Source organism: Streptomyces sp. NPDC001889, assembly GCF_053594535.1.
On record NZ_JBSFER010000017.1, the window covers coordinates 1 to 115,343 of the forward strand.

The following is a 115,343-nucleotide window of genomic DNA, read 5'->3' on the forward strand; positions in this document are numbered from 1 at the left end:
GGCTTCGCCTGCACGGTGATCGTGGACACGATGGCCAGAGCGAACGCGAGCAGGCAGCGCACGGCGATGCCGTACGGGAGCGGAGTGCGCGGGGGCGGGGAGCCGGACTCCCCGCGCCGGCCCGGGGCCGTACCGGAGCGTGTGAGTCGGCGCCCCGGGTGTCGACGTCACCCGAGAGGAGAACACCACTGTGAGCTTCACCAGCCTGTACATCGCCGGGCTCGGCCGCTGGCTGCCACCGGCGATGACCGTGGAGCGGGCCGAGGCGGCGGGGCTGTGCCGGCGACGGGCCCTGTGGCGCACCGAGTTCGCGTCCGTGTGCGTATCACCGGGTGATTCCGGGCCGCGGATGGCCGCGCGGGCGGCCCGGGCCGCGCTGCGTCAGTCCGGCTCGGCCCCCGCCGACATCGGTCTGGTCCTGCACGCGGCCGTCTACTACCAGGGCCACGACGTCTGGGCGGCGGCCTCCGCCGTGCAGCGGGAGGCCGTCGGCGGCACCTGCCCGGCCGTGGAGGTGCGGCAGATGTCCAACGGCGGGATGGCCGCCCTGGAGCTGGCGGCCGGTGTCCTGCGCGGCGATCCCGGCCGGGGCCAGGCCCTGGTCACCACCGGGGACCGGTTCTGCGCGCCGGGCTTCGACCGCTGGCACAGCGACGCGGGCACGGCCTACGGCGACGGCGGGACCGCCGTGGTGCTCTCGCGCCACGGCGGCTTCGCCCGGGTGCGGAGCCTGGTCTCCCACGCGGACCCGGGCCTGGAGGGCATGCACCGGGGCGACGACCCCGTCGGTGGCGTCCCGTTCGCCGTCCGCAGCCCGGTCGATCTGGAGCCGCCGCGCCGGGACTTCACCGCGCGTCTGGGGCTGGACGCCGTACTGGCCCGGATCGACGCCGGGCAGCGCGAGGCGTTCAAGCGCGCTCTGTCGGAGGCGGGGGTGGAGCAGCGGGACGTGGACTGGTTCGTCCTCCCCCATCTGGGCCGCCCCCGGCTGAACGCCCACTTCCTCACCCCGCTGGGCATCGATCCCGAGCGCACCACCTGGTCGTGGGGCCGGCACGTCGGGCATCTGGGCGCCGGTGACCAGATCGCGGGCCTCGGGGAACTGCTGGACTCGGGTGCGCTGCGGCCGGGGCAGCTCTGTCTGCTGGCCGGGGTGGGCGGGGGTTTCACCTGGTCCTGCGCCGTGGTGGAGATACTGCGCCGCCCGGAGCCGGCGGGAGACGGCCGATGAACACCCCGGACACACCCGGCGCGTTGAACACCCCGCACACCCCGCACACCCCGCACACACCCCGTGCACCGGACGCACCGGACGCACCGGGCTCCCCCGGCGGGAACGGGCTCCGGGGCCGGCCGCGCTGGTTCGTCACACTCTTCATCGTGGACATGTGGGAGCGGTTCAGCTTCTACGGCATGCTGGCGATCCTCTTCCTCTATCTGGTCGCCGACCCCGGGGACGGCGGTCTGGGGATGGCGGAGGGCGACGCGGCGGCGCTGTCGGGGCTCTACATGTCGCTGGTCTTCCTCTCGGCGCTGCCCGGCGGCTGGCTGGTGGACCGGGTGTTCGGGGCCCGCCGCGCCACGCTCCACGGGGGGATTCTCATCACCGCGGGCCATCTGCTGCTGGCGGTGCCGGCCACCGGATGGCTCTACCCGGGGCTCGGGCTGGTGGCGGCGGGCAGCGGTCTCGTCAAGCCGGGCATGGCGTCGATGGTGGGCCGGATGTACGACGGCCGGCCGGAGCGGCGCGAGGCGGCGTTCTCGGTGTTCTATATGAGCATCCAGGTCAGCGCGCTGGTGGCGCCGCTGGTCACCGCGTTCCTGGGTGAGCGCGTGAGCTGGCACCTCGGCTTCGGCGCGGCGGCGCTGGGCATGGTCATCGGCCTGGTCTGCTACGGGGCGGGCTGGTCCTCCTTCGGTGGGATCGGGCTGGCGCCGGACCGTCCGCTGCCGCCCGCCGAGGCACGGCGGCTGCTGGTCCGGGCGGCGCTCATCGGCGGGCTGCCCGCCCTGGTGGTGGGTTCGGCCTCGGTGGCCGGCCTGCTGACGGTACGGCAGGTGCTGATGCTGGCGGGTCTGACCGTGCTGGTGGTGCCGGCGGTGTACTACCGGAGGCTGCTGCGGGCCCCGGGGATCGGTCCGGCGCACCGGGGGCGGCTGCGGGCGCTGCGGTGGATGCTGCTGGCCTCGTCGGTCTTCTGGCTGCTCTTCGCCCAGGGGCCGCTGCTGCTCAATCTGTTCGCGCAGGAGGCGGTGGACCGGGTGGTGGGCGGCTTCACGGTGCCGGCGGGCTGGTTCCAGTCGGCACAGCCGCTCTTTCTGCTGCTGCTCTCGCCGGTCGCGGCGGCGCTGTGGATACGCCTCGGACGGCGGGTCGGGGCGCCGGCCAAGTTCGCGGGCGGGCTGCTGCTGGGCGGGGGCGCGTTTGTGCTGATGGCGGGCGCCGCGTCGGCGGCCGGGCGGGGTCCGGTGTCCCCGCTGTGGCTGCTGGGGGTGTATCTGCTGCTGGTGTGCGGGGAGTTGGCGGTGGGGCCGATCGGTCTGAGTCTGTCGGCGGAGGTGGCCCCGCCGGGTTTCACCGGCCGGATGCTGGGTCTGTTCTGGCTGTTCGCGGCGGTCGGAGCGGCGGTCGGAGGGCAGGTGGGGCGGCTGGTCGATGTGGTGCCCGATCCGGTCTACCACCTGCTGCTCGCCTCGCTGGGGCTGCTGGCGGGGGTCGCGCTGACGGTGTCGGCGCGCCTGCTGCGCCGCCGGCTCGACGCGCCCGCGGGGAGCGCCGTACCGCCCGCGCGGGCCTCTTAGCAACGCTGCCTACATGTAGTCTGCCTATCTGTAGTCCACGTCCGCCGTGCACGGCCGCGCTCTGCCGCGTTCCCCCGGCGCGCATCCGCCGCCGGGCCGCACCCGGCGGGCGACCGACCACCGCACCGGGAGGAAGCCATGCCCCTGAACCGCCGCCAGTTCTTCCGGGCCACGGGAGGCGCCGCCGTCGCCCTGCCCCTGGCCTCCGCCCTGGCGGGCTGCTCCGGCGACACACAGGGTTCGACCGGCGCGCCGGTGAAGAGCGTCCGCCGAGCCCCCGAGGCGTTCAAGGCGCCGCTGCCGCTGCCCCCCGTACTGAAACCGTCCCGTACCGAGGGCGGTGTCGACCACTACGACATCGTCCAGAAGGCAGCCCTGGTGGAGATACTGCCGGGCCTGAGGACCGAGATATGGGGGTACAACGGGCTCTTCCCCGGGCCCACCCTCGTCACCCGGCGGAACCGGAAGATCGTCGTCCGGCACACCAATGAACTCGACGTGCCGACCGTGGTCCATCTGCACGGCGCCAAGGTCACCGCGGAACACGACGGCTACCCCACCGACCTGGTCCTGCCCGCCGGCGGCTGGAGCGGCCACACCCACGGCGGCGATGTCTCGCGGGGCACCCGCGAGTACCACTACCCGGGGGACCAGCCCGCCGCCACGCTCTGGTACCACGACCACCGCATGGACTTCACCGGCCCCCAGGTGTACCGCGGGCTCGCCGGCTTCCATCTCGTCCACGACGACGAGGAGGACAGTCTGCCGCTGCCCCGGGACGAGCGCGACATCCCGCTGATGATCTGCGATCGGGCGTTCGCCGAGGACGGCTCGTTCACGTACCCCGCCAAGGACCCGAGCCTCAAGGGCGAGCACGGGGTGACGGAGGAGTTCATGGAGGGGGTGCTCGGCGATGTCGTCCTGGTCAACGGAGCGCCCTGGCCGGTACTGGAGGTCAGCGCCGCCCGCTACCGGTTCCGGCTGCTCAACGCCTCCAACGCCCGCCGCTACCGGCTCTCCCTCGACCCGGGCCCGCAATCGGGCCCCGCCTTCGTGCAGGTGGGCAGTGACGCCGGGCTGCTCGGCGCACCCGTGCGGCACAGCGAGATCCAGTTCGCCCCGGCCGAGCGCTTCGACGTGGTGGTGGACTTCTCCCGGTACCCGGTCGGCACCAAGGTCACCCTGAGGAACGAGCTGGGCGAGGGCGGCGCCGGGAAGGTCATGCAGTTCCATGTGGTCCGCAGGGCGCGCGACAGCAGCCGTGTCCCCGCGACCCTCGCCGCGTTCGAACCGCTGAGCCGCTCCGACGCGTCCGTCACCCGCACCTTCCACTTCAACCAGCGCGGCGACGACGGCTGGGACATCAACGGGAAGGTCTTCGACGCCGGCCGCGACGACGCCCTGCCGAAGCTGGGCTCCACCGAGATATGGAAGTTCGACGGCGACGCCTTCCACCCCGTCCATCTGCACCTCGCCCACTTCCAGGTCCTCAGCCGCAACGGCCGGGGCCCCGGAGCGTACGACGCGGGCTGGAAGGACACCGTCGATCTGGCGTCCGGCAAGGAGATCGAGGTCATCGCGCGCTTCACCGGCTACCGCGGACGGTACGTCTTCCACTGCCACAACCTGGAGCACGAGGACATGGGGATGATGGCCAACCTGCGCGTGGTCTGACGGACGGGGGCGGCACCGGCCGCCGGAACCCCAGACGGGTTCGAGCCGTTCTGCACGGGCCCCTGCCACGCTACCGCCTTCCGGCGCTCGTGGAAGGGGCCCTCATGTACGACGACAACCCGCCCGGCACCACCCCGGTGCTCATCGTGGGCGGCGGGCTGGTCGGCCTGTCGACCTCGCTCTTCCTGTCCTGGCAGGGGGTGCCGCACACCCTGGTGGAACGGCACCCCGGCACCTCCGTCCACCCCCGCGCGTGGGGTCTGTACCCGCGCACCCTGGAACTGCTCTCCACCGGCGGAGTCACCGGGGATCTGCTGCGCGAGGCGGCGGGCTTCGCCGGTCATGTCCTCAACGGCACCGTCGAGTCGCTCACCGGGCGGGAGCGATCCGTCTCCCGGATACCCGAGCCGGCGGATGTCTCCGGGATCAGCCCGGTCGCCCGCGTCCTGTCGCTGAGCCAGGACCGTATCGAGCCCATCCTGCTGCGTCACGCCCGCCGGCTCAGCGGGGAGCTGCGCTTCCACACCGAACTCACCGGCCTCACGCAGGACGCCGACGGTGTGGACGCCACCCTGCGCGATGTGGCGAGCGGTGCGGGCGAGCGGCTCCGCGCGCGGTACGTGATCGCGGCGGACGGCGCCCACAGCCCGCTGCGGGAGCGGCTGGGCATCGCCCGGCGGGGGCGTGGCACCCTGCGGCACCAGTTCAGCATCGTCTTCCGCGCCGACCTGGAGAGAGCGCTGCGCGGGCGGCGCTTCGCCATCTGCCGGATCGACAACTCCGAGGTGGACGGTGTGCTCGGGCACGACGACACCCTGCGGCAGGGGACCCTCATCGTCACCCACCGGCCGGACCGGGACCCGGTGGAGGCGTTCACCACCGAGCGGTGCACCGCCCTGGTGCGCGCCGCGGTCGGCGATCCCGAGCTGCCCGTCACCATCGTCAGCGCGCTGCCCTGGGAGATGGCGGCGCTCACCGCCGAACGGTTCGCCGAGGGCCGGGTCCTTCTCGCCGGCGATGCCGCGCATGTGATCCCGCCCGTGGGCGGCTACGGCGCCAACACCGGCATCCAGGACGCCCACAACCTGGCCTGGAAGCTGGCCCAGGTACTGGACGGGCGGGCCGGGCCCGCCCTGCTGGACACCTACGACGCCGAGCGGCGCCCGGTGGCGCGGGCGACCATGGCCCAGGCGGCGCTGCGGCTGGCCGCCCGTGCCGGTTTCGCCGACGCCGGGCAGCGGAGCGCCCTCGTGGACCCGCTCGGGGTGATGTTCGGCTACCGCTACCGCTCGGCCGCCGTGGTGGAGGAGGAGGGCGCGCCGGAACCCGCCGCCGAGGGGCGGGAGTTCGCCGACCCGGGCAGCCTGTCCGGCGCTCCCGGCACCCGTGCCCCGCATCTGTGGCTGCGCCGCGGGGACCGCAGGGTCTCCACGGTCGACCTGGCGGGCCGCGATCTGCTGCTGCTGGCGGGCGCCGAGGCCGGCGCGTGGCAGGCCGCCGCGCGACGGGCCGGGATCGAGACCCTGCGGATCGGCGAGGACCTCGTGGAACTCGTGGAGCCGGAGCCCGGGGCCGGCCGTACCTGGTACGAGGCCTTCGGCGTCACCCGGGCGGGCGCGGTGCTGCTGCGCCCGGACGGTTTCGTGGGCTGGCGCGCACCGGGTGCGGACCCTTCCCCGGAGCGGACCCTCGTCTCCGTCAGACGCCGTCTGCTCGCCCACGCCTCCCTCTGACCGTGCCCACCGCCGGGGCGGTGTCCTCGCCCCCGCGACCGACGGAGGCCCCGCGCCCGCCCGGGATTCACCCGCCGGGGCCCCCACCGCACCCCACCCGCGAGGACACCACCACCCCGGCAGCCAGTCCCCGGGCAACACCCCCGGACCCCGCACACCCCTTCCGGGGATCACCTGCCCGGAAGCACGCCCCACCCGTGGAGACACCACGATCCAGACGACCGCGCCCCGGCCCCCCCGTAAGCGCACCCCACCCGCGAGGACACCACCACCCCGGCAACCGGTCCCCGGGCAACACCCCCTGACCCCGCACACCACCTCGGGCGCCCCGCGCCCACCACCACCACCACCACCCGCCCGGAGGGCACCCCTCCTCCGTACGGGCGGACCAACGGTCTTCGAGCCGGACTCCAAAACCCCGGCCCAGGATCGGGGGCCCACCGAGACGACCGGGAGGACATCTCGTATGAGCAGCACATCCGCCGGTGATGCCGCGGACGACTCGATCGCGGTGGTCGGCATGGCCTGCAGGCTGCCCGGCGCCCCCGGGCCCGGCGCCTTCTGGGAGATGCTGTCCGCCGGGCGGGACGCGGTGCGGCCCGCGCCGCCGGACCGTGCCGCCGGCCTCGCCGGCCTCGGCGGCCTCGGCGCGGCCGGGGGGCCGGGCGGGGTGCCGCACGGCGGCTTCCTGGACGATGTGGCCGGATTCGACGCCGCGTTCTTCGGTATCGCCCCCCGTGAGGCGGCGGCCATGGACCCCCAGCAGCGGCTGCTGCTGGAACTGGCCTGGGAGGCGCTGGAGGACGCCTGGATCGTCCCCGGCACCCTGCGCTCCTCGGACACCGGGGTGTTCATCGGCGCCATGGCCGACGACTGGGCCCAGCTGACACACCTCCGGGGCCCGGCCGCCATGACCCCGCACACCCTCCAGGGCACGCAGCGCGGCGTGCTCGCCAACCGGATCAGCCATGCCCTGGATCTGCGCGGCCCCAGCCTCACCGTGGACACCGGGCAGTCGTCGGCTCTGGTCGGCGTCCATCTGGCCTGCGAGGCGCTGCGGCGCGGCGAGGCGGGCACCGCCCTGGCCGGCGGGGTCAATCTGCTGCTGGCCCCCGGCACCTGGCATGCCACGGCGCGCTTCGGCGGGCTCTCCCCGGCCGGGCGCTGCCACACCTTCGACACCCGGGCGGACGGCTACGCGCGCGGTGAGGGCGGCGCCCTGGTGGTGCTCAAGCCACTGGGCCGGGCGCTGGCCGACGGCGACCGCGTCCACTGCGTGATCCTGGGCGGGGCCATGGGCAGCGACGGCGGTACGGAGGCGCTGACGGTGCCCGGCCGCGCCACCCAGGAGGAGGTGCTGCGCCGGGCCTGTCTGCGGGCGGGCGTCGCCCCGTCCCGCGTCCAGTACGTCGAACTGCACGGCACCGGCACCCGTGTCGGCGACCCGGTGGAGGCCGCCGCCCTGGGCGCCGTGTTCGGCTCCCCGGGTGCCGGACGGGAGAGCGTCCTCCGGGTGGGCTCGGCCAAGACCAACGTGGGTCATCTGGAGGGCGCGGCCGGTCTCGTGGGCCTGCTCAAGACGGCCCTGTGCCTGCGCCACCGACGGCTCGTGCCCAGCCTCAACTTCACCGCCGCGCCCCCCGGTATCCCCCTGGAGCGGCTGGGGCTGCGCGTCCAGACGGAGTACGGCGACTGGCCGCTGCCGGAGGAGCGGCTGGTGGCCGGGGTGTCGTCGTTCGGTATGGGCGGCACCAACTGCCACCTTCTGCTGGCCGAGCCGCCGGAGCGCCCCGGCGAACAGACGGACGAACGGACGGGCGGCCCGGCTCCGGCCGCCGTCCCCTGGCCCCTCTCGGCCCGCTCCGAACCCGCGCTGCGCGCCCAGGCCAGGGCGCTGCGCCGACACCTCGGCCGGCACCCCGGCGCGGCGTCCGCCGACATCGGGCACACCCTCGCCACCGCCCGCTCCCACCACGAGCACCGCGCGGTGGTGGTGGGCGAGGGCGCCACGGCGCCCCTGGACGCGCTGGCGGCGCTCGCGGAGGGCCGGTCCCACCACCGGCTGGTACGGGGCAGGTCCGGCTCCCCGCCCCCTGAACTCGCGGTGCTCTTCGCCGGCCAGGGCGGGGCGCGCCCCGGGGCGGGGCACGGGCTGTACACCGCCTTCCCGGAGTTCGCGCGGGCGGTGGACGAGCTGTGCGGCCACTTCGACGCCGTACTGGAACAGCCGCTGCGCGCGCTGATGTTCGCCCCCGCCGGGGACACCGGGGCGGCGGAGCTGCTGCGGCGGACCGACTACGCCCAGCCGGCGCTGTTCACCCTGGAGACGGCGCTGCTGCGGCTCCTGGGGTCGTGGGGTGTGGTGCCCGGGGTGCTCGCCGGGCACTCGCTGGGCGAGCTGACCGCCGCCCACGCCGCCGGAGTGCTCTCCACGGCGGACGCCACCGCGCTGGTCGCCGCGCGCGGCCGGCTGATGCATTGGGCCGGCGGGGACGGCGCCATGATCGCCGTGGAGGCGGCCGAGGAGGAGGTCCGCGGGATGCCCGGGGGCCTGCCCGGGACGGTGGACATCGCCGCCGTCAACTCCCCCGCGTCCGTGGTCGTCTCGGGGGACGCGGCGGCCGTGGAGCGGATCGCGGGGCACTGGTCGGAGCGGGGCCGCCGGACCCGGCGGCTGCGCACCCGCCATGCCTTCCACTCCCCTCATATGGACCCGCTGCTGGCGGAGTTCCGTCGGATCGCGGGGCGGCTGGCGTACCGGCCGCCGACGCTGCCGGTGGTGTCCCATGTGACCGGGCGCCTGGCGACCTCGGACGAGCTGTGCTCACCCGAGTACTGGACGGCGCATCTGCGGGCCACCGTCCGCTTCGCCGACGGGGTGCGCACCCTGCTCGCCCGGGGCACGGGCGCCTTCCTGGAGCTGGGCCCCGACGCGACCCTGACCACCCTGGCGGCCGGGTCGCTGCCGCCCGCCGATGACGAGGGACCACCGCCGCCGGTGCTGACCGCCGCGCTGCGGCCGGGCCGCGACGAACCCCTCTCCGTCCTGGCCGCCGCCGGTGCCCTGCACACCGCCGGTCTGCCGGTGGAGTGGGGCGCGGTCATCGGCGCGGGGCGGCGCCGGGTCGAACTGCCGCCCTACGCCTTCCAGCGGGAGCGGTACCGGCTGCCGCCGGGCGCTCCCGGCACCACGGACGCGGAGCCGGAGAACGGCCCCGCACCGGAGACCAGTGCCGGGCCTCGGCAGCCGTACACGGCCGTACGAGCGGCGGGCCCCCCGCCGCCCGCCGCGCCGCGCGCCCTCCCCGGCGCGACCGGACGGGAGCGGCTGCGGGCGGCCGTACGACTGGTCAGGGACGAGGCCGCGGCGGTGCTCGGCCACCCCGGTCCCGCGGCGATCGACCCCGACCGTCCCTTCCGGGACGCCGGCTTCGACTCGGTCACCGGGGTGGAGCTGTGCGGGCGCCTCCGGGCGGCCACCGGGGCCGCCCTCGCGGTGACCGCCGTCTTCGACCGCCCCACCCCGGCCGAACTCGCCCGCCACCTCCTCACCCTGCTGCCGGCCGCGCCCGCGAGCCCGGAGCCGGACACCGCGTCCGCCGCGCTGGGAGCCCTGGAGGCGCTGCGCGCCGCCGTGGCCACCGGGGCCCGGCAGGACCCCGGCACCGCGCGCCGCCTGGCCGGCGGGCTGCGGGAGCTGCTCGCCGCCCTGCCCGCGGACACCGGGGACGCCACCGGCACCGGCGGCGGAGCCCCTGACCCCACCGACCTCACCGAGAAGATCGGAACCGCCAGCGATGACGAAATCTTCGCCCTCATCGACCGGGAGTGCGGCGACGCCTCACCGGAGAGGAGCTGAGCCCCCCGTGCCCCAGGAACCGATGACCGAGGAGCGGCTGCGCACCTATCTCAAGCGCGCCACCACCGAGCTGTACCGCGCCCGGCGGCAGCTCGCCGAGGCCCGGGAGCGCGAGCCCGTCGCCATCGTCGGCATGGCCTGCCGCTACCCGGGCGGCGCGGAGGACCCCGAGGGGCTGTGGCGGCTGGTCTCCTCCGGCACCGACGCCATCTCCCCCTTCCCCGTCAACCGGGGCTGGCCGCTGGAGGAGCTGTACGACCCGGACCCGGGGAATCCGGCCCCCGGCCGCAGCGCGGTCCGCCACGGCGGATTCCTCCACGACGCCGACCGGTTCGACGCCGAGTTCTTCGGCATCAGCCCGCGCGAGGCCCTGGCCATGGACCCCCAGCAGCGGCTGCTGCTGGAGAACGCCTGGGAGGCGCTGGAGCACGCGGGCATCGCCCCGGACGGGCTGCGCGGCAGCGCCACCGGGGTCTTCGCCGGTCTCACCGCGCAGGAGTACGCCTCCCTGGACCGTGTCGGCGACGAGGGTGTGGAGGGCTATCTCCTCTCCGGCACCACCGTGAGCGTGGCCTCCGGCCGCATCGCCTACACGCTCGGGCTGCGGGGCCCCGCCGTCACCGTCGACACCGCCTGCTCCTCCTCCCTGGTCGCCATCCATCTGGCCTGCCGCTCGCTGCTGGACGACGAGTGCGGACTGGCGCTCGCCGGCGGTGTCTGCGTCATGGCGGGACCCGGCATGTTCCTGGAGTTCAGCCGTCAGCGCGGGCTCGCGCCCGACGGCCGCTGCAAGCCCTTCGGCGCCGGGGCCGACGGCACCGCGTGGGCCGAGGGCTCCGGCGTGCTGGTGCTGGAGCGCCTCTCCGCCGCCCGCCGCAACGGGCACCGGGTGCTCGCCGTCATCGAGGGCTCCGCCCTCGCGCAGGACGGGGCGAGCAACGGTCTGACCGCGCCCAGCGGACCGGCGCAGGAGCAGGCCATCCGTACCGCGCTGGCATCCGGCGGGCTCTCCCCCCACGACATCGACGCCATCGAGGCGCACGGCACCGGCACCCGGCTCGGCGACCCGATCGAGGCCCGGGCGCTGCTCGCCGCCTACGGGCCGGACCGCCCCGCCGGCCGGCCGCTGTGGCTGGGCTCGCTCAAGTCGAACGTCGGGCACACCCAGGCCGCCGCCGGGGTCGGCGGCGTCATCAAGATGGTCCAGGCGCTCCACCACGAGCAGTTGCCGCCCACGCTGCACGCCGGGGAACCCACCCGGGAGGTGGACTGGTCGAGCGGCGCGCTGCGGCTGCTGACCGCCGCCCGCCCCTGGCCGCGCGGCGCACGGCGGCGGCGCGCCGGTGTCTCGTCCTTCGGCATCAGCGGCACCAACGCGCATCTGCTGCTGGCGGAGGCGCCCGCCGAGGACCGCGCGGATGCCGCCGCGTCCGGCGGCCCGGGGAGCGGGCCCGCCGGAGTGCTGCCCTGGCCGCTGTCCGCCCGCTCCGGGCCCGCTCTGCTCCGGCAGGCGGAGCGGCTGGCCGAAGCGGTGACGGCGGCGCCCCCGGACCCGGCCGCCGTCGCGCACACCCTGGCCACGGGGCGGGCCCTGCTGGAGCACCGGGCCGTGGTGCTCGCCGGGGACCTCGAAGGGCTGAGCGGCCGGGTGGCCGCCCTCGCGCGCGGTGAGACGGTCCCGGGGCTCGTCCGGGGCCGGGCCGGGGCGGCCAGGTCCGTGTTCGTCTTCCCCGGCCAGGGTTCGCAGTGGGAGGGGATGGCCCGGGAACTGCTGGCGGACTCCGCGGTCTTCCGCGAGCGGATCGAGGAGTGCGCGAAGGCCCTCGCCCCCCACACGGACTGGTCGCTGACCGAGGTCCTGGCCGGGGGCCGGGACGCGCCCCCGCTCGACCGGGTCGATGTCGTGCAGCCGGCCCTGTGGGCGGTGATGGTGGCGCTGGCCGCGGTGTGGCGGGCGGCCGGGGTCGAGCCGGAGGCGGTGATCGGCCACTCCCAGGGCGAGATCGCCGCCGCCTGTGTCGCCGGTGCGCTCTCGGTGGAGGACGCCGCGCGCGTGGTGGCCCTGCGCAGCCGCGCCCTGACCCGGCTCGCCGGCACCGGCGGCATGGCCTCGGTCGCGCTGCCCGCCGAGCGGGTGCGCCGGGAACTCGCCGACAGCGGCGTCCCGGTGCGGGTGGCCGCCGTCAACGGACCGTCCGCGACGGTCGTCGCGGGGCCGGCGAAGGAGCTGGCGGCTCTGGTGTCCGGCTGGGAGGCCGAGGGGCTGCACGCCCGGGTGGTCCCCGTGGACTACTCGTCCCACACCCCGGATGTCGAGGCCCTCCGCGAGGAGGTGATGGAGCTGCTGGCGGGCCTCTCGCCCCGGCCGCCCCGGATACCGCTGTACTCCACGCTCACCGGTTCGGAGCTGACCGACGGCACCCCCATGGACGCCCGTTACTGGTTCCGCAGCCTGCGCAGCCCGGTGCGGTTCCACGAGGCGGCCCGGGCGCTGGTCGCGGCGGGACACGATCTGTTCGTCGAGTGCAGCCCGCACCCGGTGCTGACCGTCGCCCTCCAGGACACCCTGGACGAGGCGGGCCGGGAGGGCTCCGCCCTGGGCACCCTGCGCCGGCGCGACGGCGGCCGGACCCGGCTGCTGACCTCGCTGGCCGAGGCACATGTGCGGGGCGCGGACATCGACTGGCGGGCGCTGCTGCCCGCCGGGCGGCGGAGCGTGGCGCTGCCGGTCTACCCGTTCCAGCGGCGGCGCCACTGGCTGCGGGCACCGGAGGGCACCGCCGCGCCCGGCCGGCTCGGGGTCGAGCCCGCCGGCCACCCGCTGCTGGGGGTCGCGGTGGAGAGCGCGGCGGACGGCGGGCTGCTGGTGACCGGGCGGCTCTCGCTCGCCGGGCAGCCCTGGCTCGCCGACCATGTCGTCAACGGCACCGTGCTGCTCCCGGGCGCCCTCCTGGTGGAGTTGGCCCTGCACGCGGGCGGTGAGCTGGGCGGGCTCGGGCTGGACGATCTGGTCCTGGAGGCCCCGCTCGCCCTGCCGGCCGACGGCGCGGTGCGGGTGCAGATCGGGGTGGGCGGCCCGGACGGCTCGGGGCGGCGCCCCGTCACCGTGCACTCCCGTCCCGGCGCCGGTGACCCGGCGGACGGCGAACACCCCTGGACCCGCCACGCGTCCGGGGCGCTCGCGCCGGCGGGCGCGCGGGAGACGGAGCCGGGCGGCGAGGTGTGGCCGCCCGCCGGGGCCGAGCCCTTCGATCCCCCGGAGTCGTACGAACGGCTGGCGCGGGCGGGCTACGGCTACGGGCCCGCGTTCCGCGCGATGCGGGCCGCCGGGCGGTGCGACGGAGGGCTGTACGCCGAGGTCGCGCTGGCCGACGGCGTCGAGCCGGCCGGCTTCGGGGTCCATCCGGCGCTGCTGGACGCCGCGCTGCACGCCCTGGTCCTCGACGCGCTGCCGGAGGGCGGCGACCCCGACCGCGTTCTGCTGCCGTTCTCCTTCGCCGGGGTGCGGCTGCACGCCGTGGAGGCGGACCGGGTGCGGGTACGGGTGCTGCGGACCGGGGAGCACCGGGCGCGGCTCGAACTGACCGACCCGGCCGGGCAGCCGGTGCTGACCGTGGCGGAGGTGACGCTGCGCCCGATCCGCCGCTCGGCGCTGGGCGCGGCCGGGGCCAGGGGCGCGGACGCGCTGTACGAGGTCGGCTGGAGGGCGGTGCCCGGCGGCGGGGAGCCGGAGCGGCACGGCGGCCGGGCGGTGCTGGGCGGGGCGGCGGCTCTGCTGCCCTCGGCCCCGGCCCACCGCGATCTGGCCGCCCTGCGGGAGGCGCTCGACGCGGGGGCCGCGGTGCCCGGCACCGTGGTCGCTCTCGCCCCGCCGCCCGCCGGGGGCGCCGATCCGGTCTCCGGTGTCCACGAGGCGGTCCGGTCGGCGCTCGGTCTGGTGCGGGAGTGGCTGGCGGAGGGGCGGCTGGCCTCGTCGCGTCTGGTGGTGGTGACCTCCGGCGCGACCGGCGCGGACCCCGATGTGGCCGGGGCGGCCGTGTGGGGGCTGCTGCGCAGCGCCCAGAGCGAGCACCCGGGCCGTCTGGTCCTGCTCGATGTGGAGCCGGACGCGCGGGACGCCTCCCTGGAGGCGGCGCTGACGGCCGGTGAGCCGCAACTGGCCTGGCGGGACGGTGCCTGGCACGCGCCCCGGCTGCTCCCCGCGCCCGGCCCCGGTGCCCTGGTGCCGCCGTCCGGTGCCGGCTGGGCGCTGGAGGTGCGGACCCCGGGCTCCCTGGACGGTCTGGCGCTGGTCGAGGGGGACCGGGCGACGCGTCCGCTGGCCCCGCACGAGGTGCGGGTGGCGGTCCGGGCGGCGGGCGTCAACTTCCGCGATGTGGTGCTGGCGCTCGACCTGGTGCCGGGCCAGGAGGGTCTGGGGCTCGAAGGCGCGGGTGTGGTGCTGGAGACCGGTTCCGCCGTGCGCGGCCTGGCGCCGGGCGACGCCGTGCTGGGTCTGCTGAGACACGGGGCCTTCGGCCCGGTCGCCGTCGCCGACCACCGGATGACGGCCCGGGTGCCGGACGGCTGGTCGTTCACCCGGGCGGCGACCGTCCCGGTGGTGTTCGCGACGGCGTACCGGACGCTGGCGGAGGTCGCGCGGGTGCGGCCCGGGGAGCGGGTCCTGGTGCACGCCGGGGCCGGCGGTGTCGGTCTGGCCGCGATCCGGCTCGCCCGGCATCTGGGCGCCGAGGTCTTCGCCACCGCCTCCCCCGCCAAGTGGCCCGCGCTGCGCGCCGAGGGCGTGGCCGACGACCACATCGCCTCCTCCCGCTCGGACGCCTTCGAGGAGGCGTTCCGCCGGGTGACCGGCGGCGCCGGGGTGGATGTGGTGCTCAACTCCCTGACGGGCGGGCTGGTCGACGCCTCGCTGCGGCTGCTGGGTCCCGGCGGGCGGCTGGTGGAGATCGGCAAGACCGACATCCGCGACCCGGAGCGGGTCGCCGCGGACCATCCGCACGTCCGGTACACGGTGTACGACCTGCTGCGGGAGGAGCCGGCCGAGGTGGGCCGGCTGCTCGCCCGGGTGCTGGAGCTGTTCGAGGAGGGTGCCCTGACGGAGCTTCCGGTGCGGACCTGGCCGGTCCAGGAGGCCCCGGAGGCGCTGCGGCACCTGGCGCACGCCCGGCACACCGGGAAGCTCGTGCTCACCCTGCCGCCCTCGTTCGACCCCGGGGGCACGGTGCTCATCAGCGGCGGCACCGGGACGCTCGGCGCGCTGCTCGCCCGCCATCTGGTCACCGGTCACGGGGTGCGGCGCCTGCTGCTGGCCGGCCGCCGGGGCGCGGCGGCGGAGGGGGCGGCGGAGCTGGCGGCCGAACTGTCCGCGCTGGGGGCGGAGGTGTCCTTCGCCGCCTGCGATCTGGCGGACCGGGCGGCGGTGGCGGCGCTGCTGGAGGGCATCGCCGCTGACCGGCCGCTGACCGCCGTGGTGCACGCGGCGGGGGTGCTCGACGACGCCACCGTGGAGACGCTGACCGACGGGGCGGTGGACGCGGTGCTGCGGCCCAAGGTTGACGCGGCCTGGCATCTCCATGAGCTGACCCGCGATCTGCGGCTCTCGGCCTTTGTGCTGTTCTCGTCCGTCGTGGCCACGGTGGGCTCCCCCGGGCAGGCCAACTACGCCGCCGCCAACGGGTTCCTGGACGCGCTGGCCCGGCTGCGGCGGTCGGCGGGGCTGCCCGGTGTCTCCCTCGCCTGGGGTCTGTGGGACCGGGCCAGCGGGATGACGGGGCATCTGTCCCGCGCCGATCTGGCGCGGATGGGCCGGGCCGGTGTGCGGGCGCTGGCCGCCGATGAGGCGCTGGCGCTGTTCGACACCGCTCTGGCCGCGGGCGGCGCCCATCTGCTGCCGGTCCGCTGGGACCGGGCGGCGCTGCGCTCGCTCGCCGGCGGGCCCGGTCTCCCCCCGGTCCTGGCGGATCTCGTGCGGGCCCGTCCCCGGGTCCGGCGGGCCGCCGCCGCGCACCAGGAGGCCCCGGGGCCGTCCTGGGCGGTCCGGCTGGCGGCGCTGCCGGCCGGGCGGCGCAGGGACGCTCTGCTGGAGCTGGTGCTGGGCGAGGTGGCGGGGTCGCTGGGTTACGCGCCGGACGACCGGGTCGACACCCGGCAGACGTTCAAGGAGATGGGCTTCGACTCGCTGGCGGGGGTGGAGCTGCGCAATCGGCTGACCGCGGCGACGGGGCTGCGGCTGACGGCGACGCTGGTCTTCGACCGGCCGACGGTGGCCGAGCTGCTCGACCATCTCCTGGACGGGGACGGCGCGCTGCGGGGTGCGGCCCCGGCGTGACCGGCCGGGGCGGCGGGGGGAACGGCTGGTCGGAGTCAGGGAGACATCAGGGATCTTCCCTCCTCCCTCCGTTCCCTCCGGTGCCTATACTGGCGCAGGTTTCCGTGTTCTCGGACGGGCCCAGGACTTCTCAGGGGGGACGGGTGATCGACCAGTACGTCACCGAGCTGAACCGGGCGCTGCGCGGCCCCCGGGCGGCCAAGGCCAGCCTGCTCACCGAGGCCCGTGACGGTCTGGTCGACGCGGCGGACGCCTATGAGGAGAGCGGCCTGGACCGGGAGAGCGCCGAGCGGAGCGCCGTCGCCGACTTCGGCCCCGTACGGACCATCGCCGCGGAGTACCAGTCCGAGCTGGGCGTGGCCCAGGGGCGGCGCACGGCGGTGCTGATCTGCGCCGTGATGCTGCTTCAGCCCGTGGCGTGGCGGGTCGCGCAGCTCCTCGCGGGGGAGGGCTCCGGCGGACAGAGCAGCCACGGCTACGAATTGGCCGGCACGGCGGCCCGCTGGTCCGGCGGAATCGCCATCCTCCTGGGGCTCGCGGTGCTCTTCGCGACGGGCACGGGAGCGCGTTTTCTGGGTGCCCAGCGTCTGCTCACCCGGGTCACCGGCTTCTTCGCCTTCGCCGTCTGCGCCGTCTTCGCGGTGCTGGGGGTGGTGATGACGGTCTCCAACCCGGCCACGCACTCCCTGCTGAGCCTCACCGGGCTGCCGGGCACGCTGCTGCTGCTGGGTGTCCCGCTCGCCGGCATCGGAGTGGCGGGCCGCCGCTGTCTGAGCTGGGTGCGCGCCGGCTCGTAGGGTCCGCGCCGGGCGCGCGCCGGCTCGCGGGCCGTCGTTGGCCGGCGCCCGGCCCGCCCGTCGCCCGGGTCACGGCCGGCCGCCGGGAAGCCGCGGCGCGGCGCGCGGGACGGAACGTATCTCCTGGGGCGCGCGACACGACCGGACCCTGAACCCGGAGCACAGCCCCGCCCCCCGCCCCGGAGGCACAGCGGGCCCCGGGCCGTGCCCTCAGGCGAGGGCGGTGCCCGGGCGCAGCACGCCCTCCACCACCGCGGCGAAGTCCCGCCACTCGGCCCGCTCCGTGGCCAGCGCGCGGGTGCCCGCCTTGGTCAGCTCGTAGGTGCGGCGGCGGCGCCCGCCGACCATCCGCCACTCGCCCTGGACGTACCCGGCTCTCTCCAGTCTGCGCAGGGCCGGGTAGAGCGATCCGGTGGGCAGTTCGAGCGCTCCCCCGCTGCTCACCTGGATCGCCTGCATCACGGCGTAACCGTGCAGGGGCTCCTTCTCCAGCACCGCCAGGATCAGCCCGTCGAGGTGCCCTCTGAGCGCATCAGTCTTCATGTAGGCAATCTACATGGTGTGCTACGGTCGGCAACCTACATGTAGACAGCCTATTCACTCAGGGAGAGCAGGGGGGTCGAGCCACCATGGCAACGTCCGAACGGGGTCCTTCCGCACCACCGGACCCCACGCGGGAGGAGCGGCCGAGCGTCTTCGAGCGCCTCGCCCTCGTGTCGTACCAACGGCGCTGGTGGGCACTGGCGGTCTGGGTCGTCGCCCTCGTGGTGGTCAGCGTGGGTTCGCAGGCGGTGGGCGACAGCTACCGCAACGATTTCCGGCTGCCGGGCACGGAGTCCCAGAAGGCCCTGGACGTACTGAAGGACCGGGCCCCCGACCAGGCGGGCTCGCCCGTGCAGATCGTGCTGCGCGCGCCGGACGGCCTCGCCGGGGCGGACACCCGGTCGCGGGTCGAGTCGATGCTCGACGAGATCGGCAGGGTGCCGCATGTCGTCGGTGTGCTCAGCCCCTACGAGAGCAGCGGCACGATCTCCCGCGACGGCACCATCGGGTACGCCACGGTCTCCCTGGACAAGCAGTCCGAGGACATCCCCGTGGCCGACGCCGAGAAGCTCATCGAGACCGCGCAGAAGGCCGAGACGGACGGGCTGCGGGTGGAGCTGGCGGGTGACCCGATCCGCGCCGCCCAGAGCGGCGACAGCGGTTCAGCCGAGGGCGTGGGCATGCTCGCGGCCCTGGTGATCCTGGTGCTGCTCTTCGGCTCGGTCCTCGCCGCGGCGCTGCCCATCGTGATCGCCGTCTTCGCCGTCGGCACCACCCTGGGGCTGACCGTGCTCGCCTCCCATGTGGCCACGGTCGCCAACTTCACGGCACCGCTGATGATGCTGGTCGGCCTGGGCGTCGGCATCGACTACGCGCTGCTGGTGTTCTCCCGGTTCCGCGGCGAACTCATCGCCGGCGAGGACCGGCGGCAGGCGACGGCGAAGGCCATCGACACCGCCGGGCGCACCGTGTTCTTCGCGGGGTGCACCGTGATCGTCGCCCTGCTCGGCCTGGTCGTCCTCGGTCTGGGCTCCATGCAGGGCATGGCGGTGGCGGTCGCGCTGACGGTCCTGCTGACCATGGTCTCCTCGCTGACTCTGCTGCCCGCCCTGCTGGCCATCGCCGGGGGCCGGATCGAGAAGGGCATCCGGCGCCGGGCCGCGAAGGGCCGCACGGCGGACGGAAAGCTCTGGAGCCGCTGGTCGGCCGGTGTGCAGCGGCGGGCCTGGCTCGCCGCCGTGGTGCCGCTCGCCGCGCTCGTGGCGCTCTGCGCACCCGCCCTGGACATGCGGCTGGGGTTCGCCGACGCGGGCACGCATCCGCCGGAGACCACCGCCCGCCAGGCCTACGACCTGCTCGCCGACGGCTTCGGCCCGGGGTTCAACGGCCCGCTGATCGTCATCGCGGAGGGCGGCGGCGAGCGCGCGGCCGAGCGGGCGCGGACGGTGCTGGACGACACCGAGGGGGTCGCCGCGACCCTCCCGCAGGGCACGCGCGACGGGCTGTCGACGCTCATCGTCTTCCCCGCGTCGGCGCCTCAGGACGCGGCCACCGACGAGCTGGTCACGCGGCTGCGCGGCGAGGTGCTGCCGGCCGTGGAGGCGCAGACCGGCGCCACCTTCCTGGTCGGCGGGAGCACCGCCGCCACGCAGGACTTCTCCGGGGCGGTGGCGGACCGGCTGCCGCTGTTCGTCATCGTGGTGGTGGGCCTGTCGATGCTGCTGCTGCTCCTGGTGTTCCGCTCGCTGCTGATCCCGGTCAAGGCGGCGGTACTGAACCTGCTCAGCGTCGGGGTGTCCATGGGCGTGGTGACCCTGGTCTTCCAGAACGGCGCGCTGGGGGCGCAGGAGGGACCCATCGAGTCCTACGTCCCGGTGATGATCTTCGCGATCGTCTTCGGTCTCTCCATGGACTACGAGGTCTTCCTGCTCGCCCGGATGCACGAGGAGTGGGAGCGCAGCCATGACGCGGCGCTGGCCATCCGGCACGGCATGGCGACCACCGGCCGGGTGGTCACCGCCGCCGGCGCGATCATGATCGTGGTCTTCGGGGCCTTTGTGCTCAGCGGGGACCGGATGCTGGCCCAGTTCGGTCTCGGGCTCGCGGTCGCCGTCTTCGTCGACGCGGTGATCATCCGGTGTCTGATCCTGCCGGCGCTGATGCAGCTGTTCGGCTCGTACGCCTGGTGGCTCCCCCGGGGACTCGACAAGCGCCTGCCCCGGCTGGCCCTGGAGAAGCCCTGAGGGTCCGCCGGCCCCGGGGGTCCGCGCCGCCCCGGCGCGGCAGGGCCCCCGGGGCCGGCGGCCGGCCGTGGCCCGGCGCACGGCGCCGGCGGATTCGTTGAGGACACATCGTGGCACCCCCGAAGAAGTACTCGGACCAACTGAGAGCGGACGCGGTCGCCCGCTGGCGGAGCATGGACCCGCGTCCTCCCATCGCCCATCTGGCCCGTGAGATGGGCATCCATCCCGAGGCGCTGCGGACCTGGATACGCGCCGACGAGACCGAGCGCGGCGAGCGGCCCGAGCGCCTCTCGCGCGCCGACGCGGAGGATCTGGTCCGGCTGCGCAAGGAGAACGCGCACCTGCGCTGGCTGGTCGAGGTGCTCACCGCGGCCGGCGCGGTGTTCGCCGCCGAGGTGCTCCGCACACGCGAAGCCGTGGAGGACTGACCGGATTTCAGCGCCCCGCACCGTGGAGCCGCCCCTGCCGGGCGGCTCCACGGCCATGACCGGCGGCGGCGCCCCGCCACCGCGGCCCACCGCCCGGGTGCGCCGCCGCCCGGGTGCGAACCCCACCACTTCTCGACCAGAAGTCGAGCCGCCGCGCACAGGATGGGCCCTCCCATAAGAAGAACGGTACCGAAGGGGGACGGTCCACATATGGGCAGGCGTTGGCTACCGCAAAGGCGGCGGAGAAGCCTTTTTGCCGCTTTCGGGCACTACCTGTCAGTCGGTGGACAGCATATGGCGGTCAACCTCACCGGATTCCTGGTACCACTGGAGTACCACTGGCAGACACCCGCCCATCGACACGACCCGGACCAGGGGCCGGCCGGCCCCGCACCCGGGGGCGGCCCCGACGGGCCGGGCCCGGGCCATCCCGAGCGGCTGATCCCGCATGTCCCTCCCACTCCGGAGGAACACATGCTCTGGTCACAGCTGCGCTGACGCGCCAACAGCACATCGCTCGCCCGACCACCGGGTGATGCGCCGGGGGCACCACCGGGTCTCCCGCGGCCCGCCCATCACGCGGCGGACCCCTCCGCGGCAGGACCCCCCGCGCACCGCGCGGAGCAGCATCTCTCCACGGTACGACTGTTCTGTCTGCGGCTGGTGGGTCCCCCGTTACTTGTCGGCGGATTCCCCCTGCTGCATGATGGCGAATCAAACCCTCCTGGTGCCATTACAGGAGACAGGAAACAGCGCGCGAACACATAAAAAACGGGGGCACAGAATGGCTTGTCGCTTTGCATGCGAATCGGCCGTGTCACGGTCACCGCAGTGCATTCACGATCTCGGCCCACACGCGGCAGGACCGTCGCCCCGCGTCTGAACAGCGTGGCCCCGGCCCCTCGGGGGCAGGCCCGCTTGACACGCACAGCTCCATGCGACAAACAACCGTTTCCGAGACAAAGGTGTACGGAACATGCATGTAAGGCTACTGGGGCCGCTGTCGATCCGTGTGAATGGCAAGAACATGACTCCCACGGCACCGAAACCCCGCCGGGTTCTGGCGCTGCTGGCCACATCGGCGAACCAGGTCGTTCGCAATGAGCAACTCATCGAAGAGGTGTGGGAGAGCAGACCACCCAGGAGCGTCACCACCACACTCCAGACCTACGTCTACCAACTGCGCAAATCCCTCGACCTGGCCATCGCCCCGGAACGCTCGGGACTGCGGCCGGAGAGCGCGCTGCGCACCTTCGTCGGCGGCTACATGCTGACCCTCCCCGAAGGGGCCCTGGACTCCCAGGTCTTCGAGCGGCTCGCCCAGCGCGGCCGGGTCCAGCTCACCGCGGGCCGGGTCCACGAGGCGGCGCGCACCCTTCAGGAGGCCCTGGAGCTCTGGCAGGGCCCTGCCATGGTGGACGTCAACCCGGGGCCGGTGCTGCTCTCGGAGGCCCTGCGGCTGGAGGAGATCCGCAAGAGCGTCCTGGATCTGCGGATCGACGCGGATCTGCGGCTGGGGCGCCACCACGAACTGCTCGCCGAGCTGATCAAACTCGTGGCCGCCCAGCCGACCCACGAGGGCTTCCAGGCCAAGCTGATGGTGGCGCTGTACCGGGCGGGCCGCCGCTCCGAGGCGCTGCAAACCTACCAGCGGGCGCGCCAGCGCCTGGTCGACGAGTTGGGAGTGGACCCCTCGGCCACACTCCAGCGGCTCCAGCGGGCCATCCTGGCCGGCGAGCTGGAGACCACATCGCCGGGCCAGGACATGGCCGGTGTCTCCTCCGGCGCCGGTGCTCCGGTGGGCGAGATACGCTACTGACCACCCGCGCCACCGAGCGCACGACACCCGTGGGGTGCACCGCATTCGGGGCAGGCCGGGCTACATGCCCTTCAACCCGTGTGCGGTGGCCAGCGCGACCACGAGCGAACCCGGTGCGATGCGCCCCTGGGCGCATGCCCGGTCGACGGCCACCAGGGCGGCGGCGGCACTTGTCTCCAGCGGCAGCCCGGAGCGCCGGAGCCGCTCCGTTCCGGCGCGCACCTCCTCGTCGTGGACCACGACCGCGTGGCCCCCGGAGCGCCGTACGGCCGCCACCGCCTGGAGCGCCACGTTGTTGCCCGCGAGTGAGGGCATGGCGGTGGTGCTCCCGGGGAAGTGACCGTGCGGGTCGGCGCCGTCGAGCACCGCGGCCACCCGGGGGAACGGCTCGACCAGGCAGAGCCTCGGGACGGCGCCCTCCCCGCACAGCTCACGGAAGCCCAGGAAGACCCCCCACACCAGGTCGCCGCGGGAGGCCGGCACCACCACCCAGTCGGGCAGCCCGCCGCCGAGATCGGCGACGATCTCCTCGGCGACCGTCTTGTAGCCCTCGATGCCGAAGGGGCTGCTGCCCACCGGGGGCAGCGAGAAGTTGGTGACCGGCAGCACCGTCTCCGAGGCCCGGTACCCGGCGAGGTGCTCCCAGCGCTGTCCGGCCGACGGGAAGGAGACGACCGAGGCGCCGAGGTCGCGCATCAGGGAGACCACCCGGGCGGGCGTGTCATCGGTGACGGCGATCTCGCAGCCGAGCCCGGCCCAGCCGCAGTAGGCGGCGAGCGACACCCCCGCGTTGCCGGAGGAGGCCGCCGCCAGGGCTCCGTACCCGGCGTGCAGGGCACGGGCGACGGCCACCGCGCTGAAGCGGTCCTTGTGCGAGCCGGTGGGGTTGGCCCCCTCCCACTTGAGCCGCAGATCCACGTCCGCGCCGCTGTGCCGGGCGTCGGCGCGCAGCAGCGGGGTGCCGCCCTCGCCGAGGGAGTGCGTCAGCCGGTACGGCAGCCGCACTCCGCTCCGGCCGGAGCGGAGTGCGGCCGGCGCCGGGGTCACCCGGCCGCCGGTGGTCCCGGCCGCTCCTGCCGCGCCTGTCGCGCGGATCTGTTCGGCGTCCTCGGCATAGACGCAGACCAGCCCGGCCGGAGTGCCCGCCGCCCCGCAGGAGGGGCACCCCTCAAGGTGGTCGGCCACCGGCAGCACCCGCCCGCAGCGCAGACACTCCAGACCGCTCAGCGCGGGATTCCCGATCACCCGATGCGAGGCGGCCATGTCAGCCGATCACCGTGAGACGGCGTTCCAGGGTGGTCAGCAGCCGGTTGCCGTCGGCGGTCACCACGAACGGGTCCTCCACCTGCACCGCGCCCAGGCCGAACTCGTAGTAGGGCGTCTCGAAGTTGACCACTGTGCCGTCCTCCAGAAGGTCGTCGTTGTCAGGGGTGATGAGCACCGGATCGTAGATCTCGACCCCGATGCCGTGCCCCACGTGGTGGCGCCGGTAGTGCGGTACGCCGGCCGCGCGCACGGCCTCCACCACCAGCTCGAACAGTTCCTTGCCCGCCATGCCCGGGCGCGCCTCGGCCAGCGCGCGCTCCTCACCGGCGACCATGGCCGCGTGGCAGAGGGCGAGCCGCTCCGAGGGCTCGCCCAGGCTATACAGCCGGGCGATGTCCGACCAGTACCCGTCCAGGACGCACCCGACGTCGAGCCAGAGCGAGTCGCCCCGGCGCAGCGGCCGGTCCCGCGGGGCCCGCTGGCCCGCGACGCCGTCGCGGCCGAACTTCACCAGGGTGAACTTGGGCCGGGCGCCCCCTATGACCACGGTCCGCTCGAACTCGCGGACCAGGTCCTGTTCGGTGACCCCGGGCCGGGCGATGGCGGTGACCGCCTCGATGCCGCGCTCGGTGAGCGCGGCGACCGCCTCCAGCCGCCGGATCTCCTCGGGCGTCTTGACCTTCCGGGTCCAGCGGAGCACCGCCGCCCCGGCGGTGATGTCCGCCCCCGGCGCCGCCTCCGCGAGCGCCTGGAGGAAACCGTGCGGCACCCCCTCCTCGTCGACGGCGATCCGGGCACCCGCGAGGCCCGCGTCGCGCAGCGTACGGACCAGTCCGTCCAGCGCGGTGTCGGGGGCGGGACCGTCGACGGCGATCCGCCGCAGCGCGGCCTCCTCCTCGGTGAACCGGACGCCCTCTCCCGTCTCGCGGTGGAAGGTGCCGTAGCCGATCGCGGAGTCCAGGGCGGGCAGGATGTCCAGGGCCTGGTCCGCGTCGCAGCGCGAGGTGACCAGCCGCAGCCGCTCCGGCCGGTCCCGGGTGACCACGGCGAGGAACTGGCCGCTGTGGGGGAAGACTTCGAGCGCGACGCTCGCGACTCCGGTCAGGTAGTAGACGTTCTCGTAGGTGGTGGCGACCACGGCGTCCAGCCCCAGCGCGTCCATCCGGGCGGTCAGTCGTTCCAGGTTGGCGGGCATCTCCGCGCTCCCTCTGCTCGTCGGGGCGGCCCGCCCGTGCGGGGGCCGGTCGGGGGCCGTGGACGCCGGGGGCCGGTCGGGGGCCGTGGACTCCGGGCGCCCGTGCGGGGGCCGGTCGGCGGTCACGGGGCGCGCTCCCCCGCCGGGCGCGCCTCCTCCTCGCGCACCGCCGGGCAGACCGGGTCGCGGGCCGCCTCGATCAGCGCGTCCAGCGAGGTCAGGCCGGCCTTCTCGATGGTCTGCAACAGGCCGCGGGACCAGAGCCACTCGTCATCGAAGGTCTCCCCGAGGTAATTGGCGCCGCTGTCCGCGGTCACCACCACGATGCGGCGGTCCGGGTGGTGGTGGGCGTGGTGGAGCGCCCCGAACAGGGCTGCTCCCGCCGACTCGCCCACCAGGACGCCCTCGGTGCGGGCGAGCAGCCGGCAGGTGGCGAGCCCCTCGTGGTCGGCCACCATGTGCACCCGGTCGACCACGCCCCGGTCGAGATTGCCGGGCTGCCAGCCCAGCCCGATGCCCCGGGTCGCCCAGGGGCCCTGCGGGTAGCCGAAGGTGGAGGAGCCGATGACGTCCACACCGACCGTCACCACATGCGGACGGGCGCGCTTGACGGTGGTGGAGATGCCGCTGATGTGGCCGCCGGTGCCGACCGCCGTGACGAGGGTGTCGAACTCGGCGTCCCGCAGCAGCTCGTGCCCGGTGATCTCCTCGTGCGCCCGCGGGTTGACCGGATTGTCGTACTGGTCGGGCCAGAAGGCCCCGGGAATGCCCTTCACCAGTTCCTTGACCCGCTCGATACGCGCCCCTTGCATGGAGCCCTGGGCGTCGGGGTTCTCGATGACCTGGATCTCGGCGCCGAGCGCGGCGGCGTATCCGAGCATGGACCGGGGCGCCTTGCGGTCGACCACCAGGATGACCCGGTAGCCGCGGACCACCCCGATCAGCGCCAGCGCCTTGCCGAGGTTGCCGGAGGTCGACTCCACGATCGTGCCGCCCGGGCCGAGCAGTCCGTCGCGCTCGGCCTGGAGGACCATCGCCAGCGCCGACCGGTCCTTGATGCTCCCGCCGGGGTTCGCCCCCTCCAGCTTGACCAGGATCTGCGCCCCGTTGACGGACCAGCGCCGCAGCCGGACCACCGGGGTCCGCCCGATGGTGTCCAGCAGGCTCTCTCTAATCATGGTTCGACCTCACAGGCTCGGGTGTCCGTCGGCGGCGCTCCGGCTGGCATGGCGGCTCACAGGGCGAGCCGCACCCGGTAGTGCTCCAGCCACAGATTGAGCTGGAGGATGAACTCGACCCCGGCGCGCGCCATCCGGTCCTTGGCGAGGCGCCCCGGCTGGTCGACCAGTCCGGCGGCGGCGGCCAGGTCGGTGAGCGGCAGCACGGGCGCCTGCGGGTCGGCCAGCAGCGCCTTGAACTCCTTCAGGAGCCGCAGCGGGTAGTCGGGGTCGTGGCTGATCGGGGTGGCGCTGCGCGGCCGGCGGGTCACCTCCTCGGGCAGCAGCCCGGCGATCGCCTCCCGCAGCAGGCCCTTCTCGATGTCGCCGTGGCGGTGCGTCGCCGCGGGGATGTTGTAGCAGTATTGGAGCAGCTCGGGGCTGTTGATGGGCGAGCGGACCTGCATCCCGGTGGCGGAGAAGATCGAGGAGTCGCCGCGGAACTGGGTGAGCACGAGATGGGCCACCGTACGGGTACGGCGGGCGTCCGCGTCCTCCTCGGGGAGGTACTCCACCGGGGCGACGGCGTCGGCGTAGGTGTCGGCGTAGTAGGCGGGCAGGTCGAGGGCGGCGAGCAGATCCTTGCCGACGAGCAGGGTGCCGAAGCCGTTGACGGCGCCGTGCCGCTGTGCGAGCGCGAGCCAGGGGAAGGTGCCGGAGTTCACCAGGCCGGGGTCGTTGCACCAGGTGGCGCCCCGGAAGGCGTTGTCCGAGCCGAGCCCGGTGAACACCACCTTGTGCCCGTCGGCCGCCACCTGCTGGAGGAAGATCTGCTGCCAGGCGTCCATGTCGTAGATCCGGGTGGGCACGTCCTTGGCGCGCAGCATCGACAGCCGGACCACCGGATCGAGGATGTCGGTGGCCTCCAGCCGTACGACGTGGTGCAGCGTGTCCACATGGTCGGCCACCATCCGGGCGTACGGCTCGTCCCTGCTGGTGCGCATGGCGTCCGAGTGGAAGGCGTCGTGGGCGTAGTCGATGGTGTAGCTGCTCAGCCGCCCCCTGCCGAGGCGTTTCAGCTCACCGGCGACCAGCGCGGTGACGGCGGAGGAGTCCACTCCGCCGGAGAGGGTGACGGCCGCGTGCGACGGGTCGGACGGCACGCTGCCGGCGGTGGACTCGTCCAGCATGGCGCGGATGCGCCGGACCGTGGTCTCCAGGTCGTCGGTGTGCGGCCGGGTCTCCAGCTTCCAGTAGGTGCGGCGGTTCCAGCCGGCGCGGCTGAAGACGGCGATCTCCGCGGGCTCCACCTGGGAGAACCGCTGGAAGAGCGGTCCGGTGGGCACCGCGTGGCAGATGACCTCGCGCAGCCCGGCGGCGTCCACCACGGGCCGGACCTCCGGATGGAGCAGCAGGGCCTTGCGCTCGGAGCCGAAGACCACGCCGGTCGGGGTCTCGGTGAGGAAGAGCGTCTGACCGCCGAGCTGATCGCGCGCCAGCACCAGTTCCTCGGTGCGCCCGTCCCACACGGCGAGGGCGAACTGTCCGCTCAGCCAGGGGATGAACTCGGTGCGCCACTGCCGGTACGCCGCCATCAGCAGCTCGGCGGAGGCCGCTTCGGGCGGCACGGGGCGGCCGGCGCCGCGCAGCCGTTCGCGCAGCCGCGCCAGGCCCCCGGGGGCGCCCGCGAAGCAGAGGACGATCTCCCGGCCGTTCTCCTCGGCCACCACGGGCTGACGGTCGTCGCCGTCCTCCACCACGAGCGCGCGGTGCCCCAGTGCGGCGCGCGGCGAGGTCCACACCGACTCGCCGTCCGGTCCCCGGTGGGCCAGTGAGCCGGTCATCGCCGTGATGACCGGTCGCTGCAGTGAGAGATTCCGCGAGAAGTCGATCCAGCCAACGAGACCCGACATGTGTCCGCCCTTCGACGCGTGCTTGACGGCCGGACCGCGACCGTCGGTGCCGGTGCGGCGCCGGCTCCGGAGCCATGGCCCACACGGTCGCGGCGGGGACTCGAAGGTGGATCGCGGTCGGCTGAAGAGCCGGCGCGCGGGTGAACGAAGGGGATCGTAACTAGACTGTCTACATGTAGAGAGCCTAGACTGGGGGTGGCAATCGAGCGGCGCGCCATCGAGCGCGCCGGTAAGGAGCGTCCGATGGCCATGACGGACACGCACCGGAACAGCCTGCGCAATCTGCCCTGGATACTGATCGCCGCACTGGGCGCGTTCGGGCTCATCCGGCCGGTGCTCAGCATCGTCGGCGCCTATGACTCCGGACCACTGGAGAAACCGGTCGGGCCCGTGCTGTTCACCGCCCTGATCGCGGTGGTCTGGGTGGGCACCGTGGTGGCACTCCGCACCCCCAGGCCGGTGCCGACCCTCCTCTTCACCGGGGTGGCCTACGGCGCCTTCGCGATCATCCTGAATCTGGCCCTGCAACCGTTCCTGGACGACGCCGACGCGGTCCCGGTCATCGGATCGATCGGCATCCTGGTCTTCAACGCCGCGCAGGGCGCGGTGCTCGGCCTGGTCGCGATGGGTCTCCAGCGGGTGCTGCGCCGCACCGGCGACTGACCAGCGCCACGGACATGAGCTGCCCCTGACCGAGCGCCTCGCCGAACTCGACGACGAGTACGGCGTCCTCGAATACGGCGACAGAACCGTGGACCAGATCGATGCCGAGGTCACCGCAGAAGCCCGTCGCCTCACAGCCCCCGCCCGGGGCCGGGGCTGTGAGGCGACGGGCGGCAGGAGCAGCGGCAGGACCGGCTGACCGGACTACTCCCGCGCGGGCGGGCACGGACAGGGAGATCAGCGAGCAAGCCTCCCCATCCGCTCGTTGCCGGCCACGGCCCGGACGATGTCGGGGGGACCTTCGCCGTCCACTCGACGCGGTACGCGCTGATCACGTCCCCCACCACGCGCGGGGACTCCCCGCCCTCGCGGCGGAACACAGACTCTGCGGCCGAGCCACCGAGCGCACAAGGACTACCCGTGGGCTCAGATCGCGCGCCGACGAGTCTCACACGCCGCGCCGGTCCGTACACGTGAGACCGACGTACGGAAGGCTGGCGCCATGCGAAAACTGATCTACGGCATGAACCTGAGCCTGGACGGCTACATCGCCGCGCCCGGCGACCACATCGGCTGGAGTGTGCCGAGCGACGAGCTGTTCCAGTTCTGGTCCGACCAGTTGCGGGCGACCGACCTGTCGCTGTACGGGCGCAGGCTGTGGCAGACGATGAGCTCCCACTGGCCGACCGGCGACCAGCAGCCCGACGCCACCCCGGCGGAGATCGAGTTCGCGCGCCGCTGGCGGGACATGTCGAAGGTGGTGTTCTCCTCGACGATCGGCAAGGTCGACTGGAACACCCGTCTGGTCACCGGCGACGCGGTCGCCGAGATCACCCGGCTCAAGGCCGAGGACGGCGGCCCGATGGACATCGCCGGCGCGACACTCGCCGGGGCGGCCATGCGGGCAGGGCTGATCGACGAGTACGTACTGGCCACCGCGCCCGTCCTGGTGGGCGGCGGCACGTCGTTCTTCACCGCGCTGGACAACTGGGTGAACCTGAACCTGGTGGAGACGCGGACGCTTCCCGACGGCGTGATCCTGACCAGGTACGAGACGAGACGCTGAGCGTCGGGCGACTCCGCGCGGGCGGGGCGTTCAAGGAGAGCGCGGGCCCGGAGGTGCCGCCGTCCGGCTGATGGGTGCGGGGCTGGCAGGGACCGTCGCCATGGATCTCGCGCATGACGGCCTCGAACTCGGTCGGGGCCTGGTCGTCATCCATGCTTGGGCCGGTGATCGCGCCGACATCGACCGGCCGGTCGGCGACGGCACCCCGCTGGGCGGCGAAGCCGACGCTGACGCCATCGAGAGGAGCACGTCCACGCCGACCTCGTGGACACCGCACTGAACACGGCACCAGTCCACCTCATGGCTGTGCGCACTGGGGCTTCGCGTCTGCCGCGCGCTCAGCGGGATTCTCCGGGCCGCCTACAGCCGGCCCCGTCGGCTGCCGCACCACTCCGCCTTGTGATCTGCCGGACGGCTGGAACAGCCTCGGCAGGTGAACCACCCGCTGCGCGCGCCCGTTCCAGGGCCCCTGACCAAAGGTGATTCAGAGAGAGGAGTTGACAGCCGGTCCGCACGGGCTGGGCGTGGTCTGCGCCGGCCCCGTGCCGCTCGGCCGGTCTGTCATCCATCATTTTTGACCCAGGTTGCCCCGCTACCGCATGTGTCCGGCGACAGCGGCTGATCTCTACAGGCACGCCAGCGAACCCTGCTGCCGTAACCACCCTTGGCGTTGTGGGCACTGTCCTCGTAGAAGTCCTTGTTGCACCTGCCCCAATCACCCGATCCCAGCTCGCTGGTGCATCTTCCGGACCGGTAGGAGACCCAGTCTCTGCCGGCGTTCCGCAACTGGTTCTGCCAGTCCGCGTACACGTCCATACCGTCCCACTCCAGGTCCCTCAGGTACCAGGAGTCTCCGTACTTCTTGAAGCAGCTGTTGGCCATGAAGCTCACCAGACAGGTGGCGTCCGAGGGCGGACCGCTCGCGACCGCCTTGTCCGACTCCGCCGCTCCGACATCTGGGAGCGGCGCGGCCGACGCCGCGCTGGTGAGCGTGGTGCACAGTAAGGCACCTGTCATGGCAAGCGACGCTAAGATCTTCCGACGCATTGTCACTTCTTCCTCTTCGGTGTGGAACCTCTCGGCTGCGCCTGACCATTGGCCGGTGGTTGCACGGCTCCGGAGAGGTGGTGCGCCGACCATGGCTCCTTGCCCGAGCGCGGTCTTCACCATGTCGGTATCCCGTCGCCGCGATTCCCCGGGACACCAGGGTGCGAGGTGGACCCGTCCGAGTCGTTAGCGAGAAGTGCCGTTTTCGCTTGCCGTGGAGTCCACTGCCTGGTGTCGGCAGTCGCGGGGGGAGAGGCCGAAGGCGGTGTGGAAGGTACGGGTGAAAGAGGCGTGGGAGGTGAATCCCCAGCGGAGTGCGATGTCGCCGATGGGGGTGTCCAGGAACGCGGGGCCGGTGAGGTCGCGGCGGGCGCCTTCCAGGCGCAGGCGGCGGATGAGGGCGGCGACCGTGGTGCCCTGGTCGCGGAAGAGGCGGTGCAGGTAGCTGATGGAGATGTGGTGTGCCGCGGCGACCGACGCGGGTGTCAGGGCGGGGTCGTGCAGGTGTGTGCGGATGAAGGCCTGGAGCCGCAGGGTGAGGGTTCGGGTGCGGGACTCCGGGGGCAGTGCTCGGCCGGCGTCGAGGGCGTTGGCGAACAGGGCGGATGCCAGGTCCACGGCGATGATGGCCAGCCGGGGGCCGTCGGAGGGGTGGAAGGAGTGGGTGTCGGTGGAGAGCCGGGTGAGGAAGTCCGCCAGCAGGGCGCCGGTCCCCTCCCGTGCGGAGAACCGGTAGCCGGTCAGTTGGGAGATCGAGTCCGCCGGGAGGGGTAACAGGGCTCTGGGGATGTCGAAGCCGATGCCCTCGTGGGGGCCGCCGGCCCGCACGTCCACGCTCCGTGAGCTGTCGACGAGGCAGAAGCTGAACGGATCGTAGGCCGCTTCACGGTCGTCGTCCCGGGTGACGTTCAGCGTCCCCCGCGTGGGCAGCGAGAGGTTGACCCGCTCGGGGTCCGACTGCCGGACCAGCCTCGGCGTCCGCAGGAACCGCACCGGCTGAAACCTCGACGGCCACACCGTCACCCCGCCGAACTCCAGCAGCCGCTGCGACGCCCGGAAGTCCGCCCGGTGCTCACTGACCAGCTCCACGGGCGCGTGCGCCCGCTGCACCAGCTCACGCCAGCTCTCGAACCGGTCCGCGGCGGGCACATCCTCACTTCTGAAAACAGTCTCGATCACGCTTTCCCCCGTCCGGAAAGATCATCGCACCCCGCTGTGCCCGCCACGTTCCGGCATGGGACACGGAACGTGGCACGGGCGCGGAGCGCGCCTCCGAACCCAGTCTCCCGAGCGGCTTCACCCCGTGGAACATACGAGCGAAAACTCACTGTTTTTGACGCGTTACTGCCCACGTGGAAACGGGCGTACCCACCCTGGTGTGCTGTGTCGCGGCTTCCCGGGGCGGCTCGGCCTCGACAGCTGGGTCCCTCTCCCAGGGACGACCGGGACCGCGGCCGGCGGGGGTGCGGCAGGTGCTTCCGGCGGGCGCTTCACGGGCAGGGCAGTCGAACCGCTCGATGGTGGCGGCAGGTTCGGCGAGCACTGGCATGTCGCAGAAGCTAAGCGAAGGGGCTTGATGTGGAAGCCGTTCCGCGAGAGGCCTCAAGAACGAAGGTCGCGGCAAACCAGACACGGCTCAGTGAGGGTCCGCGATCTCTCAGAAGTACTCCTTACCGCGAACACGAAGCGTGACAGCCTTCGTCAAGGTCCACCACACCGGCGGGCCGGCACAACCGGAGTACCCGTCGTGTTCGGCACCTGACGCGGCCCGCGGAGGTGCTGACGTGAAGTTCATGAAGCGCGCCGCAAGCATGCCGACGACGCCGGACAGTGTCCCGGCGCGCTGAGCTATGACTTGGACGAAGCCCCGGGGCGAGTGCCCCGGGGCTTCGTCGTTCCCCCCGACGGTTACTCGCCCGAACCACGCGAGGAGACCATCGTGCACGACCACCGCAAGCTCGGCCGTGAGCTGAACCTGTTCGACACCGACCCGCTGATCGGCTCGGGACTTCCCTACTGGCTTCCCGACGCCGCGGCCGTACGGCACGCCTGCACTACATCGGCGCCGACAGAGCGAAACACCGTCCCGTCATGATCCACCGCAGCAATCATCGGCAGCGTCGAACGTGTCGTCGCCCACCTCATTGAACAGCACGGCGGGGCCTTCCCCGCCTGGCTCGCCCCCACCCAGCTGATGATCCTCCCGATCTCCGACACCGAGATGCCGAACGCCCACGCACTCGCCCAGCGGTGCATCGGCCTCGGCCTGCGCGCCAAGATCTCCGGACCGCACGACGGGACTCTGGGCGCCCGCATCCGGGCGGCCCGCCTCGTGCCCTACCAGGCCGTTATCGGCGCCAAGGAAGCCAACGACGGCCATGTGGCGGTGCGCCTGCGCACCGGTCAGCGACTCGACCCGCTGCCCGCCGACGATGTCCTCAGTCATATCAGGGCCCTCATCGACGAGCACAGCACCGACCTGTGGCACGGTGTTTCCTCGTAGCCGACACCGCGGTCGATCTCCGCCCGTCCTTGTCGGCGGCGGCGTGGTCGTCATCGAAGGAAGACCCGCACTCTCCTCGAAGGCTCGCGTGTCTCCTTCATGGCGCTCGTGATGCCGGCCCGACCTCGGCCGTGTCGGGCGGCCCGGCGGAAGGTGTCATCCGACCCGGCCGCCGTATCTGCCGGAGCGGCCGCTATCCCACCGGTTCCGTGGACCAGCTGCGTCGTGGTCGGCTCGGGGGTCGCGCTCCAAATGTCACCGCTTCGGGGTCGGGGTCGGGGTCGACACCGACCTCGCCGAACGCGGCCCCGCAGGCCACCGGCCCCTACGGGCACGGCAACCCGAACGCGCTGTCCCACAGTGGTGTGCGGTAGCGACTGGTTTCAGCTGCGGGTGATGGAGAAGACCACGCGTACTCCGGTGGTGGAGTTGATTCGTTCGTTGAGGCCCCAGATCCGGCCGGTTGCGGGCGCGTAGCCGAGGTTCTGGGTGTAGACCGGGGACGTGGTCAGTACGTGGGGCGCGGCGCCGGGACGTGTCTTGTGGATGCAGGAGTAGCGGGCCCCGGAGGGGTCGCCTGATCCGTCGCCCACGCCCTGGGGGCAGTCGCCGGCCAGATACCAGTCGGTTCCGTCGGTGGCCGCGCCCTGCATGGCCCAGATCGGCGAGGAGTAGGCCGCGGTGGCGTGTCCGTGAGGCAGGGCGGTGTCCGCGTTGAGGGCCCAGCGGATCACCCGGCCGCCGGCCGCGCCGCGCTTGTACTCGGCGGAGACCAGGCCGTCCTGGCCGGTGCGGTCCAGGCTCAGCGAATTGAGGCAGGGGCGGTCGCCGGTGGTGACCGAGCAGGCTCCGCCGTCGGCGGTGGTGACGTATTCGCCGATCATCGGCAGCGCGTAGTTGCTCCACCGGGCGGAGGAGGCACCACCGTTGACGCCCACGGCCTCCGTGCTGGAGTTGACCTTCCAGATGTGCCGGAGGTCGTAGACCTGGAGCCAGCGGCCGTTGGCGACGAAGACCTTGTTGCCGTACCAGACGACGCCGTCGGCGTGCGCGCCGACCTTGGTGAAGTTCCCCTTCCCGTCGGCGCCGAGAGTGGGCCGCACCAGCAGCAGATGGTTGTAGCGGATCTGGTTGTTCTCGGCGTTCACCAGGCTGACCCGGGCGAACTCGTTGGGTACCGGGTTCGGGCCCTGCATGCCCCGGCTGAAGTGCCAGGAGGCCAGAGAGGCCGTGCGGCCCTCCCACAGGCCGTTCGGCTGGGCGTCGTGGGAACCGGTCAGGCCCTGCGGGGTCCAGCCCCCGGCATCGGTGTACGAGTTGGAGGTGTCGTCGGCGGCGTCCCAGCAGAAGCCGCCCGGGTCGAGCCGGGTGGCGAGCCCGGTGCCGTGACACAACCCCGGCCGGCCGGTGCGACCGCCCGAGGTGAGGACCTGGGTGGCGTTGCGGACAGTGACCGCCCCCTGCTCCTCGACGGCGGTGATGGCCCTGTCGTAGTCGGTGAAGGTGCTCCCGGCTCTGAGCTGGAACGCGGCCACGGTCGCCGGGTCGACCGGTGCGAACGGCGTCGCAGCCCGGGCGGGGGTCGCCGCCGGGCCGAGAAGCAGAAGGGCAGCGAGGACACAGAAAACGGTGCCGAGCGCCGGCAACTGTATGCGCGATGTGTGCAGCAGCATGAGGGCAAGCTACAGCCATCAGCGCGGGACGAGCGGTCTCCGCGGACCCCTTCGGCCTCTCTCGGCCCCGGGCGGAACCCGGTGTCCCGGGGCACGCGCTCCGGGACGTGCCTCAGGCCTTCGCCGCCGGCGCCGCCCGGCCCCCGGCGGCGGCTTGACGGCGGGACACCGGGCACGCAGTGCGCGGAGAGTACCCACTGAGCCCATCTCCCCCCGGAGTTGCTGGAGGGTCAGGCCCTGGGTGTTCTCGCCGGGGAAGCGCAGATCGTGCGTGCGGCGGGCGACGGCGACGCGTTCCTCGGGGCGGGTGACGAGCCCTGCCTGGTGTAACCGGAGGTGGGAGGTGCGGGCCGCGCCGAGGCCGGAGGCGTAGAGGCGGACGCCCTGTTCGCCGACCCGGCACAGGGTGGTGGCGGAGTCGGCGAGCAGGGTGACCGCGGCGTGGGTGACGCGGGTTCCGGGGCCGATGAGACGGCGTCCTGGGCGGAGGTGAGGTTGTCGCGCAGCTGGTGCAGGCCGAGGACGGCGTACCGGTAGAGCGTGGACGAGTTGAACTCCAGGTGCCGATCATGCCCGCTCCGGAGTCCTCGGTGTTCTCGTCGTCGACCGCGGTGCAGTAGTCGAATTCGGTGCGCACCGTGTGGGTGGAGAGCGCGTGGGGCCTTGGTGGCGGACTGGGTGATGCCCAGCGGGGTGAGCAGAGCCCCGGCCAGGCGCTCGGCCTGGTCCTCACCGAGGCCGGCGCCTCCCTCGGTGACGGGCTGGGCGAGCCGGGCGCTCAGTTGGACGGCGGGAGGCTCTGCAGGATGTGGACCTCGGCGAACAGGGTGGGTGCGGTCATGGTGAACTCCTTCAACGGGAGGGAACGGAGTGGATATCCGGTGGTCGTGAGGGGGCGCGGCCGAGCCGGGCCGCCACGAGGAGCGGTCGGGAGGGGTCGGGCAGGCCCGCGCCCCGCATCGGTGGCGGCCCGGACCTCCGCCAGTGGCGGGCACGGCTCCGGACGGCGCACTCCCGCTGCCGCGCACGCCGTGACACATATCGAAGAGAAATGGAGAGCCCCCTCGAACCTGATCTGATGACCCATCAGGAGGGGCGGATTCCGCAACGGACAGTCCACAATCCATCTTTATGCCCAGCCCAAAGATACACCTTCGAAGAATTCCTGATCATTTCTTCATGTTCGGCGAGGCCGAATCGAGCCACCCGAAAGGGGTTCCTACCAGCGAACGACCCCCGCGGGGGCGGGGACGACTGTCCACTACCCCTACCGAACGCGCGCCAGAGGCGCGCTCAAGAGCACCGCAGACAACTCGGAGACACATAAGCCTGCCAGGGAGCCCCCATGGGCCACACCGACCTGTGTCAATACTTTATCAATGCTTTCGCCTGACCAGTCGGACCCGGACATCACGAGGCTGGAGAAGCGCCTTCAGCTCTGGCCTCGCCCGACTCTTCGGCGCGATCTCGCAACGCCACTGCGATATCACCGAGGCGAGTGCGAGCGTCGCCTCCAGCATCGCAAAGTCGTTGCCGATACATTTTCGTGCACCCATGCCGAATGGGAACATCTCATGAGATGACGGCGCGCCACTCCGATTCCACCTGTCCGGAATGAAGGATTTTGGACAGGCAACGCCACCCGGTCGGTGATGCATTACGTAGGCACTGACTCCCAGTACGGTGCCTGATGCTATGAAATGGCCTTCCAACGTTGCGTCTTGAGTAGCGACTCGGGGCACCATCCACCCCGGCGGATAGAGGCGGAGCGTCTCGTTCAACACGGCGCTGACGAACGGGAATTTGTCGACATCCTTGAGTTCCGCCGCATGTCCGGCCAGTTGCGCGTCCACTTCTGCACGCAACCTGTCCTCAGCTTCAGGATGCCGGCCCAGCAGGTACAAAGCCCATGTCAGGAGGATCGCTGTGGTCTCGATCCCTCCGAAGAGGAAGGTCATGATCTGATCGCGGATTTCCGCTTCAGACAACGATTCATCCGCTTCTCGTGCAGCCAGCAGGGCAGACAGGAGGTCTCCCCTGTCAGACCCGTCAGCCTTGTATGCACTGATGGTTTGCCCGATCATCCCACTCAGACGTGCGTACGCGCGCCCGTAGGCACGATGAGCAGGAAGGGGAAGCTTCGCCATCCAGTCCGGCAGCAGCATCCCCCGGAAAACACCATCCGTGAAGATCCCAAAATCGCGACCCACTTGCACAACGTCACGTTCAGGCATTCCGGAGGCGAATACCACACGGGCCGTCACGCGAGTTGTGATCTTCTTCATCTCGCCGAGCAGATCCACAGTCTGCCCGCTTTCCCAGGAGGCAAGGGAAGCGGAGATTTCCTCTGCCATCGTCCTCGCGTATGCAGGTAAGCGGCTGGAATGGAACGAGGGCTGCACCAGGCGTCGCTGACGCCGGTGGTCGTCACGAGGGCAGGTCGCCAGCCCGTTTCCGATGAAGTCACGCCCTTTGTCGATGAGCGGCCCTCCCTTGTCGAATGTCCGGTCATTCAGGAGGATCTGCCGGACCAGGGCCGGGGCGCAGGGGATCAGCACGGGCCGGGGCCCGACCCGGATCTCCACCAGATCCCCGTACGCGGGGAGCGACGACAGGAATTCCAGAGGGTCACGCCACAGCGCCAGTCCGTGTCCCAGCACCGGGAGCGCCTTGGGGGCCTTGACCACCTTCATGAGATGTCCCTTCCACGATCCAGGTCCACCGGAGCCTGCACACGACCTCATTTCCCGCCGGGCTTCACACCTGTCTGCATCATGTATTCCAACAGGAGCACCTTCCGCCAAGATTGCCGATGCCGCGATCAGTTGAGGGTTGCTCGCTGCTTGATGAGCGTCGTCGGGTCTCTCGATACCATGACAGGAACGTTTCCAGAGACCGGCCTTTCGGCCATGGTGGTGCAGCACTGCCGAGCCCCTACTGGCAGGTGACGGTGATGCCGTTGACCAGCCGGCTGTACGGGTTGAGCCCGGCAAGCTCCAATGCCCCCGTGGTGGCCCCGAAGAATGCTCTGCGCACGAGTAGGCCTTCCTCCAGGGGGAGGCGGTAGCTGTCTCTGACTGCCTGATCGACATCCATGAACAGGCGGACCGCCGCGTCCGCTTCCGGCGCGCTGTCCAGGGCTGTTTGGTGCCAGATTCTACCGATGTGGTCGCGGAGTCGTGCCGCCGGGCCGCTGCGGGGTGTGCCGCTTGCGTCGAGGGCGGCGTCGAAGACGTTCTTCCAGTCGTCAGCCAGGTGGTGCAGATCGGGGAGTGCGTCGGCGCGCTCGCAGCGGGCAAGGGCCGAGGCTGCGAGGGCCGCGCACGGGTCGGAGTCGAGGCCCCCTCGGGGAAGGCATCGGCGGGCGATGCGCCGCGCGTTGTCTTCGGCCGAACGCGAGGAGTCCGCGTGCCAGAGGGGTTCCCAGGACGGCGAGTGCAACTGGCTGCCGGCGTGCAGTCCGGCCGCGGTGGAACGCAGACGTCCACCGGGGGGCGTCAGGGCGTAGGCGGTGGCAACCGGGCTGGAGGTGTGGGCGAGGTGGGCGAGTTGCCGTTGGACGAGGTAGCGGGGGACAAGGAGGTACCACAGGCAGGCGCCCATGGACAGTTCGGCGGCTTCGTCGTGCCCTGCCTGCCCGCAGCCGCAGACCAGTACCGCGTCGCAGACCTCGGCCAGCGCGGTGCCATAGCCGGCCACGCTGAGGTGGCTATGGGAAGCCAGGCCCAGGAGCAGCGCGTTGAAGCATTCGTGGTGGACGTAATCCGCCACCGCGTCGACGATGTCGTTGTAGCGCAGCAGATTGTCGATGGCCCGTTGGATGGCCGTACAGGATCTGGCTGCCGGGAATGTGCCCAGGCCGTTGCTGACGTGCCGGTAGTGGCTGGTGGAGAGCATCACCCGGTGGTGCGGGACCATGGCGCCGTCCCACCAGCGCGCGCATGTACTCCTCAGGAGTCACGGTGTGGCTGGCCGTCGGGCTGCTGGTCGCGAGTGCCGCGTCGGCCAGCTCGTCCTTGATCGTCATGAGGCCGCCGACGGCGACCATGTCCTTCACCACCTGGTCCGCAGCAGGACCTGCCAGGCAGGTGAGGCCCTCGCTGGCAGCCACCTGGTAGGGGTGGTGGCTGCCGGCACCGGAATCATCCGCCGCACCGGCGAAGTCCACCGCCGTGGTCAGACACATCACGGACGCGCACAGATCGTGCAGGCCGGCATTGTCGCCGCGGATGAACTGCCACGTGTAGATGCTGCCCCACAACTCCCTCATGGCCATGATGGGGTCGGCTGCCCCCGGGTTTCGCCGGCGGTACTCGGCCCACAGCTCTTTCACCTCGCCGCCCTTGCGCGGGGCGATGCGGGCCAGTGCGGCCAGGCCACGGGCAGCCGGTCTTCCACCGCCGCGCCACAGGCCCCCCGCCTGCGTGGCGACGGTGCGGCGGACTGTGTCAGCGACCGGGCTGGCCGTGATGCTGCCGCGCACCTCGGGCGAGTACACAGCCTTCAGGACGCGCCTGGCCATCTCGTATCCCCCGTCGTAGCAGGGCATGACGGTCGACTGATAGGGCTCGTAGACAGGTGTGCCGACCATATAGGTAGTCGCCCCGTCTGCTGCCCGATGCCCTTCCGCGGCCACACCGATACGGGACAGCATCGACCGTGAGGCTTGGTTGATCAGACCGCAGTCCTCGGCATTCCAGACATCCATGGGGCTCGCTTCCGAAGCGTCTGATGAAAAGTGCTGGCTATGCGGCCGCGCCGGCCTCGTTCATGTGTGCCTGCGCACGGCCGAGTCCGCGAGACGGCTCAGCGCCTGGACCGCGGGCACGGCAAAGGGCGCCCTCCTGAGGGAGAAGAGGGCTTGTTCATAGCGTTCGGTGATCATTTCTTCCACGAAGAGGTCGGCCCCGGTGGCTGTGATGATGCGACGGGCCGCGTGCGCCTGGTCCTCGGTCAGGGCGGGATTGCCCAGATAGTGGCGCAGTGTGGCGGCCTGGGCGGGATGGGCGCGTTCCAGGGCCAGGGCGATCAGTACGGTGGCCTTGCCCTCGCGGAGATCGTCGAGTGCGGGTTTGCCGGTGGTGGCCGGGTCGCCGAAGACGCCGAGGAGGTCATCCCGGAGCTGGAACGCCTCCCCGAGCGGGATCGCGTACGCCGAGAGCTGTTCCAGGGTGGTGTGGCCGGCGCCGGCGAGGGCGGCGCCCAGGTGCAGGGGGCGTTCGATGGTGTACTTCGCGGTCTTGTAGCGGATGACGTTCAAGGCGGTTTCTACGCTGTGGTGGGTGGTGCCGCCGGCTTCGAGGTCGAGGAACTGGCCGAAGGCGACCTCACTGCGCATCTCGGCCAGCAAAGGCAATACGTTGTCGAGTTGCGCCGGTGTGGGATGGCCGGCGTGCAGGAGTTCGTCGGACCAGACCAGAGCGAGATCTCCGACGAGGATCGCGGCCCCCTCACCGAACCTCTCCGCGGCATGCGCGGTGCCGGGACCGGTGTGCTGTTGTGCGAAGGTTCGATGGATGGTGGGCTGGCCGCGGCGGGTGTCGGACCGGTCCATGACGTCGTCGTGGATCAGTGCGAAGGCATGGAACAGCTCAAGCGAGGCCGCCAGGTGATGCACCGTCGACGGGGCGCCGTGCGCGCCTGCCGCGTGCCAGCCGACCAGAGTCAGAACCGGGCGCAGCCGCTTCCCGCCGGCCATCACGAAGTCCCGGAGCGCGGTGGTCAGATCAGGCAGCCGGCTTGCCGTGTTGCGGGCGCGCTTCACCGCCAGGAAGCCGGCCAGAACATCCTCGACGGGGCGTTTCAGCAGTTGCAGGTCGAGCTCTTCGTTCGCGGGCAGGAGCGTCACGTCATGATCTCCCCGCTGTCGCCGGGGGCGGCTGCCCGCGTGAGGTTGAGTGCCTTTTCGAGCAGTGCTTCAACGATCCGGCTCTCAGGGACGGTGCGCACGGTTGTGCCCTGGACGGAGATCTGTCCGCTGCCGTTGCCGGAGGAGCCGCCGATGCCGGCTTCGCGGGCTTCGCCGGGACCGTTGACGACGCAGCCCGTGACCGCCACGTGCGGAGGGTCAGGGAACCCGTCGAAGGCGGCTTCGACTTGATTGGCGAGTCTGTGGATGCCGGCTTGGAAGCGTCCGCGGCCGGGCAGGAGACGATCTCCAGCATGCGCTGACGCGGACCGAGTGAAGACAGAATGCGGCAGCCCGCCTCGACCTGATCGACGGGGTCGGTGGACAGCGAGACGCGGATGGTGTCGCCGACGCCCTCGTTCAGCAAGATCCCGAAGGCGACGGCGGTCTTGATCGAGCCCTGCGAAGTGGTGCCGGCTCCGGTGACGCCCAGGTGAAGGGGGTAGTCGGAGGCATCGGAGAGATGCTGGCAGGCGGCGATCGCAGTACGTGGATCGCGGTGCCTCACTGCGATTCCGAGGTCCTGGAAGCCGTGCCCCTCGAAGAGACCGCATGCCCACAGGGCCGATTCGACCAGCGCCTCGGAGGCGGTTCTGCCGTGTTTCGCGAGCAGCCGGGGGGCGAGAGCACCGGCGTTGACGCCGATACGGATCGGCACCCCCGTCCCCGTGGCGGCCGCCGTGATCTCAGCGATCTTGTCGTCGGACTTCTTGACCGCGGCTGCCCGGCAGGCCGGGCCGGTATCCCGGTCCAGCGGCGCGTACGCGTGACTGGTCCAGCGCCATATCCGTTCCGGGGCGAACGCCTCTCCGGGCAGTGCCCCGGCGGCCCGGCGGTTCCACGGCGCCGGCGCGGGCCAGGCGCCGCGCTGCTCCATGGCCCGCGTCAGGTGCTGCCGCTGGTCGTCCGTCATCGGTACTTCTTGGGCCGGCCGTCGGGGTCGGGCTCCGGGAGAACCTGTCCGTCCGCGTTGTCCGGAGCCGGCTTGCCCCGGCTCAGGTCCGGCTCCGGCTTCCTGTGCTCACTCACGGACGCCCTCTCCCTACTACGGCGGAGAAGGACATGCTGCCGCAGCGCCCCGTGCCACGGTAGTGAGCCCTTCCGGCCACCCGGGTCATCGCCTTGCTGTTCCCACGAGCACTCAGGCGTTGGCGGAGGTACGAGGCAGACATGCCTTACCCGGAGCCGGCATCTCGCCCGGACCTCGCACGTCCGCCCCACTCGCGGGGGTGGTCCGGCCGTGCTCCTGGGAACGCTGTCGCCCATGCGGTCGTCCCCGCCCGCCCGCGCCGGGATCGTCCGCGTGCGGCGTCGCTCGATGCCCCGCTCTGTCCGTCGTTCCGTCGGCGTCCCTCTCGTCCGCTCGCGCCGCCGCCGGTCCGGCCGGCACCTCCGGCAGCACCGGATCGTCGATCGTGGCGATTGCGCGGGGCGGAGGCTTCGCGCCCCGGCGGGCGGCCCCGGTCGGCGCCGGTTCACCGGCGAGCATCCTCCCTCACATCGCCGGCGAGATCCGGTGGATCCGCGCGGAGGGCTTCGCGATGCCCGCGCCGGTGAGGTACCGCTCGACCGCCGCGGTGTACGACGCCGGCGGGGCGGACAGGGCCATGTGACCCGGGCGCTCACGCGACCGCGACGCGCCCCTGCCTTCGGGTTCGGTCACCGGCTCGACCACCATGCCCGCCCCGCCCTTCCGGAGCCGCCGCGGTGAACGCGTACACCTCGCGCCGGAGGCGTGAATGGCCCGGCCCACTGCGGGTTGCGATGACCACGGTGGGGCTCTCCGCAGTAAATCCGGCATTTACCGCGGCGGTTCTTCCGGTTGCCGTTGAGCGGCCGCGGTGAGCAGGTCGGCGAGGTCCTTGAGGGCCTGTCGCAGTTCGTCGGGGTGGTGGATGGTGAAGGGCCATTCCAGGGAGGCGAGGAGGTGTGCCATGCCGTCCAGCCGATCTGCTCGTGCGCGCATGAGGACGCCGGCGGGCTGGGCGGTGAGGGTCACCGCTGATCGGGGCAGCCGGCGGGCGACCTCATCGAGTGGACCGTGGATCGTCACCTCGACCTCCCAGCGGTAGGCGCCCTGGGCCAGGGTGGAGGTCAGGTGGGCGACGGGGTCGAAGCCGACGGGGGCGGTGAAGCGCCGGGTCCGGGGAGTGGTGGAGGCGACGCGGTCGATGCGGAAGGTCCGCAGGCTGTCGCGGAGGTGGTCGTGGCCGACGACGTACCAGCGGCCGGTGTGAAAGACGACGCCGTAGGGGTCGATGTCGCGTTCGGTCTGCTCCTGCCGCCAGGACTGGTGGCTGATGCCGACGGTTGTGCCGGCGCGGGATGCCTGGGCCAGGGCCAGCAGGACGCCGGTTCCGGGTGTCTGCCCGATCACGGCGTTGGCGGTGAACGAGAGGGTCTCCCGCATGGCGGCGAGCGGCTCGCGCAGGGAGTGCGGAAGCACCCGCCCGATCTTGGCCAGGGCACCGGCACTGGCCGGTGCGGTGGTGCCCATGCCGAGGCGTTCTGCCGCGAGCAGGCCCAGGACGACGGCGAGGGCCTCGTCGTTGGTGAGTACCAGGGGTGGCATCCGGTAGCCGCGGGCCAGGCGGTAGCCGCCGTGGCGGCCGCGTTCGGCTTCCACGGGGATGCCCAGTTCCCGCAGGTGGGACACGTACCGGCGCACCGTGCGGACGTCGGTGTCCAGACGGTCCGCCAGCTCCGTCCCGGTGAGTCGGGCGTTGGACTGGAGGAGTTCCAGCAAGGTCAGAACACGGGTGAGGGGATGCGTCATGGATCACTCGGCATTTCAGGGCGGAATATGTCCTGTATCAACTTTACGCTCCCGACAGCACCTCACATCAGGGAGATCACATGGCCACCTTCGTACTCGTTCCCGGCGCCTGGCTCGGCGCGTGGGCCTGGGAAGACACCGCCCGCACTCTGCGGGAGAACGGCCACACGGCGCTGCCGCTCACGCTGACGGGCCTGGCCGAGCGCGCCGCCCAGGCCGGACCCGAGACGGACCTGAACACGCACATCGCGGACATCACCGGCTTCATCGAGGAGAACGATCTGCGCGACGTCACGCTGGTCGCCCACAGCTACGGGGCTGCCCCGGTCACCGGGGCGGCCGGGCGTCTCGGCGACCGGCTGGAGCGCGTGATCTACGTGGACAGCGCGCCGTTCACCGCAGGCATGTGCATGCTCGACCTCATGCCGCCGGAGGCAGCGGAACAGCTGAACCGGCAGGTCTCCGCTTCCGGCGACGGGTGGCGGCTTCCGATGCCGCCGTTTGAGGTCCTGGGCCTGTCCGGAAGCCTCGTTGGGCTCGATGAGGGACAGCGGGATGCTCTGTCCTCGCGTGCCACCCCTCACCCGTTCGGCACCTACACCCAGCGCCTCACCGGCCCGACCGAGCCCGGCGCCGGCGTGGACCGTGTCCTGATCACCTGCCATGACTTCACGGGCCTGCTGAATGCCGGGATACCGACGCTGGCCTACCTGAACCAGCCGCCGTGGCGGCGCTTCGACCTGCCCACCGGGCACTGGCCGATGCTGTCCACACCCACCGAACTCGCCGACGTCCTCGACAAGGCCGTCTCCTGACGGCGACGGCTTCCTGCGGGCCGGGTCACGATCGCTCTTTTGAGGTCTGTCCCACGGTGTCCGCCGGGGTGCGGGGGCCGGGCACGGGGCTGCGGCGAGTCCGCTGACATCGGGCTCGGCGCCACCGTATCCGCAGAAGCAGTAGCCGTGTTGCCGGTTCCCCATCACCGTCTCCCGGGCCGCGTGTCGCAGGGCTTGGCGCGCGAGGTCCACGTCCGCTCAGCTCCACCTCGATGCCCATGCGATCACCGTCCTGGTGGCGTCGGCGCGCAGCGGGCGGGCGGCGAGGGCGGCAGCGGTCCGTCCACGGCGCGGACCCGGGCATCTCCGTCGACGGGGCGGTCTGCCCGCGCGGCTGGTCCAGCCGCGCGGGCAGCAAGTACCGCGCGGCGCGCTCCCTTGTCGTGGCGGCCGGAATGGCCCGCCGCAGGTCGCGGTGATCACCGTAGGGGCTCTGCCGCGGTGAATCCGGCATTCACTGCGGCAACCGGGGTCCTCAACGAGGACATCCTGGAGGCATCGGTCAGTTCGGGACAAGAGAAAAAAGCTCAGGGCCCCTGGGTCGGCTGGGGAGTAGAGTCCGCTCGTGCGTTGATTTTCCGGGCGACGGCCAAGCGCCGCCGCAGATGGTGCGGGAGCGACCTGACGAGTTCGGGGTCGCCTGATTGGTATGCCCATCACGATGATCCCGGAGATCACGGAATGACTGCTCAGAATCCCCTCACCTACGACGCGTTCGTCACACTCGCCGTCGCTGATCCAGCTGTCGTCGGTCTTGTCCTCAAGGGCTCCCGGGCTCATGAGGGGATGACCACCGAGCACTCCGACCACGACCTGTACGTCGTTCTCGCTGATGGTGCGACAACCGGCCTCACTCGGTTCACGGGCCACCGCACCCCGGAACTCGACCTCCTCGTTCTCTCACTCGACGAGTTCCGCGCCGCAGGAATGCCGGGATTCGAGCGGTATGCCCTTGCCCGCGCCCGGATCGTACTCGACCGGCTCGACGGGGCCGTCGCCGAGATCCTGGCCGAAAAGGCACGGCTCAACGCCGACCAAGCCTTCCGGGAGGCAGGTGAGTCGCTCGACGCCTACGCCAACTCCCTCTACCGCTCGGTCAAGAACGAACGCGACGGGCACACGCTCGCGGCCCGGCTCGACGCCGCCGACAGCATCCGGCTCCTGCTGGAGCTGCTCTTCGCACTGGACCGTCGCCCTCGCCCGTACAACAAGTACCTGGAATGGGAGCTGGCCCGATTTCCGCTGCCGGGCTGGGACACCGGAACGCTGCTCGACGCCGTGGACCGCATCGCGGGAACAGGCGACGTATCCGCACAGCGCCGCCTCTTCGCCCAGGTCGAGGCAGTGGCCCGGCAGGCCGGGCACGGCGCGGTGCTGGACGCCTGGGGCGAGGACCTGCACCTGATGCGACCGCAATAGAAGAAGGGTGTGAGAGCTCCCGGCCTTCATCAGGCAGCCTGGCCGAGAACGGCAGGGGTCGGAAATCGGGTGTCCGCAGCAGCAGCACGGCAGGATGGCTGGGGCAAGAAGGCGACGATGACGGCAGCTGAGCCACCCCCTGCCCCGAACGGGACAGGGCGGGGGACGGCGCCGACGTCTCGCCATCGCGCCCTCCTTCGATACCGGCACCGCCCTGCGGCGCCCGGCCCCGGACAACGGGCCGCGACTGGACGATGAGGTGGACGCGCGGGATTCAGCTCTTGCCGGGGATGGTGTCGTCGATGACGGCCTCCGGCTCGGGGTCAACGGGGCTCGCGGCTGACTCGATCCGGTCGACCGCCGGCGCGAGAGCGTCGTACACCCGCCTCGACGCCGCGGTGTTGCCCTGCTCCCCCGTTGAACTCCGAGGGGTGGGCAGCTCAGGCCAAGGACTCGAAGTATGCCTTCTGCGCGGGGTAGTAGTCCTCGAAGTCGGGCAGTGGCCCGCGCGTGCGGGCGGCGGTGAGCATGTCCAGGTAGTACTCCCAGCCCGGGCCGGTCTGGCCGAGGTGATCTGTGGAGGCGAGGTGATGGACCAGCCGGAGTTCGGTGGTGCCGTCGTTCTCGGCCAGCAGCAGTTCCATCGACCAGGACCCGGCCTCGTCCTCCATCGAGACGGCGAGTCGGCGCGGCGGTTCGCACGCTTCGATCCGCAGTGGGCACCAGGGCGCCGACTCCTCGAACACCATCTGCACCTCGATGGTGAGGCCGGCCGCCGCCCGGCCGCGCCACGGGCCGAACCAGCGGGCGGTGCGCTCCGGCTCGGTGACACTCGCCCAGACATCATCGGCGGAGGCGCGGTAGCTGCGGGTAAGGATCAGGTCGTGCCCCGTCGGCGTGGGGATGAGCTGTCCGGTGGGCTCAGAAGTCATGCCGTGTCCTCCTCGGGTTGGCGCGCGGTGTGCTGATCGTCAGTGGGCTCGGCCCGATTGCGGTCCCGTCGAGTGCGGTGAACCTCCGTCTCCAACGCGGCCAGCCGCTGCGGCCAGTCGACACGCCGGGTGTCGAACTGAGCGAGCCAGGCGGCGAGGTCACCCAGCCGGGGACGGACGAGTGAGTAATGCCGATGGCGTCCGATCTGCTCGTCCCGGGCCAGGCCGCTCTCCCGCAGCACGCGCAGATGACGGCTGACCGCGGGTCGGCTGATGGTGAACCGGGCAGCAATGTCCCCTGCCGTCAGCGGGGTACGGCGCAACATCATCAAGATCTCCCGGCGCACCGGATCGGCGATGGCGTCGGCCACCTTGCTCAGGTCGTCCACACCAAAAGCGTAACCCATAGGTTACGCGTCAGGAGTCGGCACAGGCCGAACACCGTGCGAAGGTGGAAGACAAGCTCAAGTGATCCGGTTCGCCGGCGGAGGGCCTTCACCACGACGTGGATCAGCGCACGACGGAACGCGCGAGGCGGAATCCCACATCGTCGACCTGGAAGGTCGGGTGGCTGCGGCGGCGCGCGGAGGCCCGGCAACTCCAGTGCTCATCGAACCAACCACCGCCGCGGAGCACCCGGTAGGCGCCATAGACCTCGGCGTCGTAGACGTCCCAGCACCAGTCCCAGACGTTGCCGAGCATGTCGTAAAGCCCCCACGCGTTGGGACGTTTGCCGCCCACTTCGTGGACGCGCTCGTGCGAGTTGCCGCGATACCAGCCGATCTCGTCGAGTTCCCCGTGGCGCGGCCCGGTCGTCCCGGCCCGGCAGGCGTGCTCCCACTCGGCTTCGGTCGGCAGTCGATACCCGTCGGCGGACGCGTCCCACTCGATGATTTCGTCCTCGGCGCGGAAGTGGTACGCGGGTGTGAGGCCGGCGCGCTGGGACAGGGCGTTGCAGAACCGCACCGCGTCCCACCAGGAGACGCACTCGACGGGCAGCTGGTCCCCAGGGGTGGTACTCGGCCGCCGGCCTGTGACCTGTGTGTACAACGCCTGGGTGACCGGGCATGCCGCGAGCTGATAGGGCGCGAGCTCGACCGACCAACTGCGCTGTGTCCGCCGGTCCGACAGCGTCACCTGCCCCGGCGGGATGGCGATCATCTCGTTCCCCATCATCACGTTCATGATCAGGAGATCCTACGAGACCCGTCAGGGCGGGACGACACAGCTGCCAACAGGGACTGCCCCCGAGGGGGGACGAGACCGGGCCGGGACGCTCCGTGTCCCATCCGTGCGGGCTGCCCCGCGCGGGCGGGGACGACACGACCCAGGGGTGCGGTGACCGTTCCCGAGCAGGACTGCCCCCGCGCGGGCGAGGACGACCGGCCGCCGGGGTGGACAGAGAGGGCGGCCGACGGACAAGGACTGCCCTCGCGCGGGCGGGGCTGACCTCGGTCTGGTGTGCGTGGGCAGGCTGCCGGCGCTGGTGGCGGAGGTGCCGCGACGACGGCACAGCGCTCCCGGCCGGGCTGAAGCGGGACCCGGGCGCGGTCGGGCCGGACCAGAGCCTGTCTCCTTGATGCCCTGAGGAGTGTGGTGCCTGGCCGGACAGAGTTTTCGGCAAGTGCTCCGCCGGTCAGGTCAGGCGTCCCAGGCGCGAGGACGGGCCAGCTCTTCCCACTCGGGGCGGAGCAGCGAGAACACGGCGAGGTCGTGGCGGCGGCCGTGGTGGAGGCAGGCGGCGCGGCTGACCCCTTCCTGGGTGAAACCGGACTTGGCAAGGACGGCGAGCGCGGGGGTGTTGCCGGTGTGCGTTTCCGCCGTGAGCCGATACATCGGGAGCTCGCCGAAGGCCAGGTCCACCACGGCGTCGAGGGCGGCGGTGCCGTGGCCGTTCCCGCGATGTCGAGCAGCGATCAACAGCTCGACCTGGGCTGTCCCGTTGACGATGTTCTGGCTGGTCAGTGCGACGTAGCCGACAGGGGTGCCGTCGGGAGGGAGGATGAGGAAGTCGTCGCGATCGTCGTCTTCGATGTCGCGCTCGACGCGCTCGCGCACGGCGGTGAGTGAGCGTGGCCAGATGCCTATGTGGTGGGCGGCTACTGGGTCGGATCTCCAGCTGTGCATGAGCTCGGCGTCGTCTGTGTCGAGCGCTGCGAGACCGACGGACTTGGCCCGCCAGGAAAGCTCCCTTTCAGCCTCTGCGTCATGCTCGTCGTCTGCGATCCTGATGTTCTCGGTCATAGGGGGATGTTATGGGTGTCTCCAGGCCGGGACCACCGCGTTTCTCCCGCTCGGTGACGCGTCGTCCTGCCTGGTCAGCAACGAGCCCGGACAAGGATGGCAGCCAGGTGGAGTGCGGCCTGATACGCGATGGCAAGCTGGTCGGGTCGCATGGCCGGGCCGCGCCACCGCTTGAGCCGGGAGACGCACCGTTCAACGGTGTTGCGCTCCTTGTGTCCCTCGGCGTCGGAGCCAGGCGGGCGACCTCCGGCGCGGCCTCTGCGTAAGCGGTGGCCGACCTGGTCCGCGGGCTGCGGACCAGGTCGGCCCGGATACCTCGGCGCCGGAGATGCCCACGGATCGCGCGGGAAGAACAGGCGCGATCAGCGAGGACAGCCGCGGGCCGGGTTCTTGGTCTGCCGACCCCGCTTCGTGGCATCCGGATTCCGGCCATGACCGCCTCGGAGGCCGGCGCGTCACCGGTCTGGCCCGCAGCGAGATGGAGGGACAGCGGTCGTGCCCGGCTGTCACTGGCCAGGTGGACCTTCGTGCTCAAGCCACCACGAGTACGTCCGAGGGCCCGGGCTCACCGGCATTCCGCCGAAGCTGGGAAAAGGGGTTGGTTCAGTAGGTGAGGGTGATGCAGCCGGCGCCGCCGCTGCCACCGGGAGCGCCGGAGCTTCCCGAGCCGAAGCCGGACGGTGTGACGCTCCCCCCGCTCCCGCCGTCGCCACCCGTTCCGCCCTGACCAGTGCCGAACGGACAAGTGGACGGGAGCGGGGTGCCTGCCGCTCCTCCGGTGGCTCCTTCGCCGCCGACACCTCCGGCCGCTACTGCCGGCCTGTCGGCCGCAGCTCCATTTGCTCCGCCGGTGTTGCCGTCGGACCGGGCCCCGTTGCCGCTGCCGGATGGTGTGCCGAGACAGACGGAGCCCACACCGAGGATGCTCCCACCGCCCGCGCCGTTGAAGCCTGCCGCTCCTCCGGCGCCGAGCGCGCCGCCACCGGTGAAGGGGTTGCCGCCGTCCCCGCCCGCGAGTCCGCCCCTGCCGCGACCGCCACTCGGCACGGATGCCTGGTCGATCCCCCCTGCGGTCAGAGCGGACCGGCCGCCTCCGGTACCAGCGGTACCAGAACTGGCCCGAGTTGCCGGCAGTTGGGTTGCCCCAGCTCCGCCGGGACCGCCGGCACCGCCGCCGCCGACGGTGAGGGTAAGGGTCTGGCCCGGGGTGACGGGCAGGGTGCAGGTGATCCGGGCGCCTCCGCCTCCGCCTCCCCCGCCTCCGCCGCCCCCGCCCCCTTGGACGCGTGGCCCGTAAATAGGGCCGGACTTGCCTCCGCCACCCCCACCCGCGCCGCCCCCACCGGCCGCGACAAGGACGGCGGTGACACTGGTGACCCCCGTCGGGACGGTGAACGCCCCACTGGTGGTGAACGTCTGGGTAGTCGCGGCGGACGCGGGAGTCGCCAACCCCACCGTCAGTGCCAGGGAACCCACCACACCCGCCATCGCGACCGTGGCACGGGCCGCCCGGGAGCGCGGGGCCTTCGAACGCGGTCGTCCGCCGTTGATTCGCTGAATGTCTGTCATATATCCACCGTGCATACCGGTGCGAACGATGGCCATGGCGGATGTTCGTTCGGGGAGGCACCCGGCGGGAGCAGGGAGGGGAGAAGCAGACCGGCCCCCGGCCGGACGGCGTTGGCCACCGCCCCGGCCGGGGGCTCACGGACTCATGGTGTCGGGTGTCCAGGTGTTCCTGTCAGGGGCGTGTGGCTCCCGGAGATCCGTTGGTGACGGCGACCACCCCCACGATTCCGGCACTCGCGCCGAGCCCGCCGCTGCCGCCGGGCCGGCCCGCGCCGCCATTGCCGCCCTCGGAGGTGCCGCCGGTGGGGGCGGAGAGGGGACCGTCGTTGCCGTGGCCGCCGTTGCCGCCTTCCGAGCCGGTCTGGCGGGTCTCGCCGCCAGTGCCTCCCTGGAGGGCGACGCGGCCGGTCATGACGATGGTCTCGTCGTTGGCGTCGCCGCCGTTGCCGCCCTCGCCGTTGGAGAGCCCGAAACCGCCGTTCCCTCCGGTCACGTTGACCTGATTGACCAGGAGGGACAGCACCCGGGTCCTGATCGTGCCGTCGTTGCCGATGCCGCCCGCGCCGCCGTCGGAGTCCGGAGTGGTGCCGAACTGGGTCTGCCCGGCGTTGCCGCCGGCGCCGCCGATGACGGTGATCGAACCGGCGCTGGTGATGGTCCCTTCGCGGTTTCCCGCACCGCCCGCGCCGCCATCGCTGCTGGTCCCGCCGCGCCCGCCGTTCCCACCGCTGACCGTGACGGTGTTGTTGCCACCGCCGCCGTCGATGGTCCCGGTGTTGCCGTACCCGCCGACGCCTCCGGGGAGGGTGTCCTCGGTGACGCGGCCATTGCCCCCGTCGACGGTGATTCTGTCGTCTCCCGTGCCCCCGTTGACAGTGCCGCTGCTGCCGTCCCCGCCCCTGCCGCTGCCATTTGTCGTCCCACTCTGGATGGAGATGTCGTCGTTCCCCGATCCGCCGTTGACGTTTCCGCGGTTGGCCGTCAGGCCCCCGGAGGGCCCGTCGACCACAATGCGGTCGTCACCCGCTCCGGCGTTGATGGTCGTCCCCGGGCTTACCCCGTCCCTGCAGAGGATCAGGTCGTTCTCGCTGGTGCCGTTGATGGTCTCGCTGACGGTCGTACTGTTGTTGACAAGACAAAGGGTCGTTTCGGCCGACGCCGTCCCCGGCACGGCGACCAGGAGGGCGCACGACGTCGCGAGCACCCCGCCGACGGCGACAGCGCGCCGCCGGACCCGCCCCCATCGCCCCGGCGACAGACCCGCGGGGGCAGGGGAGAGCGAGAGGGTTAAGGGGAATCGAGGTGTGTTCATGGAGGGGACCGCCTTGCTGTTCAGGAGCCCCGGCTCAGGGCCCGGTACCGGTCGAACACCCGTCTCCGGGGTGCCACGGGCACCACACCCGTCATGCGCCCCGAGCGGACTACCTGCCCCGTACCCGACCTCGGCCACCAGACGCCCCGACACGACCAGGTCCAGCATCCGGTGGAAGCGACACTCGCCCGGACACGCCGGGCGCGCACGGCCCGCACCCCGGCACACAGACCGGCGCGCGCAGGCCGCTTTCTGCGGAGGTGATCGCTGCCGGCCGAACACGCCGAACGGGATACGTACCCCGAAACCGCCGAGACCGCCCACGCCTGCCTTCACCACCCTCCAGCAGAGCGAACTCCCCGGCCCCCGGGCTCAACCGCGGACCGTGCGGTGACCAAGACCGTCGAGATCCTTCGCCCCAGGAGGGCGCGGGCGGAGTTCGCGCAGTGGATCGCGGTCCTTTCGCTGAGGCCGAAGACCTCGGCACGGCGCAGTGGGTCGGGGCCGTGGGTGAGAGCCTCGTCGAGCGGACGGCCCGCGCGGAGCCATTGCGGGGTGCCGGTCTGGCCGCGCAATGCGGGTCCGGCGACCGAGTCTTTGCCGATGGGGCCGGTCCCCAGTGCTGTCTGCTTGTTGACCAGCAGGTGGAGGGGACTACCCCCGCGTGGGCGGGGCGGACTGTTCCTGGCCGGGTGGTGTCACGTGATTATGCTGCTCTGCTTTACCTGCTTCACGGCGGTTCCCCGGGTGCTGCTGTGCTCGGCTCTGGTGACGTCGGGATCGGGATCACCGTACCCGCAAGTGCGGGTGTGGTGTTGTCAGTTCCTTGTCGCCGTCTCCCGGACCACCCCCAGGGTTGGGCGCGCGAAGTCCACGTCCGCTCAGCTTCACCCGTGCGATCACCGTCGTGGTGGTGTCGGCGTGGAGCGGGCAGGCGCCGAGTGCGGGCAGTCGGTGTGTCCGCGGCACGGACCGGGCCTGCTTGGTGCTGGGGCGGTCCGCTTGCACAGCCAGCCGTGCCGTGAGCAGGTACTGCGCGATGTGCTCCCTCGCCGCGTCGGCCGCTTTCGCCGCCGCCGCAGCCGCAGCCGCAGCCGCAGCCGCAGCCGTCGGGAACGGCGGCCAGGGCGCGGCGCTGCGCTTCCTCGCTCGCGATCTGCCGGTCGATGGCGGCGTCGCGGGGATCGGCGGTGCTCCGGTCGCGGACGAGGCCGGCGCAAGGCCGGGAGGCGAAGCCATAGGCCATCAGGGCTTGTTCCGTGGAACCAGGACGCTCCGATCTTCCTCTACCGGGGCGGCGCCGGGGGCGGTTGGCTCTGCCGGGGCCGTGCACCGCCCGCCGTCCGGCGGACGGTCCTTTGTGTGATCAGGAGGTTGGGTCAGTGAGGATGAAGAGACTCGGGAAGGCCGCCGTGGTCGCCGCCACGGTCGTGGGCGTCGTCGCGGGGACAGCGGGCACCGCCCAGGCCTCCCCCAGGGTCATGACCTTCAGCCAGTGCGACAAGCCGGCGATCACAGCCGAGCCCCTGGCGGGCGGCGGGTGGAACGGTGGGCTGGCCCTCTGCGGCGGAGGCTTCGGCCACAAGATCGCCAGCTACCTCTACTCCGACGGCATAAAGCAGGACTTCTTCGTCGGCGCCGACTACGCGGTCTGGACCGCCTGGTACGACTACAGCGGCCCTGATGCAGGATTGCGCAGTCTGGCCTCGCTGGGCGGCAAGGTCACCTCACAACCCGTCATCAGCGCCCACAGCGGCAACTACCTTCAGCTGAAGGCACGCGGCACGGACGGCAAGAACTGGTACAAGGAGCGCTACTCCAACGGAACCTGGAGCAACTGGTACCGATAGACCCGGACGGCGGGGGTGCGGGCTGCCGACTCCCGCACCGCCGCCCCGGTGCCCATGAACCCGGCCCGTTGCCGTGAACGACCGGCTCCGGGCCGGACTGTGGGCACAGTGAGATCCCCTTACGGCTCCGGGGTCCGGGCAGTCAGCCGGCAGTCCAGTGGCGCGCCGCCACCGCGCTGCTCCACCCGGGCGAGTCATCGAGAATCAGCTCCGGGTCGGTGACGCCCGCGGCTTCCAGGAAGACCTGGAGATCATGGTCGGAGAACGCCGCTCGGTGACGGCCTGGCCGTGACGGAGCGCCGAGCCGTCACGGCGCTGCGGGCGTTCTGGCCCGGACCGGGTGGTGTCCGCTGCCGCCGCGTCGAAGTTCTCAGCGCTCGGGGGCGCCAACGTGATCCGGTTGGCTGTGAGTTCACGGAGCCGGGGGCACGTCTGACGGCGGTCGGCCGTTCCTCCCGGGTTCGGGGAGGAACGGCCGGTGTTGGGCCGGTGTCCGGCGTGTCAGGTGCAGTTGATGACGAGTGCGGTGGTGGCGGTGCAGGTGCGGGACGCGCTGTCGTTGGCGGGGTTGGGGTCGGTGGGGGTGCTGGTGGTGCGGGTGGCGGTGACGGTGTGGGGGGTGCCGAGACTGAGGGCGGCGACGGGCACGGTGATCCGGCGGGTAGTGTCGGCGCCGGGGGCGAGGGCGGTGGTGGTGCAGGTGGCCTTGCCGGTGGTGAGGGTGCAGTCGGGGCTGGTCGCCCCTGTGGGACTGGGCAGGTCCAGGGTGACGGTGGCGGAGGCGAGGGTGCGGGGTCCGTGGTTGGTGAGGGTCACGGTGTAGTCGATGCGGCCGTTGAGCAGGCCGGGGCGGGGAGTGGCGGTCAGTTCCACTCCGAGGTCGGCGGTGGGGCGCTCGGCGATGGCGATGTCGACGGGGGTCGTGCCCACGGGGATGCCGCTGGTGGTGTGGGTGGCGGTGTCGATCACGGAGACGGTGGCCGAGTTGCCGTTGGCGGTGTAGACGTGGCCGCCGTCGGGGGTGACGGCCACTCCCCTGGGGGTGTTTCCGGAGGCGGTGGTGGCGGTCACGGTGTTCGTGGCGGTGTCGATCGTTGCGATGGTGGCGCCCTGGCCCCGGGAGACGTACACGTGCGCGCCGTCCGGTGATGCGGCGACGTCGTAGGGGCCGTCGGTGAGGGGGACGGTGGCGGACACGGCGTTGGTGGCTGTGTTGATCACCGCGACGGAGTTGGAGAAGGGGCGGGTGACATAAGCGCGGGTGCCGTCGGGGGTGAAGGTGACGCTCTGGGGGAATCCGCCGACGTTGATGGTGGCGGTCACGGTGTTCGTGGCGGTGTCGACCACCGATACGGAGCGGGCGTTGTAGTTGGTGACGTAGGCGCGGCTGCCGTCCGGGGAGACGGCCACCTCCTGCGGGGCGCTGCCGACCGTGATGGTGGCGGTCACGGTGCCGGCCGCGGTGTCGATCACCGTGAGGCGTTCGAGGGAGCTGTTGACGACATAGGCGCGGGTCCCGTCGGGCGAGACGGCGATGCCGCCTGCGCCGTTGCCGACGGGGATGGTCGCGGTGACCGTTCCGGTCGAGGTGTCGGTCACGGTGACGGAGCCGGCGTTCCCGTTACTCACGTAGAGGCGGGCTCCGTCCGGGGAGGCGGCCACGCCTTTGGGGCCGTCGCCGACCGAGAGGGTGGACGTGACGGTTTCGGTGGCGGTGTCGATCACGGAGACCGTGTCGTCGCTGTAGTTGGTCACATAGGCGAGCGGCGCTTCAGCCGCGGTCGGTGCCGCGGGTGCGGCGGGGGCGGGGTGCGCGGCGGGGGCCATGGCGGTCAGCGAGGCCATGGCCAGGCCGCAGGAGGCAGCGATCGCGAGGAGCCGGCGGGCGGGCTGCTTCCAGGGCCGGTCGGATGCGGTGGGCTGGCTCATACAGAGGTTCCTCTCCCATCGGGCCCGGCGTGGGACCAGGTGGCCAGGTGGCCGGCCGGTGGCCCGTGTGGTGGTGTCGTGGACGTGGGTCGTACGGTGGTGTGGCGTGGTGTCGACAAGATGTGCGGCCTCGATTCGGGCCGGTCCGCGCAGGGAGCCCCCTGGCGGCGGGAGCCGTCTCGTCCCGCCCCGGCGAACCTCGGGCGACGCACCACCGGCACCCGCCCCCTGCGCCATCGGGCATGGCGCCCGCCCACCACTGTGGTGCCTCCCCCGCCGGTCCGATCGCGATCACCGGCACAACCATCCGAACGGATGATCATGCGGTCATGTGTTCAATCCGTCGGCCTGCGCTGCCCCCGCAGATCAGTGAACAACCAGCCTGGCACAGGGGCTGGTCGTGGCGAAGGCGGACAGAACCCGGCCGGACCAGTTCAGACCGGGCCGGGGCAGCCGCCGCCGGAGGCACGCCGGGGAACCGGTTGCGCGCCGCGATCCACGCGGTCGATGACCTCGGGGCGACCCCCGCGTGGGCGGGGCTGACAGCTGTAGCGCGTCCGTGTCGATCCGGTCGGAGGGGCGACCCCCGCGTGGGCGGGGCTGACACTTCGCGACCTGGGGTTCTTTCACGTGATCATGCTGTTTTGCTTGACCTGCTTCGCGGCGGTTCCCTCGGGCGCTGCTGTGCCTGCTTCGGTGTCATCGGGCTGGAGGTCACCGTATCCGCCAGTGCGGTCGTCGTGTTGCCGGTTCTTCATCGCCGTCTCCCCGGGCCGCGCGCAGGGGTTGGCGTGCGAGGTCTGCGCCGGTCAGATCCGCCTCGGTGCTCATGTGATCGCGGTCCTGGTGGTGTCGGCGTGCAGCGGGCGGGCGGGGGCGATCAAGAGTCCGGACAGACCGATTCCGGCACCGCGGACGGAACCCGCGCGGGCGGCGTGGACTGGCCCTATGGCGCACTCAGTTTGGGTGCGGTGGTGGCGATGAAGGCGCCGTTGGGGCGGTCCGCGGTGGGCTGTGCGGCATGCCGGCTGTGGGCCGCTGCCCAGGTCTCCTGCCGGGCGACGGCGAGGGCGGCGGCCAGGTCGAGGCCGAGGACGGTGATGCCGGGCAGTGCGGCCAGGTGCTCGGCCGTGCCGGACCGTGCGCGGTCGGCTTCGACGAGTGCGCATGCGGGAACGCGGAGGAACCAGCCCGGCTCGGGGTGGGCCCGGTGGACCGGCAACCCCCGTACCGGCGGGCCGCCTCTCCCCATGGCACTCAGAACCAGTGCACGCAGTGTGGGGGGCTCTCTGTACGGAACAGCGCGTCCGCCACGGCGGACGCGCCCGGATGGTGGGCCCGGATGTGTCCCGCGCGGACGAGCGTGCTGGGGGCGATGCCGCCCAGGTAGAGCGAGCTCAGGTCGCGCACGTCCAGCGACAGATCGGGGTGGCGGTCCGTGGGGGCACAGGACGCTCTGCCCTGGCGGACGGTCAGCAGATAGCGGCCGTGTGCGCCGAGGAACGGATCGTCCACGTCGAGGACGAGGTCGCCGTCCGCGGACCAGCCGCGTGCTGTCAGGGCGCGAGGGACATCGAGGATGCGCACCCACAGCCAGTCGGCGTGCTCACCGACCTCGCCCGCCCGGAAGTCCGCGAGCCGCCAGCGCAGCGGGTGCTCGGGCGGGACGTGCCGGAACACGGCCCGTGAGACCAGGTCGTGCCCGAGAACGAACCGGGCCAGAGCCGTGAAGACCGCGTCATCGGTGGCGATGGTCTCGTCGACCGTCAGGGTGCCGCCCTCCCCGATCGAGTAGCTGGCGTACCCGTCCGCCACGCCGTCGGCGTCCCGGTGGACCGCGATGTGGCGCGGTGACGAGGAGACCGGCGCCTGCCCCGCTCCCCGCGCCCACCAGCGGTGCGGCCGGGACAGCGCGCCGGGCTGGGCGCGGCGGTACCGGTCGTACACCTCTTCGAGTACTCCGCCGCACGCGGAGCGCCGCATCACCTCGACCGTGCCGCCGGCCGTGGCGGACACCGGTGCGTCGGCCGACGCGCGCGGCCGGGGCTCCGCGAGGGCGGCCCGGTGGCGCGGCACCGTCAGCCGGGTGGTGAACGTCGCCGGTCCGTAGCCGAACCTGCCGTAGATCGGAGCCTCGGAAGCCAGCAGTACCGAGAGGAACTCTCCCCGGGCCCGCACCTCGGAGAGCTGCCGCCGCATCAGCGCGCCGAGCACGCCGCGCCGCCGGTGCGAGGGCAGGACGCCGACCGCGCTCACCCCGGTGACGGGAGTGACGTGCCGGCCGGGCAGGGTGAGTTCGAAGGAGTACGCGGCGGCGGTGCCCACGGGCCGGCCGTCCTCGGACAGGGCGAGCAGGCCGCGGTCCATTTCGAGCGCCGACCACCAGCGCCCGCCCTCCGCGACAGGGGCCTCGGGAAAGTGCCCGAAGGCCGTGTGGACCGTGTCGACGAAGACCTCCAGGTCCTCGTCGGCCGTGGATCGGATCTCCATCGCTGTCGCTTCCTTCCCGGAGCACCCGCACAGTGGATCATGGTGTTCGTTCATGGGTGTGGCGTCGCGTCCCGCTCGTGCGGACGGCCGATGGTCACCGCGCCGCGGAAGTCCTGCGGCGAGAGGACCGACATCGTGTCGAGCGACGCGTCGGACACCGGCAGGAGATGGGCGTCGACCCAGGTGTCACCCGTCGTCGCGTTGCTCCACGGATCGTCGATCACGATGGCGCCGGGCACGACACTGTGACAGAGCACCCAGTGCGGCACGTCGAACCCCTGCATCCCGGCGAGCGAGAGCAGGAGCAGTACGTGCTCGCCCCGGCCGATCGATGCGCGGACCGCGCTCAGGGAGAGACGGCTGGGGTCCACGGGGACACCGGCGCGCTCCGCGTCCTTCCTGGAGGCGCGCTGGAGCAGGGCACGCCACTCCCGATCGTTCTCCGACAGGTGGTCGAGCAGCACCGGCCGGTCGGCGTCCAGGTGGACCCTGACCGGTGACGAGGGCCGGGCCCGGTGCACGGCGACGCCCAGCCCGACGGGTTCGCACGCGGGGAAGTTGGTGGCGTCGCGCCAGAGCGTCAGCTCCGCCTGCCGGTCGAGTTCTTCCCACTCCAGCGCGCCCGCGTGCGCCCGGGCGACCAGAGCGGTGACGGCTCCGCAGGTGAAGTGCGTGGTCTGTCCGTAGTACACAGGCGTGGTCGTGACGCCTCCGCGCAGCCAGCGGACGTATCCGGCAGCCGGCCCCGCCGCACCCTCGGGTGGCGTCAGCGGAGTCCTCAACCCGGTGAATCCGGTGGCGGCGACGTCCTCGGCACGCGCCGTCCACCCCTCCCACTTGACCTGTGCGAGCCCTCGGCGGGCCGCGAGGGCGACAACCGCGTCCACGGCGGCCCGCACGTCGCCGACGGCGTCGACGATTTTCAGATAGGCCGTGTTCGGGCGTGCTGTCACGAGCGCCGCGGCGGCCCATCCCTCGCGGTCGTCTCCGGGAACGGCCACGAGACGAGGCGCGTGGGCGGAGCGGTCGACGGCACGCCAGCGCTCCGACACCTCATCACCGGCGAGGGGCACCAGCCCGGGCGGCGGCGCGTCCGGCTCGTAGGGGACGACGAGGCTCTCCACGGGGCGCACGGGCCCGGTGGGCCGCTCGGACGGTTCATGGCGGGGCGGCATTCCGGTACTCCTGGCGGGAGAGGCGAGGGACAGAGGGGGGAAGGAGAGGGCTGAAGCGGTGGGCGCGGACCCCGCCCCCGCCGTGGGGTCACGCGCGGGACTTCCGGAGCACCCACACGAAGTACGGTCCGCCGACGAGCGCGATCATGAGGCCCGCCGGCACTTGGGCGGGGGCGACGACGGTACGGCCGAGGGCGTCGGCCACACACACCAGCACGCCACCGAGGACCATCGCGACCGGGATGGAACGGCCGTGCCGGGCGCCCACCAGGGATCGGGCGAGGTGCGGGGCGACGAGCCCCACGAAGCCGACGACGCCGACGGCGACCACGCTGAGCGCCGCGAGCACCGCGGCGATCGCCAGCGCGGTGAAGCGGGTGCGCTCCACCCTGACTCCGACGATGCGCGGGGTGTCCTCGTCGACGGCGAGCAGATCGAGCCGGCCGCGCAGGGCCAGCAGTACGGGCAGGGCGAGCGCCAGGCCCACCGCGACCGGGACGACGTCGGGGAAGGTCCGGCCGTAGGTGGTACCGGAGAGCCAGGTGAAGATACGGGGGGTGTTGTACGGGTCCGCGCGCAGCAGCAGGAAGGTGGTGACCGCGCTGAGGCCGTACCCCATGCCGATGCCGATCAGTACGAACCGGTCGGGCAGGAAGCCACCGCGCCAGGCGAGCAGGGCGATCACCGCGAACGTGATCAGCCCGGCCGCGACCGCCACCACGACGAGGACCGTCCGTCCACCGGACAGCCCCGAGGTCGCGACACTCGCCGCGCCGAGACCGGCGCCCGCCGTGATGCCGAGCAGTCCGGGCTCCGCCAGAGGATTGCGTACCGAACTCTGCACGACGCAGCCGGCCAGTCCGAGGGCCGCACCGGCCAGGATCGCGGCGGTCACGCGCGGGACCCGGTCGTCGAGCGCCTGGCCCACCAGGTCCGGAGCCGTGCCCTGGAGCCACAGGACGATGTCCCCGGTCCGCAGCCACAGGCTTCCGGCGAGGACGGCCACGAGGGCCGCTCCGGCGAGCAGCGTCACCGCGCCGGACGTGACGAGGAGGAACGCACGGCGCGAGCGTGCGGCGACCCTCGCGGGCGGGGGCTGCCGGATCTGCCCGGTGTCGCGCAGCCGCAGGGCGAGGACCACGATCACGGCGGAGCCGAGCAGCGCGGTCGGTACGCCGGTGGGGATGGAGGCGGCCCCGTCCGCCCCCTGGATCGCCCGCAGGACCGCGTCCGCGAGCAGAATGAGCAGCGCGCCGAGCAGCCCGGCCGCGGGGATCAGGAACAGGTGCCGGCGCAGCGTGTGGACGCGTCCCGCGATCAGCCGGGCGAGGACGGGGGCGCCGAGACCGACGAAGCCGATCGGACCCGCCAGGGTCACCGCCGTGCTGGTCAGCAGTACCGCGCAGATCACGGCGGTCACACGGGTGGTTCGGATCGGCACGCCGAGGGTGGACGCGGCGTCGTCGCCCAGGTGCATCACGTCCAGCCGTCGGGACAGTGCCAGAGCCAGGCACAGCGTCACGGCGACGAGAGGGGCGGCGCGTACCGACGCGTCGATGTTCAGCTGCGCCAGCGAGCCGCTCCCCCAGGCGAAGAGACCGGTCGTGTTCTGGTCGAACAGGATGAGGAACATCCCGGTCGCCGCGTCCAGGGCCATGGCCGTCGCCGATCCGGCGAGGACGAGACGGGTGCCCGCGGTGCCCGCGGCGCGGCCCGAGAGGAGCAGCACGAGTGCCGCCGCGACGAGGCCTCCCGCGAAGGCGACGGCGCCCGACGCCCACAGCGGGACGGTGAGGCCGAGGGCGGCGACGAGCGCGAGGGTGAAGTAGGCCCCGGACGTGACCGCGAGGGTGTCGGGTGAGGCGAGCGGGTTGTGGGTGACGGACTGGAGCAGCGCGCCCGCGCAGCCGAGGGCGAAGCCGACGGCGATGCCCGCGAACAGCCGCGGCAGGCGCGAGCCGGTGAGGATCTCGCCGACGGGCGCCTCCTGGGCGCCGCCCGTCCCGGCGAGGTGGCGTACCAGGTCGCCCACGCCGACGCCCGACGTCCCCTGTGTCAGATGCCACAGGCCGGTGAGCACGGTCGCGACGAGGAGGAGTGCCAGGACGGCTGCCCCGGCGGGGCCGCCGCCGAGCCGGGCGGGGGGCAGTGGCCCCGGCTCGGGGGCCACCGCGCGTACCGTGCTCACTTCTTGTCGAGTACGTTGACGTAGGCGTCGATCGCCTGCGCGCAGGAGCGCGGGCCGCCGGCGCCCCAGACCCGCGCCGGGAACGCGTGGGCGCGGCCCTCCTTCACGGCGGGGAGCTTCTTCCAGATCGGGTTCTTGCTCAGCGCGGCGACGTAACCGCCGGCGCCGTCGTCGTTCGCGTGGAAGAGGTTGGCGTTGCCCACGGAGGTGAGCCCTTCGACGTCGGTCTGGGCCAGGCCGTAGGCGGCGTCCACACCCCCGTCACCGTGCTTCTTGTTGACGTCGTTGGTCCACGCCGGGGTCATGCCGAGTTCCTTGCCGATCTCGGTGAACAGGGCGCCGTCCGCGTAGGGGCGTACGGTCAGGTTGCCTCCCTCGAGCCAGCCGTCGAAGAACAGGAAGTCCTTGGTCGGCAGGTTCGCGTCGGCGACCCGCTGCTTCGCCGTCGCGAGGTGCTGGTCGAACTCCTTGAGCACCTGGTCCGCCCGGTCCGTGCGCCCGGTCGCCTCGCCGATCATGCTGAACACCTTCCGCATGTTCCCGATCGGGTCCTTCGGGTCCGCTCCCCGGGTGGCCATCACGGGAACACCCCTCTTCTCCAGCTTCTTGATCATCTCGTCCTGGGCGCCGAAGGCCTCGACGACGATGAGATCGGGCTTGGCCGCGTAGAGGGTGTCGAGATCGGGCTCCTCCCGGGTGCCGATGTCCGTCACACCGGCAGGCAGCTTCTCCGCGCTGGTCCAGGTGCGGTATCCCTTGGCGTCGGAGACGGCGGTGGGGGTGACGCAGAGGGTCAGCGCGTCTTCGACCTGCTGCCATTCGAGGACCGCGATCCGCTGGGCGGGCTTGTCGAGCTGTATCTGGCGGCCGACGCCGTCCTTGAAGGAGACCGGCTTCGTCGAGGTGGTCGTGGTGTCCTGGGCGCAGTCCTTCGACGCGGGGGGCGCCTCGGTGCCGCTGCGGGCCGTCGCCTTGTCGACGTCGGTCGTTCCGCAAGCGGTTACGGCAACCAGCGCGAGGCCGGTCGAGGCTGACAGCGCCAGGCGGCGGGCACGGTTCATGGGGATTCCTCTTTCGCGGGTGAGGGGAGTGATGAGGGTGGGGAGGAGGGTGGGGAGGGCGGCGCGCAGAAGGCGCGTCGGTGCCTCCGGGGGCAGCGCGGTGATTCCGGGGCGGCTCGTCACGGGTGAAACGGCCGATGCGGCGCTCCGGGAGGCGCGCCACCGCGTTCAGGAGAGGTGACGTCCGAGCGGATCGATGCGGAGCCGCCCCGTTCGGGGGTCGGCGTCCACCGCGACGCGGATGTCGTAGACCTCTCCGATGTTCTCGGCGGTGAGGACATCGGCCGGTGCGCCGGCCGCGTACACCCGGCCCGAGCGCATGAGGACGACGGTGTCCGCGATCCGGGAGGCCTGATCGAGGTCGTGCAGCACGATCCCCACCGCGATGCCGTGTTCCTCGACGAGGTCCCGAACCAGGTCGAGCGTCTCGAACTGGTAGCGCAGGTCGAGGTGGTTGGTCGGCTCGTCGAGCAGGACGACCCCGGTGTCCTGGGCCAGGCAGGCCGCGAGCCAGACACGTTGCATCTCCCCGCCGGAGAGTTCTCCGACCTGCCGTGCGGCCATGTCCCGCACTCCGGTGACCCCCATGGCGCGGTCGACAGCGCTCCGGTCCTCGGCGCTCGGTCCGGCGAAGCCGCGCCGGTGGGGATGGCGCCCGAACGCGACGACCTCCGCGACCGTCAGGCCCTGGGGAACGGGCCTCGCCTGGGAGAACAGAGTGACCTCGCGTGCGAACTCCTGAGAGCTGAGCAGGGCCGCGTCACGCTCGGACTCCCCCTCGGCGCCGCCGAGCGTCACCCGGCCGCCGTCCACCCGGTGCAGTCGGGACAGCGCGCGCAGCAGCGTGGACTTCCCACTGCCGTTCGGCCCCACCAGGGCGGTCGCCCGGCCGGGTTCCAGGGCGACCGAGACACCGTGCACGACAGGCTTGCCGTCGTAGCGCAGCACCAGGTCGTGCCCGTTGAGCGTGACCACCGGAGCCGCGGCGGGGTGGGCCGCGGGCTTCCCGGCGGACCGGAAGAGACTTGTGAACACGAGGATGTCCGGACGGTCGGAGGGCGGGGACTGCGGCAACCTCTGTCCGATGTCACCGGGCAGGCCGCGCTCGCCCGGGCACGGCAGCACCGCACACGGAGAACAGCAACTAAGGGTTACCTAACCCGGTGAAGCTTATATTCCGCTTGCCGTGGCGACAATCCGGAGTTCTGGTCACACGATACGGAATTCCGGACACCCCGACGAACCGGCCACCGCACCGGAGAACGCGCCCGGCGTGGTCCCCATGACCCGCCGGAAGGCGACGATGAAGGAGCTGGGCTGCGCGTAGCCGAGCACCTCGGAAACCGTCGCCACGTCAAAGCCCTCGGCGAGAAGCATCAGGGCCCGGTGCACCCGCAGCATCTGGCGCCACTGGGCGAACGGAAGCCCCGTCGCCTGGCGGAAGGCACGGGTGATCGTACGGTCGCTGGTCCCCAGCAGCCGCGCCCACTCCTCCAGCGAGCGGCCGTCCGAGGGATCGTCCAGCAGGGCCTCGGCGATGGCGTCGATCCGCGGATCGCCGGGCAACCGCAACGCGAACTGGCGCTCCGATGGCCGGATCACATCGAAGACCACGGACTCCGCCCGCGCCCTCGCCCCCACGCCGAGGTCCGCAGCGGACAGATGGGTCAGCAGCGACTCCAGCAACGTCGTCATCGTGATCGTCATGGGCTGCGTGAACGCGAACGGTGTGTGAGCGGGAGCGAAGAAGGCGCTGAAGAACTCCGCGCCCGCCGTCGACCGGCCCTCGTGGACCATTCCGGCGGGCATCCACAACCCGTACCCCTCGACCACGGTGTGGACACGGTCACCCACGCGGGACGTCAGCGTTCCCCCTCGCACCCAGACCAGCTCATGCAAGGGATGCGCGTGGGCCGACCACTCCGTGGGAGCGGGAATGATCCGGGACGCGGCGAGGATGGCGGACGCCGAGTCGGGGAGCGGCTCGACTCCCCGGACCACGGTGCCCGCCTCGCGCCGCCACATCCCGGGGGGTGCTTGAACCATGACGAGAAGTGTATCGGCGTGCCGGTCCGGACCTATTTCGCATCTTTTGCCCATGTGGAGGGGCAGTCCGACGGCTCGGTGCGGCGGACGAGCGAGTGGTGCGGGTGGTGGGGGTGGCGGGCAGGGCTCTGCAGACCTTCCCGGTGTCACCGGACGGCTCCCGGGTCCGCGTCGCCGGGAGCCGTCCGGTGCCACCGCGAGACCTCGGCCTCGACACCGGCCGGGATGGCCGCGATCACCTCACCGGTGACGGTGTCGACCGCGAGCGAGTACCTGATGGGTGTTGACGTGGACACATACGCCCGTCGGATGCCCGGCACTGCCGACACCGCACCCGCGGCGGCGGCCGGCTCGCCCCCGCCCGTCTGCCCCCAGTGGCCGCGTCCGGCCACCTCAGAGATCCTCACCCCGCGCCGGAACCTCATGACGCGCAGCGCGGTACGGACTCCGGTACGGACTCCGGTACGGGCCGAACCTGCCCCGGCCCCCGCGCGGGGGCTGATGGAGCGCTTCCGGGTTGCGGACGGCCGGAGAAGGAGGAGCGGGCAGGGAGACCGATGGCTGCACCATGTGTCCGCCCGGATGGCAGGCTGCCCCTAGCCAGTCCATCAACTGGTCTCTTCTGTACGGAGGTTCAGTCATGCTCAGGTCGCGTCGATCGGTCATCGCGGTGTTCGTCGCGGTTCTCACGGCGGGTTGTGGCGGTGGCCCGGACGGCATGTCCCCGGGCGATGAGGAACCGCCTCCGGCGTCAAGGAGCGCCGGACAGAAAGACCCGGATCAGGCCACCCGGAGTGACCCCCCGAGGCGGAGCGTCGAGCTGACCGACGGCGATGGGTACCGGTACCGGACGCCGTTACCGGTGCTGGGGCTGCGCCCGCAGTTCCTGGATCAGTCCGCGCCTCCCGGACAGACGTTCCTCTACGTCGACCTGACACTGGAGAATCTTCAGTCCGACCGCACCGCGAGGCCCAGTACGCTGACCGACGGCTTGATCTTCACCGGCCGGCCGGGCCACGGCGCCGGTGACACGCTCTGCGCCGACGCCAAGCAGGGGTGCGGCGCGGGGACCCGGTGCGAGCACCGCGACAGGACCGATTCCGACGGACGCCCGGAGGAACTGGACGACGCATGGGCACCCATGCCCGCCGCGGCGACCTACAGCCTCCGCTGCTTCCGGCCGGAGCCGGTATCCGAGCCCGTCGACCTGAAGCGGATCGATCTTTTTCTGCAGACCCTGAAGACCGAGAACGGTATCGGGTTCGGCGTGCCCGAATACACCAAGGTTCCGCCCTGAAGCCCGCCCGGCGGTGAGCGGGGCGGTCCCGGCCGGTGCCGCGGCGGCCGGGGTCGCTGCTGCGGCGCCGGCGGGTGCGGCGAGGGCGGCAGGGTGGGCGGCCGTGCAGGCTGCGATGACCGGGAGGGCGAAGCACTTGTCTGGTACCTCAACACAGCTCATATTCGAACAGGTGCACCATTCGACTTTCGACTATGGCTGAGCCCGATTTCCCTCCGGACCTCCGCGACACGCGGACCCGCCTCCGCCGGGTGCGGGCCGAGGGGCGAGTACAGCGCGCTGTGCCCGCCGGGAGCTGCCCTGGCCGGTGGAGCCCGATGCCCGGGTGGGAGGGCGACAAGCAACTCCACTCCGAACTCCGAGCGGACCGGCAGGATGCGCCGCCGGAGGACCGGGGTGGCGCGGCTGCACGGGGTGCTGCTGGAACTGGCCGAGCAGGTGACGACGCACCCGTTCCGGCAGGAGCTGCGCGGGCCGGATCTCGTTGAGGCCAGGATGGCGCTGCAGCGCACCGCCACTGCCACCGGCGTCGGCGTCGGCGTCGGCGTCGGGCCTGCGGCGCCTGAGAGCTGAGTACCGTGCTCGGGCGCCGGACGCCGACCGGCGGGAGATGCTCTGGTTTCTGCGCCGAGTCCGGACGCAGGACGACCTGAAGCGGACCGAGTGCTGGATCGGGGACGCGGACCAGCGTCAGGTTCGCCACTCCCCACGGCCGGCCCGTGGCCGGCCCCGGCCAGGCGGCCGGACTCGCCGACTCCCGCACCCGGCTGGGCCGTGGAGAAGAGCACCGCCGGGCCGATCCGTCCGCACACCGGCGGGTGCTGGGTACCCACTCCCGGCAGCCGGGCCCTGATCTGCGACGAAGCCCGCCGGGCTCTCGCCGAAGGTCTGCCCGCATGCTCCGAGCCGGGCCGGATGTCGCCCCGGACTCCGTCGACTGACGACGTCGCGGCACGGCCCGGGCCGCTTGAGGAGCCGCGGGCCCGCGAGGGGTTGTGCCGCGTACGCTGTCGGACTATCCCCGCGCGGGCGGGGCGGACCTTGGGGCAGATCGTCAACGCACGCCGAGGACTGGACTACCCCCGCGCGGGCGGGGCGGACACTTCCTGACCTGCGGTTCTTTCACGTGATCATGCTGTTTTGCTTTACCTGCTTCACGGCGGTTCCTCCCCGGGTGCTGCTGCGTCAGCTCCGTTGGCATCGGGCTCGGGGTCACCGTATCCCCAGAAGTCGTCCTCATGTTGCCGGTTCCTCTGCGCCGCCTCCCGGGCCACGTTCAGGATTGGCGCATAAGATCCGCGCCACTCAGCTCCACCTCGGCGCTCACGCGATCACCTTCCCTGCGGTGCCGCCGTCCAGCGGGTGGGTGGGGAGTGCGGACAGCCGGTCCAGCCGCGCCGCGAGCAGGTACTACGCGGTGCGCTCGCTCGCCCTGTCGGCGGCCTTCGCCGCCGCCGAGATGGCACCCGCGCCGGTCGGGTTGTGCCGGCACCGGCACTGATTCTGCTCGGTCCGGTAGCCCGGCGGGCTTCCGTCTCAGCATTCTCGGTCTGGCCGAGCCGTTCCAGTGTGCTGCTGTGGTACTCCGGACCAGTCCTACCCCACCGCCTGGAGCGCGGCGAAGGCGAGCGTGGCCGCCGCGACCGGTTCCCTGTTCAGCTCGCCCGGCTCCGCCCGGCCCAGAAACTCGCGGCGGGTGCGGGCGATGTCGGCCGCCGGCGACGCCGCGACATCCACCGCGTCGGTCAGGTCGGCCACCCGGGTGGCCGCGACGAGCCCAGCCTCCACGGTGAGGGCCTCAGCGCGGCACCGGTAGCCGCACGCCTCGCACACCCCCCGGCCCGCCGCTGCCCGGAACCCCGCGCCCGCCCGGGCCTACCGGACCGCGTCGGCAGCCGCTGCGGCCGCGCCTTCGGCTTCCGCTCGCTCCTGGTAGGCCGCACGGGCGACATCGCGCAGCCGCTCCTCAAGGGCGCGCCGGCGCTCATCGTCGGCCAGGCCGAGCAGCTCCCGATCGATCTCCGCGCCGATGAGGGCGGCAGGGGACGCCCCCGTGCAGCGGCTGGTTCCCAGTGGGTCATTGCCAGAGGCATGCAGCGTGTCTCGGGGTAGTGGCCGTTGGCGTTGGCCCAGGCCTGGGCAGCACCGGCGACGCGATCAGCAGGTCCCTCGGACAGATGGGAGGGACTGCGAGACGCTCAAGTACGGACCGTACCTCCGACGGGCCGACCCTGCCCCATCGGCGCAGCTTCTTCCAGTTGCGTGAGGGCCGGACCAGGATCAGATATTCGGTGTTCCGCGCGCCCCGTGAGGACACAAGATGGTGCGCATGACTCTGGCCACGCCCGTACTGCACACCGCTCGCCTGCGACTCCGGCCCTTCACCGACGCTGACGCGGGCCTTCTCTTCGCGCTGCACAGCAGCACCTGCGTGATGCGCTACTGGGACTCCCCGCCGTGGACCGAACATGCCCGCGCGGAGCGTTTCATCGCGATGTGCCGGATGGTGGCGGACGAAGGCACCGGGGCGCGGATGGCCATCGACCGTGCTTCTGACGGGGCCTTCGTCGGCTGGTGCGGTCTGACCGAATGGGACGAGGACCACCGCAGCGCGTCGTTGGGCTACGTCCTCGACGATGCGATGTGGGGCCACGGCTACGCGACGGAAGCCGCGCACGCCGTGCTGGAGTGGGCATTCGACACACTGGACCTGAACCGAGTTCAGGCCGAGGCCGATACGCGCAACGTGGCATCTGCCCGGGTCCTGGAGAAGATCGGTTTCGTGCGTGAAGGGACGTTGCGGGAGGACTGTGTGGTGAACGGCGAGGTCTCCGACTCGTGGGTGTTCGGTTTGCTCAGGCGAGAGTGGCGGCCGACGGCCGTGACGATTCCAGCCCGTGAAGCGCGGCGTTAACTCCGTTTCTGGTCGTGGCCTCGTCCGGGTTGGGTGGGGAAGCCTTGGCGTGTGAGGCGTCCGAGGCGGCTGCGGGTGATGTTGACGGTCGCCTCGTCGGTGGGCATGCCGAGAAGTTCGTGCACGAAGGACCCCGCCGCCCGGCCGAAGGGGGCGTCCCCGGCGGTGCCGGCCCCTCTCGACCGCACCACGCTCACCGGCCGCATCGAGGACGGCGACCGCAGGGACGGCAGCCCCGTCGCTCGACTCCGAATCAACGCCCCGACCACCAACCAGAGGGACAAGGCACATGACCGGTCAGATGTTCCGCTCCATCGACGAACAGGGCCACCAGCACTTCTTCCGTTGCACCGAGGTCACCACCGACGACACCGGCCAGAGCATTATCAAGGGATACCTCCGCTCCGGCGTCGACGGGAAGGAGAGCCCCTGCATCCTCGGCAGTGACGCGTGGGACCGCGATGCCTGGACTCCGTTCACCCCCGACCCGACGCTGACATGGACCGTGGAGCAGCTCAGCGGCGGCACCTGGACCGCAGTCGACGGCGACACCACTCCCCGGACCAAGGCCGGCGCCCTCGATGTCGCCCGCGTCGCCCTGGCCGCCCACCTCATGGACATAGGGGAGCAGCCCGGCCCCGGGACGTACCGCGCCGTCGTCCAGGACGGCGGGCCGCCGACCGTCGTCACCGAGGCAGACCTCACGGCCTGTCTCCGCGAGCGCGGGCACCACGGCCCCGTGACCACCCGGACAATCTGGAGCCTGGAACGCGAGGCGTTCATGGCCCTCCCCCAGCAGACACGGCAACGCCTCCACCAGCGCTAGCAGCAGCACTGGGAAGGGCCCGTCACCACAGGCACGGTGACGGGCCCTCCGGCATGTCTCGACCTGCCCAGGGCCGGACTTTCCGAAGTCTTGCTGTGAGATCTCACCACTACGCCCGGGCCGGGAACATCCGGTTCCATCCGTACTCAAGCGCGGGGCTGGTCCTGGCTGTCGAAGTCGAACCCGGCGCCGGACCCCAGCCGTCGACGAGCGTCCGCCGCGCCGCCCGACCGAGGGCTGGTGATCGGTGACACCCGCTGGTGCTGCGCCCTCGTACCACCCCGCGCGGGCGGGGACGACCGTACGTCTGCCCATGTAGACCGCCTGTGCTACGGACCACCCCCGCGCGGGCGGGGACGACCTTGACCCCCGGCCCACCGTCGACCCCGTCGGAGGACCACCCCCGCGCGGGCGGGGACGACCGGGTTTCCTGAACTCCGGCCACAGGACAACCCGGACCACCCCCGCGCGGGCGGGGACGACACTTCCTGAGCTGGGGCGTTGTCACGTGATCATGCTGTTTTCCTTTACCTGCTTCAGGACCGCTCCGCAGGCGCCGCTGTTGTGCCGACTCCGGTGTCATCGGGCTCGGTACACCGTATCCGCCTGCGTGGCCCTTGTGCCGCCGGTTGCGTGGACCGCTCTTTCGCATTCGGCACCAGGGTCGCACTGGAGGTCTTGCCGATTCCTGCCGCGCCGGCGGGCCTCGGACCGTTGGTGCGGCGTGGGTCGGGTGGGCTCGGCGTCCAAGTGCTGCTCGACCACGGTCTCGTCGCGCGGGCGGGGCGGACCGCCCGGTCGGCTGGGCATAGCGGTGTACATCGACGCGGAGTCGGGCCGTCACGCCCTCGGTACAGCGCGGCCACGATGACGTCAACGGTCCCAGAACGGGGCGTGGGTACGAGCGGGTGTGGGCGGCGGCGGCCCGGTTGTGCTCCAGGTTCGGACCTGGGCGTGATACCCGGGGCAGCGGGCACCGCATTCCGTGCCGGGCGGTCAGGGGAGCGGCGCGGCCGTCGGCGTCTCAGTGCCAGGCGCGGTCCACGCCAGTGGGGTTGTCGCCCCGGACCGGGCCGATGAAGTCCTCCATGATGCCGCGCAGTCGCTCCACGCGGGCACGGTCGAGCATGAACTCGCGGAATCCGCGCGGGTCGGTGTTGCGGTACTGGTTGATCGGCTTCCAGCCGGGAATCTGCACGTCCCTGCGGGCCGGCCACTGGGCCGATGCCTGCTGGGCCTGCCGCGAGAGCCGGTAGCTCATGTACAGCCTCGCCGCGGCGGGGTGCGGGGCGTCCTCAAGGATCGCTCCGGTCTGGTACCACGCCTGGAAGAAGTCCTCCTTGGGCAGGATGAATCTCATCGAGTCGCCCGCGGGCGGGTTGAGGTAGTAGAAGGAGGTGAACGTCGCCGCCCGTTCACCCGACCCGATGACCGCCAGTGGCGTCGCGGTGCCGCGCACCCACAGCGGGTTCTGCGCCACCAGCTTCTCCAGCCAGCCGTAGCCGTGCTTGGCGATGATCCGCTCGAACTGGAACAGGACGGCGTCGTCGTCGTGCGGATAGGTCAGTACGATGCGGTCCTTCAGGTCCGGGCGCAGATAGTCGGTCGCCTCACGCGGGGCCTGCTCCTCGGGGATGACTTCCGTGTCGACGACGTTGGAGAACGCGAAGACGAACAGGGCGTAGTAGGTGCCGTCGGGGTCCACGAAGTCCGGGTCGACCTGATCGAGGCCGTCGGGACGGTACGGCTGGAGCAGGCCGTGCCGCTTCCAGTACGGGAAGTCGTTGACGGTCTGCACGTGCACCACGTCCACGCGGTTGTCCCCGCGGATGTGCTGTGCGTCGATCCGCGCGTTGTGGAACTTGCTCAGGTCGACGGTGACCTCGATGTCGATGTCGGGGAACATCTCGCTGAAGCCGGCCGTGTACATCCGGGCCTGCTCAGGAGCGTCCCCTCCGGCGTACACGACCAGCCCGCCTCCCTCGGCCCTGGCCCGCTCGTACAGCTCCCGCAAGTGTGGGTCGGTGGTCATCGCCTTCTCCTTCTGTCGTCGTGCTCCGTGCGCGTGCCCGCCGTGCGGGCGGGCCGGACCCGTCCGGGTGGGCGCGGCCCGTCTCGCCACGGCTTTCCCGACGCCGTCCAGGCCGTCCAGGCCGTCCAGGCCGACCAGTCCGTCCAGGCCGACCAGTCCGTCCAGCCCGTCCAGCCCGTCCGCGGCATCCGGGCTGTACTGGGCGTTGGCGTCAGCGTCGGCGGAGATGTCGCTCCAGGTCGGTGCCCCCGGTCGGGCCGTCCGTCGGCGAGCATCCGCCGGCGCTGCTCACCACACGCGGCACGAGGCGGTTCCCGTGCTCGGCCAGTCCGCTGTCCCCGACCCGGAGCAGGTCCGTGCGGAGCTACCGGGCTGCCGTCCGCGCTGGCCCGGGCGTGCTCGTGGCGGAAGTACGCCGCCGCCGGCGAGGAGGCGAGTTCGCGCAGCGCCTCCGGCCCGTCGGCGGCCGGCGCGCTGTGCTGCGTGTACGCGGGGACGATCCACCGGTCGACCGCAGAGGGTTCCTTGTCCCCGAGCAGCTCACCGACGGTCCGGAGGACCGACTCCGTGCTGTTGTTCACGCTCCGCTTCCGTTCTTCCGGGGGCGGCGACCCCGCGCTCCGCAGGTCCACCATCACCCACACCGGCACGATCCGCGCGGGACACCCCGGGCGCGAAGGAGAAGGCAGCCGCACACCCTGAAGGATCGCCCGAACGCAGGACACAGGGCGGTTGTGGGACGGTTTCGGAGGGCCGGGCTCCGTCCGGTCTCGGCCTCGAACTCAGCCGACCGCTCGGGCTCGTCCGCGAGCGCGGTGCGGACGCCGTCGGTCGTGGCCGGGATCTCCACGGGTACGCCGCCGACACTCGTCGTCCGGGTCGCGGGTGGCTGGTCGCGGGTATGGCCGTGCCCTTCTGATCGCGGTCGTCTGCCCGGGCGGGCTGTTGCCCTGGCCGGCACGGCACACCCGGCCGCGGCCGGAACGGCAGGCTTCCGGGCACGGATGGCCATGGTCCAGCCGGTCAGGGACACGGCAATCGCCGGCCTGGTGACGCGGGCGGCTGTGGCGGAACAGCCGCTCCCCCACGGTCACGGACGCCCTGGGCCGGATCTACGGACGCTCGGTGACGCCGGACTCCCGAAGTGCCGGACGCCATGCCGGGCGAACGCGTTCGTCGCGGCCGAGGGCAGCGGTCCGTCCCCGAGGGCGCAGTCCGGCTGTCCACCCGGTGGTTCTGGTCGCGGTCGTGGTGTTCCTCGGCCTGACGACCGTGGTGGCGGAGAGCGGGGCAGCGAGCGAACGGGCAGGTGACGTGGCCGTTCCGGCGTCTCTGGCGATGATGGCGGCCGGGTGTGAGTGGGATCGCCGGAACCCGCCCCCTGGCCGAAAGCGATGGTGAGGATGGCCAAGAGGCGCAGGGCGCGGGCCGTCCCGATCCGGACTGGGTGATCGACGATGGCCTGGCCGGGTTCGACCAGTGCTCCGGGGGCTGGGAGTTCCCGCGAGGTGTCGCTCCGCCGGTTCGCCGGCTGGGCGCTGAACGGCGCGACCGGACAGCTCGTGCCGGCGGAGAGCTGTCCGCGGTACTGGTGGGTGCACCGCCTCGTCGACGGCGCTCGGTACGCCTTCGTCCGGGCGGCGGTGCCCGCTCCCCGTATCGCGCGGGCGGGGGAAGTCGCGGCCCCGGCGTGACACGGGCCCCGGTTCCCGGTGCCGCCCGCAACCGGGTGGCTGCCCGCCCGGTCAGGTGCCGCAGGCGCAGCCCGCGACAGCCGGGGCGGACCTGTCGTCCCCGTCTGCCGCGCCCCGCGCGGTGCGGCGGGCGCCGGTCGCGGGGTCCTGGACGGGGGCCTTGCCCATCCGGTCGGCGTCGGCCTTGACGACGTAGATCTCCCAGGGCTCGTGGCCGGGGCCGTGGACCCAGACCTTGTCCTGGAGCGCGTAGCAGCAGGAGGTGTCGTTCTCCTCGAAGGTGGCGAGACCGGCCTCCTTGAGGCGGGTGGCGGCGGCGGTGACGGTTTCGGTGGAGTCGACTTCGACGCCGAGGTGGTCGAGGCGGGTGTCCCCGCCTTCGCCGCCTGCCTCGCCTTCGATGAGTACGAGCTTGAGCGGAGGCTCGGTGAGGGCGAAGTTGGCGTAGCCGGGACGGCGCTTGGCGGGCTCGACACCGAACAGGCGGGTGTAGAAGGTGACCGATGCTTCGAGATCGGGGACGTTGAGGGCGAGCTGGACGCGGGACATGGCAGTCTCCTCGGACAGTCTGTATCGATATCTGTCAATGTCTTGCGCTGTCGAGCTTGCCTCCTGGATCGAAGTTCGTCAACATAGAAGTATGTCGAATCAAGAGCTTCCGGTGATCGGGCGGGCCACCACGGTGGAGGGCTGCTGCCCCGGGCTGCTGTCAGCCCCGCTGGACGAGGACCAGGCCGCGCTGCTGGCAAAGGTGTTCAAGGCGCTGGGCGATCCGGTGCGGCTGCGCCTGCTGTCGATGATCGCCTCCCGCGAGGGCGGGGAGGTCTGTGTCTGCGACCTCACCCCGGCGTTCGACCTGTCCCAGCCGACGATCTCCCACCACCTCAAGCTCCTGCGCGAGGCCGGGCTGATCGCCTCCGAACGGCGCGGGACATGGGTGTACTACCGGCTGCTGCCCGAGATGACCGACCGGCTCGCCGGCGTACTCACCCGGCCCGCGGGCGAGCCCCTGTCCGAGCCCGCCGGGCTCTCCGCGTGACCACCCCGGCCGTGACAGCGGGCCCGGTGGCGTCCCGGCTCTCGTTCCTCGACCGCTACCTCGCCCTGTGGATTCTCGCCGCGATGGCCGCCGGCCTGGGCTTCGGACGCCTCGTCCCGGGGCTCGGCGACACGCTCGCCAAGGTCACGGTGACCGGGGTCTCGCTGCCGATCGCGCTCGGCCTGCTGATGATGATGTACCCGGTGCTGGCCAAGGTCCGCTACGACCGGCTCGACACCGTCACCCGCGACCGACCCCTCCTGGTCTGGTCCCTGGTCCTGAACTGGGTGATCGGCCCGGCGCTGATGTTCGCCCTCGCCTGGATCTTCCTGCCCGACCTGCCGGAGTACCGCACCGGGCTGATCATCGTCGGGCTCGCCCGCTGCATCGCCATGGTCATCATCTGGAACGACCTCGCCCGCGGCCACCGCGAGGCCGCCGCCGTCCTCGTCGCGGTGAACTCCGTCTTCCAGGTCGTCGCCTTCGGCCTGCTCGGCTGGTTCTACCTCGACCTGCTGCCCGGCCGGCTCGGCCTGACGACCACCGGGCTGGACATCTCCGTATGGGAGATCGCCCGCTCCGTCCTGATCTTCCTCGGCATCCCCCTCGCCGCCGGGTTCCTGACCCGCCGCATCGGCGAGAGGACCCGGGGCCGGGAGTGGTACGAGACGGAGCTGATCCCCCGGATCGGGCCGTTCGCGCTCTACGGGCTGCTGTTCACGATCGTGGTGCTCTTCGCCCTCCAGGGCGAGGCGATCACCTCGAAGCCGGTGGAGGTGGCCCGGATCGCGCTGCCGCTGCTGGTGTACTTCGCCGTGATGTGGGCCGGTTCCATGGCGCTCGGCCGGGCGGCGGGACTCGACTATCCGAGGACGACGACGCTCGCGTTCACCGCCACGGGCAACAACTTCGAACTCGCCATCGCGGTCGCCATCGCCACCTTCGGCGCCACCTCAGGGCAGGCCCTCGCGGGCGTCGTCGGACCGCTGATCGAGGTCCCGGTTCTCATCGGCCTGGTCCATGTCGCTCTGCGGGTACGCCGTTTCTTCCCCACCGCCCCCGTCCCCGCGGCCGGTCCGGCCGCCACCGTCCCGGAAGGCCCCACCCGTGTCTGACTCCGAGCCGAAGCCGTCGGTGCTGTTCGTGTGCGTCCACAACGCGGGCCGCTCACAGATGGCCGCCGCGTTCCTCACCCACCTCGCCGGCGACCGGGTCGAGGCCCGCTCCGCCGGGTCCCGGCCCGCCGACGCCGTGAACCCGTCCGCCGTGCGGACCATGGCCGAGGCCGGCATCGACATCTCCGCCGAGACGCCGAAGGTCCTCACCGCTGAGGCCGTACGGGCGTCCGATGTGGTGATCACCATGGGCTGCGGCGACGCCTGCCCAATCTTCCCCGGCAAGAGCTACCTCGACTGGAAGCGCGACGACCCGGCGGGGCAGGGCGTCGAAGCGGTCCGTGCCATCCGTGACGAGATCGAACGGCGCGTTCGGGGCCTGCTCCCCGAACTCCTGCCCGAGCGCGACTGAAGTCCGCCCGGCCCTGCCCCGCGCCCTTCAACTGGCTCTCGCGGGCGGCGTTTTGCACGATCGTGATCAAGAGCAAGATCAAGGTGAATGCTGATGGCGACGTTCCTCACGGTGGCCGCACGATGGCCGCCTGGTGGTGGGGGGTCGCGTTGCGAGCCGTCCAGGGGTGATGGCGATGAGGGCGCGGCGGTGCGCTGGAGAGGGCTATCCCGCGCGCGCGGGGACCACACTTCCTGACCTGTCGTTCCTTCACGTGATCATGCTGTTTTGCCTGACCTGCTTCAGGACAACTCCCCCGCACCGTCGTCGTACCGGCCCCCGCAGGCTCGGGGCTCGGTAGCACCGTATCCCCCGGAGCGGTCATCGCGCCGACGGTTCCGTCCGCTGGTCGAGCAGGGCGCTGGTCCTGGTGCGTTGTGCCGGAGCGGTGCGGCTCGTGGCAGACCCTCTCCACGCGTTTCCGCCCGCAGTCGCCGAACAGCTTCTTCTCCCTTATGTTCAGCGGGCGTTCAGGCGAAGAATGATGCCCTCGGCGGGCGGCAAGGGGCACCGCGGACGGGACCACGCGAGTGGTCAGTGTTCACCGTTCCCCACCCGGCCTGGGGCGGCGGACGGAGCCCTACGTCAGCTCCGCCGCCTTCCCCGTGGCACAGTTCTTCATCGCCTCCCAGATCCCCTCCCCCAGGCTCTCGAAGAGCTTCTCCGGGTTGCTCTGGAGATAGCCCACGATGTCGTCCCACGACTGGACGCCGAAGCTCAGATCGAGATGGAATCCGACCAGATGGACGCCCTCGAGATAGGCGTCGCAGTCGCCCGTCAGGCGCAGATTCGCGCCGTTGCCGTCGACCAGCAGATCGAAGCCGCCGTGCGCCGTGATGCCGACCAGACTGCCGCCGGGGACGGGGATGCCGCCGAGGAGGGCCGCCCGGGGGAGGTTGACGCCGAAGTCCAGGCCGACATCGGCCGCGGCGTGCAGTCCGGTCGAGGCGTCGAGGGTGCAGGTGACCTCCGACGTCAGGATGGTCAGCAGATGGGCTTCGAGGGTGAACGCGAAACCGCCGGAGCCGAGTTCGGCCTCGACGGCGACGGATATCCCCAGCAGGGCGACCTTCCCGGAGAGGGAGAGGATCTTCTCGGGGAGGTGGTGTTCCTTGATGCCCCGGGTGTCGAGGAGGTAGCGGGGGCCCTTGGTGCCGTTGGCGTCCGAGAGGGTGAACCACTCCCCGATGGTCAGCGGCTCCGCGATCGCGCTGTCGGCGTGGATGCCGTCGTTGCCGACACCGATCTCGAAGCGCCAGTTGTTGCCGAAGAAGTCGACGTTCCCCTTGGCGTAGTAGCCCTGCTCCCAGTGCTCGCCCAGCGGGCTCGTCCAGCCGCCGGGGACCGTGACGGCGCAGAGCATCAGCTCGTGCAGCACGATCTTCCGCAGGAAGTCGAGCGCGTCCGGCGGGGTGAGGACGATCGCCAGGATGTCCCGGAGGGAGACGCCCTTGGACCGGTCGGCGGTGGCGAGGGAGAAGCGGAACACCGTGATGAAGGGTTCCGGTTCGAGTCCGCCGACGACATCCAGCTCCAGACCGGCCTCGCCGACGGTGATGGTCCCGCCGAGGCCCAGGGTGAGCCCGCTCGTGCCGCCGCCGATCTGCGCCCAGAACGCCTCGATGTCGAAGCCGTCGATACCGAAGGCGTTCTTCCAGGCGGGCCCGCCCGGTGGGGTGTCGGCCTCGATCAGACGGCGGGTCGCGTCGTGCGCGGTCCGCCCGCCGGCACCGGTCACGGGGGTGGCCGAGAGAGCCGTACGGCCCGGTCCGTCCAGGACGAGGGCGTGCCGGCCAGGGGCGAGCTGACCGGCGGCCGTGCCGAGGGCGGAGTCGGCGGGTTTGAGGGTGAGGAAGAGCGAGAAACCCTCCTCGGACACCGTTCCCCCGGCCACGAACTGGAGCAGTGTCTCCGGTGCGGAGCCCATCGCGGGAACGGTGAAGTTCCAGGAGGTCTCCAGGGTGATTCTGAGCTGGGCCGGCTGGATCTCCACCTCCAGTCCGCCGAAGCCGGGCCGCAGTCGCTGCTCGGCGACGGACGCCCTGAACACGGAGTTCCGCACCGGTGAGGTCAGGACCGCCAGCAGGTGGACGCCGGGCGCGGCGCCGTCGAAGAGGGCCTTCAGCGGCTCCAGCGGGCCGGTGAAGCCGATCTCGGTGAAGAAGGTGAGGCCCTTGTCCAGGGTCGCCGGGAAGGTGTCCGGGGCCGAGTCCGCCGCGAGGGTGACCCCGTCGGCCGAGCAGACGGCGGCTCCGGACTTGGCGAAGGTGATGCCGCCGAGGATGCCCAGCACATCGGACCAGCCCGGGACCTGGTCGGGCGACCAGGCCCAGCCGTCCTGCCAGAAGGCGGCGGCGAACAGGGTGCCCTCACCGCCCTTCGCGGCCTTCCCGACCAGGGTCAGCGCCGTGGCCCCGGCGAACTCGACGGTGCTGCCGACCGTCAGCTCGTACCCCTTGCCCTCGTCCGCCTCACTCGCCTGGGCGGCTCCGAGGCGCAGGCGCACCGTCGAGTCGCGCAGCTCGACCTCGGGCAGACCGTCGGGCAGGGGGATGTCGACCCGGCAGGCGAGGGCTTCGAGGAGGGCGGTGAGATCGGCCTCGGGAAGGGTGCCGCCGAGTTCGAAGCCGCCGGGGAGGTGCCAGGCGGCGTCGAAGACCAGGGAGCCGTCACCGCTCTCCGGGCCGAGCGTCGCGCGTGCGGCGACCGTGCCGGTGGTCTTCGCGGCGCCCCCGTCCGGGAGGACCCCGGCCCGCTCCGCGCCCCCGGCCCCTTCCTTGGCGCGCTCCACCTCCAGGGTCGCCTGTTCGAGGCGGAGGACGGCCGCGCCGATGCCGATGTGCCACTCGGTGGTCACCGTGGCCGAGAGGCTGTACTCGCCGCGCGTGGGAACGGCCGTGCCATGGAACTTCTTCAGCGTCAGATCCGGTGCGCCGCTGAGGTCCGCGCCCGGGAGGAAGTGCCGGAGCACGTCCTGGAGCCTGGCCGGGGTCTCCTCGTCGAGGGTCAGCTCGAAGCTGCCGGGCGGGATCGCCGCGGCGGCGTGCAGGGCGACCGCGCCCGCCACGGCGAAGTCCCCGTATCCGGTGACGGTGGCGGCGCGGGCCGGGGTGAGCGGCGCGGTGACGGTCAGTTCGGCCGCGACGCCCGTCACGGCGAGGTCGTCGCCCGCGATGGGCCACGGGACATCGGGGGCGGCCACGGCCCGGACGGTGATCGCGGTCAGGGCGGCGGCCAGGCCCTGGCCCGTCTTCGTCCCGTCGAGGCGGATTGCCAGCTCCGCGAGCCGGACGGCGCCGCCGAGGGTGTATCCCTGGGAGGTCAACCGCTCCACGGCCGCTCCGGTGCCGTACCACCCTTCGAGGACGGCCGTCCCCACCTCGCCGTCCGGCAGTGTGTCCACGGCGAGCACGATCTCGCTCCCGGCGGCCGGGACCGGCGCGCTGAGGCTCGCGCCGACGCCCTCCGCCAGTACGACATCCGCGGCCAGCCGGAGTCCGTACGCCAGGGGTGGGCGCTCTCCGCTCGACCCGGCCCACAGCGAGAAGTCCCCGCCGAGATCCGCCGACGGCTCGGGTACGGAGCGCAGCGCGATGTCGGTGACGACCTCGGCTCCGACGGGGCGGCGCGCCACGGGCCCGGTCAGCGAGAGGTCGGTCCCCGTGCGGCGGACCAGGCCGGCGAAGGGGCCGAGCGGTGCCGGGTCCCGGACCACGGGCGCGTGGAGGGTGAGGCCCCGGCCGAGCGCGGGGCGGCCGTCGCGGGCGGGGCGGGGGACGGAGGTGAGGAGCAGCTCGGGCGGGCGGTCGCCGAAGGCGAGGCCGGCCAGGTCGCTGCCCCCGGTGTCGGGGAAGGAGACGGGGAGCGTCCAGCCCCCGGGGGTCGGGAGGGGGAGGAAGAGGGTGGGGTCCTGGTTGACGGGGTCGAGGCCGAACTCGGCGCCGGTGACCCGGGCGCCGGTGATGCCCAGGGCGCCGAGTTCGCCGCCGACGACGACGGTGCCCGTGTCCGGGTGGTCCTCGCGGTGCAGGGCTCCGAGGGTGAGGGTCCGGTCGTCGAGCCAGGTGGCGATCAGCGCGGCGGCCGGCCCGCTGCCGAGGTCGGCCGCCGCGAGGGTGAGGGTGTCTCCGGTGGTGTGCCGGTCGAGGAGGGCTTGGAGTTCGGTGAACCGCATGCGGGAGACCTTCCGGGCGGGGGCGGGCGGTCGTACGGATGCGGGCGTGCGGGCCGCTCGGCGCGCGGACCCGCTCCCGCGCGGCCTCGGTCAGCCGCCCAGCTTCCGGGCGATCACCGTGCGGGCGTTGTCGGTCAGGGCCCGGGCGATGTCGTCCTTGCGCGCGGCGGCGCCTTCCCGGACGCCCTCGATGAAGCCGTCCTTGATCTCCTCGGTGTTGAGGATGGTGTGCAGCGCCTGGTCGGGGAGGCCCTCGACATGGACGGCGATGTCCAGTCCGGACGGGTCGACATCGATGGCGAGCGAGCGCAGCCCGATGGTCAGGGAGTCGGCGTCGGGTCCCGAGAAGGAGAGGCCGAGGGTCGCGGAGGGCTGTCGCGCGGTGGTCGTCATGGTGCCGTCGAGCTGGTCACCGGAGTTGACGAAGGTCGCCACCACGGCGGCGTCGATGGTGATCGGCGTGCCGGAGATCCGGCCGAACCGCAGGGTCGCGTCGACGCCTTCGGCGACCAGGGTGGCGTCCTCGTCCGGGATGAGCGCGTCGGCGATACCGCTGATGGTGACGGAGTTGAGGGTGAAGTTGACCGGGACGCCCATGACCTGCTGGTCGCCGAGGTCGATGGTGTCGATCGACAGGGGGTCGAGCTTCGGGTCGTCGGCGGACGCGACGACGGCCGGCGGATAGAAGCCGGAGTCCGGGTCGTTGAGGGCGGCCCGGGCGCGGTCGAAGAGATAGACCTCCAGGGGCCCGTCGCCGGCCGGGGGCCGGCCGCCGCCCGTCGGGAGCGCCCCGGTGCCGAGAACGCTGTCGAGCGCCTGCGCCAGTTGATCGGTGACAGCGCCGGAGAACTGGGTGCGGAAGTCGTCCGCGTCGAGCGCGGCGCCGAGTTTGGCGGTGAGGGCGGTGGCGGCGTCGGGGCTGTCGAACGCCAGCACCGCTGCGCCCTTCCAGGCCTTGCGGTTGAGGTCGGTGACGGTGTCGCCCTCAATGGTCAGCTTGTCCTCGTCGAGGGTGTACACCGGTGTGGAGACCACGGCGACGGAGTCGACCGTCACCTTCGGCGCGCGGCCGGAGCCGCTCCCGGCGGTCTCGATGGTGAGCCGGACGTCGAGTTCCACGTTCTCGATGGTGAACTCGAACGCCCCGTTGCCCTCGATCGTCTGGGACGGCCACTCCACCCCGTACGCCGTGAGTCCTCCGGCGGGGACGGTGGTCGGCGGCCTCAGGTCCTCGTCGAGCTGTGCCGGGCCGTCGGCGGAGTCCGAGCTGTCGGCGGAGTCCGGGTCGTCGATCACCACGACGTGCTGGACGAGGCGGTAGCTGCCGTCGACCGTGATCCGCGGCTGGTAGCCGTGGCCGTCGTAGGCGGCGGCGGTGACCCGTACGGTCCCCTGGTAGCCGTTCTCCGTCGCGACGATGTCGCTCAGCTCGCCGACGGAGGCGTTCGGCAGTCCGGTGATGGTGACGGTGAAGAGGGTCAGCGCCGGGAACGGGTCGTCGCGGTCGCGCTGGCTGTCGAAGTCGTCGAGGCTGTCCGGGATGCCGCTCGCCCCGTCGCGCTCCGCCCGCTCCCAGGCCGCGCCCACGAAGTTCCACCAGGCGACGGCGATGGAGTCGGCGGCCGTCGTGCCCGTGTCGCCCGGCAGCTCGCCCAGCTCCCACTCGTCCACCTTCAGCGGGGACAGTCCGCGCCCGTCGGGGGTACGGACCGCCTCCAGGGTCTTCGGCAGCCAGTAGGGGCTGTCCGGGTCGTTGGCCCGCTTGCGCATGGTGGCGTAGACGAAGTCGACCAGGGCCGCGGTCATGCGGTGCTCCTTCTCGGGAGGGCGGATCGGCGGGTGGCGGATCGGCGGATCAGCGGGGGCGGGTGGATTCGGCGGGTGCGGGTGCGGATGCGGGGACGCGAGGGCGGGGGCCGGGAGGCGGGGGCCGGGTCGGGCCGGTCATGGGCTCCGGTCCGGTCAGAGTCGGTCAGGGCCGGTCAGGGTCTCCGGTCGACGATGTGCAGCGCCAGGTCCTCCAGCGCGTACCGGTGGGGGCTCGCCGCGAAGGGGCGCAGCAGCTCGATGGCCTCCAGCGCCTGGGTGCGCGCGTCGGCGTAGGCGCGGGAGAACCCGGTGGTCCCCCGCACCTCGGCGACACACCGCTCCAGCCCTCCGGCGTCCAGGGGCTCACCGCGCATCACCCGGCTCACCCGGTGCTCGGGCCCCAGCTCCTCCATGGCGTACACCAGCGGCAGTGAGGCCCGGCGGCGCAGCAGATCCATGCCGCGCGGCTTGCCGGACCCGGCCTCGTCCTGGGCCAGGTCGAAGAGGTCGTCCATCACCTGGAGGGCCCGGCCGAGCCGGCGGCCGGCGAAGCCCGCGCGGCGGGCGTCGCTCGTGCGCCCGTCCGCGAGGGTGACTCCGGCCTCGGCGGCCAGGCCGAAGAGGACGGCGGTCTTGCGGTCGGCGGTGCGCCAGTAGTCCTCGATCAGACGGGCCGGCTCCTGGTGCAGATCGGCGCGCAGCTCGTCCAGTTCACCGCAGCCGATCTGGAACGCGGTATCGAGGACCAGCTCGATCAGCGCCATGTCGCGGTCCCGGTCGATGGTCCGCACGAAGCCCCGGATGGCCTGGACGAACTGGAGGTCGCCGATGAGCACGGCGGCCTCGGTGCCGCGCGCGGCGTTGACCGACGGCAGCCCCCGGCGCAGCGCCGACCCGTCGACGATGTCGTCGTGGATCAGGGTCGCCACATGCAGCATCTCCAGGGAGACCGCCCCTTGCAGCACCTTCCCCGGCAGCGGCGCGGAGCCGAGCACCATCCGCGCGGCGAGCAGCAGGACCGCCGGGCGGAGGCGCTTGCCCTGCCGGTAGAGCGCGCGCTCGGTGTCGCTCAGATACTCCTGCTGCGGGGCGAGTGCCTCGTCGAGGAGGGCGTCGAAGCGCGGCCGGTCGTCGGCGAGCAGCCCGGCCCAGATCCCGGCGGTGACATCCTCGGCGGGGGCGCCGGTGGGAAGGATGAGCACGGGTCAGGACTCCCCGTCCCCGGCGGGGCCGTAGCCGGCGATGCCGGTGAGCGCGGCGTGCCGGAGGGTCTCGGCGACCGCGTCCCGGAGCAGTTCCTGTACGAACCGCATGGTGCGCAGCCGCTCCCGGGCGACCTCGCCGGCCGGGCCCCGCCACTCGGCGTCGTCGATGTGCAGGGCGAGCGGGGGCAGGGTCACGGTGGCCTCGCCCCGGGCGGGGTCGCCGGTGACGCGGATGTTCTCCAGACGGGCGTGGCAGTCGCCCCAGTGGAGGGTGTCGGTGGCGGACGCCCGCTCCCGCGCCCTGTCCTCGTAGGCCTCCTTGCCGAAGGCCCGGTAGCGCGCGCGGTGCTCGTCCGAGAGCGGGAGCCACTCCTCGGGTTCGTCCTCGGGTGCGGTGTCGTAGGTGCCGTGGACGAGTCCGATGTAGCGGTCGACCTCCTCGGGTGTGGTGGCGCGCACCTCGCCGGAGTGCTGGTCGATGGAGGTGTAGACCTCGTGCTGGGTCATCGGGTTGACCAGGTCGCCGCTGTTGCCGGTGTCGTTCACCGCCGTGGCGAACCGCTGGGCGGCGTCGAGCGCGTCGCTGTACTTGTCCTGGGCGTCGGTGGCCGCGAAGCTCATCTCGAAGGAGAGCGCGCTGGTGACATTGACGTACTGGATGAAGGCGTTCGCGTTGTAGCTGGTGTGGTGGTCCGGGTCGGTCCAGTCGTTGACCGCGCTCGCGCTCTCGGGCGGTGTCCGGGGGTCCGTGGTGTCGAAGGTGTGCGCGGACATGCTCCGGGTGGTGCCGTTTCTGCGCCAGTTCTTTCTGAGGGTGCTGGAGGTGTCGAAGAGGTCGTAGAAGGTCTCGTTGTTCTTCCCGTAGGTGATGAGCAGTTGCTGCCCCTTCTCGGTCCGCATCAGCTGGTCGCGGTGGCTGTCGGCGCGGTCGCGCCACTTCCGCAGGGTCTCCTCGTCCGGCGGCTCGGGGGCGACGGCGTCGCGGGTCGCGGCGGGGAGGGTGGGCCGGAGCGCCTCGTCGGAGAGGGGGCGCAGATGGCCGGCGGTGTCGAGGTCGCGGATCTCGTCGGGGCGGGCGTCGAGCGCGTACCGGCCGGTGAGGACGAGCGCCGGTATCCGGTACGCGCCCTCCTCTCCGGCGACGGCCTCCGGCCGGCCCTCGGCGCGAATCCGGAGCGCGCCGAAGCGGATGCTGAGGGAGCCGGTGGGATATCCGACCGTGCCGGGCATCTCCACGGTGCGGGCGAGGGGGTAGCCGGGGGTGTCCGCGAGGTACAGGGGCCGGGGTTCGGTGCCGGGGTCGGGGTACGGGGTGCTCACGTACGTCTCCTGCGGTGAGTCGGACCGGTGGACGGGGAGCGCGCGGGTCAGGAGATGTCGGCGGTCCCGCTGATCATGAGCATGTCGCCGTGGGCGGCCAGTTCCGGTGATGCCAGCGATATCTGGATGGTCGCCCCGCCGATCGGGATGCCACAGCCGATGGGTGTGTCGAGCGGGATGTCGGGGGTGAGCCCGGTGATCTTCCCCTTGACGATGTCCGGGGCCGCTTTGGCCAGATCGTTGACGAGGCCGGAGAGCGCGTCGGCGAGGACGGTCCCGGGGGTGAAGGTGACCTGTTCGAGATCGAGATCGGTCACCCGCACCGTGAGGGCGGTGTCCGAGATCCCGGTGGCCTGGACGGTGACGACGGGCGGGTCGGGGGTGTAGCTGACATCGAACTCGATGGGGGCTGTGCCCATGGCGGGGCCTCTCCTGGCTGGTCGCTGCGCCGGCGTCTCCTCGGTGGAGCGCCGGTGGGATCACCCGTGGATCTCCGGTGCGTCACCCGTCGATCCCCGGTCACGATTCATGGCCCGCCTTGGTCAGGGCACAGCCGCCGCTGCCGTCCGGGGAGGTGGGGAAGAGGTCGAGTTCGGCGTGCCAGTCGATGTCGACCCCGGCGGACGCGGTGGTGGGATCGGTGCCGACCGTCAGATTCGTGGCCTGGCGGAAGGTGGCGTCCCACTGGGCGGAGGCGAGGAACTCGATGGTCTTGCTGTCCTTGGCCAGTTGCTGGTTCTCGTACTTCTTGACCGCCGCCGTCAGCAGTTGTGTCAGCAGACCCCTGCTGATCAGTGTGAACACCTCCTTGTCCGTCGGCCAGTCCGCGGCCTCGGCGCGCACCGCCCGCCTCTGCTGCTGTTGTTCCTGTTCCTGTTCCTGTTCCTGTTCCTGTTCCTGCTGTTGTTGCACCTGGGTCGTCGAGGCGAGGACGAGATGGGTGGGGATGACGTCCACCTGGACGAGGTCGAGGGTGACCGTCTGCCCGAAGAGGTTCTGGGCGGGGATCTTCAGCCCCTGGAGCAGGGTGGTGCCCTGGTTGAGGAGTGCGGGGACCACGACGTTCTTGACGATGATGCTGGTCGGTCCGGCCGGCAGATTCTCCAGCCAGGCGCCCAGGGGGACGGCGGTGATACCGCCGCCGCCCAGGGTCAGCTGAAGGGCGACGGTGACCTTGCCGGTGACCTCCGGGAGCGGGGTGCCCCCGACCGAGCAGTCCGCCTGGAGCTGTTCGGTGACGAACTGGAGCACCCCGGAGTCCGGGAGGTCCGTGACACCGTCCGCCTTGATCATCTCGTTCCAGAGATCCGGGCCGGGCGGGGTGAGGGCCAGTGTGGGCGCGTCCAGGAAGTCCCAGGCGAAGGTGTACGCCGTGCCCTCGATGGGGTCCGGGGTGACGCTGCCCCGGAACGCGTCACGGTGCTGGTCGTGGGCCGTCCGGAGGCCGGAGTTGAGGGCGTCGGTACCGACTCCGACCGCGAGATCGAAAGTTGAATCGCTCACGGCGCCATCCAAAGCCACCCCGGGTGGCCGCACCACAGCTTCCCTCGCGCTGTCGCAAATCCGCGCTCGGACAGTGGTGAACGCGTCTTTCCCGGGTGGGCGCGCCAGGGGCGCGCGAGTGGGGCGCGCGGCGGAGAGGCACCTCGGTGAGCAGGGGCGCTGTCCCACTGGATCACCATGTTCCCGATAGATCTCCACTGTCGGAACTGGCCACCTTGGCAGGAAACAAGAGGTTGTTACCGGACATGTCGACTTAACGAGATGTCCGGCCCGGTGTACGGGGGACGGTATGACGGGTCGGCGGCACCGGGCGCTTCGCCGGTGGGCCGGCCGTGCCCCGGGCGGGACGAGGGCCCGTGACCACCACTTCGGACAGAGGGAGTCGGACCATGAGTTACGACCTTGCGGTCGGAGCCGATGTCGGCATCGTGAACAGAGTGGCGGAGGAGGTCTACGGCCAGTTGTATCCGCGGTGCTTCACCGGTTCCGAGCCGTACGACGACGATGACGTCCCCACCACGGTGACCTGGGACGTGAAGAGCGCGCCGGTCTTCGATCTCACTCCGCCCTCCTACTCCGACGAGGAGTTGCGTGCCCGCTTCACGGAGAACGGCGGAGCGCGCCGGCTGACCGGGGAGGAGGTGGCGGAGCACGCCGCCGCCCTGGGCGCGTCGCTGGACGGGAGCACCTTCCAGGTGGTCCTGAGCCCGGTCCATGTCACCGTCGACGTGGGCGAGGGCGAGGACCTGGTGGAGGGGGACATCACCGTGACGGTGGACATCCAGGCCGGAACGGACCGGTCCGGGCTGCTCACCCTGAATCCCGTCAAGGCCGTCGCCAGTGACACGAGCGAAGTCCAGAAGGTGATTCTGGACAATGTGGTGCTGCCCGCCCTCCTCGCCCAGTCCCGCGAGATCCTCTCGGGGATCACACTGCCCAAGCCGGACATCCCGCTGCTGAATCTGTCGTCACCGGTCCCCGTGATCCAGCCGGAGCGGGTGGTGGCCGCCATGAATCTGGTGGAACACGGCGTTCCGCAGCCGCCCTTCCCCGAGAGCTGGCCGTCCGGCGGCTTCTTCGCCCTGCTCGGTACGGACACGGTCCAGCGGATCGCCGAGGCCGCCACCACCTACCTCGACGGGATGCCCTTCGACGCCGGCGACTCCGAGGACTTCGGCATAGGCACCGGCTACTACCAGGCGACGGTCGCGATCCACCAGGTCCGGTGCGAGGTCGTGGACACCGAGATCCCGACGGTGCGTGTCAACGCCTCCGTCACCGGCAGCGGGAGCGCGGGGATCGAATGGCTCTGGGGCGGGTCGACCGACGCCTTCTTCGATCTGGCGCTGGAGCCCGATCCCACCATCACGCTCAGCCTGTCGATGTCCGGAACCACCCTCAAGGCCACCACGGAGAGTGTCAGCTCCTTCGATCTCCGGATCTATCCGCACGACGACCTCGTCAGCGTCATCGCCTCCTGGGTGGCCAACGCCCTCTCGTCCGTCCTCGGCGGCCTCGTCGGTGACGCGTTCGACGGCATCGATTTCACCCTGGGCGACCTCCCGGCCGTCCCCATCGACGTGGACCCGGTCCATCTGGAGGTGACACCGGTGGACCTGGCCCTCGGCCGTTTCGGCGACGCGCTCTCCCTCCAGGGCGACGTGGCCATCACCAGGCGCCCCTGAGCCGTCTCCCGCGGATCGGGCCGGACCGGACCGGTACGGCTCCCTCCGCCGGTCTCCGCCGTGTGCGGTGCCGGCGCGCGGCGGGCACGCCTCGAACGCCCGGGTTTCCGGGCACGCGGGGCGGCCGGTCCGGCGCGCTCCGACGGACGGGCTGGTCACAGACGTGCCCGGCCACGCATGATGGGCCGTATGGGTCAGATGATCAAAGGTGGGAACTGTGTCGTTCCCTCGGTTCCCCTCCGGGTCGTGGTGCGCCACGACAGCAGCGCCGGAGCCCCCGCGCTGGATGTGATGACGCTGCTGCTCGACTCCGTCAGCGGCCGGATGCGCGGCCCGCACGACCTGGTCTCCTCCGGACGGCCCGTGCATCCCTCGGGTGCGGTCCGGCACGGCGGCGGGGGCGGTGGCACGCACTGGATCGAGTTCGACCCGGCGGCGGTCGAGCATCCGGTCGACCGGGTGGTGCTCGCGGGCACCACGCCGGGAGGTGTGCTCGCCGCCCTGACGGACCCCGTGGTGGAGGTGTTCGCCCCGGACGGCGAGAGCGTCGCCCGCTATCCGGTGACCGGGGCCGGGACGGAGACGGCGTTCGTCTTCGGCGAGTTCTACCGGCGGGCCGGCGGCTGGAAGTTCCGTGCGATCGGCCAGGGGTACGCCTCCGGGGCCCCGGGCCTCACCGCCGACTACGGGAGCACGAACGCCCCGCCCGCCCCCGCCGGCCGGACCCCGCCCGCACCGCCGGCGCCCGTCGTCCCGCCCGTGGCGGGTCAGGTGGCCATGGCCCCGCTCACGCCCGTACCGGACGCTCTGCCCGGAGCCGTACCCTCGTTCTCCCCCGTCTGGTCCTTCGGGCCGGTCTTCGCGCCCTTCGTCTCCCAGGGCCTGGGCACGGGAGTCGTCGACACCAGGGGCGCGGTCCCGCCCGGCCCGGTCCTCGTCGAGGCGGTGTTCCGGGGTGAGGACTTCCACTCGGTCTGCCCGCTCGGGCGGAACAACAAGGACGAGATCTCCGTGATCTGCGGCATGGACGACTACCGGGGCGGCGCCCCCGTCCAGTCGGACGGCAACCGCGCGCTCCGGCTGAAGGTCGAGACCGGGGAGAGCTGGACCGTCACGGTCAAACCACTGGCCGCCGCCCGGCGTCTGGAGGGCACCCTCACCGGGGCGGGCTCCGAGGTCTTTCTCCACACGGGCGGGCCCGTCGACCTCGCGGTGGAGTACCGGGGCGACGAGAACCTCATCGCGCACTACTACGAGATCGCGGGCCTGAGCGGGCTTCCCGAGGACCCCGAGAACCTGATCAATGAGATCGGCGCCCGCCGGGTGACCCTCCCCCTCCCCGCCGGCCCCCTGCTGGTCTGGTTCGAGTACGCGGAGGGACCGTGGACGATCACGTGCGGGCCGGTGCGGTGAACGGCTGATCCGGGCCGTTCCGTCCAGCGGGCCGGGCCCGCAGGATGGGACCGTGACGGATTTATCTGATCTGGTGGCCCTGCTCGGTCTGCGACCGCATGTCGAGGGCGGGTGGTTCCGGGAGACCTGGCGCACCACGGCCGCGACGGTCCCCTCCGGCTACGGCGGCCCACGGCCCTTCGGTACGGGAATCTACTTTCTGCTGCATCCCGGGGAGGAGTCCCGGTGGCACCGGGTCCGCTCGGACGAACTCTGGCTGTGGCACCGGGGAGGGCCGCTGCGCATGCGGCTCGGAGGGAGGGGCGAGACCCCCGGGGAGGCGGCCGAGTCGGTGCTCGGGGGGAGGGTGGAGCGGGGTGAACAGCCGCAGTTCCTGGTCCCGGGCGGGGTCTGGCAGAGCGCGGAGCCCGCGGGTGACGAACCGGTTCTGGTGACGTGTGTGGTGGCCCCGGGGTTCGATTTCGAGGACTTCGAGATGGAGTGAGGGCAGCCGTCCCGGCCCCCGGCGGACCCGGCGCGGGGTGTCGGCGCCGTTCACGCCGGCGCCGTTCACGCCGGCGCTGTCCGCGTCGGCGCTGTCCGCGTCGGCGCTGTCCGCGTCGGCGCTGTCCGCGTCGGCGCCTACGCGCCGTGCGCGATCTGGATCAGGTTGCCGCAGGTGTCGTCCAGCACCGCGAAGGTGACCGGGCCCATCTCCTGCGGCTCCTGGGTGAAGCGCACACCGAGCCCGCGCAGCCGGTCGTACTCGGCGCGGACATCGTCCACGGCGAAGGAGGCGGCGGGGATGCCGTCCTTGACCAGCGCGGTCTTGTACGGCTTCACCGCCGGGTGGCCGTCGGGCTCCAGCAGCAGTTCGGTGCCGTCGGGGTCCTCGGGCGACACCACGGTGAGCCACCGGTCCGTGCCCACCGGGACCTCCTGCTTCTTCACGAAGCCCAGCACCTCGGTGTAGAAGCGCAGCGCCTTGTCCTGGTCGTCGACGAAAACACTGGACAGATGGATTCTCATGGGGTGCTCTCCGGTGCGTCGGTCCCGGGTCACCGGGTCGCGAAGCGCTCCGGAGTCCGGCCTGTGCGGATCGTGGAACATCTAGCATCTCCGGCACCGCGGGACAACCAGCCTCGCGGGCCGGAGGGCGGAAGACCGCTCGGGCCGCACCGCACCGGAGCACCGGAGCAGTGGGCCGCTTCCGCCGCCGGGACCCGCCCGTGTCCGGCGCTCCTCACTTCTCCGCGCCGGGCCGGGAAGGGGCCGGTGAGTCCCCGGCCGTCCAGGCGCTCCGCGTGCGGTGCAGGTACCACAGGCCCGCGCACGCCACGGCGCCGAGGGCGAGGAAGGTCTGCCGGGTGCCGAGAGCCTCGCTGAGCAGCGGGGTCACCACGGGTGAGAGGAGCGAGGCGGCACCGGTGAGGAGCCAGAGCAGCCCGGTCGCGCGGCCCAGTACCTCCGCCGGCAGGTACTTGACCCGCATCATCACCGCCGTGCTCAGCACCGCGCCCTGTCCCAGGGCGCCGATGACGAGGGCGACCACGAACAGCGGCCAGAACGGCACGGCGAGCAGCAGGAGGGAGAGCGTCCGGACCACCATGCCGAGCCCCAGCGATCTCCCGGGGTGGAACCGCTTGCGCTGGGCGACCAGGAGGTTCCCGGCGAGCATGGCCACGTTCATCGCGGTCAGGGCACCGGCGGCCTGCCGGCTCGACAGGTCCCAGGTGTCCCCGAGGTCGTAGACGATGAGCGCGTTGAGGCCGGTTCCGCAGGCCACACCCAGGGCGAGCTGTGCCACCAGCATCGCCAGAATCCGGTGGTCGCCGCGGACCGCCCGCCAGCCCTCGACGAGTCTCCCGGAGCGGGCGCCCCCGCCGGGTTCCGCGCTCGCGGGGGCGGCGGGCGGGGGCGGCCGGATGCCGAACGCCCATACGACGATGGGAGCGAAGAGCGTCAGCAGATTGAACCAGAGCAGCCCGATGTAGCCCAGCCAGGGCAGTGTCGCCGCGACGATCAGCGGACCGATCAGCGTGGTGGCGAAGAACAGGCTGTTCAGGGTGCCGCGAGCGCGCACCTTCCGGTCCGGGAACATGGCGGGGATGCCGGTCATCCACCCGGCGCGATAGGCCGATCCGCCGATCGCCAGCAGCAGCGCGCACAGGAACAGGATGGCGGACCCGTCGTGGCCGGCCCGCAGGAGAAGGGTCATGGCCAGGGCGGCGGCGGCCTGGAGGAGGAGCCCGGGCACCACGAGCACCCGGGGCCCCCAGCGGTCCGCGACCACCCCGAACGCCGGGGCGAGCAGCATCGCCGCCGGTACGGCACCCGCGAGCAGCGCCATCACCGCCAGCGAGCCGGTGCGTTCGTACATCAGGAGGGGCAGCGCGGTGGCGTACACCGCCTCCCCGATGTTGTTGGCCGTGTTGCCGGCGGCGAAGACATTGAACCGGGCGCTGCGAAACGGCGACGGCTCCCACTCCTCCTTCGCGGGTGTCGAGGAGGACTCCCCGCCCGGCGCGGAGGCGACGGTCACCGCCGGGCTGCCGCTGCTTCGGTCACCGTGCCGCCCCGGACAGCCGGTGAACCGGGCAGCCACAGATCGCGTACGGCCGTGAGCACCTCGCCGCCGCTGCGGTCCAGCCGGTACAGCCGCAGATAGCCCCCTCGGCCGCCCACGACGATGTAGGCGTCGCCGTGCGCGCCCCGCACGGCCGCCACGCCCTTGGCGAAGTCCGGCAGATCCTCGTGCAGGGCGAGCAGCTCGCCGGACGTCCGGTCGAAGGCGGCGATCTGCATGCCGTAGGTGACGGCACAGAGGGTGCCGTCGATGACGGCGCAGTTCTCGGCGGTGTTGTCCAGCAGTTCCACGTACTGATGGTCCGGTTTGGCGCTTCCCACCTCGAACTCCCGGACGCCTCCCCCGCCGGTGACCCTGACCCGGTCGCCGTCCACGATCAGACGCTTGGGGTAGTTGCCCAGCTCGACGGACCAGGTGGACGCGGAGTCGGCGCCGTAGGCGTTCATCCGGCCGTTGCGGGTCGCCAGCAGGCGCTGTCCGTCCGGGAGGTAGGCGCCGGCCCAGGCGCTGGCGGGCAGGTTGTCGACGCGGCTCGTCTCGGCGCCGGTGGCCGCGTCGTACTCGATGCCGCCGGCGTTGCAGGCGACCAGCAGCCGCGCGCCGTCGGGGGACAGGGCCAGGGTGTGCGCGATGCCCGGCAGCTCCCGTTCCCAGAGCGGCGTCCCGTCACCGGAGACCCGGCGCAGGGTGCGCGGCCAGAACACACCGGCCCATCCGTCCTCGGTGACGGTGAGTCTGCGGGTGAAGCCGGGGCCGCCGGTGTGCCCGCCGGTGACGCGCAGGGCGGGGTGCCCGGGCTCGGGCTCCACCAGGCTCAGCCGTACCGCTCCGTCGTCGGTCGCCGCCAGCAGCTCCCGCTCCGCTCCCGGGACGGGCTGGATGTCCCAGACGCACTGGCGGGCGAAGCCCAGGGTGTTGAGGACCGTCCCGTCGGGGCTGAGCGCGGTCACCTCGCCGTCCTGGGTCAGGACATGGACCCGGCCGTCGTCGGTCACGGTGATGTCGGTGATCTGGTGGGTGAAGCCGCCGATCCGGTCGGCCACGGTCAGTGCCGGGGTCGAGTTGTCGAAGATCAGCAGCTCGCCGTCGAAGCCTCCGCTGTACGCGCGGGAGAAGTCCGGGGAGAAGACCAGACCTTCGACGTCGTTGCGGGCGAAGTCCAGCCGCTGGTCGAGGGTGCCGTCGAGCCCGACGGTCACCACCCCGTTGGCGATCTTGTACGTGTCGCCCAGACCGGCGTCGGTCGTCGCCCAGAACCGCTGGTGGCGCTCGTCGTAGACCACCCGGTGCACATTGGAGGTGTCGACCTCGACGACCTTCGGGAACGAGAGTTCGTCCAGGGAGCCCAGATGGATTCTGCCGTGCCGGTCGGAGACCGCGTGCACACCGGGGGCGTCGGTGCAGAACCACTCCAGCATGTCGTAGCCGTGCGGCCAGAGCACGACCCGGTCGACGGTGAAGCCGGCCAGGTCGACGACCACGAGCTGGAAGTAGCCGTTGTTGACGTACATCTTGCCGTCCCAGACCCCGATGCCGCGCAGCATCGTCGGTGAGGGCTGCTCACCCTCCATCAGGAACCCGCGGTTCACCGTGCTCCGGGCGTCCAGCCGGTCGGTCAGCGCGAGCGTCTCGATGTCCCACCGCGAGATGTTGCCCCTCTTGTCGCGGGTGAGGACGGCGTCCTCGCTGAAGGCTACGGCGTACAGCGGGTCGCCCGACGGGTCCTGGGCGGTGACGGTCGAACGGGAGGAACGGACACGGCGCAGATCCGCGTCGAGCCAGTGCAGGCGTCCACGGACATCGGCGGCCAGGATTCCCCGCCCGGGGCGGTTGACAAGGCGGGTGATGCGTTCTTCGTTCGGCACGGGGACGGTCCTCCTGGGAGCGCGGCATGGGGTGCGTACGGCACAGGGCGCCCGGGAGGGCGGCCCGCTCCCCGGGGCCGGCGGTGCTGCCCCGGGGAGCGGTTCACTCATGATGCTCCCGGTACCGGGTCGTCGTTCTCCGGTACCGGGTCGTCTCTTTCGGATCGTGCCGGGCTCGCGGGCCCTGGCACCGCGCCTCGCCGATCCGGCCCGATCAGAAGGGAACTCCCTAGATGTCTCCTCGGATGACGCGGCGCACGGGCTTCGGCATGGGAATCACCTCGCCTTCGACAAGAGCGGGGCGGAGCGGGCGGGAGAGGGTCCGGGCACGGACCGCCTCCGAGGCCGCCGGAGTGAGCGCCCGGCGGCCGGTTCAGGGCGCTACGGCAGGGCGGCGGCGGTCACCGCCGGCACGCGGCGCGGATGCTCGGGGGCGGCGCCGGCCTGCGGCTCTCCGGCGCGTCCGCGGTCTCCCGGAAGCTCGCCCGGTGTGCCGCGACGCCTGTCCGGCGGTTGGCAGGCACCGTGCCGATCAGGCGTGGAAGCCGTCTCAGGTCTGAACCCCTCGCCGCCCATTCCCCACCCCCGAATGCGTCGACCCCGGCTGTGTCGCCCGAATTTCGCATGAGGTGCGGTGGAGCTACCAGGGTAAAACAGGACGGCCGGTTCTCCTGTGGCCGGACTCGCCGAAGGGCTCCCGGCCGTGCCCCGCCCGGCCAACCCCTCCTCGAACGGGGAGATGGCGGCTCGACGCACCGCCCGGAGGGGGCACGGGGGTCGCGATGACACCCGGGGCCGGAAAGAGGCGAACAGGACATTCCCCTGCGGTCGATCATGCCGGCGGATGGCTCGATGAAATCATCCCCCGCGGGTGTGCCCTGGGGCGCCGGTGGCGGACACGCCGGAGCGCGTCCGGTCTTCTCCATCGGGCAATTCCGGCTTCAGTGGGCCGGATTGCGGGTGCGGTCGCGGGCCGCGCCGTGGGCCGTGTCGCGGGCCGCGCCGTGGGCCGTGTCGTGGGCCGTGTCGTGGGCCGTGTCGTGGGCCGTGTCGTGGGCCGTGTCGTGGGCGCGGGCTTCGGCGGCCGTCTTCAGGTCGCGCAGCCACGCTTCGAGGCCCTGGCGGAGGATCTCGGTCGCGACGGGGACGTGCGCTTCGACCTGGGGGCCGGTGTGGGTCTCCTCGGTGCTCACCCGGACACCGCCCCTGACCTTGGTGAAGGTCCACACGTGAACGCCGTCGATACGCAGTCCGTCGGCGATCGCGGGACCGGTCCAGCGGATGCAGGAACCGCGCCTGAGCTGCTCGACGGTGGAGGTGATCTCCAGGCTCGTGGCGGGAGTCACCGGGTTGGGCGGCACCGGCATCGTCCACCGGAACGCGGAACCCGTCCGGAAGGGGCCGTGGTCGAGACGGTCCGCGCCGGTGACGGCGGCCTTCCAGGCCGGCCAGCGCTCCACATCGGCCTGGAGCCTCCACACGGTGTGCGGCGGTGCGTGGATCACGGTCTCGGTCCGGTGGCGGACGAGGGCGGCGGGGTCGACCCCTTCCCCCCGGCAGGTGAGGGGCTGACCGGGGTGCGACGGGGCGGCCCCGGCCGGCGCGGCGGCGGTGCCGAGGAGACCGGCGACCAGCGGGAGGGCCCACAGCGCGGCGCGGACCCGGGAGCCGGTGCGGAAGCCGGTGCGGGTGCGGGAGGTGGTGCCGGTGGCCGCGTGCGTGCCGGTACGGGTGGTGGCGCGGGCGCCGGTCTCGGTCTCGGTCTCGGTCTCGGTGGTGGCGGTGGTGGTGGCGTGGGTGCCGGGCATGGCGTTCCTCTTCTCCGTCGGTCTCTCAGCCGATCGGCGCGTCGCCCGGAGAACGGGCGCCCACCGAAGAGCCTCTTGCGTTCGTGAGAAGTTATAACGCTATGCCTCACGGGCGGTCAACCACCACCGTGATAGCTTCTAACGAAATTTGAGGGCTGTAGCCCCACGGACGAGGGAGGAGGCGGTCGTGCCGAGGACGGATGCCACGACACCGAGGGAGCGCTACCGCGCCCAGGTGCGGGCCGAGGTCAAGGAACACGCCTGGGAGCAGATCGCCACGGCGGGGGCGTCCGCGCTCTCCCTCAACGCCATCGCCCGGCAGATGGGGATGAGCGGACCGGCGCTCTACCGCTACTTCGCCAGCCGGGACGACCTGATCACCGAACTCATCCGCGAGGCGTATCTGAGCCTCGACGACACCCTCCGCGCGGCCTCCGCCGACGGCCCCGATCTGGCCGCGCTGGCCCACGCCCTGCGGGGCTGGGCCCTGGAGGACCCCCAGCGGTATCTGCTCGTCTACGGAACCCCGGTCCCCGGCTACCACGCGCCCGACGACATCACCGGCATCTCCGGCCGGATCATGGCGACCCTGCTCGACGCGTGCGCGGCCCTGGCCCCGGAGGGCCCCACCACACCGTTCGGCGCCCATCTGGACGGCCACCGGAACTGGGCCGGGGACCACCCCGCCCCGTCCGCCGCCCTCCAGCGGGCCCTGACCGTCTGGACCCGGCTGCACGGAATCCTCTCCCTGGAGCTGGCGGGCCACTTCGGCGGGATGGACTTCGACCCCGCCCTGCTCTTCGAAGCCGAGCTGACCGAGTTGCTGGCACCCCGGGCCTGACCGCCCGGCCCGGCTTCCGCCCCTCCCCCGCCGACGGGTCGCGCACCGGCCGCCGGCCCGGTGGCGACGGGCCCGGGTGTCCCCGCCCGTCAGGGCTGTCCGGCCCTCGCGCCGGGGCCGTTCGGCACATGCGGGCCCGGCTCGCCCGCCGGACACTGGAGACAGGCGGTGACGCCGGTACGGCGCACGCGGAAGAACGGAAGTGCTGTGATGAATGGTCCGGTCGTCGTCGGTGTGGACGGCTCGAAGTCGGCGCTCACCGCGGTGGAGGTCGCGGCCCGGGAGGCGCGGCTGCGCGGGGTGGGGCTCCATGTGGTGCACGCCTTCATCTGGCCCACGCTGCATGTCTCCCTCGGCCCCTCCCCGGTCGGCCCGAAGGACGGCGGACTGCGCAACACGGCCGAGCGGCTGCTCTCCGACGCCGTGACCCGGGCCCGGGAGACCGAGCCCGGCGTCGTGGTCACCCAGGACCTGGTGACCGGCGAGGCGCTGACCGTGCTGGAGGCGCAGTCGCGGGACGCGTCCCTGGTGGTGGTCGGCAGCCGGGGGATGGGCGGGTTCATCGGGCTGCTGGTCGGTTCGACCGCGGTGCACCTGGCCGCGCACGGGCGGTGTCCGGTCCTGGTGGTGCGCGGCGACGCGCGCGGCACCGGGCCCGTCGTGGTGGCGGTCGACGGCTCGCCGGAGGCCGGCGCGGCCATCGGCTTCGCGTTCGCGGAGGCGGCGGCGCGGGGCGCCGAACTGGTCGCCGTCCACGCGTGGAACACCTGGACCGAGCGCGGGGACGACGACCCCGGGTTCCCGGAGAACCTGGTCGACGGCATCGACCGGATGCGCGCGGCGGAGGAGCGTCTCCTGGCGGAGGCGCTCGCCGGGTGGCAGGACCGGTATCCGGAGGTCACCGCGCACCGGCGGCTGGTGGAGAACCGTATCCGGCAGGCGCTGATCGAGGAGACCGAGCAGGCGCAGTTGATCGTGATGGGCGCGCGGGGCCGGGGCGGCTTCGCCGGGCTGCTGCTGGGTTCGGTGAGCCAGGCGCTGCTGCACCACGCGCACTGCCCGGTGGCGGTGGTACGCGGCGACCGGCCGTGATCGCCGGCCGGCGGGCGGCCCGCGCCAGGGGGTGCGGGCCGGGCCGGCGGAGGCGTCGGCGTCCGTGACCGTGCCGGGGCCGGGGCCGGGGGCCGGTGGTCTTCCGGCGCTGAGGGCCCCCCGCACGGACCTCCGTGCGTCGCGGCGACGGGGACGGCGCGTGGTGAGCCCGGGCCCCCGCGCTGCCGCCGCCACCGGGAAGGTGAGCGCCCGGCCGGTCCGCGCGGGCGGGCGGTCAGGAGTCGGCGGACTTCCAGGCCGCGCGGACCCGGGCGGTGAAGCCGGCGGCGGACTCGCGGCCGGCGGTGGTGCCGTGGCGGGCGGCCAGGTCGTCCACCGGGTCGTCCGAGGCCTCCTGGATGTCGAGCACCAGGACGCTGGTGCCGTCCTGGACACCGGCGCTGAGGAGGATGAGCCCGGCGGTGTTCTCGGTGTCGCGCCGGGCCTCGACCGCGTCGCCCAGCAGGGCACCGGCGGTCATGCCGACGAAGACGCCGAGGGGTCCGCCGATGAGCCCGACGAGGCCGCCGCCCGCGCTCCCGCCGACCGTGGCCGTACCCGTGCCGACCGCGTGGTTCTCGGGGATGTCGAGGGTGCCGTCGGCGGCGCGTTCGATGACCGCCGCCTGGTGCAGTCCGGGCAGGTGCTTCGCGTCGGCGAAGGCCGCCCGGCACCGGTCGGCTTCGGTGAAGGGCAACGTGACTACGCGGTGGACGGACACGTCTCCCGGACCTCCTTCGGCCGCCGGGCTCCGGCGGGGCGGGCGGCGGCGGCCCACGGTGTCGGGCCCCGGGGCAGAGTAAGCGGCCCCGGGCGCCGGCGGGGGCATTGCGCGCCCGTCGGCGCGGCGGTCTCAGCGGCTCACGGAATGTCCCGGCCGGCCGGGACGACGGCGTCCGCCTCGATCTCCATCAGGAACTCCGGTGAGACCAGCGAGACGACCTGGAACGCGGAGGAGGCGGGGAGCCTGGCGGGGTCCATGACCTCGTTGCGGGCGACCGCCACCTGCTTCAGATGGGAGACATCCGCCATGTAGTAGGTCAGCCTGACCACATCCGCGAAGGTCGCCCCCGCGGCCTCCAGACAGCGCCCCAGGTTCGCGAACACCTGCCGGGCCTGGGCCAGCGGATCGTCCGGGCCCACGAGCCGCCCCCGCGTGTCCAGCGCGAGCTGGCCCGAGACGGCGACCCACCGGCCGGTTCCCGTGACCACATGGGTGTATCCCGTACCGGCGGGCATGCCGCCCGGTCGGGCGATGTGCGTCAGATGATGGTTCGTCTGATTGTTCGTCATGGCGGCATCCTCACATCCGGCCCCGGGTGCCCCTCACCCAGCCCCCGGAGCGGCGGCCCCGGGGCCGCTCACAGGAGCGTCGGCGCGTGGAACGCGCCCAGCCCGGAGGTCAGTTCCCGGTCGACCCAGTAGCGGCGGGGCTCGACGAACATGACATCGACGCTGACGGCGAGGATGCCGGGGATCTCGGCCAGCTCGCCGTCGATGAAGAGCGCCAGGGCCGCGCGGTCGGTGACCAGACCGGTGGCGAGGACGGACAGGTCGCTGGCGACCTGGGCGACGAGGCGGGTCTGCGGGAGCTGGTCGATCCGGCGCATGACATCGGGGGTCTCACCGGGGGCCACGCGCAGGCGGAGCATGAACGGGGTCTGGAAGCCGAGCCACTCCGACACGATCTCCAGGCGCGGTCTGACCCATCCCTCGTCGAGGATGCGGCGGACGACCCGGTGCGCGGTGGAGGTGGCGAGGCCGGCGGTGCGGGCGATGCCCGCGGCGGAGGCGCGGCCGTCCTGGATCAGTTCGGCGACGGCGGTGCGCTCGGCCTCGCTGAGCGGTTTGGCGGGCGGTGTCGCGGTGGCGGTCGCGGTGCCGCCGGGCCGGGTGCCGGTGAGTGTCAGCAGGGCGTCGCGTTCGGTGCCGGTGAGGAACCGGGGGTCCCAGGTGATGCCCCGGCGCAGAGTGCTCAGGGCGGGCAGGGCGTTGACACGGCGTACGCCCGGGATGGAGAACATCCGATCGATCGCCTGGCTGGTGGCGGCCTCGGAGGGGGCGTGGACCACGGCGTAGAGGGGGTAGTCGCCGGAGATCTGTGCCATCAGCTGGAGATGCGGCAGATCGCGGAGGCGCTGGAGGACGGCGAGCGGGGTCTCGCCGGTGATGTCCAGGAAGACATGGACCGGCATCGCCGTGGTGTGCATGCCCCAGTCGGCCTGCCCGATCACCCGGACCATCCGCGCCTCGCGCAGCCGGTCGTACCGGCGTTTGAGCGTGCTGGCGTCGGCGGCCAGGATTCCGCCGAGGTCGTCCCAGGTGCCCCGGGGTGCCAGATGCAGCGCGCCGATGAGGCGCCGGTCGAGCTCGTCGAGGAGAGGGCGGGTCATAGCGCCTCACCTTAGCCCGCTGGTTAATCCCACCGTTACCTTTAAAGACTAGAGAATCTCCCACTCAGGTGCCATTGTTCGCAGGAACATCCTTCACCTGCACAAAGAGGTACCTATGAGCGCCACCTCCGCCGGGCCTCGGCCGACCGAGCCGGAGTCGAGAGTCCTGCGTATCGCGTTCCGGGGTTTCGCGGCGATCGAGAAGGTCGGCAACAGACTCCCGCATCCGTTCTGGCTGTTCTGGATGCTCGCCGGGGTCGTCGCCGTGCTCAGCGCCGTGCTGGCGGCGGCCGATGTCACCGCCGTGCACCCCGGCACGAACAAGACCATCACGGTGGAGAGCCTGCTGAGCCACGCCGGTCTCACCATGGCCATCGAGGGGGCGGTGGACAACTTCGCCGCCTTCCCGCCGCTGGCCACCATCCTCACCGTGATGTTCGGCATCGTGGTCGCTGAGAAGAGCGGGCTCTTCTCGGCCCTGCTGCGCCGCATGGTCGCCAGGGTGCCGGGCAAGTACCTCACCTTCGCCCTGTCGCTGACCGCGATGGTCAGCCATGTCGCGGGGGACGCGGCCTACTTCACCCTCGTCCCGATCGGCGCGCTGATCTTCCGGGCCGCCGGCCGCAGCCCGGTGCTCGGCTGCATCGTGGCGTATGTCTCGATCTCCGCCGGGTACAACGCCTCCCCGTCGCTGACCACCACCGACGTCCTGCTGTCGGGCATCTCCACCGCCGCAGCGCAGACCATCGACCCGGGGTATGTGGTCACCCCGGTGGGCAACTACTTCTTCGGCATCGGCTCATCGGTCCTGGTGGCCCTGGTGATCACCCTGGTCGTCGACAAGGTCATCGCCCGCCGCTCGGACCTGGAGCCCGATGAGCCCCTGGGCGCCATGGAAGCCGGGGAGCTGGAGGCCATCGAGGTCACCGGGCGGCAGCAGCGCGCGCTCCGCGCCACCGGCCTGGTCGCCCTCGGCTTCATCGCGCTCCTGATCGCGGCCATGACGCCCGTCTCGTCTCCGCTGCGCGGAGAGGGCGGCGGCATCGTCAACTCCCCCGTGATCGGCGGGATGGCGCTCGTCCTGGGCCTGTTCTTCGCGGTGCTCGGCACCGTCTACGGACGGATGACCGGCACCTTCTCCGCCGCGCGCGACATCATCGGGGCGATGGTCGACGGCACCCGGTCGATGGCGCCGATCCTGGTGCTGTTCTTCGCGATCTCCCAGTTCCTCGCCTACTTCAAGTGGACGAACATCGGCGACATCCTCGCCGTCAAGGGCGCCGAGACACTGCGCGCCCTGGACATGGACGGCTGGACGGTGCTGGTCGGCATCGCCGTGCTCATCACCTTCATGAACCTCGTCATCACCAGCGGCTCCGCGCTGTGGGCGCTGGCGGCGCCGGTGCTCGTGCCCATGCTGATGCTCATCGGCATCGAGCCCGAGACCACCCAGGCCGTCTACCGGGTCGCCGACTCGGTCACCAACTGCGTCACCCCGATGAGCCCGTACTTCGTGATGGCGCTGGGCTTCATCCAGCAGTACCGCAAGTCCGCCGGGATCGGCACCCTGGCCTCCTTCACCATCCCGATCGCCGCCGTCGTCTGGGTCGCCTGGATGGCGTTCTTCGTGGCCTGGTACCTGCTCGGCATCCCCTTCGGCATCAGCTGACCCGCTCCCGCCGCCGGCCGAGCCCCGCGCTCCCGCACCCCGACCCCGTACGAGAAAGCAGATCATGACCGCATCGCCCGCAGCCGTCCTCACCGCCCGCGCCCACGAGGTGTCGCCGGAGATCGTCGCCGACATTATGCGGCTCGTCCGCCACGAGACCGGCAGTTACGATCTGCCCGGTCTCGCGGCGGGCCTGGACCTCCTGCGCGAACTGGCCGTCCTCCGGCTCGGCCGGCCCGACCACGAACAGCGCCACCCCGGCGGCCAGTGCGGCGACACCCTCGCCCTGACCTACACCGGTACGGGTCCCGGTCATGTCGCGCTCATCGGCCACTACGACACCGTGTGGCCGGCCGGCACCCTCGCCGGCTGGGAGCAGCCGTCGCCGGCCGGCGACGGCCGGGAGAGGCTCAGCGGGCCGGGGATCTTCGACATGAAGACCGGACTGCTCCAGGGAGTCTGGGCGCTGAGGCTGGCCCGGGAGAGCGGCGGGCCCGTGCCCACCGTCACCTTCCTCTTCAACGGCGACGAGGAGATCGGCTCCCTGTCGTCGCGGCCGGTGATCGAGGAACTGGCGCGGCGGGCCGACGCCACGCTGGTCCTGGAGCCCAGCGCCCACGGCGCGGTCAAGACCGCCCGCAAGGGGTCCGGGATCTTCCAGGTCACGGCGGTCGGTGTCGAGGCGCACGCCGGGCTCGCGCCGCAGGACGGGGCGAGCGCGATCACCGCGCTCGCCGAGTTCGTGATCGCCGCCGCCGGGGTCGCCGACCCCGGCAAGGGCACCACGATCAACACCGGCCTGTTCACGGGCGGTTCCGCCACCAATGTGGTCGCCGGACGGGCCGGCGCCAGTATCGACATCCGGATCAGCAGCGAGGACGAACAGAGCCGTGTCGACGCGGAGCTGGACGCGATCAGGGTCAGCGACCCCCGCGTCCGCATCGAGATCGAACACGCCTGGAACCGGCCGCCGATGACCCTCGGAGCCGCCTCCGCTCCGCTGCTCGCCCTGGCCCGTGAGGTCGCCCGTGAGCAGGGCCGCGGGGAGCTGCCCGCCGCCTCCGTCGGCGGCGCCAGCGATGCCAACTTCGTCGCCGCCCTCGGTCTGCCCGTCCTGTGCGGCATGGGCGCGGTCGGCGACGGCGCGCACGCCCAGGGCGAGTTCATCTACCCCGACACGGTGCCGGCCCAGACGGCCCTGGTCGCCGCCCTGCTGGGACGGCTGGCCCAGCCGCTGGGCGGCCGGGCCCCGGCGTCCTGACACCCGGCCCGGAAGGACGGCGGGCGCCCTACACCCGGAGCACCTGGGGGCCCAGCAGCGCATAGCGCTGGGCCTCCGCCGCCGGGAGCGCGGTGTCGGTGACGATGGTCTCGAACTGCGCGGGCTCGGCGAAGCGGCAGAAGCTCACCGCGCCGAACTTGGTGTGGATGCCGAAGAGGACATGGCGCCGGGCCGACTTGATGGCCTGGGCCTTCACCGCGCCGACCGCCGGATCGGGGGTGGTGAGGCCGTACTCGCGCGAGATGCCGTTCGCGCCGATGTACGCGAGGTCGATCACGCACTCGGCGAGCATCGCCGTCGCCCAGTGGTCGACCGTGGCCATCGTGCCGCCGCGCACCCGCCCGCCGAGCAGGATCACCTGCGCGCTCTCCCGGCGGGCCATGCAGGACGCGGTGGCGAGGGAGGCGGTGACGACGGTCAGCGGGCGGTCGCCGGGCAGTGCCTCGGCGATCAGCTGCGGGGTGAAGCCCTCGTCGATGAAGACCGTCTCGGCCTCCCCGAGGAGATCGGCGGCGGCCGCCGCGATCCTGGTCTTCTGCGGCACCCACTGGCGGGTGCGCGTGGCGAGGGTCGTCTCGAACCCGGCGCTCTCCACCGGATGGGCGCCGCCCTGCACCCTGCGCACCAGCCCGAGCGCCTCCAGGGCCCGCAGATCCCTCCGTACCGTCTCCGGCGAGACGGTGAGCACCCGGGCGATCGCGGTGACGGAGACCGAGCCGTCCCGGCGGGCCACGGTGAGGATCTCCTGTCGGCGGCTGTCGGCGTCCACGGTCCGCGCTCCTCTCTTCTCCGGGGCGACACTCCGGCGGATGTCGCGCGAAGGGCACATTCTCCCCGCCCCCACGGGGTGTTGACCATGATGGCTGCACCGGCCACGAGCCCGGCCGGCCGGCGGCGGACCGATGGCTCCGCGCCGGCGAACGGGCAGGGAACGGGCCCGGCCCACCGCGCCTTCGGGCAAGCGAACGCCTCCCCTCCGCTCCCGTTGATCGTCTGACCAGCGGTTACGGATGGTACGAAACGGGCACGAACGGACATCATTCCTGTCACGAACCGCCTGGTCACAGCCGGTCACCGGACGGTAGAAACAGTCCAGGGCCCGAACGGGCAGTCTGTCCAGGCGATGTCGGGAGCGGCCACGTGGACGCGGAAGAGCGGCGTTTGAGGATTCTCCACCTCACCCGCGGAGCGGGCGCGGTCGCCGTCGCGGATCTGGCGGCGCGGTTCACCGTCGCCCGGGAGACCGTGCGCCGGGATCTGACCGTGCTGGAGAACGAGGGGCTGATCCGCCGGACGCACGGCGGGGCGCACCCGGTGGGGAGGGCGGAGCCGCCCCGGCCGCTCCCGCCCCGGGCCGCGGCCGACGCGCCGGCCCGGGCGCGGATCGCGGCGGCGGCGGCCGGGTTGCTGGGCCCCGCCGAGACGGTCTTCATCGACGAGGGCGTGACCCAGCAGCTCATCGCTCGGGCGCTGCCCAGGGAGCGGGCCCTCACCGTCGTCACGCCGTCGCTGACCGCGGCGCACGCGCTCGGCGACGCGGAGAGGTTCACGGTCCTGCTGCTCGGCGGCCGGGTGCGCGCCGCCACCCTCGCCACGGCCGACCGGGAGGCGGCCCGGATGCTCGCCGGGTTCGTGATCGACCTCGCGTACCTCGGCGGCGGCGGTGTCTCCCGTGAACACGGTCTCACCGTGACCGACCCGCTGGTCGCCGCGGTCAGGTCCCAGGTCGTACGGGGGTCGAGGCGCCGCGTCCTGGTGGCGGCGCACACGGCGTTCGGCAGGGTGCGCCGCTGCCGCTACGCCGCCGTCCGCGATCTGGAGGCCATCGTCACCGACACGGATGTGCCGCGGACGGAGGTGCGGCGCTACTCCCTGCTCGGCCCCAGGGTCCTGCCCGTGTGACCGCCCGCCCCTCCACACCCGTACCCAGGAGGTGTCATGCCCGCTCGGAGGCGACGATCCGTGATGAGGCGCGCCGGAGCCATCGCCGCCGCTGTGCTGCTGGTCGCCGGATGCGGATACACGGGGGCGGGCGGCGGCTCATCGGGGCCGGGCACCCTCCATGTCCTCATGGTGAACAACCCGCAGATGATGGAGTTGCGCCGGCTCACCCGGGACCACTTCACCCGGGAGACCGGTATCGCGGTCGAGTTCACCGTCCTGCCGGAGAACGATGTACGCGACAAGATCAGCCAGGACTTCGCCAACCAGGCCGGTCAGTACGACATCGCCACCATCAGCAACTACGAGGTCCCCATCTACGCGAGGAACCAGTGGCTGCGCCCGTTGGACGACTACATCGCCAAGGACACGCCCTTCGACCGGAAGGACATCCTCCAGCCGCTGACCACCTCGCTCACCGCCGAGGACGGCAAGCTCTACGCGGCACCCTTCTACGGCGAGTCGTCGTTTCTCATGTACCGCAAGGACGTCTTCGCCGAGAAGGGGCTGACGATGCCCCGGAAGCCGACCTGGCGTGAGGTCGCCGGCCTCGCGGAGCGGGCCGACGGCGCCCGGGACGGGATGAAGGGGATCTGTCTGCGCGGGCTCCCCGGGTGGGGCGAGATGATCGCCCCGCTGACCACCGTCGTCAACACGATGGGCGGCACCTGGTTCGACGAGGACTGGCGGGCCCGGCTGACCTCGCCCGAGTTCACCAGGGCGACCGCGTTCTACGTCGGTCTGGTCCGTGAGCACGGGCAGGCGGGAGCCGCGCAGTCCGGCTACGCGGAGTGCCTCAACAGCCTCATCCAGGGCCGGACGGCCATGTGGTACGACGCCACGGCCGCCGCCGGGTCCCTGGAGGCCGAGGACTCACCGGTCCGGGGAAAGATCGGGTACGTCCCGGCGCCCGTCGAGCGGACGGACGCGTCCGGCTGGCTCTACACCTGGGCCTGGGCCATGCAGAAGGCGTCCCCCAACCCCGGCAGCGCCTGGCGGTTCATCTCCTGGGCCGCCGGCAAGGAGTACGAGGAGCTGGTCGGCGCGGAGCTGGGCTGGGCCCGCGTACCGGCCGGGAAGCGGGCGTCCACCTACCGCAACCCCGCCTACCTCCGGGAGGCCGCCGCCTTCGCGGCCGTCACCCGCGGCGCCATCGAGAGCGCCGACCCCCGGAATCCGGGCACGCAGCCGCGCCCCGCCCCCGGCGTGCAGTTCGTCGGCATCCCGGAGTTCACCGATCTCGGCACCCGGGTGTCGCGGGAGATCAGCGCCGCCATCGCGGGCCGTCAGTCCGTCGGCGAGGCGCTGCGGACCTCGCAGGAACTGGCGGAGAAGGTCGCCGAGGGGTACCGGCGGTGAGCGCCCCGCCGGCCACTCCCCCGCGCTCGGCCCCCCGCGCGCCGTCGGCCGTCCGTCCCCGGGCGGGCCGCCCGCGCGTGTGGGCCACCCGGGCGCCCCTGCTGCCCGCCCTCGTCTTCCTGGTCGCGGTCACCCAACTGCCCTTCGTGGCGACCCTGGTGATCTCGCTCTTCGACTGGAACGCGCTGGCCCCCGACGACCGGCGCTTCGCCTGGTTCACCAACTACGCCGCCGTCGCCCGCGATCCCGCCCTGCGGGAGTCGGTCCTCACCACGGCCCTGCTCACCGCGACGGTGGTGGTGGCCAGTGTGGTTCTCGGCCTGCTGTTCGCGCTGCTGCTGAACCGCGCCTTCCGGGGCCGGGGGCTGGTGCGGACCCTGTTCATCACCCCCTTCCTCCTCGTCCCCGTCTCCGCCGCGCTGCTGTGGAAACACGCCCTCTACAACCCGGAGTACGGGCTGTTCAACGGCGCGTGGACATGGTTCACCGGGCTCTTCGGCGACGACACCCCGGCGCGCGCCGACTGGATCTCCGCCATGCCGCTGATCGCGGTGGAGGCGTCGCTGGTCTGGCAGTGGACGCCCTTCATGATGCTGATCCTGCTCGCCGGGCTGCAGAGCCGGCCCGCCGACGCGATGGAGGCGGCCCGGCTCGACGGGGCGAACGCCTGGCAGCTCTTCCGCCATCTGACCCTGCCGCATCTGCGGCGCTATCTCGAACTCGGCGTGCTGCTCGGCTCGATCCACATCGTGCAGAACTTCGACGCGGTCTTCACCCTCACCTCCGGAGGGCTGGGCACCGCCAACCTCCCGTACACCGTCTACCAGACGTTCTACCAGGCCCATGAGTACGGAGTGGCCTCGGCCGCGGGCGTCGTGGTCGTGATCGGCACGATCGTGATCGCGACCTTCGCCCTGCGGGTGGTCTCCTCCCTGCTCCACGACGCCGCCGCGAAGGGGTGATCCGCTCATGACCGCCGCCGCACCCGCCCCGCGCCCGGACTCCCGGGCCCGGTCCGGGGCCGCGCGCCGCAGAGGACGGCGCGGCGCCGCGCTCACCCTGCTGGCCTGGGGGGCCGGGATCACCTTCTGTCTGCCGGCGCTGTGGATGGCGCTCACCTCGCTGCGCTCCGAGACCGACGCGGCGGCCGTCCCGCCGGCGCTCGGCGCGCCGCTGACCCTGGACGGCTACCGCGCGTTCTTCGACGGCGGCGGCGGCGCGACCCCCTGGCCGCCACTGATCAATTCGGTCACGGCGAGCCTCGGAGCCACCCTGCTCGTCCTGGTGCTGGCGCTGCCCGCCGCCTACGCGCTCTCGGTGCGGCCGGTGCGCCGGTGGACGGATGTCCTGTTCTTCTTCCTCTCCACCAAGATGCTGCCGGTGGTGGCGGGGCTGCTGCCGGTCTATCTCCTCGCCCGGGACACCGGGATGCTGGACAACATCTGGCTGCTGGTCATCCTCTACACCTCGATGAATCTGCCGATCGCGGTCTGGATGCTCCAGTCCTTCCTGGCGGATGTGCCGGTCGCGGTCATCGAGGCCGCCCGGGTGGACGGGGCCGGGGTGCCGGCCGTCCTCGTCCGTGTCGTGGCGCCGATCGCCGGCCCCGGTATCGCGGCCACCGCGCTGATCTGCTTCATCTTCAGCTGGAACGAGCTGCTCTTCGCACGGGTGCTCACCTCGGTGACCGCCCAGACCGCCCCGGTGTTCCTGACCGGTTTCGTCACCAGCCAGGGTCTCTTCCTGGCCCAGCTGTGCGCCGCCTCGGTCGTCGTGTCCCTGCCGGTGCTCGCCGCCGGCTTCGCCGCCCAGGACAGACTCGTCCAGGGCCTTTCCCTAGGAGCGGTCAAATGAGGGCTGCGGTCATCGAGGCGCCCGGCACCATCTCCCTCACCACCGTCCCCGATCCGGTGCCGGGGCCGCGCGAGGTGGTGGTGCGGGTCGCGGCCTGCGGGCTGTGCGGCACCGATCTGCACATCCTCCAGGGCGAGTTCGCCCCCACGCTGCCCATCGTTCCCGGGCACGAGTTCGCGGGCGAGGTGGTGGGTGTCGGCAGGGAGGTCTCCGAGCTGGCCCCGGGCGACCAGGTGGCGGTCGACCCCTCCCTCTCCTGCCACGAGTGCCGCTACTGCCGGGCCGGGCGGGGCAATCTGTGCGACCGGTGGGCGGCGATCGGGGTGACCGTGGCCGGGGGCGCGGCCGAGTACGCCCTCGCCCCGGTGGCCAACTGCGTCCGGCTGCCGGAGCACATCGATCCGCGCGACGCCCCGCTCATCGAACCGCTCTCCTGCGCGATCCGGGGGTACGACGTGCTGAACGGCACCCTCGGCGCGGAGGTCCTCATCTACGGCTCGGGGACGATGGGTCTGATGATGCTGGAGCTGGCCAAGCGCACCGGAGCCGCCCGTGTCGACGTCCTCGACATCAATCCCGCGCGGCTCGCCACCGCGCGGGAGCTGGGGGTGTCGGGGGCCGGGGCGCACGCCGGCGAACTGGACCGGCGGGGGTGGGACATCGTCATCGACGCCACCGGGAGCGCGTCCGCCATCCAGGACGGCCTGGGCCGCGTCGCCAAGGGCGGCACCTTCCTCCAGTTCGGGGTCGCCGACTACGCGACGACCGCGGTCATCGAGCCGTACCGCATCTACAACCAGGAGATCACCATCACGGGTTCCATGGCCGTGCTGCACAGTTACGAGCGGGCCGCCGCGCTCTTCGCGGCCGGCGTCCTGGACCCGGCCGTCTTCATCAGCGACCGGCTCCCCCTGGACCGGTACCCCGAGGCCATCGGGGACTTCCGGGCCGGGCGGGGGCGCAAGATCGTGGTGGAGCCGTGAGGCGGGGAGCGGAGCCCGCGTGAGCGCGACGGAGACGGCCCGTACCGCCCGTACCGTCCGGGGGAGCGGCTCCGCGCTCCGGGCGGCGCGCCCCCGGGACCGGCGCCACGCCCCGGCCGGCGGGGTGCGGTCGCGTCCGGGCGCGGAGCCGGAGCTGAGGGTGCTGGGCCCGCTGGAGGTCGTGGCGGGCGGCCGGTCCGCGCCGCTGGGCAGCCGGCGGGTCCGCACCGTGCTCGGCTTTCTGCTGCTGCACGCCAATGAGGACGTCTCCCCGGCCTCGCTGACCGGATCCCTCTGGCCTGCCGAGGAACCGGCCACGGCCGGGAGGATGGTGCACGGCGCGGTGTCGGCGCTGCGGGACGCGCTGCCGTCCGGGCGGGGTCTCGCGGTGTCGGCGCCCTCCCCCGGGGCCGGGGACGGGGACGGCGGATACCGGCTGACGGTGCCGTACGACCGGGTCGACCTGCTCCGGTTCCGGCGGGAGGCGGCCCGGGGCCGGCGTGAACTCGCCCATGGGGAGTGGGCGTCGGCGGCGACCACGCTGCGGCGCGCGCTGGGCCTGTGGCGCGGTGACGTGCTGGCGGATCTGGGCGCCGAGTGCGCGTGGTGGCCCGAGCCGGAGGCGGTGCGCGAGGAGCGGTGGGCCGCGCTGTACGGGCGGGTCACCGCCGATCTCGCCCTGGGCCGCAACCACGAGGTGGTCCGTGAGCTGACGGTCGCGGCCGAGGAGCAGCCGCGCCGCGCCCGGCTCACCGGGCCGCTGATGCTCGCGCTGTACCGGGTGGGCCGGCATGTCGACGCGACGCGGGTGTACCGGCGTTCGCGGGACGCGCTCGTCCGGAGCGGCGGTGGCGAGCCCTGCCCGGAGCTGCGCGGGCTCCAGCGGGCGGTGCTCCGTCACGACCCGGCGCTGCTCGGCCCCTATCTGCCCTTCCACCGCCCGGTGGAGCCCGCGCGTCCGTGAGCGGCGAAGTGCCACGATCCGGGGGAGTCGCATGAACCGCCCTGATCCGGAACCGGGGACGCGCGCCTCCCCCTCGGTCCGGCTGCGTCTGCTGGGGCCGCTGGAGGTCACCCGGGGCTCCGATGTCCTTCCGCTGGGCGGCCCCCGGCGGCGGGCGGCCCTCGGCTGTCTGCTGCTGCACAGCAATCAGGTCGTCCCGGCCAGCAGACTGATCACCGCGCTCTGGGGGGACTCCGCGCCGCCGTCGGCGCGCAAGTCGGTGCAGAACGCGGTCTGGCGTCTGCGGACGGCACTCGCCGAGGGGCCGGAGGGGCCGGAGGGGCCGGGCCCCCGGCTGCTCACCCGGGCGCCCGGGTACATGCTGCGGGCCGAGCCGTACGAGGTCGATCTGCTGCGTTTCCAGGAGCTGGCCGCCCGGGGGCGGGCCCGGAGCGCGGACGGGCTGCTGTCCGCGGCGTCCGGTCTGTGGCGGGAGGCGCTCGCGCTGTGGCGTGGCCCGGCCCTGTCCGATCTGGTGGAGGCGGGGGTCTCCTGGCCGGAGCTGCGGGCGCTGGAGGAGGCCAGGCTCGATGTTCTGGAGGACTGCTTCGACGCCGAGTTGCGGCTCGGGCACCACCATCGCGTACTGCCGGGGATTCAGCGGACGGTGCGCGGGGCGCGGCACCGGGAGCGGCTCCTGGCGCATCTGCTGACGGCGCTCTACCGCTGCGGGCGGCAGAGCGAGGCGCTGGCCGCGTACGAGGAGTTCGTCGCCTTCCTCGACCGGGAGCTGGGGCTGGAGCCGGGGCGCGAGGTGCGGGAGCTGTACCGGGCGGTCCTCTCGCACGATCCGGGGCTGCTGCGTCCCTCGCACGAGTCGGTGGTGCTCGACGGGGGCTCCGTCCGGCGGCCCCTGCTTCCGCCGGTGTCCGCGTCCGGCCCGGAACGGGAGCATCCGGTTCTTCGGACGGTCCCTCCGGCCCGTCCGGCGGAGGTCCGCGGCGAGGTGACGGTGGTGCTGCTCCGGGCGACGGCCCGGCGTCCGGGGCCGGGCGGGGGCGGCTCGGATGGTGCGGACGGCTGGGACGGCTGGGACGGTTCGGGCGGGGAGAGCGCGCCGGACGAGGTGGGCCGCCGGGTGCGGGCGGAGGCCGGGCGCTTCGGCGGCGGGGTGGCGGCCCGGGTCGGGGCCTTCTGGCTGCTGGTGTTCGCCGATACGGGTCCTCATGACCGGGACCACGCGTGGCGCGCCGTCTCGGCCGCGCTCTCCCTGCGCCATCACTTCTCGGGTGACCACTGGGACGCTCCGCCGGTGGCGGTCGGGGTGGCCGTGGCGACCGGGGAGGTGGCGATCGACTGTCCCGCGCGGGCCGGCGCGCCGCTCTCGGTGACCGGCCGCGCGGTGGACGAGGCCCAGGAGCTGGTGCTCCGGGCCGGCGACCGGGAGGTGTGGGTGACGGAGGAGACCCGGCGCAGAACGGCGGAGCGGCTGGAGTTCCGGCCCGCCGGCCGGGAGCCCCGGGTCTGGGCCGCCCGGGGTGCGCGCGCCCGGCCGGCGCCGGTGGGCGCGGTCGTCACCCCCGGTGTTCCGGAGCGGCAGACCGAGTCGCTCCGGGAGCTGCTGGCGGAGGGCGGGGACGAACCGCCGGGCCGGCTGGTGCTGGTGACCGGGGAGGCGGGGCTCGGCAAGAGCCGGCTGCTGAGCGAGGTGGAGCGGGCGCCGTGGCGCCGCGGCCGGCCTCCCCTGGTGGTGCGGGCCCCGGTGGCCGCCGTGGACGGCGGCACGCTGCGGCTGCTCGCCGCCGGGCTGCGCGCGTGCTGCGGGATCGCGGAGGGGGACTCCGACGCGGTGGCCTTCGGCAGGCTCGTCGGAACGGTCCGCCGGGCCGGCCCCGGCGGCCTCGACGACCCCGACCGGATTCTGTCCCGGCTGGGTCCGCTGGTGGGCGGGGCGGGCCCGGAGGGGGGACTCTTCGCTCCGGCGGAGATCCTGGCCGCCTGGTGGCCGCTGGTGATGTCGGTGCGCTCACCGGGCCGTCGGGTGCTGGTGCTCGTCGACGATCTCGACCTCGCCGAGGACGCGGTGCTCGATCTGGTCGAGCGCTGTGCCGGGGAGGGCGGTTCCCCGGTGGTGGTCGCCGCCGCGCGCCCGGGCCTGCTGGACCGGAGACCGGGCTGGCGGCTGCCGGGGGTGTGCCGGGTGTTCGCGCTCCGGCCCTGGGACGCGGCGACGGTCGCGCGGTATGTGGCGGAGCGGAGCGGGGGGCATCCGCTCACGGGGCGGTTCGCGCGGCTGCTCGCGGAGGTGGCGGACGGCAACCCCCGGGTGGTGGAGGCGTACACGGAGCTGGTGACGGCGGGCGGCGCCCGGCGGCGCGGCACCGCCGGGGGTGTCGTCCTCCCCGCCGGGCTGCGCCACCGGGCCCGGGTGGGTCCGGCCGCGCTTCCCGGGGTGCTGCGGCGGACGGCGGAGACGGTGGCCGTCATCGGTGAGGCCGCGTGGCCCGGGGCGGTGGCGGCGGCCTGCGGGCTGGACGAGGCGGAGGCGACGGGTCTGCTGGAGGAGCTGGTCGGCCGGCGGGTGCTGGTCCGGGCCGGTGGCGGCGAGGCGTTCGGCCATCGTTACGGCTTCCGCGACACCCTGGAGTGCCAGGTGGCCCGGACGGGGTGGCCGGCCCGGGACCGCGCGGTGGCGCACACCCTGGTCGTGGAGTGGCTGAGACGGGTCGACGGGGAGCCGGAGGTGTCGGGCCATCTGCGGGACCGGGCCCTCCTCCTGGAGACCGCCACCGGCCTCGGGGCCGGGGAACTGGCCCGGCGGGCGCTGTCCTCGCGGGGGATGGCGGGGCCGCTGCCGGAGGCGCGCGACGGCGGGTGCGCGACGGAGTATCTGGCGCTGGCGGAGACCCCGCCGGTTCCGCTGGTGCGGCTGGACCGGGTGGTGCGCGCGTGGGGACGGAGCGCGGACGCTCACGCTGACGCGAGCGAGGACGCGGACCGGGACGAGGCGGGGTTCGGGACGTGAGGTCTCGCGGCGGGGGCCCGGGCTGTGGGGGCCCGGGCTGTCCGGTCCGGGGGACATACATACGTACACGCATGTATGCTGCCCGGGTGCGCAGAACCGCGGAAGAAGCCGCTCAGACCCGGGCCTCCCTGATGGAAGCGGCCCTCTTCCTCTTCGCCGAGCAGGGGATCGCGTCGGCGCGACTGGCCGATGTGGCCCAGCGGGCCGGGCTGACGCGCGGCGCGCTCTACCACCACTTCCGGGACAAGACCGATCTCCACACCGCCGTCATGACCCACACCTGGGCGGCCGTGAGCGACCCGGTGTGGTCCGTCCTCGCCTCCGACGCGCCGCACGACGAGCGTCTGCGCGGCTTCCTCACCACCTGGCTGCGGCTGCTGCGCCACGACGCCCGGTTCCGCGCCCTGCTGACCCTGACACTGGACGGTCCGCCCGACGCGGCGGCCCTGCCCGGGGGGCGGGCCGCGAAGGCGTCCGCGCTGGGCGAGTGGCGGCGCGAACTCGAAGCCTTCTTCGCGGACGCGGACCCCCGGCCGGCCCCGGCGGTCCCACCGGCCGGAGCGGCCGCCGACGTGCTGGCCTGGCTGTGCGGCACGGCCCTGCTCGCCGCCGCCGACCCGGCCCTCCTCCCACCGGACGACGCCTCCGGTGTCGCCCCCTTCGTCAGAGGACTCCTGCCATGACCGAGACCCGCACGGGCACCCGTCCCGGTGCCGCAGTCGCCGTCACCGCGCTGGCGCTCGGCGTCGACATGTTCCTGTACGGCAGCATCGTCCCGCTGCTGCCCGACCTCCCCGCCGTCGGCGGCTCGCCGCTCGTCGCCGGGCTGCTCTTCGCCGTCTACGCCTTAGCGCTGCTCGCGGCCACCCCCTTCGTCGGGGTCTGGGTCGACCGGCGCGGCCCCCGGGCGCCGATGCTCGCCGGGCTGTCCGGACTCGCCGCGGCCACCGTGCTGTTCGCCGCGGCGGTGGACAGCGAGGGCGCGGCGGGACTGGCCCTGCTCCTCCTGGCCCGCGCCGCGCAGGGGATCGCGGCGGCCGCCTCCTGGACATCCGGGCTGGCTCTGATCGCGGCCACCCACGCACCCGAACGGCGCGGCCGGGTCATGGGGATCGCGCTCTCGGCCATCGGCGCGGGAGTGCTGCTCGGCCCCGCCGTCAGCGGAGTGCTCAGCGACGCCTGGGGCCCGCGCGCCCCGTTCCTCGTCATCGCGGCGCTCGCCGCCGGGGACGCCGTGGCGCGCCTCGTCCTCATCAAGGAGACCCCCGCACTCGATGTGCGCACCCCCTACCGGGTGGTGGTCCGGGGGCCCCGGGTCGCCCTGCTGATCGCGCTGACCGCCCTCGGCGCGGGGGCGATCGCCTTCCCCGAGCCGGTGCTGCCGCTGCATCTGGACGGTCTCGGTCTCGGCACCACCGGCATCGGTCTGGTCTTCGCCGCCGCGGCACTGGGCGGCAGCCTGGCCGCCCCGGTGGCGGGGATGCTCACGGACAGGGCCGGTGCGCACCGCATAGCCGCCTGCGGGGCGCTCGTCGCCGCCCTCGGTTTCCTCCTCGCCGGGCGCGACTCGACGGGGTGGTCCGTCACCGGCCTGGTCGTGGTGGGCTTCGGGGCGCAACTCGTCCTCGCGCCCACCCTGGTCCTCATCGGAGCGCTCGCCGAGCACACCAGGCCGGCCGCGTACGGGGCCGCGTACGCCCTCTACAACCTCGCCTACACCGGCGGACTCGCGGCCGCGCCACTGCTGGCGGGCGCCACCGCGAAAGCGGCGGGTGTCCCCGCCACCACCCTGGTCGCCTGCGGTCTCGCGGCCGCCCTCGCGGTGGTCCTCCTCTCCCGGCGGGACGCGCCCGCGGCGTAAACCGGTACGCGGAGCGCGTCGTCGGCTGGCACCCTGGGCAACCGGCCCGACGACAGCGTTCCCCCGACCCGGTGAGGACCACGCCATGACCACCGCACGCCCCTTCCCTCTGGAGCCCACCCCGATCCATGTGCCGGACGAGGTCCTCGACGACCTGCGCGTCCGTCTCGCCTCGACCCGGCCGGCGCTGGACGAGGGGAACGAGGACTGGTCCTACGGTGTCCCGGAGAGCTATCTCCGTGAACTGGTCGCCCACTGGCGGGACGGCTACGACTGGCGCGCCGCCGAGACCGCCATCAATGCCTATGAGCACTACCGGGTGGACGTCTCCGGTGTCCCGGTCCACTTCCTGCGGAGGGCGGGCCGGGGCCCCCGCCCGGTTCCGCTGATCCTCACCCACGGCTGGCCGTGGACGTTCTGGCACTGGTCGAAGGTGATCGACCCGCTCGCCGACCCGGCCGCGCACGGCGGCGACCCCGCCGACGCGTTCGACGTCATCGTGCCGTCACTGCCCGGCTTCGGCTTCCCCGGCCCGCTCACCGGCTTCCCCGACGTCAACTTCTGGAAGGTCGCCGACCTCTGGCACACCCTGATGACCGAGACCCTGGGGTACGAGAAGTACGCCGCCGGGGGCTGCGACATCGGCGGGATCGTGGCGGGGCAGCTCGGCCACAAGTACGCGGACGAGCTGTACGGCATCCACATCGGCTCCGGGCTGCCGCTCGACTTCTTCTCCGGCCCCCGCGCCTGGGACTTCGCCCGCCATCGCCCTCTCACCGACGACCAGCCCGCCGATGTCCGCGCGCGCGTCGTCGAACTGGACCACCGCTGGGCGTCGCACCTCGCGGTGCACATGCTGGACGGTGCCACGCTGGCCCACGGGCTGAGCGACTCACCCGCCGGGCTGCTCGCGTGGCTGCTGGAACGCTGGAACGGCTGG

General features: G+C 72.4%; 90 protein-coding genes and 6 pseudogenes (1 of these 96 running past the window's edge). 47 read left to right on the forward strand and 49 right to left on the reverse strand.

Annotated elements, in window-relative coordinates; genetic code table 11:
- The first annotated feature begins 190 nt into the window (after positions 1-190).
- From ACWCRA_RS20545 to ACWCRA_RS20575, 7 genes are all read left to right on the forward strand, one after another.
- Positions 191-1,231 carry a ketoacyl-ACP synthase III family protein gene (locus ACWCRA_RS20545; RefSeq protein ID WP_351558695.1) on the forward strand — a complete coding sequence of 347 codons (1,041 nt, stop codon included), beginning with the start codon at positions 191-193 and terminating at the stop codon, positions 1,229-1,231.
- Entirely contained in the window at positions 1,228-2,802 is a 1,575-nt protein-coding gene (locus ACWCRA_RS20550; protein WP_451068233.1) for a peptide MFS transporter, read from the forward strand. Before ACWCRA_RS20545 ends, ACWCRA_RS20550 begins: the two co-directional genes overlap by 4 nt.
- A gap of 138 nt (positions 2,803-2,940) precedes the next feature.
- Positions 2,941-4,476 (forward strand): multicopper oxidase family protein, encoded by a 1,536-nt coding sequence (locus ACWCRA_RS20555; protein ID WP_351558699.1) that lies wholly within the window; start codon positions 2,941-2,943, stop codon positions 4,474-4,476.
- Between the two features lie 104 nt (positions 4,477-4,580).
- Positions 4,581-6,209: an FAD-dependent monooxygenase gene (locus ACWCRA_RS20560; protein WP_451068234.1), complete on the forward strand. Its 1,629-nt coding sequence runs from the start codon at positions 4,581-4,583 to the stop codon at positions 6,207-6,209.
- A gap of 466 nt (positions 6,210-6,675) precedes the next feature.
- Positions 6,676-10,068: a type I polyketide synthase gene (locus tag ACWCRA_RS20565; protein WP_451068235.1), complete on the forward strand. Its 3,393-nt coding sequence runs from the start codon at positions 6,676-6,678 to the stop codon at positions 10,066-10,068.
- Positions 10,007-16,396 (forward strand): SDR family NAD(P)-dependent oxidoreductase, encoded by a 6,390-nt coding sequence (locus ACWCRA_RS20570; protein WP_451068236.1) that lies wholly within the window; start codon positions 10,007-10,009, stop codon positions 16,394-16,396. The genes ACWCRA_RS20565 and ACWCRA_RS20570 overlap by 62 nt, the downstream gene beginning before the upstream one ends.
- Before the next feature lie 143 nt (positions 16,397-16,539).
- The gene (locus ACWCRA_RS20575) at positions 16,540-17,193 is read left to right on the forward strand and encodes a permease prefix domain 1-containing protein (protein ID WP_451068237.1); all 654 of its coding nucleotides are present in this window, start codon (positions 16,540-16,542) and stop codon (positions 17,191-17,193) included.
- A gap of 210 nt (positions 17,194-17,403) precedes the next feature.
- Here the strand turns inward: ACWCRA_RS20575 and ACWCRA_RS20580 are convergent, their stop codons facing one another.
- Entirely contained in the window at positions 17,404-17,736 is a 333-nt protein-coding gene (locus tag ACWCRA_RS20580) for a PadR family transcriptional regulator (protein WP_351558708.1), read from the reverse strand.
- A gap of 86 nt (positions 17,737-17,822) precedes the next feature.
- Between ACWCRA_RS20580 and ACWCRA_RS20585 the strand changes: the two genes are divergently transcribed.
- From ACWCRA_RS20585 to ACWCRA_RS20600, 4 genes are all read left to right on the forward strand, one after another.
- A complete protein-coding gene (locus tag ACWCRA_RS20585) occupies positions 17,823-19,979 on the forward strand; it encodes an MMPL family transporter (protein WP_451068238.1) in 2,157 nt (718 codons plus the stop codon).
- A gap of 110 nt (positions 19,980-20,089) precedes the next feature.
- Complete coding sequence (locus tag ACWCRA_RS20590) at positions 20,090-20,407, forward strand: transposase (protein ID WP_451068239.1); 318 nt, start codon at positions 20,090-20,092, stop codon at positions 20,405-20,407.
- A 294-nt stretch (positions 20,408-20,701) separates the two neighbouring features.
- A complete protein-coding gene (locus tag ACWCRA_RS20595) occupies positions 20,702-20,905 on the forward strand; it encodes a DUF6059 family protein (RefSeq protein WP_351558713.1) in 204 nt (67 codons plus the stop codon).
- Between the two features lie 478 nt (positions 20,906-21,383).
- Positions 21,384-22,226, forward strand: a complete 843-nt coding sequence (locus ACWCRA_RS20600) for an AfsR/SARP family transcriptional regulator (protein WP_351558714.1) — start codon at positions 21,384-21,386, stop codon at positions 22,224-22,226.
- Positions 22,227-22,286: 60 nt separating this feature from the next.
- Here the strand turns inward: ACWCRA_RS20600 and ACWCRA_RS20605 are convergent, their stop codons facing one another.
- The 4 genes from ACWCRA_RS20605 to ACWCRA_RS20620 all read right to left on the reverse strand — a co-directional run bounded on the left by ACWCRA_RS20605 (position 22,287) and on the right by ACWCRA_RS20620 (position 27,757).
- Positions 22,287-23,489, reverse strand: coding sequence for a pyridoxal-phosphate dependent enzyme (locus tag ACWCRA_RS20605; RefSeq protein WP_451068240.1), 1,203 nt, complete (start codon positions 23,487-23,489; stop codon positions 22,287-22,289).
- 1 nt (position 23,490) lies between these two features.
- Positions 23,491-24,687 (reverse strand): M24 family metallopeptidase, encoded by a 1,197-nt coding sequence (locus tag ACWCRA_RS20610; RefSeq protein WP_451068241.1) that lies wholly within the window; start codon positions 24,685-24,687, stop codon positions 23,491-23,493.
- 122 nt (positions 24,688-24,809) lie between these two features.
- Positions 24,810-25,865 carry a PLP-dependent cysteine synthase family protein gene (locus tag ACWCRA_RS20615; protein WP_351559839.1) on the reverse strand — a complete coding sequence of 352 codons (1,056 nt, stop codon included), beginning with the start codon at positions 25,863-25,865 and terminating at the stop codon, positions 24,810-24,812.
- Positions 25,866-25,921: 56 nt separating this feature from the next.
- On the reverse strand, positions 25,922-27,757 hold the full coding sequence (locus tag ACWCRA_RS20620) for an asparagine synthetase B family protein (protein WP_351559840.1): 1,836 nt from the start codon (positions 27,755-27,757) through the stop codon (positions 25,922-25,924).
- Between the two features lie 249 nt (positions 27,758-28,006).
- Between ACWCRA_RS20620 and ACWCRA_RS20625 the strand changes: the two genes are divergently transcribed.
- The 3 genes from ACWCRA_RS20625 (at position 28,007) to ACWCRA_RS20635 (ending at position 29,766) form a co-directional block, all read left to right on the forward strand.
- Positions 28,007-28,420 (forward strand): hypothetical protein, encoded by a 414-nt coding sequence (locus ACWCRA_RS20625; RefSeq protein WP_451068242.1) that lies wholly within the window; start codon positions 28,007-28,009, stop codon positions 28,418-28,420.
- A 502-nt stretch (positions 28,421-28,922) separates the two neighbouring features.
- Positions 28,923-29,486, forward strand: a complete 564-nt coding sequence (locus ACWCRA_RS20630) for a dihydrofolate reductase family protein (protein WP_451068243.1) — start codon at positions 28,923-28,925, stop codon at positions 29,484-29,486.
- Positions 29,487-29,586: 100 nt separating this feature from the next.
- On the forward strand, positions 29,587-29,766 hold the full coding sequence (locus ACWCRA_RS20635; RefSeq protein ID WP_451068244.1) for a hypothetical protein: 180 nt from the start codon (positions 29,587-29,589) through the stop codon (positions 29,764-29,766).
- Between the two features lie 281 nt (positions 29,767-30,047).
- On the opposite strand, the gene ACWCRA_RS20640 is transcribed toward ACWCRA_RS20635, so the two are convergent.
- Positions 30,048-30,656, reverse strand: a complete 609-nt coding sequence (locus ACWCRA_RS20640) for a hypothetical protein (RefSeq protein WP_451068245.1) — start codon at positions 30,654-30,656, stop codon at positions 30,048-30,050.
- Between the two features lie 63 nt (positions 30,657-30,719).
- Entirely contained in the window at positions 30,720-31,712 is a 993-nt protein-coding gene (locus tag ACWCRA_RS20645) for an AraC-like ligand-binding domain-containing protein (RefSeq protein WP_451068246.1), read from the reverse strand.
- A gap of 760 nt (positions 31,713-32,472) precedes the next feature.
- On the opposite strand from ACWCRA_RS20645, the gene ACWCRA_RS20650 reads away from it, so the two are divergent.
- Positions 32,473-32,628, forward strand: a complete 156-nt coding sequence (locus ACWCRA_RS20650; protein ID WP_451068247.1) for a hypothetical protein — start codon at positions 32,473-32,475, stop codon at positions 32,626-32,628.
- Positions 32,583-33,036 (forward strand): annotated as a pseudogene (locus tag ACWCRA_RS20655) (His/Gly/Thr/Pro-type tRNA ligase C-terminal domain-containing protein); the annotation flags it as partial. The gene ACWCRA_RS20650 and the pseudogene ACWCRA_RS20655, both read left to right, overlap by 46 nt.
- Positions 33,037-33,419: 383 nt before the next feature.
- Here ACWCRA_RS20655 and ACWCRA_RS20660 read toward each other — a convergent pair.
- From ACWCRA_RS20660 to ACWCRA_RS20700, 9 genes and pseudogenes are all read right to left on the reverse strand, one after another.
- Positions 33,420-34,709, reverse strand: coding sequence for a hypothetical protein (locus ACWCRA_RS20660; protein ID WP_451068248.1), 1,290 nt, complete (start codon positions 34,707-34,709; stop codon positions 33,420-33,422).
- A gap of 230 nt (positions 34,710-34,939) precedes the next feature.
- Positions 34,940-35,442 (reverse strand): annotated as a pseudogene (locus tag ACWCRA_RS20665) (type I-E CRISPR-associated protein Cas7/Cse4/CasC).
- 643 nt (positions 35,443-36,085) lie between these two features.
- Positions 36,086-37,402 (reverse strand): cytochrome P450, encoded by a 1,317-nt coding sequence (locus ACWCRA_RS20670; protein WP_451068249.1) that lies wholly within the window; start codon positions 37,400-37,402, stop codon positions 36,086-36,088.
- 241 nt (positions 37,403-37,643) lie between these two features.
- Positions 37,644-38,480 carry a hypothetical protein gene (locus ACWCRA_RS20675; RefSeq protein ID WP_451068250.1) on the reverse strand — a complete coding sequence of 279 codons (837 nt, stop codon included), beginning with the start codon at positions 38,478-38,480 and terminating at the stop codon, positions 37,644-37,646.
- Positions 38,419-39,417, reverse strand: a complete 999-nt coding sequence (locus ACWCRA_RS20680; RefSeq protein WP_451068251.1) for a hypothetical protein — start codon at positions 39,415-39,417, stop codon at positions 38,419-38,421. The genes ACWCRA_RS20675 and ACWCRA_RS20680 overlap by 62 nt, the downstream gene beginning before the upstream one ends.
- 60 nt (positions 39,418-39,477) lie before the next feature.
- Positions 39,478-40,557, reverse strand: coding sequence for a polyprenyl synthetase family protein (locus ACWCRA_RS20685; RefSeq protein ID WP_451068252.1), 1,080 nt, complete (start codon positions 40,555-40,557; stop codon positions 39,478-39,480).
- Positions 40,554-41,530: pseudogene (locus tag ACWCRA_RS20690) on the reverse strand (flavodoxin-dependent (E)-4-hydroxy-3-methylbut-2-enyl-diphosphate synthase). The gene ACWCRA_RS20685 and the pseudogene ACWCRA_RS20690 overlap by 4 nt, the downstream one beginning before the upstream one ends.
- A gap of 582 nt (positions 41,531-42,112) precedes the next feature.
- Positions 42,113-42,280, reverse strand: a complete 168-nt coding sequence (locus tag ACWCRA_RS20695; protein ID WP_451068253.1) for a hypothetical protein — start codon at positions 42,278-42,280, stop codon at positions 42,113-42,115.
- Positions 42,281-42,418: 138 nt separating this feature from the next.
- Positions 42,419-43,393 (reverse strand): helix-turn-helix transcriptional regulator, encoded by a 975-nt coding sequence (locus ACWCRA_RS20700; protein WP_451068254.1) that lies wholly within the window; start codon positions 43,391-43,393, stop codon positions 42,419-42,421.
- 80 nt (positions 43,394-43,473) lie between these two features.
- On the opposite strand from ACWCRA_RS20700, the gene ACWCRA_RS20705 reads away from it, so the two are divergent.
- Together ACWCRA_RS20705 and ACWCRA_RS20710 are read left to right on the forward strand one after the other, a co-directional pair.
- Positions 43,474-44,208, forward strand: coding sequence for an alpha/beta fold hydrolase (locus ACWCRA_RS20705; RefSeq protein ID WP_451068255.1), 735 nt, complete (start codon positions 43,474-43,476; stop codon positions 44,206-44,208).
- A 702-nt stretch (positions 44,209-44,910) separates the two neighbouring features.
- Positions 44,911-45,648, forward strand: a complete 738-nt coding sequence (locus tag ACWCRA_RS20710; RefSeq protein WP_451068256.1) for a hypothetical protein — start codon at positions 44,911-44,913, stop codon at positions 45,646-45,648.
- Between the two features lie 440 nt (positions 45,649-46,088).
- Here the strand turns inward: ACWCRA_RS20710 and ACWCRA_RS20715 are convergent, their stop codons facing one another.
- The 5 genes and pseudogenes from ACWCRA_RS20715 to ACWCRA_RS20735 all read right to left on the reverse strand — a co-directional run.
- Entirely contained in the window at positions 46,089-46,580 is a 492-nt protein-coding gene (locus ACWCRA_RS20715) for an SRPBCC family protein (protein WP_451068257.1), read from the reverse strand.
- Positions 46,577-46,969 carry a metalloregulator ArsR/SmtB family transcription factor gene (locus tag ACWCRA_RS20720; RefSeq protein ID WP_451068258.1) on the reverse strand — a complete coding sequence of 131 codons (393 nt, stop codon included), beginning with the start codon at positions 46,967-46,969 and terminating at the stop codon, positions 46,577-46,579. Before ACWCRA_RS20720 ends, ACWCRA_RS20715 begins: the two co-directional genes overlap by 4 nt.
- Before the next feature lie 121 nt (positions 46,970-47,090).
- Positions 47,091-47,765 carry a formylglycine-generating enzyme family protein gene (locus tag ACWCRA_RS20725; RefSeq protein ID WP_451068259.1) on the reverse strand — a complete coding sequence of 225 codons (675 nt, stop codon included), beginning with the start codon at positions 47,763-47,765 and terminating at the stop codon, positions 47,091-47,093.
- 456 nt (positions 47,766-48,221) lie between these two features.
- Entirely contained in the window at positions 48,222-48,824 is a 603-nt protein-coding gene (locus ACWCRA_RS20730; protein ID WP_351554354.1) for a GNAT family N-acetyltransferase, read from the reverse strand.
- 74 nt (positions 48,825-48,898) lie between these two features.
- Positions 48,899-49,383 (reverse strand): annotated as a pseudogene (locus tag ACWCRA_RS20735) (transposase); the annotation flags it as partial.
- Positions 49,384-50,187: 804 nt separating this feature from the next.
- Between ACWCRA_RS20735 and ACWCRA_RS20740 the strand changes: the two are divergent.
- A complete protein-coding gene (locus ACWCRA_RS20740) occupies positions 50,188-50,382 on the forward strand; it encodes a hypothetical protein (protein WP_451068260.1) in 195 nt (64 codons plus the stop codon).
- A 183-nt stretch (positions 50,383-50,565) separates the two neighbouring features.
- On the opposite strand, the gene ACWCRA_RS20745 is transcribed toward ACWCRA_RS20740, so the two are convergent.
- Positions 50,566-51,597 carry a hypothetical protein gene (locus ACWCRA_RS20745; protein WP_451068261.1) on the reverse strand — a complete coding sequence of 344 codons (1,032 nt, stop codon included), beginning with the start codon at positions 51,595-51,597 and terminating at the stop codon, positions 50,566-50,568.
- A 1,490-nt stretch (positions 51,598-53,087) separates the two neighbouring features.
- On the opposite strand from ACWCRA_RS20745, the gene ACWCRA_RS20750 reads away from it, so the two are divergent.
- Positions 53,088-53,555: a hypothetical protein gene (locus tag ACWCRA_RS20750; RefSeq protein WP_451068262.1), complete on the forward strand. Its 468-nt coding sequence runs from the start codon at positions 53,088-53,090 to the stop codon at positions 53,553-53,555.
- Positions 53,556-54,056: 501 nt separating this feature from the next.
- Here the strand turns inward: ACWCRA_RS20750 and ACWCRA_RS20755 are convergent.
- The 10 genes and pseudogenes from ACWCRA_RS20755 to ACWCRA_RS20800 form a co-directional block, all read right to left on the reverse strand.
- Positions 54,057-55,484, reverse strand: coding sequence for a beta-propeller fold lactonase family protein (locus ACWCRA_RS20755; protein ID WP_451068263.1), 1,428 nt, complete (start codon positions 55,482-55,484; stop codon positions 54,057-54,059).
- A 626-nt stretch (positions 55,485-56,110) separates the two neighbouring features.
- Complete coding sequence (locus ACWCRA_RS20760) at positions 56,111-56,242, reverse strand: hypothetical protein (protein ID WP_451068264.1); 132 nt, start codon at positions 56,240-56,242, stop codon at positions 56,111-56,113.
- 188 nt (positions 56,243-56,430) lie between these two features.
- On the reverse strand, positions 56,431-56,736 hold the full coding sequence (locus ACWCRA_RS20765) for a hypothetical protein (protein ID WP_451068265.1): 306 nt from the start codon (positions 56,734-56,736) through the stop codon (positions 56,431-56,433).
- Between the two features lie 5 nt (positions 56,737-56,741).
- Positions 56,742-57,974 (reverse strand): GNAT family N-acetyltransferase, encoded by a 1,233-nt coding sequence (locus ACWCRA_RS20770; RefSeq protein ID WP_451068266.1) that lies wholly within the window; start codon positions 57,972-57,974, stop codon positions 56,742-56,744.
- 50 nt (positions 57,975-58,024) lie between these two features.
- Entirely contained in the window at positions 58,025-59,149 is a 1,125-nt protein-coding gene (locus tag ACWCRA_RS20775; protein WP_451068267.1) for a peptidase C39 family protein, read from the reverse strand.
- Positions 59,150-59,237: 88 nt separating this feature from the next.
- Entirely contained in the window at positions 59,238-61,337 is a 2,100-nt protein-coding gene (locus tag ACWCRA_RS20780) for an iron ABC transporter permease (RefSeq protein ID WP_451068268.1), read from the reverse strand.
- Positions 61,334-62,398, reverse strand: a complete 1,065-nt coding sequence (locus tag ACWCRA_RS20785) for an iron-siderophore ABC transporter substrate-binding protein (RefSeq protein ID WP_351554328.1) — start codon at positions 62,396-62,398, stop codon at positions 61,334-61,336. Before ACWCRA_RS20785 ends, ACWCRA_RS20780 begins: the two co-directional genes overlap by 4 nt.
- 168 nt (positions 62,399-62,566) lie before the next feature.
- A complete protein-coding gene (locus ACWCRA_RS20790) occupies positions 62,567-63,433 on the reverse strand; it encodes an ABC transporter ATP-binding protein (protein WP_351554325.1) in 867 nt (288 codons plus the stop codon).
- A gap of 116 nt (positions 63,434-63,549) precedes the next feature.
- Positions 63,550-64,423 (reverse strand): annotated as a pseudogene (locus ACWCRA_RS20795) (helix-turn-helix domain-containing protein).
- A gap of 167 nt (positions 64,424-64,590) precedes the next feature.
- Positions 64,591-64,740, reverse strand: a complete 150-nt coding sequence (locus ACWCRA_RS20800; protein WP_451068269.1) for a hypothetical protein — start codon at positions 64,738-64,740, stop codon at positions 64,591-64,593.
- A gap of 566 nt (positions 64,741-65,306) precedes the next feature.
- Here ACWCRA_RS20800 and ACWCRA_RS20805 point away from each other — a divergent pair.
- From ACWCRA_RS20805 to ACWCRA_RS20820, 4 genes are all read left to right on the forward strand, one after another.
- The gene (locus tag ACWCRA_RS20805; protein WP_451068270.1) at positions 65,307-65,741 is read left to right on the forward strand and encodes a hypothetical protein; all 435 of its coding nucleotides are present in this window, start codon (positions 65,307-65,309) and stop codon (positions 65,739-65,741) included.
- A gap of 396 nt (positions 65,742-66,137) precedes the next feature.
- The gene (locus ACWCRA_RS20810; protein ID WP_451068271.1) at positions 66,138-66,314 is read left to right on the forward strand and encodes a hypothetical protein; all 177 of its coding nucleotides are present in this window, start codon (positions 66,138-66,140) and stop codon (positions 66,312-66,314) included.
- 201 nt (positions 66,315-66,515) lie between these two features.
- On the forward strand, positions 66,516-66,851 hold the full coding sequence (locus ACWCRA_RS20815; protein ID WP_451068272.1) for a DUF6233 domain-containing protein: 336 nt from the start codon (positions 66,516-66,518) through the stop codon (positions 66,849-66,851).
- Between the two features lie 172 nt (positions 66,852-67,023).
- Positions 67,024-67,242, forward strand: coding sequence for a hypothetical protein (locus ACWCRA_RS20820; RefSeq protein ID WP_351554314.1), 219 nt, complete (start codon positions 67,024-67,026; stop codon positions 67,240-67,242).
- 95 nt (positions 67,243-67,337) lie between these two features.
- Here the strand turns inward: ACWCRA_RS20820 and ACWCRA_RS20825 are convergent, their stop codons facing one another.
- Positions 67,338-67,529: a hypothetical protein gene (locus ACWCRA_RS20825; RefSeq protein WP_451068273.1), complete on the reverse strand. Its 192-nt coding sequence runs from the start codon at positions 67,527-67,529 to the stop codon at positions 67,338-67,340.
- A 541-nt stretch (positions 67,530-68,070) separates the two neighbouring features.
- Here ACWCRA_RS20825 and ACWCRA_RS20830 point away from each other — a divergent pair.
- Positions 68,071-68,655, forward strand: a complete 585-nt coding sequence (locus ACWCRA_RS20830; RefSeq protein WP_451068274.1) for a GNAT family N-acetyltransferase — start codon at positions 68,071-68,073, stop codon at positions 68,653-68,655.
- 289 nt (positions 68,656-68,944) lie between these two features.
- Positions 68,945-69,481, forward strand: coding sequence for a hypothetical protein (locus ACWCRA_RS20835; protein WP_451068275.1), 537 nt, complete (start codon positions 68,945-68,947; stop codon positions 69,479-69,481).
- 1,024 nt (positions 69,482-70,505) lie between these two features.
- Here ACWCRA_RS20835 and ACWCRA_RS20840 read toward each other — a convergent pair.
- A complete protein-coding gene (locus ACWCRA_RS20840; protein WP_351554303.1) occupies positions 70,506-71,513 on the reverse strand; it encodes an ABC transporter substrate-binding protein in 1,008 nt (335 codons plus the stop codon).
- 1,508 nt (positions 71,514-73,021) lie between these two features.
- On the opposite strand from ACWCRA_RS20840, the gene ACWCRA_RS20845 reads away from it, so the two are divergent.
- The gene (locus ACWCRA_RS20845; protein WP_451068276.1) at positions 73,022-73,207 is read left to right on the forward strand and encodes a hypothetical protein; all 186 of its coding nucleotides are present in this window, start codon (positions 73,022-73,024) and stop codon (positions 73,205-73,207) included.
- A 51-nt stretch (positions 73,208-73,258) separates the two neighbouring features.
- On the opposite strand, the gene ACWCRA_RS20850 is transcribed toward ACWCRA_RS20845, so the two are convergent.
- Complete coding sequence (locus tag ACWCRA_RS20850) at positions 73,259-73,756, reverse strand: ArsI/CadI family heavy metal resistance metalloenzyme (protein ID WP_451068277.1); 498 nt, start codon at positions 73,754-73,756, stop codon at positions 73,259-73,261.
- 91 nt (positions 73,757-73,847) lie between these two features.
- On the opposite strand from ACWCRA_RS20850, the gene ACWCRA_RS20855 reads away from it, so the two are divergent.
- Genes ACWCRA_RS20855 through ACWCRA_RS20865 form a run of 3 tightly spaced genes read left to right on the forward strand, consistent with a single transcriptional unit; the run spans position 73,848 to position 75,773 of the window.
- On the forward strand, positions 73,848-74,246 hold the full coding sequence (locus tag ACWCRA_RS20855) for an ArsR/SmtB family transcription factor (protein WP_451068278.1): 399 nt from the start codon (positions 73,848-73,850) through the stop codon (positions 74,244-74,246).
- Entirely contained in the window at positions 74,243-75,361 is a 1,119-nt protein-coding gene (gene arsB / locus ACWCRA_RS20860; RefSeq protein WP_451068279.1) for an ACR3 family arsenite efflux transporter, read from the forward strand. Before ACWCRA_RS20855 ends, arsB begins: the two co-directional genes overlap by 4 nt.
- Positions 75,354-75,773, forward strand: coding sequence for an arsenate reductase ArsC (locus tag ACWCRA_RS20865; protein WP_451068280.1), 420 nt, complete (start codon positions 75,354-75,356; stop codon positions 75,771-75,773). Before arsB ends, ACWCRA_RS20865 begins: the two co-directional genes overlap by 8 nt.
- Positions 75,774-76,392: 619 nt before the next feature.
- Here ACWCRA_RS20865 and ACWCRA_RS20870 read toward each other — a convergent pair.
- The 6 genes from ACWCRA_RS20870 to ACWCRA_RS20895 all read right to left on the reverse strand — a co-directional run bounded on the left by ACWCRA_RS20870 (position 76,393) and on the right by ACWCRA_RS20895 (position 85,823).
- Positions 76,393-79,986, reverse strand: a complete 3,594-nt coding sequence (locus ACWCRA_RS20870) for a hypothetical protein (protein WP_451068281.1) — start codon at positions 79,984-79,986, stop codon at positions 76,393-76,395.
- Positions 79,987-80,076: 90 nt separating this feature from the next.
- Positions 80,077-81,792, reverse strand: coding sequence for a hypothetical protein (locus ACWCRA_RS20875; protein ID WP_351554289.1), 1,716 nt, complete (start codon positions 81,790-81,792; stop codon positions 80,077-80,079).
- Positions 81,793-81,968: 176 nt separating this feature from the next.
- Positions 81,969-82,997, reverse strand: a complete 1,029-nt coding sequence (locus tag ACWCRA_RS20880; protein ID WP_451068282.1) for a polyprenyl synthetase family protein — start codon at positions 82,995-82,997, stop codon at positions 81,969-81,971.
- Positions 82,998-83,000: 3 nt separating this feature from the next.
- The gene (locus ACWCRA_RS20885; RefSeq protein WP_451068283.1) at positions 83,001-84,320 is read right to left on the reverse strand and encodes a hypothetical protein; all 1,320 of its coding nucleotides are present in this window, start codon (positions 84,318-84,320) and stop codon (positions 83,001-83,003) included.
- 47 nt (positions 84,321-84,367) lie between these two features.
- Positions 84,368-84,739: a hypothetical protein gene (locus ACWCRA_RS20890; RefSeq protein WP_351554280.1), complete on the reverse strand. Its 372-nt coding sequence runs from the start codon at positions 84,737-84,739 to the stop codon at positions 84,368-84,370.
- Between the two features lie 100 nt (positions 84,740-84,839).
- Entirely contained in the window at positions 84,840-85,823 is a 984-nt protein-coding gene (locus tag ACWCRA_RS20895; protein ID WP_351554277.1) for a hypothetical protein, read from the reverse strand.
- A gap of 389 nt (positions 85,824-86,212) precedes the next feature.
- Between ACWCRA_RS20895 and ACWCRA_RS20900 the strand changes: the two genes are divergently transcribed.
- From ACWCRA_RS20900 to ACWCRA_RS20910, 3 genes are all read left to right on the forward strand, one after another.
- Entirely contained in the window at positions 86,213-87,508 is a 1,296-nt protein-coding gene (locus ACWCRA_RS20900; protein ID WP_451068284.1) for a hypothetical protein, read from the forward strand.
- A gap of 189 nt (positions 87,509-87,697) precedes the next feature.
- Positions 87,698-88,921, forward strand: a complete 1,224-nt coding sequence (locus ACWCRA_RS20905) for a TerD family protein (protein ID WP_351554271.1) — start codon at positions 87,698-87,700, stop codon at positions 88,919-88,921.
- A gap of 52 nt (positions 88,922-88,973) precedes the next feature.
- Positions 88,974-89,405 carry a cupin domain-containing protein gene (locus ACWCRA_RS20910; protein WP_451068285.1) on the forward strand — a complete coding sequence of 144 codons (432 nt, stop codon included), beginning with the start codon at positions 88,974-88,976 and terminating at the stop codon, positions 89,403-89,405.
- Positions 89,406-89,542: 137 nt separating this feature from the next.
- Here the strand turns inward: ACWCRA_RS20910 and ACWCRA_RS20915 are convergent, their stop codons facing one another.
- From ACWCRA_RS20915 to ACWCRA_RS20930, 4 genes and pseudogenes are all read right to left on the reverse strand, one after another.
- Positions 89,543-89,929 carry a VOC family protein gene (locus ACWCRA_RS20915; protein ID WP_351554265.1) on the reverse strand — a complete coding sequence of 129 codons (387 nt, stop codon included), beginning with the start codon at positions 89,927-89,929 and terminating at the stop codon, positions 89,543-89,545.
- Between the two features lie 214 nt (positions 89,930-90,143).
- The gene (locus ACWCRA_RS20920; protein WP_451068286.1) at positions 90,144-91,442 is read right to left on the reverse strand and encodes an MFS transporter; all 1,299 of its coding nucleotides are present in this window, start codon (positions 91,440-91,442) and stop codon (positions 90,144-90,146) included.
- Positions 91,439-93,352 carry an outer membrane protein assembly factor BamB family protein gene (locus ACWCRA_RS20925; RefSeq protein WP_451068287.1) on the reverse strand — a complete coding sequence of 638 codons (1,914 nt, stop codon included), beginning with the start codon at positions 93,350-93,352 and terminating at the stop codon, positions 91,439-91,441. The genes ACWCRA_RS20920 and ACWCRA_RS20925 overlap by 4 nt, the downstream gene beginning before the upstream one ends.
- Before the next feature lie 1,055 nt (positions 93,353-94,407).
- Positions 94,408-95,001: pseudogene (locus tag ACWCRA_RS20930) on the reverse strand (SRPBCC family protein); the annotation flags it as partial.
- A 346-nt stretch (positions 95,002-95,347) separates the two neighbouring features.
- Here ACWCRA_RS20930 and ACWCRA_RS20935 point away from each other — a divergent pair.
- Positions 95,348-96,001 carry a TetR/AcrR family transcriptional regulator gene (locus tag ACWCRA_RS20935; protein WP_451068288.1) on the forward strand — a complete coding sequence of 218 codons (654 nt, stop codon included), beginning with the start codon at positions 95,348-95,350 and terminating at the stop codon, positions 95,999-96,001.
- A 210-nt stretch (positions 96,002-96,211) separates the two neighbouring features.
- Entirely contained in the window at positions 96,212-97,093 is an 882-nt protein-coding gene (locus ACWCRA_RS20940) for a universal stress protein (protein WP_351554253.1), read from the forward strand.
- A 235-nt stretch (positions 97,094-97,328) separates the two neighbouring features.
- On the opposite strand, the gene ACWCRA_RS20945 is transcribed toward ACWCRA_RS20940, so the two are convergent.
- From ACWCRA_RS20945 to ACWCRA_RS20955, 3 genes are all read right to left on the reverse strand, one after another.
- Positions 97,329-97,814, reverse strand: a complete 486-nt coding sequence (locus ACWCRA_RS20945) for a histidine kinase (RefSeq protein WP_351555819.1) — start codon at positions 97,812-97,814, stop codon at positions 97,329-97,331.
- Between the two features lie 140 nt (positions 97,815-97,954).
- Positions 97,955-98,386: a RidA family protein gene (locus ACWCRA_RS20950; RefSeq protein WP_351555822.1), complete on the reverse strand. Its 432-nt coding sequence runs from the start codon at positions 98,384-98,386 to the stop codon at positions 97,955-97,957.
- A 68-nt stretch (positions 98,387-98,454) separates the two neighbouring features.
- Entirely contained in the window at positions 98,455-99,486 is a 1,032-nt protein-coding gene (locus tag ACWCRA_RS20955) for an Lrp/AsnC family transcriptional regulator (RefSeq protein WP_351555825.1), read from the reverse strand.
- A gap of 115 nt (positions 99,487-99,601) precedes the next feature.
- On the opposite strand from ACWCRA_RS20955, the gene ACWCRA_RS20960 reads away from it, so the two are divergent.
- Positions 99,602-101,155 (forward strand): AbgT family transporter, encoded by a 1,554-nt coding sequence (locus ACWCRA_RS20960; protein WP_351555828.1) that lies wholly within the window; start codon positions 99,602-99,604, stop codon positions 101,153-101,155.
- 64 nt (positions 101,156-101,219) lie between these two features.
- Positions 101,220-102,416, forward strand: a complete 1,197-nt coding sequence (locus ACWCRA_RS20965; protein WP_351555831.1) for a M20 family metallopeptidase — start codon at positions 101,220-101,222, stop codon at positions 102,414-102,416.
- A gap of 28 nt (positions 102,417-102,444) precedes the next feature.
- Here ACWCRA_RS20965 and ACWCRA_RS20970 read toward each other — a convergent pair whose 3' ends face one another.
- A complete protein-coding gene (locus ACWCRA_RS20970) occupies positions 102,445-103,206 on the reverse strand; it encodes a DeoR/GlpR family DNA-binding transcription regulator (RefSeq protein WP_451068289.1) in 762 nt (253 codons plus the stop codon).
- Positions 103,207-103,577: 371 nt separating this feature from the next.
- On the opposite strand from ACWCRA_RS20970, the gene ACWCRA_RS20975 reads away from it, so the two are divergent.
- The 10 genes from ACWCRA_RS20975 to ACWCRA_RS21020 all read left to right on the forward strand — a co-directional run.
- Entirely contained in the window at positions 103,578-104,339 is a 762-nt protein-coding gene (locus ACWCRA_RS20975; RefSeq protein WP_351555837.1) for a DeoR/GlpR family DNA-binding transcription regulator, read from the forward strand.
- A 36-nt stretch (positions 104,340-104,375) separates the two neighbouring features.
- On the forward strand, positions 104,376-105,737 hold the full coding sequence (locus ACWCRA_RS20980; RefSeq protein WP_451068290.1) for an ABC transporter substrate-binding protein: 1,362 nt from the start codon (positions 104,376-104,378) through the stop codon (positions 105,735-105,737).
- Positions 105,734-106,699 (forward strand): carbohydrate ABC transporter permease, encoded by a 966-nt coding sequence (locus ACWCRA_RS20985; protein ID WP_451068291.1) that lies wholly within the window; start codon positions 105,734-105,736, stop codon positions 106,697-106,699. Before ACWCRA_RS20980 ends, ACWCRA_RS20985 begins: the two co-directional genes overlap by 4 nt.
- Positions 106,700-106,706: 7 nt before the next feature.
- A complete protein-coding gene (locus ACWCRA_RS20990) occupies positions 106,707-107,591 on the forward strand; it encodes a carbohydrate ABC transporter permease (protein ID WP_451068292.1) in 885 nt (294 codons plus the stop codon).
- Positions 107,588-108,574, forward strand: coding sequence for a zinc-dependent alcohol dehydrogenase family protein (locus ACWCRA_RS20995; protein WP_351555848.1), 987 nt, complete (start codon positions 107,588-107,590; stop codon positions 108,572-108,574). Before ACWCRA_RS20990 ends, ACWCRA_RS20995 begins: the two co-directional genes overlap by 4 nt.
- 19 nt (positions 108,575-108,593) lie before the next feature.
- Entirely contained in the window at positions 108,594-109,538 is a 945-nt protein-coding gene (locus ACWCRA_RS21000) for an AfsR/SARP family transcriptional regulator (RefSeq protein ID WP_451068293.1), read from the forward strand.
- Between the two features lie 31 nt (positions 109,539-109,569).
- Positions 109,570-112,542, forward strand: coding sequence for a BTAD domain-containing putative transcriptional regulator (locus tag ACWCRA_RS21005; RefSeq protein ID WP_451068294.1), 2,973 nt, complete (start codon positions 109,570-109,572; stop codon positions 112,540-112,542).
- An 86-nt stretch (positions 112,543-112,628) separates the two neighbouring features.
- The gene (locus ACWCRA_RS21010) at positions 112,629-113,225 is read left to right on the forward strand and encodes a TetR family transcriptional regulator (protein WP_351555856.1); all 597 of its coding nucleotides are present in this window, start codon (positions 112,629-112,631) and stop codon (positions 113,223-113,225) included.
- Positions 113,222-114,403 carry an MFS transporter gene (locus ACWCRA_RS21015; RefSeq protein ID WP_351555858.1) on the forward strand — a complete coding sequence of 394 codons (1,182 nt, stop codon included), beginning with the start codon at positions 113,222-113,224 and terminating at the stop codon, positions 114,401-114,403. Before ACWCRA_RS21010 ends, ACWCRA_RS21015 begins: the two co-directional genes overlap by 4 nt.
- 85 nt (positions 114,404-114,488) lie before the next feature.
- Positions 114,489-115,343: the 5' portion of an epoxide hydrolase family protein gene (locus tag ACWCRA_RS21020; protein ID WP_351555861.1), read on the forward strand. The gene runs 381 nt beyond the window's last position; the window shows 855 of its 1,236 coding nt (coding positions 1-855); the start codon lies at positions 114,489-114,491; its stop codon lies beyond the right edge, outside the window.

Excerpts from the sequence above, each read along its gene's own strand:
- ACWCRA_RS20550 (WP_451068233.1), top strand. The coding sequence starts at position 1,228 with ATGAACACCCCGGACACACCCGGCGCGTTGAACACCCCGCACACCCCG.
- ACWCRA_RS20555 (WP_351558699.1), top strand. The coding sequence starts at position 2,941 with ATGCCCCTGAACCGCCGCCAGTTCTTCCGGGCCACGGGAGGCGCCGCC.
- ACWCRA_RS20560 (WP_451068234.1), top strand. The coding sequence starts at position 4,581 with ATGTACGACGACAACCCGCCCGGCACCACCCCGGTGCTCATCGTGGGC.
- ACWCRA_RS20565 (WP_451068235.1), top strand. The coding sequence starts at position 6,676 with ATGAGCAGCACATCCGCCGGTGATGCCGCGGACGACTCGATCGCGGTG.
- ACWCRA_RS20570 (WP_451068236.1), top strand. The coding sequence starts at position 10,007 with ATGACGAAATCTTCGCCCTCATCGACCGGGAGTGCGGCGACGCCTCAC.
- ACWCRA_RS20580 (WP_351558708.1), bottom strand. The coding sequence starts at position 17,736 with ATGAAGACTGATGCGCTCAGAGGGCACCTCGACGGGCTGATCCTGGCG.
- ACWCRA_RS20585 (WP_451068238.1), top strand. The coding sequence starts at position 17,823 with ATGGCAACGTCCGAACGGGGTCCTTCCGCACCACCGGACCCCACGCGG.
- ACWCRA_RS20595 (WP_351558713.1), top strand. The coding sequence starts at position 20,702 with ATGGCGGTCAACCTCACCGGATTCCTGGTACCACTGGAGTACCACTGG.
- ACWCRA_RS20600 (WP_351558714.1), top strand. The coding sequence starts at position 21,384 with ATGCATGTAAGGCTACTGGGGCCGCTGTCGATCCGTGTGAATGGCAAG.
- ACWCRA_RS20605 (WP_451068240.1), bottom strand. The coding sequence starts at position 23,489 with ATGGCCGCCTCGCATCGGGTGATCGGGAATCCCGCGCTGAGCGGTCTG.
- ACWCRA_RS20610 (WP_451068241.1), bottom strand. The coding sequence starts at position 24,687 with ATGCCCGCCAACCTGGAACGACTGACCGCCCGGATGGACGCGCTGGGG.
- ACWCRA_RS20615 (WP_351559839.1), bottom strand. The coding sequence starts at position 25,865 with ATGATTAGAGAGAGCCTGCTGGACACCATCGGGCGGACCCCGGTGGTC.
- ACWCRA_RS20620 (WP_351559840.1), bottom strand. The coding sequence starts at position 27,757 with ATGTCGGGTCTCGTTGGCTGGATCGACTTCTCGCGGAATCTCTCACTG.
- ACWCRA_RS20625 (WP_451068242.1), top strand. The coding sequence starts at position 28,007 with ATGACGGACACGCACCGGAACAGCCTGCGCAATCTGCCCTGGATACTG.
- ACWCRA_RS20630 (WP_451068243.1), top strand. The coding sequence starts at position 28,923 with ATGCGAAAACTGATCTACGGCATGAACCTGAGCCTGGACGGCTACATC.
- ACWCRA_RS20635 (WP_451068244.1), top strand. The coding sequence starts at position 29,587 with ATGGATCTCGCGCATGACGGCCTCGAACTCGGTCGGGGCCTGGTCGTC.
- ACWCRA_RS20640 (WP_451068245.1), bottom strand. The coding sequence starts at position 30,656 with ATGGTGAAGACCGCGCTCGGGCAAGGAGCCATGGTCGGCGCACCACCT.
- ACWCRA_RS20660 (WP_451068248.1), bottom strand. The coding sequence starts at position 34,709 with ATGCTGCTGCACACATCGCGCATACAGTTGCCGGCGCTCGGCACCGTT.
- ACWCRA_RS20670 (WP_451068249.1), bottom strand. The coding sequence starts at position 37,402 with ATGAAGGTGGTCAAGGCCCCCAAGGCGCTCCCGGTGCTGGGACACGGA.
- ACWCRA_RS20680 (WP_451068251.1), bottom strand. The coding sequence starts at position 39,417 with ATGGATGTCTGGAATGCCGAGGACTGCGGTCTGATCAACCAAGCCTCA.
- ACWCRA_RS20700 (WP_451068254.1), bottom strand. The coding sequence starts at position 43,393 with ATGACGCATCCCCTCACCCGTGTTCTGACCTTGCTGGAACTCCTCCAG.
- ACWCRA_RS20705 (WP_451068255.1), top strand. The coding sequence starts at position 43,474 with ATGGCCACCTTCGTACTCGTTCCCGGCGCCTGGCTCGGCGCGTGGGCC.
- ACWCRA_RS20710 (WP_451068256.1), top strand. The coding sequence starts at position 44,911 with ATGACTGCTCAGAATCCCCTCACCTACGACGCGTTCGTCACACTCGCC.
- ACWCRA_RS20715 (WP_451068257.1), bottom strand. The coding sequence starts at position 46,580 with ATGACTTCTGAGCCCACCGGACAGCTCATCCCCACGCCGACGGGGCAC.
- ACWCRA_RS20725 (WP_451068259.1), bottom strand. The coding sequence starts at position 47,765 with ATGAACGTGATGATGGGGAACGAGATGATCGCCATCCCGCCGGGGCAG.
- ACWCRA_RS20730 (WP_351554354.1), bottom strand. The coding sequence starts at position 48,824 with ATGACCGAGAACATCAGGATCGCAGACGACGAGCATGACGCAGAGGCT.
- ACWCRA_RS20755 (WP_451068263.1), bottom strand. The coding sequence starts at position 55,484 with ATGAGCCAGCCCACCGCATCCGACCGGCCCTGGAAGCAGCCCGCCCGC.
- ACWCRA_RS20760 (WP_451068264.1), bottom strand. The coding sequence starts at position 56,242 with ATGAAGAACCGGCAACACGACGACCGCACTGGCGGATACGGTGACCTC.
- ACWCRA_RS20765 (WP_451068265.1), bottom strand. The coding sequence starts at position 56,736 with ATGGGGAGAGGCGGCCCGCCGGTACGGGGGTTGCCGGTCCACCGGGCC.
- ACWCRA_RS20770 (WP_451068266.1), bottom strand. The coding sequence starts at position 57,974 with ATGGAGATCCGATCCACGGCCGACGAGGACCTGGAGGTCTTCGTCGAC.
- ACWCRA_RS20775 (WP_451068267.1), bottom strand. The coding sequence starts at position 59,149 with ATGCCGCCCCGCCATGAACCGTCCGAGCGGCCCACCGGGCCCGTGCGC.
- ACWCRA_RS20785 (WP_351554328.1), bottom strand. The coding sequence starts at position 62,398 with ATGAACCGTGCCCGCCGCCTGGCGCTGTCAGCCTCGACCGGCCTCGCG.
- ACWCRA_RS20830 (WP_451068274.1), top strand. The coding sequence starts at position 68,071 with ATGACTCTGGCCACGCCCGTACTGCACACCGCTCGCCTGCGACTCCGG.
- ACWCRA_RS20835 (WP_451068275.1), top strand. The coding sequence starts at position 68,945 with ATGACCGGTCAGATGTTCCGCTCCATCGACGAACAGGGCCACCAGCAC.
- ACWCRA_RS20840 (WP_351554303.1), bottom strand. The coding sequence starts at position 71,513 with ATGACCACCGACCCACACTTGCGGGAGCTGTACGAGCGGGCCAGGGCC.
- ACWCRA_RS20850 (WP_451068277.1), bottom strand. The coding sequence starts at position 73,756 with ATGTCCCGCGTCCAGCTCGCCCTCAACGTCCCCGATCTCGAAGCATCG.
- ACWCRA_RS20855 (WP_451068278.1), top strand. The coding sequence starts at position 73,848 with ATGTCGAATCAAGAGCTTCCGGTGATCGGGCGGGCCACCACGGTGGAG.
- ACWCRA_RS20870 (WP_451068281.1), bottom strand. The coding sequence starts at position 79,986 with ATGCGGTTCACCGAACTCCAAGCCCTCCTCGACCGGCACACCACCGGA.
- ACWCRA_RS20875 (WP_351554289.1), bottom strand. The coding sequence starts at position 81,792 with ATGACCGCGGCCCTGGTCGACTTCGTCTACGCCACCATGCGCAAGCGG.
- ACWCRA_RS20890 (WP_351554280.1), bottom strand. The coding sequence starts at position 84,739 with ATGGGCACAGCCCCCATCGAGTTCGATGTCAGCTACACCCCCGACCCG.
- ACWCRA_RS20900 (WP_451068284.1), top strand. The coding sequence starts at position 86,213 with ATGAGTTACGACCTTGCGGTCGGAGCCGATGTCGGCATCGTGAACAGA.
- ACWCRA_RS20905 (WP_351554271.1), top strand. The coding sequence starts at position 87,698 with ATGGGTCAGATGATCAAAGGTGGGAACTGTGTCGTTCCCTCGGTTCCC.
- ACWCRA_RS20915 (WP_351554265.1), bottom strand. The coding sequence starts at position 89,929 with ATGAGAATCCATCTGTCCAGTGTTTTCGTCGACGACCAGGACAAGGCG.
- ACWCRA_RS20940 (WP_351554253.1), top strand. The coding sequence starts at position 96,212 with ATGAATGGTCCGGTCGTCGTCGGTGTGGACGGCTCGAAGTCGGCGCTC.
- ACWCRA_RS20950 (WP_351555822.1), bottom strand. The coding sequence starts at position 98,386 with ATGACGAACAATCAGACGAACCATCATCTGACGCACATCGCCCGACCG.
- ACWCRA_RS20955 (WP_351555825.1), bottom strand. The coding sequence starts at position 99,486 with ATGACCCGCCCTCTCCTCGACGAGCTCGACCGGCGCCTCATCGGCGCG.
- ACWCRA_RS20960 (WP_351555828.1), top strand. The coding sequence starts at position 99,602 with ATGAGCGCCACCTCCGCCGGGCCTCGGCCGACCGAGCCGGAGTCGAGA.
- ACWCRA_RS20965 (WP_351555831.1), top strand. The coding sequence starts at position 101,220 with ATGACCGCATCGCCCGCAGCCGTCCTCACCGCCCGCGCCCACGAGGTG.
- ACWCRA_RS20980 (WP_451068290.1), top strand. The coding sequence starts at position 104,376 with ATGCCCGCTCGGAGGCGACGATCCGTGATGAGGCGCGCCGGAGCCATC.
- ACWCRA_RS20990 (WP_451068292.1), top strand. The coding sequence starts at position 106,707 with ATGACCGCCGCCGCACCCGCCCCGCGCCCGGACTCCCGGGCCCGGTCC.
- ACWCRA_RS20995 (WP_351555848.1), top strand. The coding sequence starts at position 107,588 with ATGAGGGCTGCGGTCATCGAGGCGCCCGGCACCATCTCCCTCACCACC.
- ACWCRA_RS21005 (WP_451068294.1), top strand. The coding sequence starts at position 109,570 with ATGAACCGCCCTGATCCGGAACCGGGGACGCGCGCCTCCCCCTCGGTC.
- ACWCRA_RS21015 (WP_351555858.1), top strand. The coding sequence starts at position 113,222 with ATGACCGAGACCCGCACGGGCACCCGTCCCGGTGCCGCAGTCGCCGTC.